Below are 112,636 nucleotides of genomic sequence, written 5' to 3'. Positions count from 1 at the left end.
GCGTGCGATGGAGTGCTCGGGGTCGTCGGCCTCGCCGGCCGTCATCCCGAGCGTCTCGATGCCGCCGAAGGAGAAGACGACGACGCTGAAGCTCATGATGATGCCCCACAGGCCGAAGGGGGCGAAGCCGTCGTGGCTCCACAGGTGGGCGACGTCCGGGGTCGTGCCGCCGACCTCGCGCCCCCAGAGGATGAGCGCCAGCCCACCGACGACGAGGGCGATGATCGCCGTCACCTTGATGAGGGAGAACCAGAACTCCATCTCCCCGAAGACCCGCACCGCCAGGAGGTTGAGGGCGCCGATGAGGGCGATCGCCGCGACCATCCACACCCAGCCGGGGACGCCGGGGAACCACAGCCCCATGTAGGTCGCGACGGCGGTCATGTCGGCGATCGCGACGACCGCGAGCTCGAGCCAGAAGACCCAGCCGACGATGAAGCCGGCGTAGGGGCCGAGGAAGGAGCCTGCGTACTGCGCGAAGGACCCGGCCACGGGATGGCGGACCGCCATCTCACCGAGGGCGCGCATGACGATGTAGACCATGAAGCCGGCCACGGCGTAGGCAACGAGGACGGCCGGGCCGGCGGCCTGGATCGTCTCGGAGGAGCCGTAGAAGAGGCCGGTGCCGATGGCGGTGCCGAGCGCGATGAACTGCACGTGGCGGGGGTTGAGCCCGCGGTCGAGGTGCTCGTGCTCGGGGACGGTGGTGGGGGAGTCGGACACGGCTGGAGACCCTACGCTCATGGCGCTCGCTCGACAGCATCTCGCATCACGAGGGGTCGAGACGACGATCGACGCCGGCTACCTCGAGGCCGCTGACGGGCAGGTCTACGGGTTCTGGTGCCTTGGAGTCCCAGCCCGGGCCGGTGACACCGCACGCCTACCACCGCGCTGCCGACGGGTCGACCAGCGTCGTCACCCATCAGGGAGAGGAGGGCATCGAGATCCTCGTCGCGGGCGCCTTCGGGCAGGCCGTCAATGCCGTCATGGGGGACGGCCGGGACTAATGGTTGGCCCTGCGGCGTTGCAGGGTGAGATCCTGAGGAGAACATGACCGAACCACTGCACAGCGCCCACGACGACGCCGACGACGACACCACCCCCAGCCCGATCATCGACCGGGTGCTCTCCCGCCGCGCCCAGGCGCTGGCCGACCGCGACGGCTTCCTCGAGCCGGCTGGCGACATCGACTACGACGGCGACCAGTTCGACCGCGAGGAGCGCTCCGCCCTGCGCCGTGTGCAGGGCCTGTCGACCGAGCTCGAGGACATCACCGAGGTCGAGTACCGGCAGCTGCGTCTGGAGCGCGTCGTTCTCGCGGCGGTCTGGAGCGACGGGACCGTTGCCGACGCGGAGAACTCCCTGCGTGAGCTGGCGGCCCTGGCCGAGACGGCCGGCTCCGAGGTGCTCGCCGGTGTCCTGCAGCGGCGCCAGACCCCTGACCCCAGCACCTATCTCGGCTCGGGCAAGGCCCAGGAGCTCAAGGAGATCGTCGTCGCCGAGGGCGCCGACACCGTGGTCTGCGACACCGAGCTGGCACCGAGCCAGCGGCGTGCCCTCGAGGACGTCGTCAAGGTCAAGGTCATCGACCGCACCGCCCTGATCCTCGACATCTTCGCCCAGCACGCCAAGTCCCGTGAGGGCAAGGCGCAGGTCGAGCTGGCCCAGCTGCAGTACCTCCTGCCGCGCCTGCGTGGCTGGGGCGAGTCGATGTCCCGGCAGGCCGGTGGTCAGGCCGCCGGCGGTCAGGGCATGGGCTCGCGTGGTCCGGGTGAGACCAAGATCGAGCTCGACCGCCGCCGGATCAACTCCCGCATCGCCAAGCTCAAGCGCGAGCTCGCCGGCATGAAGACCCACCGCGACACCCGTCGCGCGGCCCGCGCGCACCACGAGGTGCCGGCCGTGGCCATCGCCGGCTACACCAACGCCGGCAAGTCGACCCTGCTCAACCGCCTCACCCACGCGGGCGTCCTCGTCGACAACCAGCTCTTCGCGACTCTCGACACCACCGTGCGTCGCGCCGAAACGCCCGACGGGCGCGAGTACACGCTCACCGACACCGTCGGCTTCGTCCGGGCGCTGCCGCACCAGCTCGTCGAGGCCTTCCGCTCCACGCTCGAGGAGGTCGCCGACGCCGACCTGCTCCTGCACGTCGTCGACGGCTCGCACCCCGACCCCGAGGGCCAGATCTCGGCCGTGCGCGCGGTGCTGGCCGACGTCGACGCGACCGACGTCAAGGAGGTCGTGGTCGTCAACAAGGCTGACGCCGCCGACCCCGAGGTCGTCGACCGGATCCTGCGGCACGAGCGCCACTCGATCGCCGTGTCGGCGCGCACCGGCGCCGGGGTCGAGGAGCTGCTCCAGCTCGTCGCCGACGAGCTGCCCAAGCCCGACATCGACGTCGAGGTCCTCCTGCCCTACTCGCGCGGCGACCTCGTCAGCCGGCTGCACGACGAGGCCGAGATCCTCTCCGAGGAGCACCTGGGCCAGGGCACGCTCGTCGTCGCCCGGGTGCACGGTGACCTCGCGGCCGAGCTGACCCCCTTCGCCACGACGTCGGCGGCCGGCTGACCGTCGCGGTCAACGGCTGACGAGCAGGACCGCCAGCCCGATCATCGTCAGGCCGATGAGGCCGTCGAGGACGCGCCACGTCCCCGGGCGGCCCAGCGGGCCGGCGAGCGCCCGGGCCCCGAGGCCGAGGCCGGTGAACCACACGATGCTGCCGAGCGCCGCCCCCGTCGCGAAGGCCCACCGCTGCTCGCCGTGCCCGTTGGCGATCGACCCGAGCATGAGCACGGTGTCGAGGTAGACGTGCGGGTTGAGGAAGGTGATGGCGAGCGTGCTCGCGATGACCGACCCGCGGCCGGCAAGAGCGGTGGCCTCGAGGCCCTCCGGCGACGCGGCCCGGCGCAGGGCGAGCAGGCCGTAACCCACGAGGTAGGCCGCGCCGAGCCAGGTGACGACGCGCACCGCGGTCGGGTGGTCGCTGACGAGTGCGCCCACACCCGCCGTGCCGAGCATGATGAGCAGGGTGTCGGCGGCGATGCAGATGAGCACGACGGGGGCCAGGTGCTCACGCCGGATCCCTTGGCGCAGCACGAAGGCATTTTGCGCGCCGATGGCGACGATGAGGGTGAGGCCGGTGAGCAGGCCAGCGACGGCGGAGACGATCACGGGCTGACGGTAGGCGTCGGGTCCACCTGAAGGCCAGCGAAAGAGTCTGCAGTGTCATTAGCATTGCTTCATGCAGATCGATCAGCTCCGCGCCCTGCTCGCCGTCGTCGACGAGGGAACCTTCGAGGCGGCGGCCGGTGCGCTGGGCATCACCCCCTCCGCCGTCAGCCAGCGGATCAAGGCGCTCGAGGCCGCGGCCGGCCGGGTGCTCGTCGAGCGCAGCGCTCCCGTGCGGGCCACCGCCGCCGGCACGGCGGTCGTGCGCACGGCTCGGCAGATGGTCCTGCTCGCCGACCAGCTCCGCGCCGACCTGGGCGAAGGGGGGTCCGCTCCCGTCGAGCTCCCGGTCGCCGTCAACGCCGACTCCCTCGCGACGTGGTTCGAGCCGGTGCTCGCGACCGCGTCGGGCTGGCCTGACGTGCGGCTGCACCTCGAGGTCGAGGACGAGGAGTACAGCGCCGACCACCTGCGGCGGGGTGCGGTCGTGGGGGCCGTGACCGCCGACCCGACCCCGGTCGCGGGCTGCCGCACCGAACCGCTCGGGTCGATGCGCTACCTGCCGGTGGCAGCGGCACCGCTGGCGGAGGAGTTCGCGAAGGGCCGTGGGCACGACTGGGAGCGCATGCCGGTCCTGCGCTTCAACGCCAAGGACGACCTGCAGCACGGGGTGCTGCGCGACCTCGGGGTCGGCGTGGTCCCGCCGACCTCGCAGGTGCCCTCCTCGGAGGGCTTCGCCGCGGCAGTGCGGGCCGGGCTGGGGTGGGCCATGCTCCCGGAGGCCCAGGTGGGCGATGACCTCGACACCGGCCGGCTGGTGCTGCTGCGTCAGCGGGAGCACCGCGACGTCCCGCTGTACTGGCAGGCGTGGACGCTGCGCACCGCGCGGATCGAGCGGCTCGGCGAGGCGGTGCACGAGGCGGCTCGGGCGCTGCGGCCCGTTCGCCCCACGGCACTACCCGCTGTCGGTGGCCGGGGCTAGCGTCGGAGCCATGGCTTCCAAACTCAACCCCTACCTCAACTTCGACGGCAACGCCCGCGAGGCGATGGAGTTCTACCAGTCGGTGCTCGGGGGTGAGCTGCTCGTCCACACCTTCGGCGACAGCATGCCCGACGCCGGCGACATCGCCGACCAGGTGATGCACGCCAGCCTCGTCACCGAGGCGGGCTACACGATCTTCGCCAGCGACACCCCGCCCGGCATGACCCGCACCCTGGGCACCTCGGTGACGATCAGCATCAGCGGCGACGAGACCGAGCTGCTGCGCAGCTACTGGGCCGGTCTGACGGCCGGGGCCGAGATCGAGATGCCCCTCGAGGTGCAGATGTGGGGTGACGAGTACGGCTCCTTCACCGACCGCTACGGCATCCCGTGGATGGTCAACATCACCGTGAGCTGAGCACCGCCGCGCTCGTCGCGACCTCGATCTGCGGCGAGTACAGCGCCATGACCTGCAGGGCGGCCTCGTGGTTGTCCTGGGTCGAGCCCGCACAGGCGTCGGCGGCCACCACGACGGTGGCACCGTCGTCGGCGGCCGGCAGCGCCGTCGAGATGACGCAGCAGTCGGTCGAGACACCGGCGAGCACGATCGTCGAGGTGGGGCCGGTGATGCGGGTCAGCGGCTCACCCCACTTGCCGAAGGTCGAGCAGTCCACCGACCCGCGGTTGCTCCAGCCCGCGGCCGGGGTGACGAGGTCGAAGACCGGGTCGGTCGCGGGGCGATCAGCGAAGGACCAGCGCTCGAAGTAGGGCCCCCACGAGCCGGGTCGTTCCGAGCCGGGGACCCACCGCGTGACGATCGTGCGCCCGGCACCGAAGCTCGAGCGCAGGGACTTGATCGGCGCGAGCGCGTCGTCGAACATCGGCGAGCCCCACTCCGAGGTGGGGTCGGCGAAGATCCGCTGGGGGTCGATGACCACCAGCCAGGCGTCGTCGAGCGGGGGCAGCTCGGTCATCGCTCCTCCTGCCGCCGCACGATGCCCCGTCGCGCGACCAGGGTGATGACGAAGGCGAGCCCGAGGGCGACGATGACGCCGAGGTTGGCGTAGGACCAGTCGCCGGCCCAGTAGTTGCCGGCGGGGTCCTCGACGAGCTCGGTGCCGAGGAAGGCCTTGAGCAGGTAGCCCTGCCAGTTGTTCCACGTCGAGTCGGGCATCGCATTGGTCACCAGACCCCAGCCGATGACTGAGGCGAGGACCATCGTGCCGATGGAGATCCAGTCGACCGAGCCGTAGCGCCCACGGGCGTCGAAGAGCGCCTCCTCGTCGTAGTCACGCCGGCGCAGCGCGAGGTCCGACAGGAAGATGCCGGCCCAGGCGGCCAGCGGCACGCCGAGGGTGATGAGGAAGGACTGGAAGGGGCCAAGGAAGTTCTCGGCGAAGAAGACGACGTAGATCGTGCCGAGGGTGAGCAGCAGGCCGTCGAGGCCGGCCGCCGCCGGGCGGGGGATGCGCACCCCGAGGCTCAGCAGGGTCAGGCCCGAGGAGTAGATGCCCAGGACGGCGCCCGAGACGAGCGCGAGCACGGCCGCGACACCGAAGATCACGAGGTACCAGGTCGGCAGGATCGTCGCGAGGGTGCCGACCGGATCGGCGACGATGCCGGCGCGCAGGGTCTCGTCGGAGCCGGCCAGACCGATGCCGTAGGCGACGAGGAGCGCGGGCGCCAGGGCGCCGCCGAGGGTGTTCCACGCGACGATCGCGCCGGAGGAGGCCTCGCGGCTCTGGTAGCGCGACCAGTCGGCGGCGATGTTGATCCACCCGAGGCCGAAGCCGGTCATCACCATGATGAGCGCGCCGAGCACCTGCTGGAAGGACCCGCCCTCGAGGGAGGTCAGGGTCGACCACTCGATGTGCCCCACGGTCAGGCCCACGTAGACGATCGTCGCCAGCCCGGTCAGCCAGGTCAGCCACGACTGCATACGCATGATCAGGTGGTAGCCCGCGACCGAGGCGCCGACGATGAGGGCCGCGACGACGAGCATGGCGACGACCTTGGTCGGCGTGCCTCCGCCCCAGCCGAGCTCGCGCATGACGGTCGCCGTCGCGAGCGTGGCCATGATCGCCAGGAAGGTCTCCCACCCGATCGAGACGACCCACGAGACGACGCCCGGCAGCTTTTGCCCCTGGACGCCGAAGGCGGCTCGCGAGATGACCATCGTCGGTGCCGAGCCGCGCTTGCCCGCCACGGCGACGAGCCCGCACAGCAGGAAGGAGACGACGATGCCGATCACGGACACCAGCAGGGCCTGACCGAAGGAGATCCCGAAGTCGAGGACGAAGCTGCCGTAGGAGATGCCGAAGACGGAGACGTTGGCCGCGAACCACGGCCAGAAGAGGTCGGCCGGGCGGGCGGTCCGGTCGGCCTCGTCGATGATCTCGATGCCGGTGGTCTCGACGCCCGCACGCCGGACGGACTCGAGGGTGTCGCTCCGCGGGGAGTCAGCGCTCATTCCGGCAGAATTGCACGGTGGACACGTTGCGCAGTCGATGGCACGCCGATGTGACCGCTCTGTGCCCCGCCGCACCCCACGAGCGGGCCGCGGCGGAGGTCACCGATCTCCTCGACCGGTGGCTCGAGGACCACCGTTCCTACCACGACGTCGTGCACCTCGCGGAGGTTCTCGCGGCCCTCGACGAGCTGGCCGAAGGGGGTGACCTCCCCGCGCGGAAGCGTCACCTCGCCGGACTGGCTGCGTGGTACCACGACGCGGTCTACGAGACCCACGCCGCCGCCGGCGCCAACGAGCAGGCGTCTGCGGAGCTGGCGCAGCAGCGCCTCGCTGACCTGGGCCTCGGTCCCTCGGATCTCGCCCTCGTCGCCCGGCTGGTCCGGGAGTCGGCCACCCACGAGATGAGCGCGCCGGGCCCTGCGGCTCGCGCCTTCCACGACGCCGACCTGTGGATCCTCGCGGCGCCGACCGAGCGCTTCGACGCCTACTGCCACCAGGTCCGGATCGAGTACGGCATGGTCGGCGACGAGGACTTCGCGCGGGGCAGGAGCGCGGTGCTCGCCCCCTTCGTCGAGCGGGGGCGGCTCTATCTCACCGACCACGCGCACGAGCGCTGGAGCGGTCGAGCCCGCGTCAACCTGCGACGCGAGCTCGACCGGCTCCGCGGTGGCCCGTGAGGGCCGCTGGTCAGGGCGTGTAGGCGGAGTTCTCCAGCGACAGGTTGTACTGGATCTGGTCGCCGACCACTGCTGCCCAGTCGACCGTGATGGTCAGTCGGGTGACGTTGCCGTTGGAGTCCATCCACGAGCACTTCTGGGTCTCGTTGGCGACGAGCACGAGGCCTCCCATGCACGACAGGGTCACGTCCGGGGGGATCTGGCTGTCGGTGTGGGCCTCGACCTTCTCCGTCAGGGTGTTGACGTCGATCGACTTCGAGGTGTCGGTGTTGGGCGTGGACCCGGCAGGAGGAGTGTTGGTCACATCGCTCGAGCTCGCGGTGGAGCTCTCGGTGGGGCTCTCCGTCGTGCTCGCCGTGGAGGTGGGCGTCGTGGTGGTGCTCTGAGCCGTGGGCTCGGAGGTCTGGCTCTGGTCCTGCGAGGACTCGGTGACCGTCACGGTCGAGTCGCCGTCGCCGTCGCCGAGTGCGCCGCAGGCGGACAGGCCGAGAGCGGCGATCGCGACGAGCGCGCAGGATCGGGCGGTGGTCAGGTGCTTACCCATGCTGAATGTCCCCTTGTGTCTGGTGCGTGTTGCGTCGTATCGGTGGTGCTGCGCCACCCAGCCTATGAGTCCGGTCGCGACTTCGCCCGACGGCCTGCCGAGGACGGGCTCACGGGCGGGTGGCCCGCGCGACCTCGCTGCGCCTGCGTGACCCGCAGGCCGCTGCGGATGAGCCGCCGGATGAGCTCGCCGCCGCTCACGGGCGTCGCGCCGGCGGCGACGACCTCGTCGTAGCGCTCGATCGGCACGTCGTAGTGGTCCTCGTCGAAGAGCTTGTGCGGGATGCCGAGTCGCTGCGCGAAGGCGTGCAGCTCCTCGAGCGAGTCGTCCGAGACGAGGTGGCTCCACGTGCGACCCCAGCCGGGCCACGTGGGCGGGTCGACGAGGATCATGGCGTCACAGCGGGTCGAGGATCCGCTGGAGGAAGGACCGGGTCCGCTCGGCCTGCGGGTCGAGGATCACCTGCTCGGGTGCGCCGCGCTCGACGACGACCCCGCCGTCGATGAAGAGCACCTCGTCGGCGACCTGCCGGGCGAAGCGGATCTCGTGGGTGACGACCACCATCGTCCAGTGCTGCTCGGCGAGGTCGCGCATGACCTGCAGCACCTCACCGACCGTCTCGGGGTCGAGCGCCGAGGTCGGCTCGTCGAAGAGCACGACCGACGGGCGCAGGGCGAGGGCCCGGGCGATGCCGACCCGCTGCTGCTGTCCGCCGGAGAGCTGGAAGGGGTACTTGTCGGCGTGCTCGGACAGACCGACCTGGTCGAGCAGGGCCAGGGCCCGCTCGCGGGCGGCCTGCGGGTCCTCGCCCTGCACGACGACGGGGCCCTCGGTGATGTTGTCGAGGGCGCTCTTGTGGGCGAAGAGGTTGTGTCCCTGGAAGACGAAGCCGCTCTGCCGGCCCAGCGCGGTCAGCTGCTCGCGCTGACCCCGGGGGAGCCGGTCGTGACGTCCGGGCGTCAGCTCGCCGAAGTCGAGGCTCGCGTCGCCGACCGTGATGACGCCGGCGTCGGGGCGCTCGAGCCCGCCGAGGGCGCGCAGCAGGGTGGTCTTGCCCGAGCCCGAGGGCCCGAGGACGACCGTCACCTCGCCGGAGCCGACCTCGAAGGAGATGTCGCGCAGGACCTCCTTGTCACCGAAGCTCTTGCGGACGTGGGCCGCGGAGACGACCACCTCAGGCTGCGACATAACGGCTGAACCTCTCCTCGGCGCGGTCCTGGAGGACGGACAGGATCGTGCAGATGATCCAGTAGTAGAGGGCGGCGAGCGCAAACATCGGCATGTACTGGAAGGTCGGTGCCGCGGCGAACCGGGCGGTCTGGGTCAGCTCGACGACGAGGATGATCGAGGTGAGCGAGGTGTCCTTGAGCAGGGAGACGAGGGTGTTGGACAGCGGCGGGATCGCCGTGCGGGCCGCCTGCGGCAGGATGATCCGCCGCAGCGCCGTCCGTGGCCCCATGCCGATCGTCTGCGCCGCCTCCCACTGGCCCTTGGGGATCGACTCGATGGCCGAGCGGATGACCTCGGCCGCGTAGCCGCCGACGTTGAGCGACAGGGCGATGACGGCGGCGACGAACGGCGGCAGGTCGATGCCGATCTCGGGCAGGGCGTAGAAGATGAGGAAGAGCTGCACGAGGAGCGGGGTGCCCCGGATGATCGAGATGTAGGCGCGCGCGATGGCCCGTGGCACGGCGGAGGTCGACATGCGGCCGATGGCGGTGACGAGGGCGAGCACGAGGCCGATGGCGAAGGAGATCGCGGTGAGCGGGATCGTCACCTTGATCGTCGCCCAGGCCATGGGCCAGGCATTGTCCTTGACGAGGTCCCAGGCGCTCGGGGCGGCCTTGTCGGCGGAGAAGTACTTGTCGTAGATCGCCTGGGTGGTGCCGTCCTCCTCCATCTCCGCGAGGGCCTGGTTGATCTCCGGCATGTAGCCGGTGCCCTTCTTCGCGGCGAAGACCGACTGGGCCTGGTCGTCGGTCTCGGCGACGATCTTGACCCCTGGGTCGGGGCTGGTCGCGATGTAGTTGCGCACCGCCAGCTTGTCGTTGACGATCGCGTCGACGCGACCCTCCTTGAGGCTCGACATCGCCTCGTTCATCCCGTCGACGCCGACGATCTCGGCGCCGTGGTCCTTGGCCACCTCGGCCCAGCTGCTCGTGAGGTTTTCGGCGGCGCGCATGCCCTTGAGGTCGGAGAGCTCCTCGATCCCCTCGGGGTTGTCCTCGGCGACGACGAGGACGCCCGCGGTGTCGACGTAGGGGTCGGAGAGGTCGTAGAGCTTCTCCCGCTCGGGGTTGACGTTGACCTGGTTGGCGACGACGTCGAAGCGCCCTGCGGCCAGGGCGGCGAACATCGAGTCCCACGGCGTCGCGACGAACTCGACCTCGACCCCGAGACGCTCGCCGACGGCCTTCATCACCTCGACGTCGAAGCCGGTGAAGTCGTCGCCCTGCTTGATCGAGAAGGGGCGTACACCCCTTCGGTCCCGACCCGAAGGGGGTCGGGCACCTGGGCGGACGTCCTCTCGGGGGTCGCGGGAACGGAAGGCGCAGCGTGCGCGGCGGGCGCGGACAGGAGCGCCGGGCCGAGGGCCACGGCGAGCGCGAGCAGGAGGTGGGCGAGACGCCGGGGGAGCGTGGTCATCAGGTCGTCAGGATATGCGCGGGCTCACAACCGCCGCAGGGCGGTGGCGAGCACGACCGTCTCGCCGACGCGGTCGGACGCGTCGAGGTCGACGGTGGCCTCCATGACCCAGTCGCCGTCGCCCTCGGGGTCGGCGAGGGTCTGGCGCACCTCCCACAGCCGCACGTCGGGGGCCACGTCGGGGTCGAGCCCCGGTGCCGGGCCACGAACCTCCGCGATGTGCAGGTGGTGCGGACCGCGCGCGTCCTGGTCGGTCCCGATGCGGTCGTGCTCCTCCCAGTAGTCGCCGAGGGCGACGTCCCAGTCGTCGTGGCGCATCAGTGGCGCGCGGCCGTCGTCGGCGAGCTCGGCCGCCGCGGCCTCGAGGGCCGACAGCGCCGACAGGTCGTCGCGCGCTGCGCGCTCGACACGCTGCCACAGGGCACCGCGCACCATGGTCCGGAAGGGGCCGGTGCGGGCGGACAGCGGGCGCGGCGGTGCCGTGGCCTCGCGGCCCTCGGCCAGCCGGGTGGCCGCATCGGGGTCCGTGAGTGCCTCCCACTCGTCGAGGAGCGAGGAGTCGGTCTGCCGCACGGTCTCGCCGAGCCACTCGACGATCTCGCGCAGCTGCGGCGAGGAGTGCGCCTCGGGCACGGTGCGTGTCAGGGTGCGGTAGGCGTCGGTGAGGTAGCGCAGCACGAGTCCCTCGCGCGGGCCGAGGGTGAAGCGCCGCACGAAGTCGGCGAAGGACATGCCCTCCTCCCACATGAGGCGCACGACCGACTTCGGGACGAGGGCCTCCTCGGGCAGCCACGGGTGGGTCTGGCGGTAGGTCTCGAAGGCGGCCGCGAGCTCCTCGGCGAGCGGCCGCGGCCAGGTGATCTCGTCGAGCAGGCGCATCCGCTCCTCGTACTCGATGCCGTCGGCCTTCATCTCGGCGACCGCCTCGCCGCGGGCGGCGTGCTGCTGGGCGACGAGGACGGCCATCGGCGCCTCGAGGACCGCCTCGATCGTCGAGACGACGTCAAGGGCGTGGGTCGGGGAGTCGGGGTCGAGCAGGTCGAGCGCCGCCAGCGCGAAGGGGGCGAGCGGCTGGTTGAGCGCGAAGTCCGGGGGCAGGTCGAGGGTGAGGGCCACGGTCCGGCCGGTCCCGTCCGGCTCCGGGAGACGCTCGAGCACACCGGAGTCGAGCAGGCTGCGCCCCAGACGGATGGCCCGTCGGGCGAGGCGAGCCCTCCCCTTCGCGTCCTCGTGGTTGTCCCTCGTGAGGCGCGACAGGGCGGTCACGGGGTCACCGGGCCGGGCGACGACGTTGAGGATCATCGAGTTGTCGACCTTCATCCGCGACCGCAGGGTTTCGGGCGCATTGCTCGTCAGCTTGGTGAAGGTGTCCTCGGTCCACACGACGAAGCCCTCGGGCGGCTTCTTGCGCTGGACCTTCTTGCGCTTCTTCTCGTCGTCGCCCGCCTTGAGCAGCGCGCGGTGGTTGTCGATGACGTGCTCGGGTGCCTGCACGACGACGTAGCCCTCGGTGTCGTAGCCGGCGCGGCCGGCCCGCCCCGCGATCTGGAGGAACTCGCGCACCCGCAGCACCCGGTGGCGGGTGCCGTCGAACTTCGTCAGCGAGGTGAAGAGCACGGTGCGGATCGGGACGTTGATGCCGACGCCGAGGGTGTCGGTGCCGCAGATGACCTTGAGCAGGCCCTCCTGGGCGAGCTGCTCGACGAGCCGGCGGTAGCGGGGGAGCATGCCGGCGTGGTGCACGCCGACGCCGCGACGCAGCATGTCGCCGAGGGTGCGGCCGAAGCCGGCGGAGAAGCGGAAGCCGGCGAGCCGGTCGGCGATGGCCTGCTTCTCGTCCTTGTCGAGCAGCTTGAGCGTCTGGACCAGGCGCGCGTGCTCGGCGGCATTGGCCTGGGTCTGGTGGACGACGTAGACGGGGGCCCGGCGCCACTCGAGGATCTCCTCGATCGTCTCCTGCAGCGGGGTGAGGGCCCAGCGGAAGGTCAGCGGGACCGGTCGCTCGGCGTCCTTGACCACCACGACGTCGCGCCCGGTGCGCTCGGCGAGGTCGTCCTCGATGGCCCGGGTGTCGCCGAGGGTGGCCGACATGAGGAGCATCTGCGCCTGCGGCAGCTCGAGCAGCGGGACCTGCCAGGCCCAGCCGCGCTCCGGCTCGGCGTAGTAGTGGAACTCGTCCATGACGACGAGACCGACGTCGGCCTCGCGACCCTCGCGCAGGGCGAGGTTGGCGAGCACCTCTGCGGTGCAGACGATGACGGGAGCGTCGGCGTTGACCGACGCGTCGCCGGTGAGCATGCCGACGTTGTCGGCGCCGAAGATCGCGCAGAGGTCGAAGAACTTCTCCGAGACGAGCGCCTTGATCGGCGCGGTGTAGAAGGCGACCTGGTCCTTGGCCATGGCGTGGGCGATCGCCCCGGTCGCGACGAGCGACTTGCCGGACCCGGTGGGGGTGGCGAGGACGACGTGGTCGTCGCCGAGGAGGGCGAGCAGCGCCTCCTCCTGGTGCGGGTAGAGCGCCAGGCCACGATCGGCCGTCCAGGCGGAGAACCGCTCGAAGAGCTCGTCGGGACCGGTGCCGACGGGCACGGAGAGCGGATCTGTCATCCGCCCATCGTCCCAGCGTGGTGACTCGGGTGTCACGATGGGGTCCGTGACCGCACCACGCACCATCACGACCGACCTCGTCTCGCTGCAGCCACCCGAAGAGCAGGACGCCGCTCTCGTCGCCGAGCTCATGGGCGTGCCCGAGGACGCCGAGCGGCCGGCAGAGATCGTCCGCGGCTGGCGAGAGCACTGGGACGAGCACGGCTACGGCACCTGGATCGCCACCGACGCCTCGGGGCGGCGCGTCGGCTTCGTCGGCCTGCGGGCGCACGACGACTTCATCCGGGTGACCATCCGCACGCTCGAGGGGCAGGGCGAGGAGGACCTCGCCGGGCCGGCCATGCGGCTGGTCGTCGCGCACGCCCTCGAGTGGCTGCCCGACCTGCCGCTGCGCCTGCGGGTGGCGCCCGAGGACCTCGCGACCCGCTTCGTCGCCGAGTTCGCGGGCATGGTCCACGCGCCCGACCTCGACCACACCGTCGGCGGGGACGACTGGCAGGTCCTCGAGCTGCCGTGGGTGCGGGTCGCCGACAAGATCCCGGCCCGGGCACGTGAGGCGATGCTGCGGATGTGGGTCGAGGTCAACGAGGCCGGGGGAGCGGTCGGCTTCCTGCCCGGCGCCGACGAAGGGGAGGTCACGGCGGTCCTCGACGGGTACGCCGCGCGGCTGGAGCGCGGTGACACCTCGCTCGTGGCGCTCAACTCCCCGCACGGGGACCTGCTCGGCTTCGGCTTCGTCGTCCGCCCCTCGGGCGCGACCGTGGCGCACACCGCCAATCTCGAGCGGATCATGACCGACCCGGCCCGCCGGGGGACCAACCACGGGGCCCTGCTCATGGCCGGGATGCACCGTGCGGCGCGCGAGCGAGGCGTCGAGCTGGTGACGCTCGACTACCGCGGTGGCACCGGTCTGGGCGAGTTCTACACCCGCTTCGGCTACACCGAGGTCGGTCGCGTCCCGGGCGGCGTCCGGGTCGCCCCGGGCGACGACCGCGACGGCGTGATCATGGCGAGGTCCTTGTGACCCACCTCGAGCCCTTCGGCCCGAAGACGGCCTGGCTCGCGGTCCTGGACCGCTCCCAGGCCCAGGTGGCCGAGGCCCTCGGCCTGACCGGCGGGCGCAACGTCTCGGGTGGCGAGGCCGCCGAGGCCTTCGGTGAGGTCGGGATCCTGCCGCCGGTACCGGGGGTCGACGGTCGGTGGACGCTGGCCGTCAGCTTCGAGCTCTCGGACATCTCGCCCACTCGGCTCGCCTCGCTCGCGGCGCTGCTCGACACCCGGGTGCAGGCCTACGCGACGCACCGCGTCGCCGAGGCGCACCGTTGGCTCGCGGCCGACCGCGGGCGGCTGCTGCGCCACGTCGAGGTCGTGGGCGAGAGCGGTGAGCTCGTCGCCTGGACCGGGGTGCCGACGCCCATCGAGACCGGTCTGGGGCTGCCCGCCCTCGAGGAGATCACCGACGAGGACGCCCGCTTCCAGGTCACGCTCGACACCACGGAGGACACGGTTCTGGCCGTGGCGCGCGGGTGGAGCGTCGACCCGATGACCCTCGGCGGCGAGGTCCCGGGGCACGCCCTCCTCTTCGACGACGTCGACGAGGGACCGCCCCCGCCCGAGCCGATGCCGACGCGCCAGCGGCGCTGGTGGTGGCCGTGGTCACCACCGACCGACCGCTGACCTAGCATTCCGCCCATGACCGAGACCGAGCACGACCAGGCGACGCGACCCCCCTTCGGCCTCGGGTGGACCGTCCACGGAGACGGTCGCGGGGTGCAGCCCGGCGAGGTCGTGCTGCCGGGCGAGCGCCTGTCCTGGCCGCGCACGATCGGCCTCGGCGCACAGCACGTCGTCGCGATGTTCGGGGCGACCTTCCTCGTGCCGCTGCTCACCGACCTGCCGCCGACGACGACCCTCTTCTTCTCCGGCATCGGCACGATGCTCTTCCTGCTCGTCACCGCCGGTCGCGTGCCGAGCTATCTGGGCAGCTCCTTCGCCTTCATCGCCCCACTGACCGCCGCGACGGCCAGCCACGACATGTCGACCGCGCTCGGTGGCGTCGTCATGGCCGGCCTGACCCTCGCCGCCATCGGCGTCGTCGTGCAGGTGGCCGGCGACCGCTGGCTGCGGGCGCTCATGCCGCCGGTCGTCACCGGTGCGATCGTCGCGCTCATCGGGCTCAACCTCGCACCGAGCGCCAAGGCCAACTTCATGAAGTCGCCGGTCACGGCGCTCGTCACGGTCGTCGTCATCCTGCTCGTCACGGTCGCCACCCGGACCCTGCTGTCGCGCATCGCGATCCTCGTCGGCGTGGCCGCCGGCTACGGCACCGCCCTGGTGCGGGGCGAGGTCACCTTCGCCCGGATGCACGAGGCCGACTGGTTCGGGGCTCCGGACTTCCACGCGCCCAGCCTCGACCTCGCCGTCGCCGGCCTCTTCATCCCCGTCGTGCTCGTCCTCGTCGCCGAAAACGTCGGCCACATCCGATCGGTCGCCTCGATGACCGGGGAGGACCTCGACCCGGTGACCGGCCGGGCGCTCATCGCCGACGGGCTGGCGACGACGCTGGCCGGGGCCGGCGGCGGGTCGGGCACGACGACCTACGCCGAGAACATCGGCGTCATGGCCGCCACCCGGGTGTACTCGACGGCCGCCTACTGGGTCGCCGCCGTCGTCGCGCTGCTGCTGTCCTTCTCGCCGAAGTTCGGCGAGGCCATCGCCACCGTGCCTAAGGGCGTCCTCGGCGGCGCCGGAGTGGTCCTCTACGGCATGATCGGCCTGCTCGGGGCCAAGATCTGGGTCGAGTCGCGGGTCGACTTCGGCAACCCGATCAACCTCATGACCGCCGCCGTGGCCCTGATCATCGGCATCGCCGACTTCACCTGGACCATCGGTGACCTGGAGTTCGCCGGCATCGCCCTCGGGACCGCCGCCGCGCTGGGCGGCTTCCACCTCATGCGCGGCATCAACCTCGTGACCCGGGCCGTGCCCGACCCGCTGATGAAGGCTTCTTCATCCGACCCTCATCCGTGACTCATGCCCCCTTCTTAGCCTCGTCGTCATGACCCCAGCCCCTCGACGTCGGCTCGGCCGCGACGGCATGCTCCTCGCGGCGATGCTCTGCGTCCCGCTGCTCGTGCTGCTCGGCTTCCGGGTGGCGGCCGCGCCCGCTGACCCGCCGCCGGTGCAGGAGCGCCCCCTACAGCTGACGACCGACCCGACATCGTCGCCGACGTCCTCGACGTCCAGCAGCTCGTCGTCGAGCAGCACGTCGCGGACCCCGAAGCCCACGAGCACGACGACCTCGAAGCCCACGAGCACGACGACCTCGAAGCCCACGAGCACGACGACCTCGAAGCCCACGAGGACCTCGGCGCCCACGAGGACGTCGGCGCCGAGCACGACGTCGCGACCGACCTGGACGCCCACGCCGACATGGACCTCGCAGACCCAGGCGCCGGCGCCGCGCTACGACGATGATGACGACGACTGGGACGACGATGACGACGAGTGGGACGACGACGATGACGACTGATGGCCGCTGACCGCCCGCGGCCGAGGCTGGCCCGCGACACGATCGTCGGCTGGATGGTGCTCGTCCTCTTCGTCAGCCTGCTGTGTGTCGTCATCGTCGTGCGCGAGAGCCTGCACCTGTCGGTGACCGAGCGCGCCAATGCCGATGTCGCCCAGGAGATCGACGAGTTCCGGACCTTCACCGAGGACGGGACCGACCCCGAGACCTCGAAGCCCTTCACCACGGCCGACCGGCTGCTCGAGGTCTACCTGTCGCGGCAGCGACCGAGCAACGACGAGATCATCGTCGGCTACGTCGGCGACACCGGTCAGGTCCTGCCGGTCCGGGGGCCTGGCGCGCCCGAGCCCGAGGAGTACGACCTCACGCGTGATCGAGAGCTGCTCGCCGAGGCCGGACGGGCGTCGTCGGGGACGCGCGAGACTCCCGCCGGGGAGATGAGGTGGGCCCGCGCGGGGGTCGATGTGCGCGGGGGCCAGGACGCCGTGCTCGTCGTCGCGGTCTTCACCGACCCGGCCCGCGCGGACGCCGACCGGACCGTGGGCACCCTGACCTTCGTCTCCCTGGGAGCCCTCCTCTTCGCCGGTGTCGTCTCCTGGCTCGTCGCCGGCCGCATCCTGCGCCCGGTGCGCCAGGTGCAGGAGGCCGCCGAAGAGATCACCGAGCACGACCTCACCCGTCGCATCGACGTCGGCGACGACGACGTGTCGGGTCTGGCCTCGACCTTCAACCGGATGCTCGACCGCCTCGAGGAGGCCTTCCGCGCGGAGCAGCGCTTCGTCGACGACGCCGGGCACGAGCTGCGCACCCCGATCACGGTGATCCGCGGACACCTCGAGCTCATGGACGACGACCCCGAGTCGCGTCAGGCGACGCTGCGCATCGTCACCACCGAGCTGGACCGCATGGGGCGGATCGTCACCGACCTGCTCGCCCTGGCCAAGGCCGACCGGCCCGACTTCGTCCGGGCGAGCGAGGACGTCGACACCTCGATGCTCACGGTGGCCCTCGAGGCGAAGATCTCGGCCCTCGCCGACCGCCGCTGGCGCGTGGCCCGGATCGCCGAGGGCACCGCCCGGCTCGATGCCCAGCGGATCACCCAGGCGGTGCTCCAGCTCGCGCAGAACGCCGTGCAGCACACCCGCGACGGCGACGCCATCACCCTCGCCTCCGACATCGTCGACGACCCCGAGCTCGGGCGCGCGCTGACGATCAGCGTCGAGGACACCGGGCCGGGCGTCCCGCACGCAGAGCGGGAGCACATCTTCGAGCGGTTCAGCCACGGCGAGCCGCCCGACGGTCGACGCCACAGCGGCGCCGGCCTCGGCCTGGCCATCGTGCGCGCCATCGCCGAGGGCCACGACGGCCGCGTCGACGTGGGGGGCGAGCCCGGTCAGGGCGCCGTCTTCACCCTCGTGCTGCCCGTCGACACCCCCCTGCCCGACCCGACCGACACGGAGGAGCCATGAGCGCCATCCTCATCGCCGAGGACCACGACGAGATCGCCAGCTTCGTCGACAAGGGGCTGCGGGCGAGCGGCTACCGCACGACGATCGTCGGCGACGGCCGGCAGGCCTGGGCTCTCGCCTCGACCGGTGCCTTCGACCTGCTCGTCCTCGACGTCGGACTGCCCGGGCTCGACGGCTTCGAGGTGCTGCGCCGCCTGCGGGGCGACGGTGTCGACGTCCCCGTCATCATCCTCACCGCGCGTGACGGCGTCGACGACACGGTCGCCGGGCTCGAGGGCGGGGCCAACGACTACATGACCAAGCCCTTCCAGTTCGCCGAGCTGCTCGCCCGGGTCCGATTGCGACTGCGCGAAGGAGGTGCCGCACCTGCCGACGACGGCACCCTGACCGCCGGTGACCTCAGCCTCGACATCCGACGCCGGACCGCCCTCGTGGGCGGGCGCGAGGTCGAGCTGACCGCCCGGGAGTTCTCCCTGCTCGAGGCCTTCGTCGAGCACGCCGAGCAGGTCCTCTCGCGCGAGCAGCTCCTCGGCATGGTCTGGGACATGGACTTCGACCCCGGGTCGAATGTCGTCGACGTCTTCGTCCGCTCCCTGCGGGGCAAGATCGGCGCCGAGCGGATCCTCACCGTGCGGGGCGTGGGCTACCGGCTCAGGGGATGAGGCCGTCCTCGCGCGCTCGCGCCACGGCCGCCGTGCGCGAGTCGACGTCGAGCTTGGTGAAGACGTGCACGAGGTGCGTCTTGACCGTCGCCTCGGAGATGACGAGGGCGCGGGCGATCTCGCGGTTGGACAGGCCACGGGCGACGGCGGCGAGGATCTCGACCTCGCGGGCCGGCAGGTCGGCCTGCGAGCGGGAGATGCGCGCGACGACCCGCTGGGCGAGGTCGGGGGAGAGGACCGTCCCACCGGCGACCGCGCGGATCACGGCGTCGGTGATCCGGGCCGGGTCGGCGTCCTTGAGGAGGTAGCCCGCTGCGCCCGCCTCGACCGCGCGCACGATGTCGCGGTCGGTGTCGTAGGTCGTCAGGACGAGGACCGCTGGTGCGGGGCGGGTCCCGCGGACCGCGCTCGTCACGCCCACACCGTCGAGCCGTCGCCCAGCCGCAGGTCGGTGACGACCACGTCGGGATGCTCGCGCGCGACGACCCCGAGCGCGTCCTCGCCGGCGCCTGCCTCGCCGACGACCTCGATCCGCTCGTCCTGCCCGAGCAGGGCCACGACACCCATCCGGGTCACCGGGTGGTCCTCGACGACGACCACCCGCACCGTGCTCGTCGTGCTCATCGCCCGACCTCCACCCATCCGGAGACGGCCGTGCCCTCACCGGGAGCGGACTCGACGCTGAGACCGCCACCCAGCTCGCGCAGGCGGGCGCGGGTGGCGCGCAGGCCGTAGCCCCCTTCGCCCGAGGTCGGGGAGGGGCGCTGCCACCAGTCGGTCGGGTCGAAGCCCACCCCGTCGTCGACGACGTCGACACGGACCGTCGTGCCGGCCTCCTCGAGGCTCACCCCGACGGTCTCGGCCCCGGCGTGCGTGCGGACATTGGCCAGCGCGCCCTGGACGAGGCGCAGCAGCGCCACCTCGACCGTCGTCGGGACCGGCGGCAGGTCCGGCGAGGCGGTGACCGTCGCCCGCACCCCGCTCTCCTCGACGAAGCGGTCGGCGACCCGGCGGATCGCGGCGGCCAGGCTCCCTTCGTCGAGGTCGGTCGGGGCGAGCGCGCCCACGATCCGGCGCGACTCCTCCAGCCCCTGGGCGGCACCGGACTCGATGTGCTCGAGCAGCTGCGCCCGCCGCTGGGCTTCGGACTCGGCGCGGGCGGCCCGGGAGAGCAGGAGCAGGGAAGAACATCCCTGGGCGATGCCGTCGTGGATGTCACGCGAGAGACGGGTCCGCTCGCTCGTCACGCCCTGGGCCCGCTGCACCCGGGCCAGCTCGTCGGTGAGGGCGGCGCTCTCCTCCTGCGCGGCGTAGAGCGAGGCGCTGGCGCTCGATGCCGTCGCGGACCAGGGCCTGCTGCGCGCGAGCGACCCCGAGCGCGACGACCATGCCGATGCACGGCCCGATGATCGCGGCGTAGGAGACCTCGCCGCTGTGCCGCACCGGCTCGAGCGCGACGACGACGAGGACCGCGAGCGAGGTGAGCACCGCCGGCAGCAGTGGCAGCACGTGTCCGGCGAGGAGCCACAGGGAGAAGGCGAGCCAGACGTTCTCCGGGGAGACCACGACGAGGAGACCCCACAGCAGCACGAGGCCGACGAGCCAGCCGGTGCCGTCGCGGCCGGCGCGCGCGACCCGCGGGCCGAGGGCGTACCAACCGGCGAAGAGCGCTAGTGCGGCGAGCTCGGCCGCCGGGTGGGTGCCGTCGGCGATCGCCCGCACGGCGCACACGACGGCGAGCACCGCGAGGAGCGCGTGCTGGCCCAGCCGCAGCCAGCGGCTCGTGCCCGTCGGGTCGCTCGTGCTGCTCACGAGCGCGACGCTACCCGGCCCGGCCACCAGAAGCGCTCACCCAGCAGCGCGGTGGCCGCCGGAACGACGAGGGTGCGCACGAGCAGGGTGTCGAGCAGGACCCCGAGGCCGACGACGAGGCCGAGCTGGCCGAGGACGACGAGCGGCAGCACGCCGAGCGCGGCGAAGACCGCGGCCAGGACGATGCCGGCGCTCGTGATGAGGGCGCCGGTGCGCGCGACGGCGCGGGCGACTCCCTCGCGGGTGCCGCGGCCGACGGCCTCGTGCCGGGCCCGGTGCATGAGGAAGATCGTGTAGTCGATGCCGAGCGCCACGAGGAAGAGGAAGGCCACGAGCGGGGTCTGCACGTCGAGCGCCGGGTGGCCGAGGAGGTGCTCGTCGAGCCAGGCGCCCAGACCGAGGGCGGCGAGGGCGCTCACGGCGTTGAGGGCGAGCAGGACGAGCGGCCCGACAAGTGCGCGCAGCAGCACGACGAGCACGGCCAGGCTGACGAGGAGCACGAGCGGGACCACGGTGCGCAGGTCCGCCTCGGCGGCGGCCCGGGCGTCGAGCAGCTCCGCGGACCCACCGCCGACGAGGGCCCGGGCGCCCGGCACCTCGTGGGCTGCAGACCGCAGGTCGGTGGCGAGCTCCAGGCTCGCGGGCGTGCCGGGGGAGGGCTCGCCGACGACGGTCAGCCGGGCGCGGCCTGCGCCGTCGGTGCCGGACGGGGCGACGGTCGTCACGCCCGGCACCGAGCGCAGGGCAGCGGTCGTCGCAGCGGTGGAGTCCTCGTCCGTCGTGACGACGAAGGGGGCGGCGGACCCGGCGGGGAAGTGCTCGCCGACCGTCACGAGACCGTCGGCCGACTCGGAGGCGGTGCGGAAGGAGTCGGCCTGGCTCAGCCCGACCCGGGCGCCGAGCAGCCCCGGCGGCCGCAGATCTCTTCGCCACCGAGAGCTATTGGCGAGATCTCGTCGCCTTCTCGTGGAACCTCGAGGCGAGCACTGCCAGGACGACGAGCCCGCCGACGAGGAAGGCGGCCGGACGCCGCACGACCACCCGGGCGACCCGGGCCCAGACGCCCTCGCGGGAGATCTCGTCGCCGGGGTGCGGGACGAAGGGCCAGAAGACGCGGCGCCCGACGAGCGCCAGCGCGGTGGGCAGGACGACGACGACCGCGACGAGGGCGATGAACAGGCCGACGGCGGAAGTCAGCCCGAGGCCGCGGGTGCCCGGCACGGCCGCGAGGAGCAGGGTGCCCAGGGCGAGGACGACGGTGGCATTGCTCGCGACGATCGCCGGGACCGTGGCCCGCCAGGCAGCACGCAGGGCGACGAGGTGGTCGTCGTGCTCGTGCAGCTCCTCGCGGTAGCGGGAGATGAGCAGCAGCGCGTAGTTGGCGCCGGCGCCGAAGACGAGGACCGAGACGATCCCCGCGTCGAAGGGCAGGCCGCTCGCCTCGCCGACCGCGGCCGTCACGGTGCCAGCAAGCTGGTCGGCGATCCCGACGACGGTGAGCGGTACGAGCCACAGGACGGGGGAGCGGTAGGTGAGCAGGAGCAGCAGCGCGACGACGCCGATGGTCACCGCGAGGAGGGTGAAGTCGGCCCCCTCGAAGGATGTCGCGATGTCGGCGCCGAAGGCCGGCCCGCCGGTCACCTGCACGTCCAGTCCGTCAGGGGCGTGGTCGGCGACCTCGGCGCGCAGGTCCTTGATCGTCTGCACCTGCGCGTCGGAGTCCGCGCTCGTCGCAACGGGCACGGTGACCGTCGCGGCCTGCCCGTCCTCGCTCACCTGCGCGTGGGCGCGCTGCGTGCCGAGGTCGCTCGCCAGCCGCGTGAGACCCGTGGTGTCGGCCGGGGAGAGGGGCGCGCCCCCCTTCGTCGCCACGAGGAGGACCGGCGCCTCGTCGCTGCCCGGGAAACTCTCGAGCTGGTCGGCGACGACCGCCGACTCGGCCGTCGCCGGGTACGCCTCCCCGCGCGGCGGGGCCTCCGCCGACCCGAGGAGGGCGCTCGCCAGCCCGACGACGAGCACGGCGAGGACGAGCACGACCGGCGCCCCCCGCCGGCCGAGGATGCGCTGGACGAAGGGGGACGTGGTAATCCTGGGTGGGTTCTTCTGGGGTGCGGGGCGCAGGGAGGTCGACATGCCATCCAGTCCACCGGCGAAGGGGGTCCCGCCACATCGCGCACGAGGTTGGTCCTGCGATCAACCTTTCGATGGATGGGCGACGCACCAGCGAGCGGACGACGAAGCAGGTGGGCGCAGGCCCGCGCCTGCCACCACGACCCCTGAATCTGCATTGCCCTACGGCAATGCAGCCTGGTTGGGCCTGGAGGCTGCATTGCCGTAGGGCAATGCAGAGATCAGAGGGCCGGCCTCAGACGGTGACGGACGGGGAGGTCGGCGCGGGTCCTCGTCGGGCGCGGGGAACAGGGCTGTGGATGACGGGAGGGGCAGTCGGACCCACCACATAGGGTGGGGCGGTGTCCTCGTCCGTGGAGTCCCTGCTCGCCGCCGCCGTCGGGGGAGTGGGTGGTTCGACCCGGCCCGGGCAGGTCGAGATGGCCCTGGCCGTCGCCCGCGCCATCGACACCGAGGAGCACCTGCTCGTGCAGGCCGGCACCGGTACGGGCAAGTCGCTGGCCTACCTCGTGCCGGCCGTCGAGCACGCCCAGCGGGTGGGCAAGCCCGCGGTCGTCGCGACCGCGACGCTCGCGCTCCAGGGGCAGATCGTCGACCGCGACATGCCGCGTCTGGCTGATGCCCTGACTCCGCACCTGCGGCGCCGCCCGACCTACGCGATCGTCAAGGGCCGCCGCAACTACGTCTGCAAGCACAAGATCGAGGGCGGCTTCCCCGACGACGAGGACGGGCTCTTCGACGTCGGCGAGGCCGACGCGCAGGCCGGCTGGCTGGGCAAGGAGGTCGTGCGGGTCCGTGAGTGGGCTGCCGAGACCGAGTCGGGCGACCGCGACGAGCTCGTCCCCGGCGTCTCCGAGAAGGCGTGGCGGCAGGTCTCCGTGTCCGCCCAGGAGTGCCTCGGCTCGAAGTGCCCCATGGTCGCCGAGTGCTTCGTGGAGCTATCCCGCGAGGCGGCCAAGGACGTCGACGTCATCGTCACCAACCACTCCTTCATGGCCATCGACGCCTTCGAGGGCCGGCCGATGCTGCCCGACCACGACGTGCTCGTCATCGACGAGGCTCACGAGCTCGTCGACCGGGTGACCTCGACCGTCACCGACGAGCTCGCGCCCGGAGGAGTGCGGGCCGCGGCCAAGCGGGCCCGCAAGTTCGCCGAGTCCTCCGAGGTGCTCGACGACCTCGCCACCGACCTCGAGGCGGTCCTCGAGGAGGCCCCCGAGGGTCGGCTGGCCACCGGCATCCCCGACGCGCTCGCCGGGGTGCTCGGCCGCTGCCGTGACGTCGCCCGCTCTCTCCTCACGGAGATGAAGCCGCCCAAGGGCGAGCAGGTCGACGGCACCCGCCAGGTCGCGCTCGTCGCCGTCGAGGAGGTCCACGACACCGCCGCACGGATGCTCGAGGAGCACGAGCTCGACGTCATCTGGGTCAGCCGCGACCTGCGGCGCGGTCCGCTGCTGAGGGTCGCACCGATGAGCGTGGCCATGCGCATGCGCGAGCGGATCTTCGGTGCCGGGGCCAGCGACGACGACGAGTCGGTGCGCGACCGCACCGTGGTGCTCACCTCCGCGACCCTCGAGCTCGGCGGCACCTTCGACGCCGTCGCCGGCACCCTCGGGCTGCGCGGTCAGGGCTCTCCCGAGTGGACCGGGCTCGACGTCGGGTCCCCCTTCGACTACGCCCAGCAGGGCATCGCCTACGTCGCCGAGCACCTCCCCGCTCCCGGCCGCGACGGGCTGGCGCCGCAGACGCTCGACGAGATCGAGGCCCTCGTGCGCGCCGCCGGCGGACGCACGCTCGGCCTCTTCTCCTCGATGCGCGCGGCCAAGGAGGCCACCGAGGCGATGCGTGAGCGGCTGGGTGACGACTTCGCCGTGCTCTGCCAGGGCGAGGAGATGATCGGCACGCTCGTGCGCGAGTTCGCCCGCGAGCCGCGCACCATCCTCTTCGGCACGCTCACCCTGTGGCAGGGCGTCGACGTGCCGGGCAGCAGCTGCCAGCTCGTGCTCATCGACCGCATCCCCTTCCCTCGTCCCGATGACCCGCTCTCGTCGGCGCGCACCCAGGAGATCGCCCGACGCGGGGGCAACGGCTTCATGGCCGTCTCGGCGACCCACGCGGCGCTGCGCCTGGCCCAAGGGGCGGGCCGGCTCATCCGGCGCGGTGACGACCGCGGGGTGGTCGCCTTCCTCGACCACCGGATGATCAAGGCGCGCTACGCCGGCTTCCTCCAGCGTTCGCTGCCGCCCTTCTGGCCGACGACCGACCGCGACCTCGTGCTCGGGGCACTGCGCCGGCTCGACCAGGTCGCGCCCCCTCCGCAGCCGGTCGCCGAGCCGGCCCGGCGCGGCATGACCGGCCGGGCGAGCGCGCCGGTCGCCGATCCCGGTCCGGCCGACGGAGCTCGCACGGCCGTCGTCCGTGGCGAGGGCTGGTCCGTCCAGGACGACGACGAGCTGCGCGACGGCGTCGACCTCGGGCTGCCGCTCGGGGAGCTCGCCGAGTCCCTCGACCGCGACGAGGAGACCGTCGCGGCCCGGGCCGAGACGCTCGGCCTGGTTGTCCCACCCCGCGGTTAGCCTCTCGTCCATGGAACTTCGTCGACTCGGCCACTCCGGACTCACCGTCTCCGTCGTCGGGCTGGGGTGCAACAACCTCGGCCGCGAGGGCACCGCCAGCCGAACCCAGGAGGGCGCCGATGCCGTCGTCCACGCCGCGCTCGACGCGGGCGTCACCCTCTTCGACGTCGCCGACGTCTACGGCGCCGAGCCGGGCCTCTCCGAGACCCGGCTCGGGGTCGCGCTCGGGGCCCACCGCGACGAGGTCGTCCTCGCGACGAAGTTCGGCATGGACATGCGCGGGGCCAACGGCCCCGACTTCGGTGCCCGCGGGTCGCGGCGCTACATCACGACCGCCGTCGAGGCCTCCCTTCGTCGGCTCGGCACGGACCGCATCGACCTCTACCAGCTGCACACGCCCGACCCGCTGACGCCCGTCGAGGAGACGCTCGACGCGCTCGACGACCTCGTGCGCGCGGGCAAGGTGCGCTACATCGGCCACTCCAACCTCGCCGGCTGGCAGATCGCCGACGCCGAGCACACCGCGCGCGCCCGCGGGGGAGCGCGCTTCGTCTCGAGCCAGAGCCACTACAACCTCCTCGACCGCCGGGCCGAGCTCGAGGTGACCCCGGCGGCCGAGCACTTCGGGCTCGGCGTGCTGCCCTACTTCCCCCTCGCCAGCGGGCTGCTCACCGGCAAGTACTCATCGGGCTCCGCGCCCGAGGGCAGCCGGCTGACCCACTCGCGCCAGTTCCTGCTCGAGGAGGCCGACCTCGACCAGCTGCGTGCCTTCGGCGACTACGCCCGAGCCCGTGACCTCACCGAGCTCGAGGTGGCCTTCTCGTGGCTCGCCTCGCGCCCGGCCGTCACGAGCGTCATCGCCGGCGCGACCCGTCCCGAGCAGATCGCGGCCAACGCCGCGGCCGTCTCCTGGGTGCCGACCCCCGACGACGAGGCCGAGCTCGACGAGATCTTCCCGACGGTGCCGCGGGTGGCCCTGTTTTGAGCGCCCCCCCCCTCGTCCTCGTCCAGGGACCCGAGACCGTCCTGGCAGATCGCGCCGTCGAGCAGGTCATCGCCGACGTGCGGGTGACCTCACCCGAGCTCGAGGTCGTCACCCTGCGGGCCGAGGGCTACGAGGAGGGCGCGCTCACCGTCCAGGCCAGCCCGTCGCTCTTCGGCGAGGACAAGCTCATCGTCGTGCGCGACCTGCACCAGGCGCCCGACGCGCTGCAGGTCGACCTGCTCGCCTACCTCGCCGACCCCGAGGACTCGGTGGCCCTCGTCGTCACCCACGCCTCGGGCAACAGGGGCAAAAAGGTCCTCGACACACTCAAGAAGGCCAAGGCGCTCGTGCTCGAGGCCCCGGCGATCAAGAGCGACCGCGACAAGGCCGACTTCGTGACCAACGAGTTCCGCCGGCAGCGCCGCAAGGCGACGGGCGACGCCGTCCAGGCGCTCGTCGAGGCCGTCGGCAAGGACGTGCGCGAGCTGGCCTCCGCGTGCCAGCAGCTCGTCGACGACACGACCGGCACGATCGACGCCGACGTCGTCGAGCGCTACCACGGGGGTCGGGTCGAGGCGACCGGGTTCAAGGTCGCCGACGCCGCGGTCGCCGGGCAGACCGGCGAGGCGCTGCGGCTGCTGCGCCACGCGGTCAACGTCGGTGTCGACCCGGTGCCGATCGTCGCCGTCCTCGCCCAGCAGCTGCGCCAGCTGGCCAAGGTCGGGGGAGCGGGCCGCGGCCGCAGCGCCGACCTCGCCCGTGACCTGGGCATGGCGCCCTGGCAGGTCGACAAGGCGCGCCGCGCGCTGCGGGGGTGGACCGGGCCAGGACTCGGCCGCAGCATCCAGGCCGTCGCGGCCGCCGACTTCGAGGTCAAGGGCGGTGGTCGCGACCCCGTCTACGCCGTCGAGAAGGCGATCCTGACGATCACCCGTGAGTTTGGCCGCGACCAGCGCCGCTGATAGATTTGTCGCTTGCGTGCGCGCATGGTCGTGCGCGCACCGCAGCAGTACCCAGGGCGTCTCTCCCACGGTGTCCCCACGCCGGTCCCGAGACGTCTTGCCGCCCTCTAACGGCAATCTTCGACCAAGCAGAAAGAAACCTCGTGGCAAACATCAAGTCCCAGATCAAGCGCGTCAAGACGAACGCCGCCCGGACCGAGCGCAACCGCGCCTACAAGTCCGAGCTGCGCACGTGGATCCGCAAGGTCCGCACGGCCGCCGACGCCGGCGACGCCGAGGCTGCCCAGGCCGCTCTCGTCACCGCCAGCAAGAAGCTCGACAAGGCCGTGAGCAAGGGTGTCATCCACGCCAACCAGGCCGCCAACAAGAAGTCGGCCCTGGCCAAGCGCGTCAACTCCCTCTGAGCTGACGACCTGACGAAGGGGGCCGGTCACCGCGAGGTGACCGGCCCCCTTCGTCGTGCGCACGACCTCCAGGCCAGGCGTTACACCGGGTCGTCGTCGTAGTCGCGGCCGGCGGCCACGGCACGGACGGCGTCGGTCACCGCCGCGAAGACCTGCTCGTCGAGGACGGCTCCGTCGCGTCGGACCGAGCCGGGGTCGATCCGCAGCACCCGGTTGACCCGGGCCTCGCTGCGGCGGCCGTCGCGGTCCCAGGCGCCGGCGCCGATGTCGATCCAGCGTCGACCGGCGGCCGCCTCCTGCTCGGCGTCGAGGTCGTGGTCCTGACTGGTCAGCTGCAGACCGAGGAGCCAGCCGCCGTCGCGGCCGACGAGGAGCACCGGGCGGTCCTTGCCCTGGGCGTGGTCCTCCTCGTAGGGCACCCACGCCCACACGACCTCGCCGGGGGAGGGCGTCGGGTCGTCGGGGGTCGGGGCCCAGTGCATCGTCGGCGTGCCGGTGAAGTCGCCGGGGTAGTCGCTCATGGCAGCCCACGCTAGTGCCGGCGCCCGTGAGCATCCTCACGAACTGTCCGCCGGGAAAGTTACCCGCGAGGTAACCGGCCGTCCACCTCCGCCCGCAAGCCTTGCCGCCATGCCCTCGGACGCCACACCCCAGTCACCCCTGCCCGGACCCGCCCGACGCGATGTCGTGCGCGGGGCCGCCGCGGGGGCCGTCGTCACCACGGCGACGCTCGCCCCCTTCGCCACGTCGCCGGCGCACGCCGCACCGACGACCGGCTTCCTCCACGGAGTCGCCTCCGGCGACCCCCTGCCCACGTCCGCCGTCCTGTGGACGCGCGTGACCCCGACCGCTGACGCGACGCCCGGATCGGGCCGCGGGAGCCGCGTGTCCGTCGACTGGGAGGTCGCGACGGACGCGAGCTTCGCCAAGGTGGTGCGGCGCGGCTCGATGGCGACCGGCACCGAGCGCGACCACACGGTCAAGGTCGACGCGACCGGACTGAAGCCCGGGACGCGCTACGCCTACCGCTTCCGCAGCCGCGGTCACGTCTCGCCGGTGGGCTGGACCCGGACCGCACCGGCGGCCTCGGCGACGCCCTCCCGGCTGCGCCTCGGCGTCGTGTCCTGCTCCAACTGGGAGGCGGGCTACTTCGCCGCCTACCGGCACCTGGCCGACCGCGGCGACCTCGACGTCGTGCTCCACCTCGGGGACTACCTCTACGAGTACCCCACCGGCGAGTACGGCGCGGCGAAGGGAGCCGTGCGCGCCAGCGAGCCGGCCCACGAGATCGTCAGCCTCGCCGACTACCGCGTGAGGCACGGCCACTACAAGACCGACCCCGACCTGCAACGGCTGCACGCCGCCGCGCCCTGGGTGACCACGTGGGACGACCACGAGAGCGCCAACGACGCGTGGATCGACGGGGCCGAGAACCACCAGCCGGAGAGCGAGGGGTCCTGGGCCGACCGCGCTGCTGCCGCCCGCCGGGCCTACGACGAGTGGATGCCGATCCGCCTGTCGGGGACCTCCGCCCTCGGTGACGGGAGCCAGGTCTACCGGCAGCTCTCCTTCGGCACCCTGGCCGACCTGCGGATGCTCGACCTGCGCTCCTACCGCAGCGAGCAGGCGTCGCCCGCCGCGCTCGGTGCGGTTGGTGACGCCGACCGCACGATCCTCGGAGACGGGCAGATGGCCTGGCTCAAGCAGTCGCTGAGCGACTCGTCGGCCACGTGGAAGCTCGTCGGCAACCCCGCGATGATCTCGCCGGTGACCTTCGGCGCCGTGGACGTCGAGGTCGGGCAGGCGCTGCACGACATGGGCGGGATCCTCCCGCCCGAGGGGATCCCCTACAACGTCGACCAGTGGGACGGCTACACCGCCGACCGGCGCGAGCTCATCGACCATCTCGCCGACCACGCGATCACCAACACGGTCTTCCTCACGGGCGACATCCACTCCGCGTGGGCGTGCGACCTGCCGAAGAACGCCGGCACCTACCCCTTCAGCAGGAGCGTCGCCGTGGAGTGGGTCGGCACGTCGGTGACATCCAACAACCTCGACGACATCCTCAAGGTCGCGCCGCGCACGGTGTCGCTGAGCGTCGAGGGCGCGATCCGCACGGCCAACCCGCACGTGCGCTACCTCGACTTCGACCGGCACGGCTACAGCGTGCTCACCCTCACCCCGGCGCGGGCGCAGATGGACTGGTACGTCCTCGCCGACCGCACCGACCCGGACTCCGCCGCTCGGTGGAGCGCGGGCTTCGAGACCCTGCCCGGCACGCAGCGCACCCGCCGCGTCTGGTACCCCGCCAGCTGACACCCCCGGAGAGACGATGAACGACCAGACCCAGCCCTCCCGCCGGACCCTGCTGCGCTTCGCCGCGGCCGGCGGCACGAGCGTGGCGATCTCGGGGGTGCTCGGTGCCCCTTGGGCGTCCGCGGCGCCCCGCAAGAGCTCGCGCCGCGTCTACGTGCTCGTCACCGACGGCCTGCGCCCCGACGAGATCACCGCCGACTGCACCCCCCACCTCCACGCCCTGCGAAGCGGTGGCACCTGGTACCCCAATGCCCGGTCGCTGCCGATCATGGAGACCATCCCCAACCACGTGATGATGATGACCGGCGTGCGGCCCGACCGCAGCGGCGTGCCGGCCAACAAGATCTACGACCGTGGCCTCGGCGAGTTCCGCGACATGGACCAACCGAGCGACATCAAGGTGCCGACCGTCATCGAGCGCCTCAACGCGCGGGGCCTCACGACCGGCACCGTGCTGTCGAAGGACTACCTCTACGGGATCTTCGGCGACCGGGCCACCTACCGGTGGGAGCCCAAGCCGCTCATGCCGATCACCGACCACGCGCCCGACGGCTACACCTACGACGCCCTGGTCAAGATGGTCGACGAGGCCGACCCGCACCTGGTCTTCGCCAACTTCGGCGACATCGACCGCGTCGGTCACGCCGACCTCGGCGGCACCATCAACCTGCCGGCGATGCGGTACGCCGCGCTGGCCAACACCGACCGCCTCGTCGGCAACTTCGTCGAGCACCTCAAGGCGAAGGGGGTGTGGGAGCAGTCGATCGTCATCGTCCTCGCCGACCACTCGATGGACTGGTCGATGGCCCACCGGGTCATCTCCCTCGGCGCACCGATCTGGTTCGACACCACCCTGCGGGACAAGGTCGAGATCGCGCAGAACGGGGGCGCCGACAGCTTCTACTGGACCGGTCCGGCGGGGGAGAAGGCCGCCGGCATCGCCCGGCTGCGCGAGGTCGTGCTGCGCCAGCCGGGGGTGCTGTCGGTCCACACGCCGGCCCAGCTGCGGCTGAGCCCGGTGGCCGGTGACCTCATCGCCTACTGCAAGCAGGGCTGGCGCTTCTCCGACCCGACGATCTTCAACAACCCGATCCCGGGCAACCACGGCCACCCTGTCACGGCGCCCATCCCCTTCGTCGTCGCAGGAGGCTCCTCGCTCGTGCGGCCCGGCACCCGGACCGCGACCGCGCACACCGTCGACGTGGCGGCGACCGTCGGTGCGGTCTTCGGCCTGCCGTCCCTGCCCGGCGGCTACGACGGGGTCTCCCGCCTCTGACTCGCGCCGTGTGCAGGCCCGGCCCCTCGTCCGTGGGAGGATGGGGGGCCGAGCCCTGTCCCGTCGATCCCGAGGTCCGTCACCCGTGTCACCCCAGGCCAGTCAGGCCCTCCCGCCGAACGCGACGCCGCCCGCGCAGATCCGCAACTTCTGCATCATCGCCCACATCGACCACGGCAAGTCGACCCTGGCCGACCGGATGCTGCAGATCACCGGTGTCGTCGAGGCTCGGCAGATGCGCGCGCAGTACCTCGACCGGATGGACATCGAGCGCGAGCGCGGCATCACCATCAAGTCGCAGGCCGTGCGCATGCCGTGGGAGCAGCAGGGCGAGGTCTTCTGCCTCAACATGATCGACACCCCGGGCCACGTCGACTTCACCTACGAGGTCTCCCGCTCGCTCGCCGCGTGCGAGGGCGCGATCCTGCTCGTCGACGCCGCGCAGGGCATCGAGGCCCAGACCCTCGCCAACCTCTACCTGGCGATGGAAAACGACCTGACGATCATCCCGGTGCTCAACAAGATCGACCTGCCGGCGGCCCAGCCGGAGAAGTACGCGGAGGAGATCGCCGGCCTCATCGGGTGCGAGCCCGAGGACGTGCTCAAGGTGAGCGGCAAGACGGGCGAAGGGGTCGAGGAGCTGCTCGACGAGATCGTCGCCAAGCTGCCCCCGCCGGAGGGCGACGCGGACGCGCCCGCCCGGGCGATGATCTTCGACTCCGTCTACGACAACTACCGGGGTGTCGTCACCTACGTCCGCGTCGTCGACGGTGCCCTCCACCCGCGCGAGAAGATCGCGATGATGTCGACCAAGGCGACCCACGAGCTGCTCGAGATCGGGGTGATCTCCCCGGAGATGCTGCCGAGCAAGGGCCTCGGCGTCGGCGAGGTCGGGTACCTCATCACCGGCGTCAAGGACGTGCGCCAGTCCAAGGTGGGTGACACGGTGACCAATGCGGGGGCGCCGGCCACGGAGGCGATCGGGGGCTACAAGGACCCCAACCCGATGGTCTTCTCCGGGCTCTACCCGATCGACGGCAGTGACTACCCGACGCTGCGCGATGCGCTCGACAAGCTCAAGCTCAACGACGCTGCGCTCGTCTACGAGCCGGAGACCTCCGCGGCGCTCGGCTTCGGGTTCCGCTGCGGCTTCCTCGGACTGCTCCACCTCGAGATCGTGCGCGAGCGGCTCGAGCGCGAGTTCGACCTCGACCTCATCTCGACTCAGCCCAATGTCGTCTACGAGGTGACGATGGACGACGGGTCGCTCATCACGGTGACCAACCCGAGCGAGTTTCCCTACGGCAAGGTGGCCGAGGTCCGTGAGCCGGTCGTCAACGCGACGATCCTCGCCCCGAGCGAGTTCATCGGCGCGATCATGGAGCTGTGCCAGGGCAAGCGCGGCCAGCTCGGTGGCATGGACTACCTCTCCGAGGACCGCGTCGAGATGCGCTACACGCTGCCGCTCGCCGAGATCGTCTTCGACTTCTTCGACCAGCTGAAGTCCAAGACCCGCGGCTACGCCTCGCTCGACTACCAGGAGGCCGGCGACCAGGCGGCCGACCTGGTCAAGGTCGACATCCTCCTGCAGGGCGAGACCGTCGACGCCTTCAGCGCGGTCGTCCACAAGGACAAGGCCTATGCCTACGGCACGATGATGGCCGGCAAGCTCAAGGAGCTCATCCCGCGGCAGCAGTTCGAGGTGCCGATCCAGGCCGCCATCGGCGCGCGGATCATCGCCCGCGAAAACATCCGCGCCATCCGCAAGGACGTGCTCGCCAAGTGCTACGGCGGCGACATCTCCCGCAAGCGCAAGCTGCTCGAGAAGCAGAAGGAGGGCAAGAAGCGGATGAAGAACATCGGCACTGTCGAGGTGCCGCAGGAGGCCTTCATCGCCGCACTCTCCTCCGACGACTCCGCGGTGGACAAGGCCAAGAAGTAGCCCATCCCACTAGCGTGGGTGGATGACCGACGCCGTCACGGCCGCGCTGCCCCGGCACCTCACCCCCTTCGTCGAGGCGATGGTCGGCTATCGCATCACCGGCGCGTCCCCGGGGACGCACGTCGGGATGCCGTCCGGGACGGTCACGCTCGTCCTCTCCCTCGACGCCCCGCTCGACCTGGTCGGGCCGGACGGCCGCGAGGGTCGCTTCGACGCGGTCGTCGCCGGGCTGCACGACCGCCCCGCCCTCATCCGGCATGACGGCAGCCAGCACGGTGTCCAGCTCGACCTGACCCCGGCCGGTGCGTCGCTGCTGCTCGGCGGTCCGGCCGCGGAGCTCGCGGGGACGGCCGTCGACCTCGCCGCGCTCGTCGGCCCGGATGCCGCGCGGCTGCACGAGCGCCTGTCGGAGACCGACGGCTGGGAGGGCCGCTTCGCGCTGGTGACCGACGCCCTCTTCGCCCGGCGCGAGCCGCGCCGACGGCCGCAGCCCGAGGTCGAGCACGCCTGGCGACTCCTGCAGCGCACCGCCGGGCGGGCCCCGGTCCACGAGGTGGCCCGCGAGGTGGGCTGGTCCACGCGACACTTGGCCGCACGCTTCCGGGCCGAGTACGGCCACGCGCCCAAGACGACCGCGCGGGTCCTGCGATTCCAGCGCAGCCACCGCCTCGTCGGGGCGGGGAGGCCGCTCGCGGACGTCGCGGCCGTCTGCGGCTACTCGGACCAGTCGCACCTGACCCGCGACTGGGTCGCCCTCGCGGGTGCCTCCCCGACCCGCTGGCTGCGCGAGGACGAGATCGCATTCGTCCAAGACGCCGGCGGCCCCCACGCCCGAGGCTGAGGGCATGGACACGACCACCGACCACAGCATCTGGCCCGGCCTGACCGCCCGCGACCCGCACGCCCTGCGCGCCTGGCTCGTCACGCTCGGCTTCACCGAGGGCGTCCTCGTCGAGGAGGGGGACCTCGTGCGGCACAGCGAGATGCTCTGGCCCGAGGGCGGCCGGGTGATGATCGCGAGCGCCCGGCCGGACGACCCGCACTTCACGACGCCGGCCGGCAGCGCGAACCTCTACGTCGTCACCGACGACCCCGACGCGGTGCACGCGCACGCCGAGGCGCTGGGGGCGAGCTTCACCCGGCCGATGAAGGAGGAGGACTACGGCTCGCGCGGGTTCAGCATCCTCGACCCCGAGGGCAACTCCTGGAGCTTCGGCACCTACGCCGGATGACGTGACGCAGCCGACGCGGCCTCCCCTTCCGGGGAACCAAGCGCGCGCTTAGTGTGTCGGGCATGGCCCAGCAGACCTTCGACCTGTACCAGCGCATCACGAGTCTCCCGGCGGGTAAGCGGATCTTCTCCCTGCTCTACGCCGTCAAGGCGCCCTACTTCGCGACGGTGCGCCCCCAGGTGCGCGAGGTCCGCGCCCACCACGCCGAGCTGTCGATCCGCAACCGCAAGCGGGTGCACAACCACATCGGCACCCTCCACGCGATCGCCGTGTGCAACGGCCTCGAAGCCGCCATGGGCCTGCTCGCCGAGGCGACCTGCCCGAGCGACCATCGGTGGCTGCCGCGCGGCCTGCAGGTGAGTTACCTGGCCAAGTCGACGACCGATCTGCTGTGCGTCGCCGAGACCGATCCCGAGCAGTGGACGGGCGAGGCTCCCTACGACGTCGACATCCGGGTCAAGGCGGTGCGCACCGACGGCGTCGTCGTCGTCGAGGGCGTCATCCCCGTCTACGTCACCGCCAAGCCGAAGAAGGCCTGAGCCTCACCCCGCGAGCCGGTCGCGCAGCCGCGTGACCTCCTCCTGGGACCACCCGGCGGCCTCGAGCCAGCCGACCGTCCCGCCGTGCTCCGCGTCGAGGTGCGAGAGCACCGCGGCCATCGACTCCGCGCGGGGTAGCTGCTCCTCGAGCGTGTGGGTCGGCAGCGACCTGCGGTAGGGCTCCACCTCGATCAGGCGCCCGATGATCCGCTCGAGTCGCTCGGCGGTCAGGACGTAGTCGGCGATGATCTCCTCCTCGGGCACCCCGGCGACGGCCAGGGCCATGCCGACGACCGTGCCCGTGCGGTCCTTGCCCGCGGCGCAGTGGACGACGGTGCCCCCGGCGCTGTCCCGGACCGCGGCGAGCGCGGCGGCCACGGAGTCGGGACGCCTCGTGAGGTAGCCCGTGTAGTGACGCGCCCAGAAGGTCCCGTCCCGCGGGGCGGGGTCCTCCCGACCCCACCGCACCGCGAGCGCCTCCGCGACCGTCTCGCCGGCATCGAGATCCTCGCGCAGCAGGCTGTGGTGGTGGTGGGTGAGCGGCGTGGACCGCAGCGGCCCGGCGCCGGTGACCTCGTGCTCCACGTGGCTGCGCAGGTCGACGACGTCGGTCACCCCGAGCTCCTCGACGAGGTGACGGACGTCCCCTTCGCTCAGGGCCTGGAGGTTGTCGCTGCGGATCAGCCGACCCTCGCGGGTGGTGCGGCCGTCGCGGGTGGGCAGCCCGCCGAGGTCCCGCATGTTGACGACGCCGTCGAGCTCGATCCACCGGGTCATGGCGACCACGCTATCGGTGGGAGGATGGGCCGGTGCGTCCCCCCTTCGGCATCTACCTGCACGTGCCCTTCTGCACGGTCCGCTGCGGGTACTGCGACTTCAACACCTACACGGCCACCGAGCTGGGTCCCGCCGGCGGGGCGAAGGGGGCGAGCGTCGCCACCTTCGTCGACGCCGCGATCAGCGAGCTCGACCTGGCGCTGCGGTCCGTGGGCACCGATCGCCCGGTCTCGACGGTCTTCGTCGGCGGCGGCACGCCGACCCTGCTGCCGCCGCAGGACCTCGTGCGCTTCCTCGACGCGGTGCGCGAGCGGTGGGGGCTGGCCGACGACGTCGAGGTGACCACCGAGGCCAACCCGGACAGCGTCACCGAGGAGTCGCTGCGCATGCTCGCCGACGGTGGGTTCACCCGGGTGAGCATCGGCATGCAGTCGGCCGTGCCGCAGGTCCTCGCGACGCTCGACCGCACCCACGACCCGGCCAATGTCGCCCGCGCCCTGACCGCGGCCCGGGCCGCGGAGCTCGCGGTGAGCCTCGACCTCATCTACGGCACGCCGGGGGAGTCCCTCGAGCAGTGGCGCACCTCGCTCGAGACCGCGCTCGCCCTCGAGCCCGACCACCTGTCGGCCTACGCCCTGACCGTCGAGGACGGGACCAAGATGGCGGCCCGGGTGCGCCGCGGCGAGCTGCCGATGCCAACGGGTGACGACGAGGCCGACAAGTACGAGCTCGCCGACGAGCTGCTGACCGCCGCCGGCTACGACTGGTACGAGATCAGCAACTGGGCGCGCACCACCGCCGACCGCTGCCGGCACAACGAGGCCTACTGGCGCAGCCACGACTGGTGGGGCGTCGGCCCCGGCGCCCACAGCCACGTCGACGGCGAGCGCTGGTGGAACCTCAAGCACCCCGCGACCTGGGCCAGGTCGCTGGCCGAGGGCGACCCGGCCGCCGAGCGTGAGGCCCTGACGGCCGAGCAGCGCGCTGACGAAGAGGTCCTCCTCGGGGTGCGCCTGCGCGAGGGGCTGCCGACCGATCGCCTTGAGCCGCAGGGCCGCCGGGCGGTCGCCGGCCTCGTCGCCGACGGGCTCGTCGATGGCCGCGAGGCAGTGCGCGGTCGGGTCGTCCTCACCCGCCGGGGTCGGCTGCTCGCGGACACCGTCGTCCACCACCTCGTGGGGAGCGCCGGTGCCTGACGTCCCGCAGATCCCTGACCTCATCGCGGCCTTCGACCTGCTCGGCGTCTTCGCCAACGGTCTGCTGGGTGGGGCCGTCGCCCGCCGCCACCAGCTCGACCCGGTCGGATTCTCGGTGCTGGCGATCATCTCCGCTTTGGGGGGCGGCGCGATCCGTGACGTGCTCCTCGACGTCCAGCCCGTCGCGCTGACCGACCTGCGCTACCTCACCGTGGCCCTCGTCGCGGCGGGCATCGCCTTCCTCGTCCCGCTCGAAGGGCGCCGCTGGCGGCAGGTCTTCCCCTGGGTGGACGCCGTGGCGCTCGGCACCTGGGCCGTCGTCGGCACCCAGAAGGCGCTGCTGCTCGACATCCACTGGCTCCCGGCGATCCTGCTCGGCGTGCTCACCGCGTGCGGGGGAGGAGTCGTGCGCGACGTCATGCTCGGCAGCGTGCCCGCGATCCTGCAGCGCTCCGAGCTCTACGCGACCGCGGCCTTCGCCGGCGGCGCCTCCTTCGTCCTGCTCGAGCTGGTGACCGCTGATCCGCTCGCCTCGTTGGGCGCACTGCTCATCGGCGGCGGCGTGTGCGACCTCGCTCGACGGCGTGGGTGGATGCTGCCGACCGAGGCGACGTGGCGCCCGAGCCGGGTGCACCGCCGCTGACCCTGCCTCGATGACCGCTCCGCGGACTCAGGTGTGCGAGCGCTTACCCGATGGCGCACGATGGGCCGCATGACCACGACTCGCACCGCCATCGTCACCGGAGCCGCCCGCGGGATCGGCCGGGCCATCGCCCTTCGCCTCGCCACCGACGGCCACCACGTCGCCGTGCTCGACCTCGACGAGTCCGCTTGCCAGGCGGTCGTCGACGAGATCACCGAAGGGGGCGGGACCGCCCTGGCCGTGGGCGTCGACGTCTCCGACGCCGAGCAGGTCGAGGCGGGCGTCGCTCGCGTGGCCGAGGAGCTCGGTGCCCCGACGCTGCTCGTCAACAACGCCGGCATCATCCGCGACAACATGCTCTTCAAGATGAGCGTCGACGACTGGGACTTGGTCATGGCGGTCCACCTGCGGGGCGCCTTCCTCATGACCAAGGCCGCCCAGGCGCACATGACCGCGGAAAAGTACGGTCGCATCGTCAACCTCAGCTCGACCTCTGCCCTGGGCAACCGCGGCCAGACCAACTACTCGGCCGCCAAGGCCGGCATGCAGGGCTTCACCAAGACCCTGGCGATCGAGCTCGGCAAGTTCGGCGTGACGGCCAATGCGATCGCCCCCGGCTTCATCCAGACCGACATGACGGCCGCGACCGCAGAGCGCATCGGTGTGCCCTTCGAGGACTTCCTCGCCCACGCGGCCAAGGAGACCCCGGTCGGCCGCGTCGGCCAGCCCGAGGACATCGCCGCCACCGCGTCCTTCCTCCTGTCCGAGGAGGCCGGCTTCGTGTCCGGCCAGGTCATCTACGTCGCAGGCGGCCCGAAGGACTGACCCCTCGGCGGCCGTCGTCGTGCGTGACGTCGGCTGGATCTGCGCCGGCATCCCCCTTCGCCTGCGGTCCGGTGCCGACGCGCTCAGCCCGTGGCCGGGAAATCCGCTCGTGGCCGGGAAAGCTGCTGGTGACCGCGCAATTTCGCGGTCACCAGCAGCTTTCCCGGCCGGATCCGATCTTCCCGGTCAATCGGTCCGGCCGGACGGGCGTCGGGGCAACCCTTCGAGACGGCCGCGGGCGACCTCCTCAGGGAGCGGGGAGGATCAGCCCTCGGGCGCCGTGACGAAGTCGATGAGCTCCTCGACGCGCCCGAGGAGGGCGGGCTCGAGGTCGGCATAGCTGCGGACGGTGCCCAGGATCTGCTTCCAGGCGCGGGCGATGTCGGCCTGGGAGTCGTGGGGCCAGCCGAGGTGGGCGCAGATCCCGCGCTTCCACTCCATCGAGCGGGGGATCGTCGGCCAGACCTCCATGCCGAGGCGCTGCGGGCGCACCGACTGCCACACGTCGACGTAGGGGTGCCCGAGGACGAGCACGTGCTCGGGCGCGACCTTGTTGGCCTCGGCGACGATGCGCGACTCCTTGCTGCCCGGCACGAGGTGGTCGACGAGGACCCCCATCCGCCGACCGCGGCCGGGGGCGAAGTCGCGGATCGCGGCCGCGAGGTCGTCGACGCCGTCGAGCATCTCGACGACGACGCCCTCGACCCGCAGGTCGTGGCCCCAGACCTTTTCGACGAGCTCGGCGTCGTGGCGGCCCTCGACGAAGATCCGGGACCCGATGGCGACCCGGGCCTTGGCGTCGTGCACGGCGACGGACCCGCTCGTAGTGCGGGAGGCCTGCTTCTCGGCGGCTGCGAGGGCCGCGCGCTGGGCCCCCTTCGGCGCGGTGAGCGAGACCGGGGCGCCGTCGACGAGGAAGCCCGGACCGAGCGGGAAGGCCTTGACCTTGCCCCGCCGGTCCTCGAGGTGGACGACGTGGACGCCGCCCGCCTTCTCCACGGCGACCACGGCGCCGACCCAGCCGGTCTCGACGTCCTCGACGACGGTGCCCGGCGCGGCCTCCATCGCCCGCGAGGTCGGTCGGGCCAGCCGGCCCTTCGACTTCCAGTCGCCGGAGAGGACGTCCATGCCGTATCGATCGCTCACGGCACGGACGGTAGGCCGAAGGGAGGTCACTCGCGGCGTCGGCACGCCGGATTCCGGGGAATGGCCGCCCCGGTCGTAGACTTGGCACTCAGGTGGACCGAGTGCCAGCGGTCCCGTTCGTGGGTGTCGAAGGAGGTCAGCATGAGCCAGGAGCGCCGCATGGCCGTGCTCAGCGCCATCGTCGAGGACTACGTCCAGACGTCGGAGCCGGTCGGCTCCAAGGCGCTGCTCGACCGCCACCAGCTCAACGTCTCGGCCGCGACCGTGCGCAACGACATGGCCGCGCTCGAGGACGAGGGGCTCATCATCGCCCCACACACCTCTGCGGGGCGCATCCCGACCGATGCCGGCTACCGGCTCTTCGTCGACCGGCTGCAGGCGATCCGCCCCATGTCCCGGGGGGAGCGCGCGGCGATCACCGACTACCTCGAGGGTGCCGACGACCTCGACGTCGTCCTCGACCGCACGGTCCGTCTGCTGTCGACGCTGACCCGGCAGGTCGCGGTCGTGCAGTACCCCTCGCTCACCCGCAGCACGGTCAAGCACATCGAGCTGGTGCCGATGAGCGAGACCCGGCTCATGGTCGTCGTCATCATGGGCACCGGCCGCGTCGAGCAGCGCGTGGTGCCCACGGGGGTCGACTACCTGGCTCCCCAGGGCGCCGATGCCCTGGCCAGCGCACGCGGCCGGGTCAACGCCGCCACCCGCGACCGCCGCCTCGCCGAGGCGCTGGAGTCGCTGCGCACCCTGCACGACGAGGACGTCGAGACCGAGGACGCCCTCACCGCCGGGGTCATCGGTGTCGTCGAGGCGGCACTGGCCGAGGAGCGGGCGACCAAGGTCACCCTGGCCGGCACGGCCAACCTCGCGCGCAGCTCGAGCGACTTCCCGATGACCCTCGAGCCGGTGCTCGACGCCCTCGAGCAGCACGTCGTGCTGCTCAAGCTGCTCAGCGTCGAGGCCGATCAGGAGGCGCCCGGCGTGTCCGTGCGCATCGGCTCCGAAAATCCCGTGACCGGGCTGCAGGGGACCTCGCTCGTCACCTCCGGCTACGGCGCGGGCGACGAGCAGGTCGGTGCCGTCGGCGTGCTCGGCCCGACCCGCATGGACTACCCGGCGACGATGGCACAGGTGCGTGCCGTCGCCACCTATCTCTCGCGGATCGTGGATGCCTGACCGGCGTCCGCTCCGCACCTGACCAGACCGACCCACGACCCACGAGGACGTCACGCGTGAACGACTACTACGAGGACTTGGGCGTCAGCCGTGAGGCGACGCCCGAGGAGATCAAGCGGGCCTACCGCAAGCTCGCCCGCACCCTGCACCCCGACGTCAACCCCGGCCCCGAGGCCGAGGAGCAGTTCAAGCGGGTCTCGCAGGCCTACGACGTCCTCTCCGACGAGACGAAGCGCCGCCAGTACGACATGGGCGGCGACCCCTACGGCGGTGCCCACGACGGCTTCGGCGCCGGCTTCACCTTCAGCGACATCATGGAGCAGTTCTTCGGGCAGGCGGCCGGCGGCGCCGGCCGCGGCCCCCGCTCGCGCTCGGCGCGCGGGCAGGACGGTCTCGTGGGGCTCGAGCTCGACCTCGCGACCGCGGTCTTCGGCGGTCAGGAGGAGCTGACCATCGACACCGCCGTCGTCTGCGGCACCTGCTCCGGCGACGGCGCCCAGCCGGGCACCGGCCGCCGCACGTGCGAGACCTGCGCCGGCCGCGGCGAGGTCCAGCAGGTGCAGCGCTCCTTCCTGGGTCAGGTGATGACCAGCCGCCCGTGCCCGACCTGCCAGGGCTTCGGCGAGGTCATCCCCAACCCCTGCCACGAGTGCTCCGGCCAGGGCCGGGTGCGCAACCGCCGCACGATGACCGTGCGCATCCCCGCCGGCGTCGACAGCGGCACCCGCATCCACCTCGAGGGCGAAGGGGAGGTCGGTCCCGGTGGCGGGCCGGCCGGTGACCTCTACGTCGAGCTGCGGGTGCGTGACCACGAGACCTTCACCCGGCGCGGTGACGACCTGCACGCGTCCGTCGCGGTGCCGATGACCGCGGCGGCGCTCGGGGTGACGATGAGCTTCGCCACCCTCGACGGCGAGCAGGAGATCACCATCAAGCGGGGCACCCAGCCCGGCGACACGATCGTCCTGCCCGGCCTCGGCGTCACGCACCTGCGGCGCGAGGGCCGCGGTGACCTCGTCATCCACGTCGACGTGCGCACCCCGACCAAGCTCGACGCGGAGCAGGAGCGTCTGCTGCGGGAGCTCGCGGCCGTGCGCGACGAGGAGCAGCCCGATGGCGAGCTCGACGACGTCGACTCCGGCTTCGTCGGTCGGCTGCGGCACGCCTTCAAGCGCTGACCGGAGGGGGGAGTCCTCCCCATGTCGTCACCCCGGCTGCGTCGCTAGGTTCGTCGCAACACAGACCGTCCAGGGGAGTAGGCGATGATCAGCGAGGGAATGGATGCCGGCCGGGTCCGGCAGGTCGCGGGAGCGCTGCGGGCGCAGAGCTCGGCGCTCGGCGACGTGGGAGGCAAGGGCACGGCGCTGATGCGTGTGCTCGACGGCGCGTGGGAGGGCTCCGACACGGAGCAGTTCTCCCGGGCGTGGGACGGACTGCGCCCGGCCATCGAGCGGGCCAGCCAGATGCTCTCCCAGATGGCCGAGGGCCTGGCGGTGCAGGCCGAGGACCAGGAGGGCGCCTCCGAGGGTGAGGGCGGCCCGCGGCTGCCTCGCCTGCCCTTCCCGATCCCGCTCCCTCCGCTCCCGCCGCTGCCGCGGTGGCCCAAGCTGCCCCGACTGCCGCTGCCGCCGTGGCCCTTCCCGGTGCCGCCGATCCCGCCCTTCCCGCGGCTGCCGCTGCCGCCGTGGCCCTTCCCGCCCATCCCGCGGTGCCCCGTGCCCGTCCCGCCGCTCCCGGAGCCGCGCATCCAGCGCGTCCCCGATGGCGGGGGCGACGACGGCCCGAAGCTGCCGCCGCCGGTCCCGCCGATCATGGCCACCTCGCCCTTCGCGTCGACCATGGTGGCCGATCCGCTGCCCACGCCGCCGTCCATCCCGGAGGACTTCCCCAAGGGGCCGTACAACCCGGTCCCGATGCCGGAGCCGTTGCCGCTGCCGGAGGACTTTCCGGAGGGGCCGTTCAACCCGGTGCCGATGCCGGAGCCGATGCCCATGCCGTTCCCGGAGGACTTTCCGGAGGGGCCGTTCAACCCGGTGCCGATGCCGGAGCCGATGCCGTGGCCGGAGGACTTCCCCAAGGGGCCCTACAACCCGGTGCCGACGCCGATCCCGGTCGACCCCATGCCCTACCCGCTCGACCCGGACCCCTTCTCACCGGGTGGTCCCTTCGCGCACCCGCTGGACCGTCCCTTCCCCGAGCGTCCCTTCCCCGAGAACTGACGAGGTAGCCAGTCATGACCGACACGACCACCGCCCAGGATGCCGTGGAGCTGCCCGACCTGAGGTCCGCTCTCATGGCCGAGGCTGCGGGGGAGGCGGCGGCTGCCGTCACCGCCCGCCGGACCGAGCCCGGGGCGTTGCGCCTGGGGTCGCTCACCGACGAGGAGCTGGTGGCCGCCCTCGGCGACGTCGAGACCGCGGCACCGCTCGGCCGGTGGTTCAGCGGACTCGACGACGCCACGGCCCAGACGGTCCGGGCATCGGCGCTGCGCTCCCTGACCTCTCGTGGGGAGGTCGTCTTCGCCCCCGACGAGGAGGGCACGGTCGCGCCCCGGGTGGGGCAGCGACTGCTGGGGCTGCTGCGCCTGCGCCTCGAGCCGGCTCGCCTCGTCGTCGAGTCCGTCGTCGGCTCCGGCCCCGCCTTCTACGTCCTGCGCCAGGGTTCAGCAGGGTGGATGCGTGAGCTCGTGAGCGCGGACGGCTTCCACTCCTTCGACCTGCTCGAGCTCGACGACACGGAGATCAACACCTTCGCGGCCGCGCTGGGTGTGGGCGCCGGGGCCGCCCCGAGCGATGTCGACCTCGTCCAGCCGGCCGACGGCGAAGCCCCGGCCGCGGTGCGCGAGGTCCTCGCTGCGCAGGAGCACGTCGCGCAGGTGACGCTCACCAGTGCCGAAGGGGAGACCACCGGGCTCGTCGTGGCGGTGGGTGCCGATGGTGCGCTGACCCTCGGCCGCCCGGCGGAGGACGGCTCGGTGCACTTCACCGGGGCGAGCACCGACGAACTGCGGGCCGTCTGGACCACGTGGAGGACCGACCAGTGAGCGTCGCAGAGGGGATGGAGACCGGCAGGGCCCGGTCGATCGCCGACCAGCTCAGGTCGCAGGGCTCCGTGATCGGCGACGTCGCCGCGCGCGGCAGCGCGATGATGAGCGTGCTCGAGGACGTCTGGCAGGGGCCCGACGTCGAGCAGTTCGCGCGCGAGTGGGGCAGTGCCCGGCCGCAGCTCGATCGCGCCGAGCAGCTGGTGCGGGACATGGGGGAGGAGCTCGCGCGCCAGGCCGAGGACCAGGACCGTGCCTCCGAGGGCTCGGGCATCGGTCCCGGGGGCCCACAGCTGCCCAAGCTGCCGGGCCTCCCGGACTTCCCGGGCTTGCCCGGCCTCCCGAAGCTGCCGTCCTTCCCCGACATCTTCGGTGTCATCGGCGACCTGCTCAAGGGGGCGTGGGACTTCCTGCGCAGCTTCGCCTACTCGATCCCGGCCCTCCTCGCCGATGCCCTCGCCTGGGCCGACGAGGCCTTCCAGGTGCTGAAGAACCTCAAGTGGCTCAAGTGGCTCTCCCTTCCGCTCAAGCTCCTCGGCAAGGTCACCCCCTTCCTCGGGGCGATCCTCGGGCTGTGGGACATGGGCGAGTCGATCTACCGCTGGTTCACCGAGGGCTTCTCCAAGGACTCGGTGCTGCAGTTCTTCCAGGGGCTCACCGGCACGATCGCCGGTGGCCTGGGCATCGCGGCCCTCTTTGCGACCGGCACGATCCTCGGGGCGCCGGCCGGGCTCGTGCTCGGGGGGTTGGCGCTCGTCTTCGGTGGGATCTCGATCGGCATCGGCATCTACCGCGAGTTCGACGACGAGATCGACGCCGCGGCGAAGTGGGCCTGGGACAACGGGCTCATCGGTGGCCCGCTCAACCCCAACAGCCCGCTGCCCGGGTTGCCGCTGCCCCTGCCGCAGTTCCCGCCGCCGACGATCCCCGTCCCCGGGCTACCGGACTGGCCGGGCGCGCCCACACCGACGGTCCCGCAGCTGCCCATCCCCAACCTGCCGGGGATCCCGACGCCGACCTTCCCGAGTCTGCCGAGCCTGCCCGGCCTGCCCAAGCCGTCCTTCCCGGGCATCCCGATGCCCCGACTGTGGTGAGGTTGACCCATGACGACGACGCCGACCGACACGCCCCCCGCTGCCGACGACCTGCCGGACCTGCGACCGATCATCGCCTCCGATGAGGCGGCTCAGGCCGTCGAGGAGGTTCTGGCCGAGTACGCGAAGTCGTCCGACACCAGCCACCTCGGCTCGCTGACCGACGAGGAGCTCGTCGTCCTCATGGGTGGCATCGAGGCCGTCGAGCCGGTGGGGCAGTGGTACCCGGGGCTCGGTGAGCACCCCCAGCGGGTCAGCCGCGCCACGGCCCTGCGCTCGCTGACCTCCCGCGAGGAGGTCATCGTCACCCAGGACGCCGAGGGCGACCTCAGCGCCCGCGTCTCCCGTCGCCTCATGGCCCTGCTGCGGATGCGCTTCGAGCCGGTCGGGCTCTCGGCGCAGTCGATGACCCGGCAGGGGCCGTCCTGGTACGTCCTGCGGAGGGCCGGTGACCTCTGGCTGCGCGAGGTCGTCACCGCCCAGGGCTTCCACGCCTTCGACCTCGTGCGGCTCGACGACGACGAGGAGCTCTTCTTCCGCGGCATCCTCGGCCTGCTCGACCACGCCACCGCGTCGTCCGTCGACGGGCTGCGCCAGCCGGGTGGCGGGGCGCCGGCGCCGGGCGAGGTCATGACCTTCCTCGCCCGCCAGCGAAACGTCACCCAGCTGGCCCTCGTGCCGCCGGGGGAGGACGCGGAGCCCGAGGCGTGCGTCGTCGCCGTGGACGAGCAGGGCGGGACGACCGTCGGCACCGTCGAGGGCGACGGGCTCGTCTACGCCGGCACCGCGCCGCAGGACGTCCTCGAGCGCTACCGGGCCTGGCGCGGCGCCTGGTGACCCGCGGCTTCGTCCGCCTCGACGGTTCCGCCCGCTCGGCGGCGGACCTCGACGCCTGGCTGCGCCTCGGACCCGAGCACCTCGGCCAGGTCCGGACGCGCCACACGGTGCCCGCGGCCTCCCGCCCCGTCGCGGTCCTCCTCGGACTCGTGGCGCTGCTCCTCGTGGGACTGGTCGTCGTCATGGGCGTGCTGGCCGCGGTCGGGGCCATTCCTCTGGTCGCGGTGCTCTGCCCCCTCGGCGTCGGCGTGGTCGTCGCGGCGCTCCTGCTCCCGGCGATGCTCGCCACCCGCGGCAGCCGGACCATCGAGGTGCGTGAGCACGGCCTGCTCGTCGCCTCGCGCCCCGTGCCCTACGCGACGATGGACCCCGGCCGCATGGTGTGGGCGACCTCGGCGCGCGCCGCTCGGTCGGTCGTGACGCTCAACCGGCGCCGTCGGGTCGCCGGCGGGGAGTGCCTCCTGCTCAACGGCACCGACGGCCCTGACGCGGTCGAGGACTGGCGGGGGCTGGGCACCAAGTACGACCCGCTCTCCACCGCTCCCCGGCTGGACACCCCCTTCGTCTGGTGGGTGCTCGGGCCGCGCGACGTCGGCGGCTTCGTCCGTGATCTGGAGGCCGCGATGGCCGCCGACGGCTACCCCGTGCGGGGTCTCGCCGACCACCTGACGCGGCACCGCGCCGACGTCCCGACCGGACGTGAGGCTTACCCGCGCCGCGCGCCGTACGACCCGCCGCTCTGGCGGGGTTGACGCGAGGCAGGATGGGCGCATGACCGCGCCGCTCTTCCTCGTCGACCCCGGTGACCTCGACGGGCTCGGGGTCGACGACGCCGTCGACCTCGTCGGGCCCGAGGCGCACCACGCCGCCACCGTCGTGCGGCTCGAGGTGGGGGAGGAGGTGCTCGTCGCCGACGGGCAGGGCGCGCGTGTGCTCACCGAGGCGGCCGAGGTCGGCCGCGACCTCGTGCGGCTGCGGGTGCGGCAGCGCGCCGACGAGCAGGAGCCCTCCCTTCGCCTGACGCTCGTGCAGGCACTGTCCAAGGACGGCCGCGACGAGGACGCCGTCGAGGCGGCCACCGAGCTCGGCGTCGACGGGGTCGTCCCCTGGCAGGCCGACCGCTCGATCGTGCGGTGGAAGGGACCGAAGGTCGACAAGGGCCTGCGCAAGTGGGCCAACGTGATCGAGCGCGCCGCCAAGCAGTCCCGGCGCGGTCGGTGGCCGCGGCTGGACGAGCTGGTGACGAGCCAGGGGCTCGCCGAGCGGTTCGCCGGGGCGACCCCCTTCGTCCTCCACGAGGACGCCACGACCCCGCTGGCCACCGCCGACCTGCCCACCGAAGGGGAGGTCCTCCTGGTCGTCGGTCCCGAGGGTGGGATCTCGCCGCAGGAGCTGGAGCGCTTCGTGGCCGCCGGCGGTGTCCCGGTCCGCCTCGGCACCCAGGTGCTGCGGGCCTCGACGGCCGGTCCGGCGGCCGTCTCCGTGCTCAGCGCACGGGATCGGTGGCGCTGAGGGGAGTGCTCCCCATGTCACGATCCACGAATGGTGCCTAGGCTCGGGGGTCGAGACAGGACCATCGAGCAGGAGGGCCACGGATGAGCGTGCAGGAGGGCATGGACGTCGAGCGCGTCCGGCAGATCGCGAGCGATCTGCTGCGCAACGGCGAGACGCTGAGCAACATCGGCAGCCAGGGGCGCGGTCAGCTGTCCGTCCTGTCGGGTGCGTGGGAGGGTCCGGATCTCGAGAGCTTCAGCGGCTCGTGGGGAGGTGCGGAGAAGTCCCTCGCCGCGGCCAGCCAGACGGTGCAGGCGCTGGGCAAGGGCCTGCAGCAGCAGGCGTCCGACCAGGACCAGGCCTCTCAGGGCGGGGGAGGTGCACCCGGTGGCGGGGGCCAGCCCGGTGGCCCGGGAGGGTCGGGTGCCCCCGGAGGCGGCGGAGGGGACGACGGCTTCGGGTTCGACGACCTGGCCGCGCTCGGCCCGCTGGGGTCGGGTATCGCAGCACTGGTGACCAAGGGCCCGCGCCTGCTCGCCGCCCTCACCGGCAACACCTTCAAGATGTACCAGGCACTGATGCCGGAGGCTCGCCTGCAGAGCATGCTCGGTGCGACGGCGAGTCAGATGGACGATCTCTTCCGCGGCACGATCCCGGCCAAGATCAGCTCCAAGCTGGGTGGCCTGCTGCGGGCGACCGGGCCGACCCTCGGCAAGGTCCTCGGGCCGCTGGGCGTCATCACCGGCGGCATCGACCTCGTGCAGGGCATCCGCGAGGGTGACTACCTGAGGGCAGCGGGCGGCGGTCTGGGAGCCCTGAGCGGTGGCCTGGCCACGGCGGCGGCCTTCGGTGTCGCGCTGGGCCCGGTGGGGATCGGCGTCATGGCCGTGGCCGGCATCGCCGCTGCGGGCATCGCGATCTACCAGAACTGGGATGCCATCTCGGGGGCGCTCTCCGACGCAGGCGGCGCCATCGTCGACGGCGCCAAGGCCGTCGGTGGGGCGATCGCGGACGGCGCCGGTGCGGTGGCCGACGGAGCCAAGGCAGTTGCCGACGGCGTTGGTAGTGTCCTGTCCGACCCTGTCGGCGCCATCGGAGGCCTGTTCTAAGTGCCTGAGCTCAAGACACCCGGAATCATCGACTCACCCGCAGCGGAGCAGGCAGCCGCGCAGGCGCTCGCGGCGCTGGGCGGCGACGCGCGACTCACCCTCGGTGCGCTGCCCGACGAGGCCATGGTGGCGCTCGTCGGCGATGCACAGCTCGCGGGCCCTCTCGGTGAGTGGTACCGCGGCCTGTCGCCCGAGGACAAGCAGCTCGCCCAGTCGGCCGCTCTGCGGACCCTGACGACCTTCGACGCTTTTGCGCTCGTGGCCGAGCGCGAGGACGGCGACAACGAGTACGAGGTGGCCGAGTCCCTCCTGGCCGCTCTGCACCTGCGACGCGTCGACGCCTCGCTCGTCGCGCAGCGGATGACCGAGGACGGCCAGTCGTGGCTGAGCTATCGGCCCGCCGGCGACGGCGTGCTCCTGCGAGAGGTCGTGAGCCCGCAGGGGTACCACGCCTTCGTGCTGACCCGGTCCGATGCCGACGAGATGGCCGAGTTCCTGCGCTTTCTCGGGGTCTCCGAGACTTCTGCCTCGAGTGGCGAGCCCCGCTCCGTCGGGGAGTCGGACCTGGCGAGTGGTGAGCGGCTGGACTTCCTCGCGGGGATCACCCACGTGACGACCTTGGCGCGGCAGCTGGGCGAGGCGGGTGACCTCAAGGTCGTCCACGCCTCTCCGTCGGAGCTCTACGTGGCCGAGCCCGGGGCAGATTCCGTGACCTACACGCCCGTGGCCCAGTCGGCCGTCATCGACCTGTGGACGCAGTGGAGCGAGGGCGCCGCGTCGTGACCGGACCGGCTGCTCCCCACGTGCGACCTCTCTTCCACCACGACGGCAGCCCAGCGGCCCAGGCGCACCTCGAGCAGCTCGTCGCCGCGGCGCAGGCCGACCCCGGTCGCGAGCTGGCGACCTTCCGTGCCCGCCCCACCGCGGGCTTCCTCACGGCACTCGTCCTGCCCTTCGTCCTCGTCGCGGTTCTCGCGGCCGTGATCGCGCCCGACCCCGCCATCGCGGTGGTCCCGCTGGCGATCGGCCTCGGTGCTGCGGCGATCTTCGTCGTCGCCGGGGCGTTGGACCGCATCAGGGTCCACGAGCGGGCCCTGGTCCTGGGCTTCCGGGGCCAGACAGCGATCCCGCTGGAGACCATCGACCCGGGGCGGGTCTACGTGTCCCGAGCGCTCTTCCTCACCCGGAATGTGGCGGCTCCTGCGGGCGCGACGCGCGGCACCGCCGGGCCCATGGTCGTGGTCAACGGATGGCAGCGATCGATGCTGTCGGCCAACGTGGCGGGAGCACCGGACCCCGGCCGATCGGTCTTCGGCTGGTACCTGCTGGGGGCGCGCAACCGCCGCGCCTTCCTCGCGGCGCTGGAGCAGGCGATGCTTGGGCAGGGCCTGACGGCCGCGACCGGTCTGGCCCAGGACGTCCTGGCCCACCGCGCGATCACCCCGACGTGGAGCGTGGCCCACCCCCCGCTCGTGGCCCCGCGGTCGACCACCGATCCGCCTCTGGGAGTGGGACCGCGCTCGCGCCCGTAGAATCGGGAGCACGATGCCTCCATCAGACCACCCCGACCTGCGCGCCCTCGACGCGATCTCCGACGACCCGCGGGCGGCCGCGTCCGGCCCGGCGCCCCGGGTCCAGCAGACGATCGTCCTGCCCGACAACATCCCGATGGTCAGCCTGCTCGGCCCGACCGACGAGCTGCTGCGGACCATGGAGAGGGCCTTCCCGCGCACCGAGATCCTCGTCCGAGGCAATGAGTTCCGTCTCCACGGGCCGGCCGGCGACCTCGAGGTCCTCGACCGGCTGCTCGACGAGCTGCTCGAAATCCTCGAGGCCGGGCAGCCGCTCAACAAGGATGCCGTCGAGCGCTCGATCACCATGCTGCGCGGTCAGACCCGCGAGCGCCCCGCCGACGTGCTGACGACCAACATCGTCTCCAACCGCGGGCGCACGATCCGCCCCAAGACGCTCGGCCAGAAGCACTACGTCGACGCCATCGGCGACAACACCGTCGTCTTCGGCATCGGGCCCGCCGGCACCGGCAAGACCTACCTCGCGATGGCCAAGGCGGTCGCCGCCCTGCAGGCCAAGCAGGTCAACCGGATCATCCTCACCCGCCCGGCCGTCGAGGCGGGGGAAAAGCTCGGCTTCCTGCCCGGGACGCTCAACGACAAGATCGACCCCTACCTGCGACCGCTCTACGACGCGCTGCACGACATGATCGACCCCGAGTCGATCCCGCGGCTCATGGCCGCCGGCACCATCGAGGTCGCGCCCCTGGCCTTCATGCGCGGGCGCACGCTCAACGACTCCTTCATCATCCTCGACGAGGCGCAGAACACCTCGCCCGAGCAGATGAAGATGTTCCTCACCCGCCTGGGCTTCGGCTCCAAGATGGTCGTCACCGGCGACACCAGTCAGGTCGACCTGCCCGGCGGCATCGAGTCCGGCCTCAAGGTGGTCCAGCGGATCCTCACCGACGTCGACGGTGTGCACTTCGCCCACCTCGACGCCGCCGACGTGGTGCGCCACCGACTCGTCGGCGAGATCGTGAGCGCCTACGACCGATACGACGCGACGAAGGGAGCCGGCCGATGAGCATCGACGTGCTCAACGAGACCGACCACGTCGTCGACGAGGCCGAGTTCGTCGAGATCAGCCGCTACGTGCTCGCGCAGATGCGCGTGCACCCGCAGGCAGAGTTGTGCATCCGCTTCGTCGACGAGGCGACGATGACGGTGCTGCACGAGCAGTGGATGGACCTCGCCGGCCCGACCGACGTCATGAGCTTCCCCATGGACGAGCTGCGACCGGGGCGCGAGGGGGAGGCCCCGCTCGAGGGCGTCCTCGGAGACATCGTGCTGTGCCCCTCGGTCGCCGAACGCCAGGCCGCGACGGCCGGGCACGCCCCGATCGAGGAGATGCTGCTGCTCACCACGCACGGCATCCTCCACCTGCTCGGCTACGACCACGCCGAGCCCGAGGAGGAGCGTGAGATGTTCGAGCTGCAGCGCCAGCTCCTGCTCACCTTCCTCGCCGGGCGGGGCCGGGAGAGCGGCGCGTGACGACGCTGATCATCGGCGCGGTCGTCTCGATCGTCGCCGCCTTCGTCCTCACACTCGTCGACGCGGCGATCGGATCCGCCTCCCGGGTGGCCGCCGACGAGGCCGAGGCGGAGGGTCGCCGCGGGGCCAGCGCGCTGCGGACGATCCTCGCCGACAGCGCCGGTCCGATCTCCGTGCTGGCCTTCCTCCGGGCGATCGCCGAGGCGACCGCGGCGGTGCTCATCACACTCGTCGTCGTGGAGCAGGCCGAGCGCACCTGGGTGGCCCTGCTCATCTCCGCCGCCATCATGGTCGTCGTGACCTTCGTGCTCGTCGGGGTCTCCCCGCGGACCCTCGGGCGGCAGCACAGCACCGCGATCGCCCTGGCGTCCGCCCCCTTCGTCGTCGGGGTCCGGCGGGTCCTCGGGCCGGTGGCGCGGCTGCTCGTCACCTTCGGCAATGCCGTGACGCCGGGGCGCGGCTACCGCGACGGGCCCTTCCGCTCCGAGGCCGAGCTGCGTGACCTGCTCGACCTCGCGGGGGAGTCGTCGATCATCGAGGACGATGAGCGCGACATGCTCCACTCCGTCTTCGAGCTGGGCGACACCCTGGCGCGCGAGGTCATGGTGCCCCGCACCGACATGATCACCATCGAGTCGGACAAGCCGGCGCGCAAGGCGCTCAATCTCTTCATCCGGTCCGGCTTCTCGCGGGTGCCGGTCGTGGGGGAGTCCAGCGATGACATCGTCGGCCTGCTCTACCTCAAGGACGTCGTGCGACGCCTGCTCGCCGACGAGGAGGGACGCGACCTGCCCGTCGCGGACTTCATGCGGCCGGCCCCCTTCGTCCCCGAGAGCAAGCCCGTCGACCAGCTGCTGCGCGACATGCAGCGCGACCAGATCCACGCGGCGATCGTCGTCGACGAATACGGCGGCACGGCCGGCCTGGTGACGATCGAGGACATCCTCGAGGAGATCGTCGGCGAGATCACCGACGAGTACGACCGCGAGGGGCCGGGCATCGAGGAGCTCGACGACGGACGCACGCGGGTGCCCGCGGGGTTGCACGTCGACGACCTCGCCGAGCACTTCGGCGTGACGATCGACGAGGAGGAGGTCGACACCGTCGGTGGCCTCATCGGCAAGATCTCCGGGCGCGTCCCCATCGTCGGGGCCCACTGCGAGGTCGCCGGCCTCTCCCTCACGGCTGAGAAGATGTCCGGACGACAGCACCGCATCGCGACGGTCATCGTCGAGCGGGTCGAGCCCGTCGACATCCGGCAGAGCGAGCACGAGGAGATCGGGGCATGACGATGGACGAGACGCAGACCGAGTGGCGCGCCGGGTTCGCCTGCCTCGTCGGCCGGCCCAATGCCGGCAAGTCGACCCTGACCAATGCCCTCGTCGGCGACAAGGTCGCGATCACCTCGAGCAAGCCGCAGACGACGCGGCACACGATCCGCGGCATCGTCACACGCGACCACCAGCAGGTCGTGCTCGTCGACACCCCCGGCCTCCACAAGCCCCGCACCCTGCTGGGGGAGCGGCTCAACGACCTCGTACGCGAGACTCTCCTCGAGGTCGACGTCATCGGCTTCTGCCTGCCGGCCGACCAGAAGATCGGTCCGGGCGACACCTTCATCGCCAAGGACCTCGCGGAGCTGCAGCGGGCCAAGCGCGTGCCCGTCGTCGCGATCGCGACCAAGAGCGACGCCGTCGACCGCGACCGGCTGGCCGAGCACCTCATCGCCATCGACCAGTTGGGCGACTGGGCCGCGATCGTGCCCTGCTCCGCGGTGCGCGGCGACCAGGTCGACGACGTGCTGCGCGTCCTGGCCGAGCACCTGCCGCCGTCGCCGGCGCCGCTCTACCCCGAGGACCAGCTGAGCGACGAGGACGACGAGCGGATGATCGCCGAGCTCGTCCGCGAGGCGGCCCTCGAGGGGGTGCGCGACGAGCTGCCGCACAGCCTGGCCGTCGTCGTCGAGGAGATCGTCCCGCGCGAGGGGCGCCCGGCCGACGACCCGATGCTCGACGTGCGGGTCAACGTCTACGTCGAGCGTGACAGCCAGAAGGCGATCATCATCGGACGAGGCGGGTCACGGCTGCGCGAGGTCGGCACGACGGCGCGGGCGGGCATCGAAAGGCTGCTCGACCACAAGGTCTTCCTCGACCTGCACGTCAAGGTGGCCAAGGACTGGCAGCGCGACCCCAAGCAGCTGCAGCGTCTGGGCTTCTGACCGGGTCGGATCACCCGACCCCAGGTCACGAGTCGGTCACGACCATTTGGGCGGCCGTGCGCCCGTGGGTCAAAGTGGGTGGTTGGCAGCATGCTGCCCAGAGACCGCCACCAACTCGATTTCGGGAGGAGTGGCCCCGGAGGCCTTGTCCACCGGGCCATACATAACGTGACAGACACCGCGCAACCACCAGCCTCTGGCAAGAACGCCCCGCCGCGTGACACCCGCCGGGTGGACCACCCGGCTCTCGAGCCGCGGATCATCCGCAAGCAGGACAAGCTCGGGATCGACTGGATCGTCTTCGGCATCACCGCCGTGCTGTCCCTCGCCTTCGTGCTCTGGGGCGTCATCAGCACCTCGTCGCTGTCCGATGCCTCGGCCAGCGGCCTGGACTGGGTCGTGACCAACACGGGCTGGCTCTTCGCCCTCGCGTCCACCGGCTTCGTCTTCTTCGTCATCTGGCTCGCGGCGAGCAAGTACGGCAACATCCCGCTCGGCGCCGACGGCGAGGAGCCGGAGTTCCGCACCATCTCGTGGATCGCGATGATGTTCTCCGCCGGCATGGGCATCGGCCTGATGTTCTGGGGTGCGGCCGAGCCGCTGGCCCACTACATCACCCCGCCGCCCGGCACCGGTGAGGCGGGCAACGACAGCTCGACCCGCACCGCGATGGCGACCACGCTCTTCCACTGGACCCTGCATCCGTGGGCGATCTACACGGTGGCCGGTCTGGCCATCGGTTACGGCGTCTTCCGCAAGGGCCGCGGCCTGACGATCAGCGCGGTCTTCGAGCCGCTCATCGGCAAGCGCCAGGTCAACGGCCCGGTGGGCAAGGTCATCGACATCTTCGCGATCTTCGCCACGCTCTTCGGCTCGGCGACCTCGCTGGGCCTGGGCGCCCTGCAGATCGCCTCCGGTGCCAAGATCGTCGGCTGGGCCGACGACGTGACCAACACGGTGCTCGTGCTGATCATCGTGGTGCTGACCATCTGCTTCATCTTCTCCGCCGTGTCCGGCGTCGAGAAGGGCATCCAGTGGCTGTCCAACACCAACATGGTGCTGGCCTTCGTCCTGGCGCTCTTCGTCTTCGTCCTCGGCCCGACGATCTTCATCCTCAACCTCGTCCCGACCTCGCTCGGCACCTACCTCCACCACCTCATGGAGTACTCCGCGCGCACCAACGCGCAGGGCGAGCACGGCATCAAGTCGTGGCTGTCCGGATGGACGATCTTCTACTGGGCCTGGTGGGTCAGCTGGACCCCCTTCGTCGGCATGTTCATCGCCCGCATCTCCCGCGGCCGCACCATCCGTGAGTTCGTCACCGGCGTCCTGCTCGTCCCGAGCACGGTGAGCCTCATCTGGTTCGCGATCTTCGGTGGCGCCGCCATCAAGGCGCAGGAGATGGGCGCGACGCTCGACAAGTTCGGCGACGGCGAGGAGAGCACACTCTTCGCGCTCCTCGACTCGATGCCCTGGGCGGGGGTCACCTCGATCCTCGTCATGGTCCTCGTGGCGATCTTCTTCGTCTCGGGTGCCGACGCGGCCTCGATCGTCATGGGCTCGCTGAGCGAGCGCGGCACGCTCGAGCCCAACAAGTTCACGGTCGTCTTCTGGGGTGTCGCCACGGGTGCTGCCGCGGCGATCATGCTCACGATCGGCGGCGAGGACTCGCTGACCGGTCTGCAGCAGATCACGATCATCGCGGCCCTGCCCTTCGTGCTGATCATGATCGGCATGGCGGTCGCACTGGTCAAGGACCTGCAGACCGACCCGATGGCGGTGCGCCGCGCCTACGCCCGCGAGGCCCTCAAGCAGGCCGTCGTCGCGGGGGTCAAGGAGCACGGCGACGACTTCGTCCTGTCGATCGACCATGCCGAGCCCGGCGCGGGCATCGACCGCGACAAGGTCGTGCCGGTCGTCGCCAACGGTGGCTCCTCGACGACCACCGAGCAGGGCGACACGGACACGCGGACGGACGACACGCCGACCGCCTGACGTGCTCCACCGCGTCCGGGGCCTGAACACGATGTGGGTGTTCAGGCCCCGACGCCTATCCTTGGCCCATGCACATCGGAGTCTTTGGAGCCACCGGCCAGGTCGGACAGGTCATGCGCACGCTGCTCGAGGAGCGGGACTTCCCCGTCACCTCGATCCGCTACTTCGCCTCTGCTCGGTCCGCCGGGTCGACCCTGCCGTGGAAGGGCGAGGAGGTGACCGTCGAGGACACCGCGACCGCCGACTTCTCCGGTCTCGACATAGCGCTGTTTTCCAACGGCGGGTCCACGAGCAAGGAGTGGGCGCCCAAGGTCGCGGCCGCCGGCGCCACCGTGGTCGACAACTCGAGCGCCTGGCGCAAGGACCCCGAGGTCCCGCTCGTCGTCTCCGAGGTCAACTCGGGCGACCTCGACGACCTGCCCAAGGGCATCATCGCCAACCCCAACTGCACGACCATGGCCGCGATGCCGGTGCTCAAGCCGCTGCACGACGAGGCGGGCCTGGTCGCCCTTCGCGTCGCCACCTACCAGGCCGTCTCCGGCTCCGGCGGCGCCGGCCTGACCGAGCTCGACAGCCAGCTGCGCGGCGGCTACGCCTCTGGTGACCCCAAGGACCTCGCCCGCGACGGTGGCGCCCTGACGCTGCCGGCCCCGCAGGTCTACGAGGTGCCCGTCGGCTTCAACGTCGTCGCGATCGCCGGGTCCGTCCAGGACGACGGCACCCTCGAGACCGACGAGGAGCAGAAGCTGCGCAACGAGTCGCGCAAGATCCTGCACATCCCCGACCTGCGCGTCTCCGGCACCTGCGTGCGCGTGCCCGTCTTCAGCGGCCACTCGCTGGCGATCCACGCCGAGTTCGAGCGCGAGATCAGCCCTGAGCGCGCGACCGAGATCCTCGAGTCGGCCGACGGCGTCGTCGTGACGGCCGTGCCCAACCCCCTCGAGGCCACCGGCAAGGACGAGGTCTTCGTCGGTCGCATCCGCGCTGACCAGTCGGTCGCGGACGGCAAGGGCCTGACGCTCTTCGTCGTCGGCGACAACCTGCGCAAGGGCGCCGCCCTCAACGCCGTGCAGATCGCCGAGGCGATCGTCGCGCGCAAGGGCTGACGGCGCCTCGTCCCACCCGTCACCCGATTCTCGGGTCACCCGATGAACCCCGGCTTCGCAAGGGTTTGGTACTCCTGCGAAGCTGGGGTTTCTCTTGCTCAGCGCGAAGGGAGGACCGCTCGGGCCGTCGTCGCGTCGAGGTGGCGGACGTAGAAGTCCTCGTGCGCGGAGGCCGCCGCGGCCCAGGTGTAGCCGGCCGCCAGCTCCCGCCCGGACTCGGCGTGGCCAGAGGGGTCGGACAGCGCAGCGTCGAGCGCCGCCGCCAGACCGTCGACGTCGCTGCCGTAGCGCACGGTGTCCCCGAAGACCTCCTGCAGCACCGGCAGGTCACGGGCGACGACAGGGACCCCGGCGGCGAGTGCTTCCATCGCCGCGAGTCCGAACCCCTCCTTCGTCGAGGGGAAGCCGAGCACCTGTGCGCCGGCGACGAGTGCTGGCAGCTCGTCGTCCTCGACCGGCCCCAGCACGAGCGGGCTGACGCCGAGCTCGCGGGCGCGGGCGTCACATCGGGCGCGGTAGTCGCGGTAGTCGAAGAGCGTCTCCCCACCACCGATGACGAGCTGCAGATCGCGGCGGTCGAGCCGGGCGAAGGCCTCGATCAGGTCGATCGTGCCCTTGCGTGGCTCGATGCCACCGAGCGCCAGGACGTAGCCGCCCAGCTGGGCGGTCCAGGCGTCGCGGGCGGGCGCACCCGCGGGGCCGGCAGCGCGGGCGAACCGGCCCGCGTCGACCCCGTTGGGAATCACCGCCGCGCGGTAGCCGTAGGCGGCCTCGACCTCGTCGGCAACCGCCCGCGAGACGCAGATGCGCGCGGCCGGGGCGTGGATGGCGCGCTCGTGGCAGGAGACCAGACGAGGTGTCGTGAAGGCGTCCAGGTGGTGGATGGTGCGGATGGGCGCGACGCCGGCGTCGAGCACGGCATTGGCCGAGATGCAGTCCTGCGCGTGCACGACGTCCGCGCCGGTGTCGAAGGCCGCGGCCAGAGCCGCGATGGACCGCTCGATGCGGTCACCGACGCTCTCGTCCTCGCGGGAGACGAAGGGGACGACCCGCACCTGCACGCGCGGGTCGAGGTCCCGAAAGAAGGCGCGGTCACCGCCCCGTCCCAGGGTCCAGATCTCGATGTCGTGCCCGCGGGCCGCGAGTGCCTCTGACAGGGCGAGCGTGTGGACGACCCCGCCACGGGGCTTGGTGGAGTAGGTGAGCTGGGCGATACGCATGGGTGGTCCGATCGTGCGCCGCCGGTGACGGTCAGGCGCTGGTGGTGGTGAGTCGGTAGGCGTGCTCCACCCGCTGGTGGATGTGGTCGAGGGAGCGGCGGGCCCGCGCCACGGCAGTGCTGACATCGGCCCCGGCGACGGCCAGTCCCCCCTTCGCCCAGGTCTTGGCGACTATCTCGCCGGCGGGGTCGACGACCTTGGCCTGACCGAGAAAGCGCAGGCCCCCGAGCACCCCGGTCTGGTTCGACGACACGAGGTACACCTGGTTCTCGGCGGCCCGGGCGCAGTCGTAGAGGTCGAAGAGGTGGGCCTGGCGGTCGTTGCGGATCCGGTCCGACCGGTCTGTGACGCTGGCGGGCCACGCGCTGAGGCAGGTCACCACCTCGGCGCCGTCGAGGGCCAGCGTGCGGGCGGCCTCGGGGAAGGTCTTGTCGAAGTCGATGAGCATGCCGATCCGTCCGACCGGGGTGTCGAAGGCCCGGAAACTGTCGCCGGAGCGATAGGCCTCGGCCTCGCCGAGCGGTAGGTGCACCTTGCGGTGCACGCCGAGCAGGCCGTCGCCGCTCACGCAGGCCGCGGTGTTGAAGCGCACCTCCTCGCCGTCGACGACGGCGCGCTCCGTGAGGCCGAAGCAGACCGTCATCCCGCCCGCCAGCGACACGACGGCGGCGACCTCGGGCCCGTCGAGCGCGATGGCCGGAGGCAGGTCGGCCCCCGTACCTCCCGGATGCCTCAGATCGCCGAGGTAACCGCCGATCGTGGCATCCGGGAGGACGAGCAGATCGACGCCGCGCTCGCGGGCCTGCTGGACGATGCCGGACAGCTTGGTGAGGGTGCGCTCGACGTCGCGTCCGAAGTGTGCGGCCACGGCCGCCATCGTCACGGTGCTCATCGGCCCAGACTAGGGACGTGTCAGGCCGCGCGGGCGGCCGCGCCCTCGGCGACGAGCGATGCCACGTGCTCCGCGTCGCGGGCGATCGCGTGGAACCGCCCGGAGCCCCATGTGTGGAGCCACGGCAAACCGAGGAAGTGGAAACCGGGCACGGACGTGGCACCGCGCTCGTGCCTCGGGTGGCCGTCCTCGTCGAGGACGCGGAGCTCGCCGAGCCAGCCCCAGTCCGCCCGGAAGCCGACGGCCCAGACGATGCTGCCGATGTCGCGGAGGTCCAGGCTGCTGCCCCCGGGCCGTGGTTGCCACACGGGGGCGTGGCGTGCCTCCACCGGGGCGTCGATCCCTTCCCGCTCGATGTACCGGTCGATGTCGTCCTTGATGGACTCGGCGACCGAGTCGGCGTGGTCGAGGTTGCTCGCCAGGGAGTCGTCGAAGTGGACTGCCCCGTCGACGACCGCGAGCGCCCGGCCGTGCAACGTCATGCCGCCGACGGCGAACTGCCGCAGATCGATGTCGCGGCCGCCGTCGCGCCCCGTGACGTAGTGGTTGGTGGACTCCCGCTTGGTGAGGCCGCGCGTCGTGACCGGCACGTCGTACAGGCCCATCTCGGCGAGCCAGGTCATGCAGTCCCTGCCCCGGTAGAACCGGGCGACACGGGGTGCCCGGCCCACGGCGAGGTGCACGTTGCGGCCCTCGATGTGCAGGTCTTCGGCGATCTGGGTGCCCGACTGCCCGGTGCCGACGACGAGCACCGGCCCCTCCGGGAGCTGGCGCGCGTTGCGGTACTCGTGCGAGTGCACATGCGTGACCGACGCCGGGACGTCCTTCGCCCAGTCGGGCACCACGGGCTCGTGGTACCCACCGGTGGCGGAGGTGACGGTGTCGGCGGTGATCACCCCGGCCGAGGTGACGACGGTGAAGCCGCCCTCCGGCCGCTGCTCGACCCGGACGACCTCGACGCCCTGCGCGACGGGAGCGTCGAAGGTGTCGGCATACGCCCGCACCCAGGCGTGGACCTCGTCGCGCGTCATGAACCCGTCGGGGTCCGGGCCGTCGTACGCGTATCCCGGGAGCCGGCAGTGCCAGTTCGGCGTGACGAGCGTGAAGGCGTCCCACCGGCCGTCGCGCCACTCGTGGGCGACCTCGTCACGCTCGATGACGATGTGCCGGATGTCCCTCTCGACGAGGTGGTGGCTGAGCGAGAGGCCGGCCTGCCCGCCTCCCACGATGACGGCGTCGAAGTGGTCACCTGCGACGACTGGGGTCGGGATCATGATCCGGTCCTCTCGAGCTGCGGTTCCATGGTGAGTACCTCGACCTCGGCCGTGGGGTGGATGTCGGCCGGGTAGTGGGCGGCCGTGGCCGCGATCGTCTGCTGCGACTGCATGGCCGAGGTGCAGGCCATGCCGTACTTCGCGCGCACGCGCTCGCTGGCCTCGCCCAAGGCCGCGCCCGTCCGGGCGACGAAGTCCGCAAGCGGGTACCGGGCACCCGCCTCGAGGTGGTCGTGCATCACCAGGCTGGGGGAGTAGTGCGAGGTCTCGGCGCCGTCCGGCCAGCGCACGGAGAAGGTCATCTCAGGCATGGGCGAGCTCCCGCCACCGGTCGACGTGCGGCGCCGAGACCGCGGCCACCGGGCCGTACACGTGCGGGCACCGGTCGCGCAGGTGGAACATCCCGGCACGCATGGTCCGGAAGGTCGCGTCGACGTCGATCTCCGCGATCGCCAGCCCGGTCCCGAGCAGGGTGGTGGCGAGGATGTTGCCGCCCGGGTCGACGACCTTGGCGTTGCCGACGTAGCGCAGCGAGCCGAAGGTGCCGGACTGGTTCGACGCCATCCAGAAGACCTGGTTGTCCAGGGCACGCGCGATGTCGAACTGGTTGAACCGGTAGGTCCAGCGGTCCTCCTGCAGGTTGTCCGCCGTCGCGGTCCGGGCGGCGGGCCACGCGGACATGCTCACGACGATCTCGGCACCGTCGAGGGCGAGCATGCGGGCGGCCTCGGGGAAGGCCTTGTCGTAGCAGATCTGCATGCCGACGCGGCCGACCGGGGTGTCGAACGCGCGGTAGCTGTCACCCGCGGAGTAGGACATGTTCTCGCCGAGCGGCTGGTGCACCTTGCGGTAGGAGCCGTAGATCGTGCTGCCGTCGAGACACACCGCGGCGTTGTAGCGGGTGCTCCCGTCGTCGGCGAGCTCGCAGAAGCCGATCGTCAGCACGATGTCACCCGCGAGCTCCTGCACGCGTCGGATCTCCGGTCCGTCCAGCCGGATCGCCGGCGGCAGGGACCTGCTGGTCGTCTGCAGGGTGTCCCCGTGGTTGCCGAGCGACGAGAGGTAGCCGCCGATCGCGGCCTCGGGGAAGGCGACGAAGGAGACCCCCTCGGCGCGGGCGTCGTCGAGCAGCTGGGCGATGAGGGCGTAGTTCTGCTCCAGGTCCCGGGTGAAGTTCGCGGACACGGACGCGACTTTGATGGTCATCGCAGGCCTCAGAGGTTGTAGGTGGAGTTGATGATGGCGCCCTTGCGGGCGTAGTGGATGAGGGCGTCCTGCACGTCCAGGGGGTGCGCGGGGATGACGCCCTCGATGAGGTCCTCCTCGCGGATGCCGTGGAGCGCGAGCCCGAAGCGACAGCAGTAGACCGTGCCGCCCTCCTTGATGAAGGTCTCGAGCGAGTCGTTCATGTTGAGCTCACCCGGGAAGCCCGAGTCACCCGAGGTCGGGAACCCTCGGTTCGCGGTGGCCGCCAGGGTGCCCGGTCCGTAGAGGTAGATCGCGGACTCGAAGCCCTTGCGCAGGGCGCGGGTGGCCTGGAGGACGGCGACGAAGCTCACCGACGACTCGTGCGGGATCCCGTGGATGAGGGTGAAGTAGCTCTCCCCGTCCTCGGCCTGATAGTCGGGGAAGATCTTCGTCGAGCCGTACACGTTGCTGCCCTTGGGCAGGGCGGGGTGGGGGATCTCGCCGAGCGACTTGGCGATGTTGTCGGCGATCTGGGCGTCGATGTCGTTGGTCACGGTGGTGCCTTTCGTGGGGGTGCGGTGGGTGGTCAACCGGGCAGGAGCCCGGTGGCTGTGGGACCGACGGCGTCGGTCTCGACGCCGTCCGGCCAGAGGAGGCGCACGCCGGGCTCGGCGGTGGCGGTGCCGATGCGCGCGGTCCGCGCGATCGGGGAGGTCATCCGCCCCTGCCCGGGGCGGTCGGCGGTGAGCATGGCGAAGCCGGGGAAGCAGGTGAGCCAGTCGCCGAAGGGGACGCCGTCCGGTGCGGGGATCGAGTCCGGTTCGAGGGTTGTCCCGATCGCCGACGCCTCGGCGAGCATCGCGGCCGTGCCGACGATGCCGGCCATGCTGACGTCCTTGGCCGCTGCGGGACGAGCACCCGCGACGAGCGACCCCAGTGCGCGCAGGTCGGCGCCGGTGCGGGTGGAGGTGCTGTCCCACTGACGGCCCTCGAATCCGGGACGCCAGCGACCGTGCAGGTCGACGGTGAGCGAGATGTCGTCCCCACGGCGCGCGCCACCACCTGGGACCGGGGCGTCCGTCCGGCCGAGGGCGGTGACGGTGAGCGCGGAGGGCACACCGATCTGGGTGTGGCCGCCCAGGACGGGCACACCCCACGCCTGTGCGGCGCTGCGGATGCCACCGACGACGCGCCGGGCGATCTCGGGGGAGGGGGCGCCGATCGCGTCGAGGAGGCCGACCGGCGAGGCGCCCATCGCGGCGAGGTCGTTGACGTTGACGAGCACGGCGCACCAGCCAGCCCACTCGGGGTCCCGGTCGACGAGGGCCGGGAGGATCGCGTCGCAGGCGGCGACGACGTCGGTGCCGGGGACAGGGGCTCCGTCGTCGCCGAGGAACTCGGCCCCGCCGAGGGCGAACGGGCTGTCCTGCCGCAGGTCGCCGACGAGAGAGCCCAGCTCGCTCTTGGTGGACGCCACGAGGTCGCGGATCCGGGTGATGGGCCAGCGCATCCGCACGTGCGGCGTGCCCTGGATGCGCGTCGCCCCCCAGGCCGTCCACCCGAGTCTGCGGAAGAGGACCTCGTTGGGCTCCTGAACGGTCGCCTCGAAGCGCAACACGCCCATGCGCAACGCGGTGGCGCAGGCCTCGCGGACGAGGGCGGGCCCGATGCCACCGGACTGGCGAGCGTCCCGACGGACCACGAGCCGGCTGCCCGTCCACCAGCCGATGTCGCGCCCCGGGGTGGCGGGGGCCAGCCTGACGCCGCCGAGCACTCGGCCGTCCGCGCCGCGGGCGACGAGGACGATCGTGCGCGGGTCGTCGTCGAGATCGTCGTGGTCGACGTCGAGGACGCGTTGCTCGGCGACGAAGACCTCGCGGCGCAGGGCCCGGTAGTCCGCCGTCTCGCGCGGGTCGGCACGGCCGATGGTCCAGGCTCCCGTGTCGGGGGCCACCGTCGGCCCCATGAGCGAGGGGATCTCGAGCCGCATCAGGCACCTGCCGTCTGCAGGGCGCTGCAGGCGCCGCAGGCGGCGCACCCGGCTCGCTGGTCGGCGCCGCGCATCCCGGCGTCCCGCAGCAGTGTCGCCACGCGGGCCGTGACGTCGTTGACGACCTGTCGGTCGGGGGCCGGGACGTGGTCGACGTCGGTCGCGAGGGTCCCAGCGAGCGGGCGGAAGGGGACGACGAAGGGGTAGACGCCGATGTCGACGAGCTCCCGTGCGCCGTCGACGAGCTCGTCCGGGTCCTCCCCGAGCCCGACGAGCAGGTAGGTCGAGACCTGGTTCCGGCCGAAGACCCGCACCGCCTCCCGCCAGGCCGTGCGGTACTCGGCCATGGTCACGCGTGACTTGCCCGGCATCCAGCGGGACCGTACGGCGTCGTCCATCGACTCGACGTGGATGCCGATGGATCGGGCGCCGGCGTCGTAGAGGTCGGTGATCGCCTGCAGGTCCGCGGGTGGCTCGCACTGGACCTGGATCTCCAGCGAGGGCACCGCGTCCTTGACCGCCCGGACGCATCGGGCGAGGTGCTTGGCGCCGCGGTCCCACCCGTTCGACGTCCCGGTGGTCATCACCATGCTCGTCACGCCGTCGAGGCGGACCGCCGCCTCGGCGACCTCGGCGAGCATCGCCGGGGTCTTGACGGCGATCGTCGAGCCGGCGTCGAGGGAGGCCTCGATCGCGCAGAAGCGACACCGCTCGCTCTCCGCATACCGCACGCACGTCTGCACGACGGTGGTGGCGAGCACGTTGGTTCCGTGGAGCTTGGCGATCTTGTCGTAGGCGACGCCGTCCGCCGTCGACAGGTCGTAGAAGCGGGGGCGGGCGACGGGGGAGATGTCGAGGCCCAGGTCCGCGCCGTCAAGCGTCAGACGGCCGGCCGGATCGACGACGTAGGGGCTGCTGCTGTCGAGCCGGAGTGCGGCTCCGAGGCCATCGATGGCAAAATGTCCGTCATCGCTCGGGCCCGCACCGCCCGTACGGCGGACCGATGCGTCGCTACGGACGCCGAGGATCGCGATGTCGACACGAGTGGAGACGCGGTCGGGGTTCGGTGTCGGGTTCGGGGCCATGCGGCAAGTACACGGGCGGCCCGTTTCGGAGTGGTTTCACTCGGAATGCAGGACTGTTTCCGGGTGAAACGATCGTGTTTCGTCCGCATGGTGACCGCCGTCATGACCGTCCGGGGTGAGGGGTAGGGTGCTGGGCATGCGGACGGACCTCCTCCTTCTCTGCCGCGGCGAGGCCTGACAGACGGCCACCTCGTCGCGGAGTTCGTGGTGCCGGCCAGCCCCCACCCCACGTGACGAAGGACAGAGCATGATCCACCCCCAGCAGCCCACCGCGATGCCGGTGCGCAAGTACGTCCCCTTCCAGGATCAGATTGCCGTCGAGCTGCCCGACCGGACCTGGCCCGACCAGGTCATGACGCAGGCCCCGCGCTGGTGCGCGGTCGACCTGCGCGACGGCAACCAGGCCCTCATCGACCCGATGGACGCCGAGCGCAAGCTGCAGATGTTCCAGCTGCTCGTGAGGATGGGCTACAAGGAGATCGAGGTCGGCTTCCCCAGCGCGAGCGAGACCGACTACAACTTCTGCCGCCAGCTCATCGACGGCGGCCACATCCCCGACGACGTGACCATCCAGGTGCTCACGCAGTGCCGGGACCACCTCATCGAAAAGACCTTCGACGCCATCGCCGGCAGCAAGACCGCGATCGTCCACTTCTACAACTCGACGTCGGTCCTGCAGCGCCGCGTGGTCTTCAACTCCGACCAGGACGGCATCGTCGACATCGCCCTGCAGGGTGCGCGGCTGTGCAAGAAGCTCGAGGAGACGATCCCCGACACCGACGTCTACTACCAGTACTCACCGGAGTCGTACACGGGCACCGAGCTCGACTTCGCGGCGCGCATCTGCAACGAGGTCATCGACGTCATCGACCCGACGCCGGACCACAAGATGATCATCAACCTGCCGGCGACGGTGGAGATGGCCACGCCCAACGTCTACGCCGACTCGATCGAGTGGATGAGCCGCAACCTCGAGCGTCGCGAGTCGGTCGTGCTGTCGCTCCACCCGCACAACGACCGTGGCGAGGGCGTGGCTGCCGCCGAGCTGGGCTATCTCGCCGGCGCCGACCGCATCGAAGGCTGCCTCTTCGGCAACGGCGAGCGCACCGGCAACGTCGACCTGGTGACCTTGGGGATGAACCTCTTCAGCCAGGGCATCGACCCACAGGTCGACTTCTCGCAGATGGACGAGATCCGTCGCACCGTCGAGCACTGCACCCAGCTGCCGGTCCACCCGCGTCACCCGTGGGGTGGCGACCTTGTCTACACGGCCTTCTCGGGCTCGCACCAGGATGCGATCAAGAAGGGCTTCGAGGACATGGAGGTGCGGGCCAAGGAGGCCGGCACCGACGTCAACGGCATCGACTGGGGCGTGCCCTACCTGCCCATCGACCCGCACGACATCGGCCGCTCCTACGAGGCCGTCGTCCGAGTCAACTCCCAGTCCGGCAAGGGCGGCGTCGCCTACCTGCTGAAGTCCGAGCACGGCCTCGACCTGCCGCGTCGATTGCAGATGGAGTTCTCCGCGGTCGTCCAGCACAAGACCGACAGCGACGGTGGCGAGATGAGCGGCCTGGCCCTGTGGCAGGTCTTCAACGACGAGTACCTGCACAGCGAGGACAAGGACGGCTGGGGTCGCTTCCAGCCGGTGCGCTCCACGCTCACCGGTGAGGACTCCGGCCTGGACCGCATCGAGGGGCACATCCTCGACGCCGGCCAGGAGGTCGAGATCTCCGGCAGCGGCAACGGCCCGATCGCGGCCTTCCTCGACGCCCTCGCCCCGCTGGGTGTCGACGTGCGGGTCCTCGACTACGCCGAGCACGCCCTGTCGGCCGGTGGCGACGCCCGCGCGGCTGCCTACGTCGAGTGCGCCGTCGGTGACCGCGTCCTGTGGGGCGTCGGCCTGCACGACTCGATCGTCAAGGCCTCGCTGCGCGCGATCCTCTCGGCGGTCAACCGCGCGGAGCGGGACATGGTCGCTCAGGCCTGAGGCGCTGTCAGCGCACCCCGGCCACGCGGAACTGGATGGACACCCTGGGCCCGACCCGGGCGCTCGTCTTGGGCACGGCGTGGTCCCAGGTGCGCTGGCAGGCGCCGCCCATGACGACGAGGTCGCCGTGACCGAGCGAGACCCGTTGCGAGACACCGCCATCGCGAGGGCGCAGGCACAGGTGCCTCGCCGAGCCGAGCGAGACGATGGCGATCATCGTGTCCTGCTCGCGGCTGCGGCCGATGCGGTCGCCGTGCCAGGCCACGGAGTCCTGGCCGTCGCGGTAGAGGCACAGCCCGGCGGTGACGAAGGGTTCACCCAGCTCCGTCGCGTAGTGCGCCGAGAGCTGCTCACGCATGTCGGTCAGCAGCGGGTGGGGAAGGCTCTCGCCTGCGGCGTAGAAGCAGGTCAGACGAGGGACGTCGACGACCGAGTCGTACATCCGACGGCGCTCGGCCCGCCACGGGACGTCGTGGAGCAGGGCGTCGAGGACCTCGTCGCTGCCGCACGCCCAGCCTGGCAGCAGGTCGACCCACGCCGTGCCGTCGAGGTAGCGCCGATGGCGCCGCCCGAGATCACCGAGCGTGGGGGAGTCGGCGGTGTCGAAGAGCGAGGACTGGAGCGCCTGCATGTTTAGACCATAGCAGTGGGTCGAACAACTGTTCGACAGGTCGTGCGGGCGCGGCGTGGGGTCGGCGCGCTGTCAGGGCGAAGGGAGACAATGGAGCCATGCCCCTCTACCGCGACTCCGGAGTCGTGCTGCGCACCCACAAGCTGGGTGAGGCCGACCGGATCATCACCGTGCTCACACGGGGCCGGGGCAAGATTCGCACGGTGGCCAAGGGGGTGCGCCGCACCAAGTCCAAGTTCGGCGCCCGCCTCGAGCCGGGCATGCACGTCGACCTCCAGTGCTACGAGGGCCGCAACCTCGACACCGTGACGCAGGCCGAGTCGCTCGACCCGTGGGGCGACCAGATCGCGCGCGACTACTCGCGCTGGACCGCAGGCACGGCGATCCTCGAGACGGCTGACCGCCTCAGCGAGGAGCACGAGCCCTCGGTGCAGCAGTACCTCCTGCTCGCCGGAGCCCTGCGGACCCTGGCCCAGGGCGACCACGCCGCCGAGCTCGTCCTCGACGCCTACCTCCTGCGGGCGCTGGCCGTCGCGGGGTGGGCACCGAGCTTCCACGACTGCGCCCAGTGCGGCGAGCCGGGGCCGCACCGCGCCTTCCACGTCGCCCACGGCGGGGTCCTGTGCCGCAGCTGTCGGGTCCCGGGCTCGTCGGCCCCCGCGACCGAGACCCTCGAGCTCCTCGCTGCGCTGCTCGTCGGTGACTGGGTCGTCGCCGACGCCTCCGACCCACGCCATCGACGTGAGGGGTCCGGCCTGACCGCCGCCTACCTCCAGTGGCACCTCGAGCGCGGGGTGCTCTCCCTTCGTCACGTCGACCGCACGACCAGCCACCCCACCCCATCGCAGAGGACCGGATGAGCCGCTACGAGACCCCCTTCGCCCACCCGAGCGGAGCGACGCCGCCGCCGGTGCCCGCCGACCTGGTCCCCGGGCACGTCGCGATCGTCATGGACGGCAACGGCCGCTGGGCCAACCAGCGCGGCCTGCCGCGGACCAAGGGGCACGAGGCCGGCGAGGGTGCGCTGCTCGACGTCGTCGCCGGCGCGCTCGACATCGGCGTCAAGCACCTGTCGACCTATGCCTTCTCGACGGAAAACTGGCGGCGCTCGCCCGAGGAGGTCCGCTTCCTCATGGGCTTCAACCGCGACGTCATCCGGCGCCGCCGCGACCAGCTGCACGCGTGGGGCGTGCGCATGCGCTGGGTCGGCCGCCGGCCGCGGCTGTGGAGCTCGGTCATCAAGGAGCTCGAGATCGCCCAGGAGATGACCCGCGACAACGACGCGATGACGCTGTACTTCTGCGTCAACTACGGCGGCCGCGCCGAGATCGTCGACGGGGTGCGGCGCATCGCCGACGACGTGAAGGCCGGCCGGCTCAAGGGCTCGGGCATCGACGAGCGCACCATCGCGCGCTACCTCACCGAGCCGACGATGCCCGACGTCGACCTCTTCCTGCGCAGCTCGGGGGAGCAGCGCACGAGCAACTTCCTGCTGTGGCAGTCGGCCTACGCCGAGATGGTCTTCCAGGACACCCTGTGGCCCGACTACGACCGCCGCCACCTGTGGGAGGCCATCGAGACGTATGCCCGGCGCGAGCGCCGGTACGGCGGAGCGGTGGACGCCCCCACCCCGGGGATCGTCTGAGCGTCACCTACGCTGGCGAGACCGTGCACCGACGCACGGTGAGCCGTCACGGAGAGGTCGCACATGTGTCGAGTCCTTGCCTACATCGGGCCGGAGACCCCGCTGGAGAGCCTGCTGCTCACGCCGGACAACAGCCTGATCAACCAGGCGCTCGACCCGGAGCGTCACCCCGAGCTGCAGCTCGCGGGGTGGGGCTTCGGCGCGTGGGGTGACCACCTGCTCAAGCCCGACGAGCCACTCATCTACCGCCGGCCGATGGCGGCCTTCTACGACGACAATGCCGCAAGTATCATCCCCAGCCTCCAGGCCAACACCCTCCTCGCGCACGTGCGGGCGGCGGCCTACGACTCCCAGGTCGTCCTGGCCGACGAGAACTGCCACCCCTTCTTCTTCGAGGGCGCGCCGTGGCTCGTCGCGCAGAACGGCTACCTGCCCGGCTGGCAGATCCTGCAGCGCGAGCTGCTGCAGCACTGCACGGACGAGTACCTCCAGCAGATGCGCGGCACGACCGACACCGAGTTCCTCGCCGTGCTCCTGCTGTCCTTGCTGGAGGGTGAGAGCGACGAGGACGTCCAGCGTGCCGTCGAGCGACTGGTCCGACTCGTGGCCGATGCCATGGAGACCCTGCAGCTCCCGGGCCTGACCAAGCTCAAGATGGCCCTGGTCTCGCCGGGACGCATCATCGGGATCAACTGGGGTCTCGGGCACCACGGCGAGGTGGACCCGCCGGGAGACTGGCGCGAGCTGCGCAAGGCTCCCGCAGGCAGCGACGACTTCGACCTCGGGATGCTCCTCGAGCCGATGTACCTGCTGCTGGGACGCAACTTCGAGCAGGCTGAGGGGACCTACGGCTTCGAGGAGTGCACCGAGGAGGACGCCACCGCGGCCGTCTTCGCCTCCGAGCCCCTCACCGAGGACGGCGAGGGCTGGCTGCCGCTGGAGTACGGCTCGATGATGTTCCTCGCCAAGCAGGAGGACGGCCGCATCACCCGGTCGGTCCGCGGGCTCGCCCTGCCCGCCGCGCCGTAGCCGGATCGCCTAGCCACAGTCCACGCAGCGGCCGAAGAGCTCGAGGGTGTGCGACACGTCGGTGAAGCCGTGCTCGGCGCTCACCTTGTCGGCCCACCGCTCGACCGCCGGGCCCTCGACCTCGACGGTGCGGCCGCAGTCGCGGCAGACGAGGTGGTGGTGGTGCCCGGTGCTGCAGCGGCGGTAGACGATCTCCCCGTCGTCGGTGCGAAGGGAGTCCAGCGCCTCCTCGTCGACCATGGCCTGCAGGGTCCGGTAGACGGTCGCCAGACCGATCTTGTCGCCGCCGGCGGCGAGGCTCGCGTGGACCTCCTGCGCCGAGCGGAACTCGTCGGACCGGTCGACGTCGGCCTCGATCGCCGTGCGCTGGCGGGTGGGGCGGCGGGTGCGGGTGTCGGTCATCGGGGGCTCCCTTCGAGGGTGGGGCCTGCGGGGTCGGGGGTGTGCTCGTCCCAGTGGTCGCCGTGGCGGGCGTGCCGGCGCCCGTCGTGCAGGTAGTCGACGTGGTCGCCGTGCAGGACGACCTCGTGACCGCAGTCCTCCCAGTGCACGTGCTCGTGCGCCTCGGCGGTGCGGTGTCGTCGGTGGCCGAGGGCCCGCACGAGCGTCATGCCCGCAGCGGCGACGACGAAGACGGCGATGGCCAGCAGGACGATCGTCGCGCCCGAGGGGGTGTCGACGTAGAAGCTCGTGACGACGCCGCCGACGCTCGTCAGCGTGCCGACGAGAACCGCCCAGACCAGGCTCCCGCGGAAGGAACGTCCGAGGTACTGGCCGGTGGCATTGGGCAGGATCATCAGGGCGCTGATGAGCAGCAGCCCGATGACCCGCATCGAGATGACGACGGTGACGCCGGTGAGCACGGCGAGCAGGATGTTGGTGGCGAGCACGGGCAGGCCCGAGGCGCGGGCGTACTCGTCGTCCTGGGCGACTGCGAAGAGCCGCTCGCGCAGGACGATCACCGTGACGACCACGGCCGCCGCGAGCACGGCGAACTGGACGAGGTCGCTGGGCGAGACGGTCGTCAGGGCTCCGAAGAGGTAGCCCTGCAGGTTGTTGGCCGACCCGGCGGGGGCCTTGGCGATGATGACCACACCGGCGGCGAGGCCGCCGTAGAACATCACGGCGAGCGCGAGGTCACCACCGGTGCGGCCGAGGTGGCGCAGCAGCTCGATGGCGACCGCCGCGAGGACGACGACGACGAGGGCGGTGAGCACGGGGGAGGTGCTCGTGAGCACCCCGATGCCGACGCCGGCGAGGGCGACGTGCCCCATGCCGTCGCCGACGAGCGACATGCCCCGCTGCACGAGGAAGACACCCACGAGCGGTGCCGACGCCCCCACGAGCAGGGCGGCGATGAGCGAGTTGCGCATGAAGTCCAGGGCCAGCAGGTCCATCAGCGGTGCCCTCCCGTGGACGTGATGATCGTGGTCGGCACGGTAGAAGGGGGTGGTGCCTCCTCGCCGGCGTGGTGGGTGTGGGCCTCCTCGCCGGCGGCCAGCTCGCCCGGGGCGCAGTCCTGCCGGATGCCGCCGCCCCGCACGACGATCGTGCGGGTGACGATCTCGGCGAGGGCGTCGAGCTCGTGGGTGACGATGATCAGGGTCGCGCCCCGCTCGACGAGGCGGCGCATGACGGCAACGAGCACCGCCTGGTGCCCGCGGTCGACTCCGGCGGTCGGCTCGTCCATGAGGAAGACGTCGGCCCGGCTGGCCAGGGCGCGGGCGATGAGGACCCGGCGTTGCTGGCCGCCCGAGAGGGTGGCGACGTCGTGCGTGGCCAGGTCGGCGAGGCCGACGACCGACAGCGACTCGTGGACGAGGTCGCGCCCGGCGGCGTCGCGGATGCGCCACGGCGCCCACCACGGGGTACGCACGGTGCGGCCCATGGTGACGATCTCGGCGGCGGTGGCCCGCACGGCCGAGGCGAGGGTGTGCCGCTGGGGCACGTAGCCGATCCCGGCGCGCGCGCCGGGGGAGCCGACCTCGTGACCGAGGACCCGCGCACTGCCGGCGTGCAGCTCGGACAGGCCGAGCAGCCCCTTGACCAAGGTCGACTTGCCGGAGCCGTTGGGGCCGAGCACGGCGACGACCTCACCGCGGCGGACGGTGAGGTCGAGGTCGCTGACGATCGTGCGGTCCTCGTAGCCGAAGGCGGTGCCCTCGAGCTCGATGACGGGGGGCGCTCCGGTCATGAGCAGCCCTGCCCCTCACGCACGGTCTCGAGGTTGCTGCGCATGACCGAGACGTAGTCGTCGCCGGCGGACGCGTCGGTGAGCCCCTCGATCGGGTCGAGCACGGCGACCTCGGCGCCCGTCTCGCGGGCGATGGTGTCGGCGGTGTCCTGGGGGACGAGCGTCTCGGCGTACACGGTCGTGATCTTCTCATCCTCGATGTGCTCGACGAGGTCGGCGAGGGCCGTCGGGCTCGGCTCGGCGCCGGGGGTCAGCCCGCTCACCGACTCCTGGTGGAAGCCGTAGCGGTCGGCGAAGTACGCGAAGGCGGAGTGCCCGGTCACCAGGTCGGTGCTCGTGCAGTCGTCGAGCCCGGCCGTGAGGTCCTCGTCCAGAGCCGTGAGCTCGCCGGCGAACTCCTTGGCGTTGGCGCGGTAGTCGGCGGCGTGGTCGGGGTCGGCCTCGGCGAAGCGCTCGCCGAGGGCCTCGACGACCTCGGCGTAGCGCGTCGGGTCGAGCCAGAAGTGCGGGTCGGTGGCGCCGTGATCATGTCCGGCGTGGCCCTCCTCGCCTTCCTCGTGGTCGTGCCCCTCGTGCTCGTCGATCTCGATGTCCAGACGGGCGAAGGGAGAGACGTCCATCGCGCTGTCGCCGGCCTCCTTGGCCGCGTCGTCGACCGACGGTTGGAAGTCCTTCAGGTAGACGAGGGCATCGGCGCGGGTGGCCTCGAGGACCTGCTTGGGCGTCAGCTCGAGGTCGTGGGGCTCGGCGCCGGGCTTGGTGAGGTTGGTGACGGCGACGTGGTCGCCGCCGACCTGCTCGGCCGCGTGCTGCAGCGGGTAGAAGGAGGTGGCAATCGTGAGCGAGGCGTCACCGTCGGCGGAACCCCCTTCGCCACCGTCGGCGGAACCGCACCCGGTGAGGGCGAGGACGAGGGCGGAGACGGTGAGGGGGAGGCGGTGGCGCATCGGCATGAGAACGATTCTCAGATGAAATGAGAACCGTTGTCAAACCACGGGCGAATTACCGGGGGAAGAGCCGCACGGCCGTCACGCCGACGACCAGGAGGATCACGGCGACGCGCATGAGACGCTCGCTCGACGTCAGCCGCGGCCAGCTCAGCGCGAGCATCCACGCGAGGAAGAGCACGACGATGCCGAGCGGGATCGCTCCCCACGGACCGAGGAAGGCGCCGACGAGCACGAGGGCGAAGACGACGACGATCGGCACGGCCGGCGGCAGGCCCGCGATGACACGGGTCAGCGGCAGGCTCGCGCGCTCGAAGGCATTGGTCGCGACGGGCTCGGGGCGGCGGGAGGAGCTGCTGGACACCCCCACAGGGTAAGCGGGCCGATGCGGCTGCTCGGCACGGTGCCGGATAACCTCTCCCACATGGCCAAGCAGACCTCCACCGTGGACACCGTCGTCAACCTCTGCAAGCGCAGGGGCTTCGTCTTCCCGTGCGGTGAGATCTACGGCGGTACCCGCTCCGCGTGGGACTACGGGCCGCTCGGTGTCGAGCTGAAGGAGAACATCAAGCGTCAGTGGTGGCGCTCGATGGTCACCGGCCGCGACGACGTCGTCGGCCTCGACTCCTCGATCATCCTGCCGCGCGAGACCTGGGTCGCCTCGGGTCACGTCGGCACCTTCACCGACCCGCTCACCGAGTGCCTCAGCTGCCACAAGCGCCACCGCCAGGACCACCTGCAGGAGGCCGTGGCCGACAAGGCGGCGAAGAAGGGTGAGGAGATCGACCCCGACTCGATCCCGATGAGCGAGATCGTCTGCCCCGACTGCGGCACGCGCGGCCAGTGGACCGAGGCCCGCGAGTTCAACATGATGCTCAAGACCTACCTCGGGGTCATCGAGGACGAGTCCGGTCTGCACTACCTGCGCCCGGAGACCGCGCAGGGCATCTTCATCAACTTCAACAACGTCCTGCAGACCTCGCGCAAGAAGCCCCCCTTCGGCATCGCGCAGACCGGCAAGTCCTTCCGCAACGAGATCACGCCGGGCAACTTCATCTTCCGCACCCGCGAGTTCGAGCAGATGGAGATGGAGTTCTTCGTCAAGCCGGGTGAGGACGAGGAGTGGCACCAGTACTGGATCGACGAGCGCACCCGCTGGTACACGGACCTGGGCATCAACCCCGACAACCTGCGCCACTTCGAGCACCCGCAGGACAAGCTGAGCCACTACTCCAAGCGCACCGTCGACATCGAGTACCGGTTCGACTTCGCGGGCAGCGAGTGGGGCGAGCTCGAGGGCATCGCCAACCGCACCGACTACGACCTGACGAGCCACAGCAAGCACTCGGGCACCGACCTGACCTTCTTCGACCAGGCCAACAACGAGCGCTACACCCCCTACGTCATCGAGCCGGCGGCCGGCCTGTCCCGCTCGATCATGACCTTCCTCGTCGACGCCTACGCCGAGGACGAGGCGCCCAACGCCAAGGGCGGCGTCGACAAGCGGACCGTCCTGCGCCTCGACCACCGGCTCGCCCCGGTCAAGGCGGCCGTGCTGCCGCTGTCGCGCAATGCCGACCTGTCGCCCAAGGCGCGCGACCTGGCGGCGCAGCTGCGCAAGAGCTGGAACGTCGACTTCGACGACTCGCAGGCCATCGGCAAGCGCTACCGCCGCCAGGACGAGATCGGCACGCCCTACTGCATCACCGTCGACTTCGACACCCTCGAGGACAACGCGGTGACGATCCGCGAGCGCGACACCATGGCGCAGGAGCGGGTCTCGATCGACCAGGTCGAGGCGTGGCTCGCGCCGAGGCTGCTCGGGTCCTGACGTCATGACCCGGGCGGGCGCGCCGATCCGGCTGCTGCTCGTCCACGGCAGCCGGCTCAACTCCGCGTCCTGGATCCCCCTCGAGGAGGCCCTCCTCGGGCGGATCGTCTGCCACCACGTCGACCTGCCCGGGCACGGACTCGCGACCGAGCTGCCCTTCACGATGGAGGGTGCGCTCGAGGCCGTGAGCGGCGGCGTGGCCGAGCTCGACCCCGGTCGGCACCGGGTCGTGCTCGCCGGCCACAGCCTCGGCGGCTACGTGGCGATGGAGTGGGCGGCACAGCACCACATGGTCCTGTCCGGTCTGGTGCTCATGGGCTCGACGGCCCAGCCGAGCTCTCGGCTCGCGGGCGTCTACCGGGCGATGGGGTCCGCGCTGCGGGCCGGGCTCGGTGACGAGCGTCGGGCCTCGCAGCTCCGCGAGACCGATGCGGCGTCGCTGCGCCGCATCATCGGTGAGCGCACGGCCGACGCGGTGCTCGAGCGCGGCCCCGGCCTTGCGGCGATCCCCGATGCCTGGGATGCCGTCATCGACGAGGTCGACCTGCGCTCGCTCACCGAGGTCGACGTGCCGATCCTCGCGATCAACGGTGAGTTCGACCAGTTCCGGGTGGGCGAAGGGAGGGCCCGTCGCCTGCGTCAGGACCTCGAGATCGTCCACGTGCCCGGAGCCACGCACTTCGCCCCGATGACCCACCCGGCGCCCGTGGCCCGGGCGATCGCGGAGTTCGTGTCGGGCCTGCCGGCCTGAGCCCGCCGAAGGATGTGCATTGCCCTACGGCAATGAAGGATCTGCATTGCCGTAGGGCAATGCGGAGTGGGCGGGGGGGTGTCCCTATGGGTTCCGTCAAGCGGCTGTGGCTGGGCCGGGTTGGTAGGGGGTGCCGTCTCTGAGCATGGCGTAGATGACGTCGCAGCGGCGTCTGGCCAGGCAGATCAGAGCGGCGTTGTGCTTCTTGCCCTGGGCGCGTTTGCGGTCGTAGTAGGCGCGTGAGGTCGGGTCGGACAGCGCGGCGAACGCGGACAGGAACATCGCGCGTTTGAGGTTCTTGTTGCCTCCGCGTGAGGGGTGTTCGCCGCGGATGGAGGATCCGGATCGACGGGTGACCGGGGCCAGTCCGGCGTAGGCGGCCAGGTGCCCGGGTGTGGGAAATGTGGTTCCGTCGCCGACTTCGAGCAGGATGCGTGCTCCGGTCCTGACCCCGATGCCGGGCATCGAGGTCAGGACCGCGGCAAGAGGGTGTGCATCGAGCATCTCCTCGACCTGGGCCGCGGCCTGCTCGCGTTGCGCCAGCAGCGCGGTCAGCTGGTCGGCCAGCTGGGGCAGGACCAGCTCGGCGGCCCGGGTGCCGGGAACTGTCACGCTCTGCTCGTCCAGCGCGGCCATGATCGCGTCGACGATCGCGTGGTGGGAGCGCGGAGCCCGTGGCCTGACGACGTTGGCGATCCGCTTCTTGCCGACTGCGCGCAGTCCAGTGGGGCCGCCGTAGCGGTGGAGCAGTTCCAAGATCGCCTTGTGGTGCAGCTTGCCGCCGATGGCCCGTTCCAAGGCCGGGTGGATCTGGGTCAGCAGCCCGTGGATGCGATTGGTCACCCGGGTGACCTCGGCTGCGAGGTCGTCGTCGAAGCCGACGATCACTTCCAGGTCGGCCAGCGCTTCGTCGCCGGTGTCGACGCGGCGCAGGGCATGCGGCAGCGTCCGTGCTGCTTCAGCGATGACATACGCATCGCGGGCGTCGGTCTTAGCGTTGCCCGGGTGCAGGTCGGCGATGCGGCGCATGGCCAGTCCGGGCAGGTAGGCCACGTCCGCCCCCACATCGCGTGCCACAGCCACGGGCAGCGCGCCGATCGAGGCGGGCTGGTCGACGACCACGAGCACGCGCCCGTGCTCGCTCAACTGCTCGAACAGGGCCCGCAGTGCGTGCTCGTCCTGCGGCAAAGGTCGGTCGTGCATCCGATGGCCCTCGGGGTCGAGGGCGGTGGCGTGGTGCTCGCCCTTGCCGACGTCCAACCCGAGGAACACCGCGTACCCGCGGCGTGCTGATGGCTCTTCCATGACGGGCCTCCTTGCCCACGCGCAGACAGTGGTCACGCCGGCCGCGGTCTGGCGTCAGCAGCCGGCAGCCACGTTACGAAGAGACCACCCAAGCGGGGGCCGTGTCCCTATCAGCGGTCAGACCGACGCCACCAGGCCCGGTGACAACACCCCCCGGATCATCCACGCGACAGGGGCAGTAAGTCATGCCGAGCCCAGCGACCAACACCCCCATCATCGAGGGCACGAAGAAGGTAACGGGCAGGCGCCGGTGGCGATCGGGCGGCTCGGGTCGGTGATCCACTCGCTCCAGCTGCCGATGTAGACGTCGGCGTCGACGCCCGCCTCGTGCAGGGCGAGGGCGGTGTGGGCCGCGGTGATGCCCGACCCGCAGTAGGTGCCGACGACGGTCACCTCGTCGATGTCCTCGCGGGCGAAGCGCTCGCGCAGCTCGTCGGCCGGCCGCAGTCGCCCGTCGGGCTGCACGAGGTCGCTCATCGGTACGTTGACCGCACCGGGGATGTGGCCCGCGACCGGGTCGATCGGCTCCTCCTCGCCGCGATAGCGCTCCGGCGAGCGGGCGTCGACGAGCACCCCGAGCTTGGCCGTGGCGACGGCGTCCTCGGCGTCGAGCGCCACGAGCTGGTCGGCCTCGAGGTGGACCGTGCCCGGCTCCGGGCTCACCGGCTCGGTGACCACGGTGCCGCCGGCGGCACGCCACGCGGCCAGCCCGCCGTCGAGGACGCGCACGTCCTCGACCCCGGCCCACCGCAGGACCCACCACGCCCGGGCGGCGCCGAGCGAGGTGCCCTGGTCGTAGACGACGACGCGCGAGTCGTCGTCGAGACCGGCCGCGCGCAGTCCGGCCTGCAGCGTCTCCACGTCGGGCAGGGGGTGCCGCCCCCCTTCGCCCGCGGGGCCGGCGAGGACCGTGTCGAGGTCGACGAAGGGAGCGCCCGGCACGTGGCCCCCGGTGTACAGGCGGGGGCCGTCGCCGGTGAGCGTGTACTGGACGTCGAGGACGAGCAGGTCCTTCTCGTCGATCTCGTGCAGTAGGCCGTCGGCGGTGATCAGGGCGGTCATGCGGGCTCCTCGGGGTCGTGGGGCAGGGTCTGGATCGGGACCTCGTAGTCACCGAAGTCGTCGTAGGCGCGCGGGTCCTCGCGCGGCTCGATGTGGGTCGTCACCGTGAGGTCGTCGAACTCGTCCTCGAGCGCGCGCTCGATCCCCTCGACGATGTCGTGGGCGCGGCGCACGGACCAGGCGCCGGGGACGAGGACGTGCATCTCGGCGAAGGACAGGTGGCCGGCACCCCGGGTGCGCAGGCCGTGGATGTCGACCTCGTCGGTACGGTGCCGGGAGAGCGCGTCGGCGATGCGGGCATTGGTCTCCGGGTCGAGCGCCTCGTCCATGAGGCCGCGGCCGGACTCGCTGACGAGCTTCCACCCGGTCCAGATGATGTTGGCCCCGACGAGCAGGGCGACGACCGGGTCGAGCCGGTCGATGCCGGTGACGACGACGAGAAGCACGCCGACGACGACCCCGACGGAGGTCCACACGTCGGTGAGCAGGTGCTGACCGTCGGCCCGCAGGGTGATCGAGTGGTGGCGGCGGCCGGCGCGCAGAAGCACCCACGCCACCGCGCCGTTGATGACCGACGCGATGACCGAGATCGCCAGACCAACGCCGGCCTGCTCGACGGGCTGCGGGTCGAGCAAGCGACCGATCGACTGCCAGATGATGAAGCTCGCGGCGACGAAGATCATCCCGCCCTCGATCGCCGCGGAGAAGTACTCCGCCTTGCTGTGGCCGAAGTGGTGGTTGTCATCCGCAGAGCGAGCCGCGACCCGCAGGGCGACAAGCGCGGCCACGGCCGCGACGAGGTTGACGATCGATTCGGCGGCGTCGGCGAGCAGGCCGACCGAGCCGGTCACCCACCAGGCGCCGGTCTTCAGTGCGATCGTCGCGAGGGCCGCGGCGATCGAGAGCCACGCGAACCTCTCCAGACGGCTGCGCGATGAGGAGGCTCGGGTGGTCACGCCCACGATTGTCCCTGCCGGCCCCGCCGGTGCGACACTGGGAGGCGCGATGACGTCCTCCACCCTTGCCCCCACCACCCCGGCGACCACGGGGGAGCGCGTGCTGCCTCCCCTTCGCATCGGCCGGCACGTCATCGACTCACCGGTCGTCCTGGCACCGATGGCCGGCATCACCAACCGCGCCTTCCGTCGCCTGTGCCGCGAGGCTGGCGACGCCGGGCTCGCCGCGAGCGGGCTCACCGGCGCGAGCAGCCTCTACGTCAACGAGATGGTCACCTCGCGCGCGCTCGTCGAGCGCACGCCGGAGTCGATGCGACTCATCGCGCACGACGAGGACGAGCGGCCGCGCAGCGTGCAGCTCTACAGCGTCGACCCGGCGACGACCGCTGCCGCCGTGCGGATGCTCGTCAGCGAGGACCGCGCCGACCACATCGACCTCAACTTCGGCTGCCCGGTGCCCAAGGTGACCCGCAAGGGCGGGGGAGCGGCACTGCCGTGGAAGCGTGACCTCTTCCGCGCCATCGTCTCCGCGGCCGTCACCGAGGGGGCGAAGGGGGACGTCCCCGTCACCGTGAAGATGCGCAAGGGCATCGACGACGAGCACCTCACCTACCTCGAGGCGGCCACCGCCGCCGTCGAGGAGGGTGTCGCCGCGGTCGCGCTGCACGGCCGCACCGCGAGCCAGGCCTACTCCGGTCACGCGGACTGGTCGGCGATCAAGCTGCTCAAGGAGACGATCACCTCGGTGCCGGTGCTCGGCAACGGCGACATCTGGTCGGCCGAGGACGCCCTCGCGATGGTCGAGCAGACCGGCTGCGACGGCGTCGTCGTCGGTCGCGGCTGCCTCGGTCGGCCGTGGCTGTTCGCCGACCTCGCGGCCGCCTTCGCCGGGGCCGAAGTGCGCGTGACACCGACGCTGGGTGAGGTGACGGCCACGCTGCGCCGGCACGCCGAGCTGCTCACCGACTTCTACGCCGGCGACGAGCTGCGCGCCTGCCGCGACATCCGCAAGCACATCGCCTGGTACCTCAAGGGCTTCCCCGCCGGGTCGACGGTGCGCAACCAGCTCGCGCTCGTCGACTCGCTCGCCGCCCTCGACCGGCTCATCGAGACGATGGACCCGACGAGCCCGTGGCCCGGCGCTGCCGCCGAGGGTCAGCGTGGTCGGGCCGGGTCCTCGCGCGTCGTGGCGCTGCCGGAGAACTGGCTCGCCTCCCGCGAGCTCGACGAGGACCAGCGGGCGCAGGTCGCCGCCGCCGAGCAGTCCGTCGCCGACGGCGGCTGACCCTCACTCCACGACGACGAGCAGGTCGCCCCCTTCGACCTGCTGGCGCGCGCCGACCGCGAGCCGGCGCACCGTGCCCGCGACGGGGGTCGTGATGCCGGCCTCCATCTTCATCGCCTCGATCGTCGCGACGGTGGCGCCCGCCTCGACCTCGTCGCCCTCGGCGACCTGGACCGTGACGACCCCGGCGAAGGGGGCCGCGACCTGACCGGAGGCGCCCGGGTCGGCCTTCTCGGCCGCGACGACCTCCGCGTCGACGCCGCGGTCGCGGACCTGGACGGGGCGCAGCTGACCGTTGACCGTCCCCATGACGGTGCGCATGCCGTGCTCGTCGGGCTCGCTCACCGAGCTCAGGCCGATCGTCAGGGTCTTGCCCGGCTCGATCTCGACCTCGTCGTCGCGCCCTTGCTCCAGGCCGTGGAGGAAGAGGCCGGTGTCGAGCACCGAGGTGTCGCCGAAGCTCGCCCGGGCGGTGCGCATCTCCTGGGTCGGGCCGGGGAAGAGCAGCTCGTTGAGCGTCTCGCGCGGGGCGTCGCGCAGGGCCTGCTCCTGCTCGGGGGTGAGATCGGCGGTCGGCGGGTGCTCGCGGCGGCTTTCGAGCGCCTTGCTGCGGAAGGGCTCGGGCCACCCGCCGGGCGGGTCGCCGAGGTCGCCGCGGAGGAACCCGATGACCGAGTCGGGGATGTCGAAGCGGGCCGGGTCGGCCTCGAACTGCGCCGGGTCGGCGCCCAGGCCGACGAGGGAGAGCGCGAGGTCGCCGACGACCTTGCTGCTCGGCGTCACCTTGACGATGTGGCCGAGCATCGCGTCGGCGGCCGCGTACATGTCCTCGACCTCCTCGAAGCGCTCGCCGAGGCCGAGGGCGATCGCCTGCTGGCGCAGGTTGGACAGCTGCCCGCCGGGAATCTCGTGCCGGTAGACGCGGCCGGTGGGGGAGGCCAGCCCGGACTCGAAGGGCGCGTAGAGGCGCCGCACGCCCTCCCAGTAGGGCTCGAGCGCGAAGACCTGCTCGATGTCCAGGCCGGTCGGCCGGTCGGTACCGTCGGTCGCCGCGACGAGGGCGGACAGCGAGGGCTGCGAGGTGGTGCCGGCCATCGTCGCGCTCGCCGCGTCGACGGCGTCGACGCCGGCCCCGATCGCCGCGAGGAGGGTGCCGATCTGGCCGCCCGCGGTGTCGTGGGTGTGCAGGTGCACCGGGAGGTCGAACCGGTCGCGCAGCGCGGTCACGAGTCGGGCCGCCGCGGGGGCGCGCAGCAGCCCGGCCATGTCCTTGATCGCGAGGACGTGCGCGCCGGCGTCGACGATCCGTTCGGCGAGGCGCAGGTAGTAGTCGAGCGTGTAGATCTCCTCGCCCGGGTCGAGGAGGTTGCCGGTGTAGCACAGGGCGACCTCGGCGACCGCGGTGTCGGTCGCGAGCACCGACTCGATCGCGGGGCGCATCTGGTCGACGTCGTTGAGCGCGTCGAAGATGCGGAAGATCGACAAGCCGCTGCGGGCGGCCTCGGCGACGAAGGCGTCGGTGACGCTCGTCGGGTAGGGCGTGTAGCCGACGGTGTTGCGCCCGCGCAGGAGCATCTGGAGGGCGACGTTGGGCATCGCCTCGTGCAGGGCCGAGAGCCGCTCCCACGGGTCCTCGTGGAGGAAGCGCAGGGCGACGTCGTAGGTCGCGCCGCCCCAGGCCTCGACGGACAGCAGCTGGGGGGTGAGCCGGGAGACGTGCTCGGCGACGTGGAGCAGGTCGCGGGTGCGCACGCGGGTGGCGAGCAGCGACTGGTGGGCGTCGCGGAAGGTCGTGTCGGTCACCGGGACGTCGGTGCGGGAGCGCAGGTCGGCGGCGAAGCCGGCGGGGCCGAGCCGCAGGAGGCGGTCACGGCTGCCCTCGGGGCGCTCGCCCTGCGGCAGCTGCGGCAGCTTGGTCCTCGGGCGCAGGTCGCTCGTGCGCGGGCCGTGCGGCTGGTTGACCGTGACGTCGGCGAGGTAGGTGAGCAGCTTGGTCGCCCGGTCCTTGCCCGTCGGGGCCTCGAGCAGCTCGGGGCGCTCGTCGATGAAGCTCGTCGTGACCCGGCCGGCCTGGAAGTCGGGGTCGGCGAGCACCGCCTCGAGGAAGGGGAGGTTGGTCGCGACCCCGCGGACGCGGAACTCGGCGAGCGCCCGTCGGGCCCGGCGGACCGCGAGCGGGAAGGTGCGGGCGCGGCAGGTGAGCTTGACGAGCATCGAGTCGAAGTGGGCGCTCACCTCGGCCCCGACGAAGGTCGTGCCGCCGTCGAGGCGCACCCCGGAGCCGCCGGCGGAGCGGTAGGCGGAGATCGTGCCCGAGTCGGGGCGGAACCCGTTGGCCGGGTCCTCGGTCGTGATCCGGCACTGCAGGGCGAAGCCGTGCGTGCCGATGTCCTCCTGGCGCATGCCGAGCTCGGCGAGGGTCGCGCCGGCCGCGATCCGCAGCTGCATGACGACGAGGTCGACCTCGGTGACCTCCTCGGTCACGGTGTGCTCGACCTGGATGCGCGGGTTCATCTCGATGAAGACGTAGCGGCCGTCCTCTCCGAGGAGGAACTCGACGGTGCCGGCGTTGACGTAGCCGATGGACTTCGCGAAACGCACCGCGTCGGCGCACATCCGCTCGCGCAGGTCGGGGTCGAGGTTGGGCGCCGGGGCGATCTCGACGACCTTCTGGTGGCGCCGCTGCACCGAGCAGTCCCGCTCGAAGAAGTGGAGGACCTCACCGCTGGCGTCACCGACGACCTGGACCTCGATGTGCCGCGGGTTGACGACCGCCTCCTCGAGGTAGAGGGTCGGGTCGCCGAAGGCCGACTCGGCCTCGCGCTGGGCGGCCTCGAGGGCCCCGCGCAGGTCCTCGCGGCGCTCGACGCGCCGCATGCCGCGGCCACCGCCGCCGCTCACCGCCTTGACGAAGACGGGGAACCCGATCTCCTCCGCGGCGCGCTCGAGGGCGTCGAGGTCGGTCGTCGCCTCGGCGCCGTCGAGGGTCGGCAGGCCGGCCTCCTTCGCCGCGGCGATCGCGCGGGCCTTGTTGCCGGTGAGCTCGAGGACCTCGGCCGGGGGACCGATGAAGGTGATGCCGTGGCGCGCGCACTCCTCGGCGAGCTGCGGGTTCTCGGAGAGGAACCCGTAGCCCGGGTAGATCGCGTCGACGTCGGCCTCGCGGGCCACCCGCACGATCTCCTCGGGGTCGAGGTAGGCGCGGACCGGGTGGCCCTCCTCGCCGATGACGTAGGCCTCGTCGGCCTTCATCCGGTGCTCGGAGAGGCGGTCCTCGACCGGGTAGACGGCGACGGTCGTCGCGTCGACCTCGGTGGCCGCGCGGAAGGCGCGGATGGCGATCTCGCCTCGGTTGGCGACGAGGATCTTGCGGAACATGGGAGCCTCCGGGGTGTGTCGGCCATGGGTCGTGCCAACGCTAGTCGCGATGCCGCTCCCGGCACAGGGGGTGTTCCGCAAGCTGGGTCCGCCCCGGCCGACGTAGGCTCACCCGCGTGAGCGAGAGCAGCGACCGGGAGCGGTGGGTCTCCGAGGACCCGGTGCACAAGCGCGCCGACCGTGACGACTTCGCGCGCGACCGCGGGCGGCTCATCCACTCCGCGGCTCTGCGACGCCTCTCGGCCAAGACCCAGGTGCTCGGCCCGGGCAGCGACGACTTCGTGCGCAACCGGCTGACGCACAGCCTCGAGGTGGCCCAGATCGGCCGCGAGTTCGGCGGTGCGCTCGGGTGCGCGGCCGATGTCGTCGAGGTCGCCTGCCTCGCGCACGACCTGGGGCATCCCCCCTTCGGTCACAACGGCGAGACGGCGCTCGACGAGGTCGCGGCCGACATCGGCGGCTTCGAGGGCAATGCGCAGACGCTGCGCATCCTCACCCGGCTCGAGCCCAAGCGGGTCCACCCCGACGGGCGGCCCGCCGGCCTCAACCTCACCCGCGCGAGCCTCGACGCGGCCACGAAGTACCCGTGGCGGCGGGGTCGCGGCCCCGCTCCCACACCGAAGTTCGGCGTCTACGAGGACGACCTGCCCGTCTTCGACTGGATGCGCGAAGGGAGCCCCGGTGGCCTCGTGCGCTGCCTGGAGGCCGACGTCATGGACTGGTCCGACGACGTCGCCTACTCGGTCCACGACGTCGAGGACGCCGTCGCCTCCGGCCGGCTGGACCTGCGCCGGCTGCGCGACGCGGAGGACACCGAGGCGGTGCTCGACATGGCGGTGCGCTTCTTCGCCGCCGACCTCGGTCGGGACGCCGTCGGCGAGGGGCTCGAGCGGATCCTCGCCACCGGTGCCGTGCCCGAGCACTACGACGGGTCGCGCGCCGGCCTCGCGGGGCTCAAGGACATGACCTCACGGATCATCGGACGCTTCGTCCACGCCGCCGAGCAGGCGACCCGCGCCGTGCACGGGCCCGGCGACCTCGGGCGCTACGACGCCCGTCTCGTCGTCCCCGACGACTCGCGTGCCGAGGTCGCGGTGCTCAAGGCCGTGGCCGCGCACTTCGTCATGTTCTCCGGCGAGCGTGACGACGAGTATGCGCACCAGCGCGCGGTCGTCGCCGACCTCGCCCGATGGTTCGCCGCGGACCCCGCGGCGCGGGTCGACGCCGACCTGCGCCCCGATCTCGCTGCGGCGCAGGACGACTCGGCCCGGCTGCGGGTCGTCGTCGACCAGGTGGCGAGCCTGACCGACGTGCGTGCCCTCGCCCTGCACGCGGCGCACTGCGACTGACGGGTGAACTCCCGGTGACAGGGGAGTCCTCCCCATTCCCGCGGCCCGCCGGGTCCTGCCACGGTCGGGCGCGTGACGGTCATGCAGGGGATGGACGCGGCGCGGGTCCGCGAGGTCGCGCAGGCGCTGCGCGGCTGCGCCGGCGACGTCGAGGAGGTCCGTGTCGCGGGGACGGCCAGCGCGGGCGTGCTCGGGGAGGTCTGGTGGGGAGGTGATGCCGAGTTCCTCCTGCGCTCGTGGGCGGACCTGACGCCCGCGCTCGTCGGCGCCGGGGCGGCGCTCGAGGAGGCGAGCGCGACCCTGCTGCGTCAGGCCGCCGATCAGGAGACGGCCTCCGACGAAGGGGGAGGGGCCGCACCCTTCGTCCTCGCGTCCTCGACGACGCCGCTCAAGGTCGCCGAGGACACCAACCCGGCGCCGCGCGAGGCGCTCGCCGACGTCGACCCCGAGACCGGGGCGATGACCCGGGACGCGGCGCAGCGGTGGCGCGATGAGCACACCGACGGGGTCAACCCCGCGTGGGACGTCGACCCGGAGGACGGGACGGCGGTCGTCAGCGGGCGGGGGGTGCCCAATGGCGACTTCGCCGGGAAGACCTACGGCGGGCCGGACTGGAGCGAGGAGACGTCCGAGGAGCACGGGCCGCAGTGGAGCGAGGAGCTGCAGGAGGCCTACCCCGACGGCGTCGAGATCGACGAGTTCGGCTTCCCGAACTTCTACCCCTATGCCAGCACGGAGTACCCGCCGGTGCTCGTCGAGCTGACCACGACGTCGAGCAAGGACATCCGACTGGCCTACGAGGCCGCCGGCATCGACAAGGACACGGCCAAGGAGCTGCAGGAGGACTGGGTGTGGCACCACACCCACGCCTACGACCCCGAGACCGGGCGCGGTGAGCTGATCCTCATCCCGCGTGACCTGCACGCGGCGGTCAAGCATGCTGGGGGACGGTCACTGCACAAGCACAACGGAGCCGAGACGAGCGATTGATGGACTTCCGCACCCGCTACGCCGCACCCGACGACGCCGCGCTCGCGGCGCTCGAGGCGCAGATCGGCTCACCCCTGCCCGGCGACTACCGGGAGTGGCTGCGCGCCAACGGTGGTGGCGTCACCGAGGACGACCTCAAGTACGGCACCGACGACCTGGACGTCGACGAGGCCACCCACCCGGTGGTGACGATCTTCTTCGGGCTGGGCGTCGAGCACGCCGAGCTCGACCTGCTCCGCTCGCGCAAGGTCTACGCCGGCCGGGTCCCGGACGACCTGACGCCCATCGGCACCAACGACGCCGGCGACCTCGTCTGCCTCGCGATCGCGGGCGAGGCCCCGGGGTCGGTGTGGTCGTGGGCCCACGAGGAGGAGGCGGCCACCCGCGTCACCGCCGGCTTCACCCCCTTCGTCGAGGGGCTGCGGCCGATCCCCTGGTGACCGGGGCCGCTGGCGTCGGTGGCGCGACCTAGGGCGTGTTGCTATATCCGAGTTGGCGATGGAGTGGCAGGGACAGCGCGGCCGGTCAGCGAAGCGACACGGGGAACAGTTCGGTTCGGGCGATGGCCTGGTCTCGGTCGTTTGCGAGGGCCAGGCGTGCGGGATCGGCGAGGTACGCGTCAAGCGCGGTCTGATTCGGGAAGCGGTAGAGCTGGACCTCGTGCGGTCGACCATTCGATCCATCGCTCACAGCGCGGCGGATGACCTCTCCACCATGGGCGGGAACAAGGGCGAGCACCCGGTCCTCATAGGCAGAAAGGCTGAGGGCCTCGCCTTCGTGCGCCCATAGAAAGCAGCAGAGCTCGATCTCGATGTCGTTGGTCATTTGCCGATCCTAGGGTGCGACCCCCTGCCAGTGCAGATCCAGTGGAGCGTCGCGGCGAGGCAGAGTCCGGCGTGGTAGTTGCGGGCGGTCTTGTCTGAGCGCATCGCGATTCCGCGCCACTGCTTGAGTTTGTTGAAGCATCTCTCGACGACGTTGCGATCACGGTAGCGGTCCCGTTGCTGCTCGCCGAAGTCGATCGGTCGCCCGCGGCGCTTGCGGCGGCGAGCGATCTGATCGTCGCGCTCGGGTATTGTCGCCGCGATCCCGCGCTGACGCAGCCACGCCCGGTTCGCCTTGGACGGGTAGCCCTTATCCGCGAGCACCCGGTCCGGCCTTGACCGTGGCCTGCCCCTCGCGCCTGGGACGCGGATCTCGCTCAGCGTCGCGCTCAGCATGCTGGTGTCCGCAGCCTGCCCGGGAGTGAGGATGAACGCGAGGGCTCGGCCCTTCCCGTCGCAGACCAGGTGATTCTTCGTCGTCAGCCCACCGCGGGATCGGCCGATTGCGTGGTCGGGCGGTTCCTCACCGAACTTTTTGTAGTTCGACTGATCCCCCTGTGGTGCGCGGAAGTGTCGCACCGTGCTGGTGTACGCGCACGATCGTCGAATCGATCGACGCGACCCAGTCCAGATCCCCGGACTCGCGTGCGAGGGATTGCGTCTTCTCCAACACCCCGCGCCCACACCCCCTGCTCGGACCACCGGTTGAAGTTCTTGTAGATCGTGTTCCAGTTGCCGAACCGTTCCGGCAGGTCCCGCCACGGAGCCCCTGTCCGGAACCGCCACGCCACCGCCTCCACCACGACCCGACGATCCGCCGGCGGACGCCCTCTCGGCTTCGCTCGCGGGAAGAGCGGCTCGATCTCAGCCCATGCATCATCGGAGACCACGTCACGCGACATGCCTCAAGCGTGACCGATCACTGCGATCGGACCTTTAGCAACACGCCCTAGACTCGGGACCACGATCGACGTGGGAGCGAGGTGGCCAGTGGCGGGACGGATCCGCGCCGAGGACGTGCAGGCGGTCAAGGAGCGCTCGTCGATCACCGACATCGTCCGCGAGCACGTGAGCCTGCGCCCGGCCGGCATCGGCTCGATGAAGGGTCTGTGCCCCTTCCACGACGAAAAGACGCCGAGCTTCACCGTGCGCGAGACCGTCGGTGCCTACCACTGCTTCGGCTGCGGCGAGGGCGGCGACGTCATCTCCTTCGTGCAAAAGCTCGACCACCTGACCTTCGCCGAGGCCGTCGAGCGACTCGCCGGCAAGCTCGGCATGGAGCTGCGCTACGAGGAGGGCGGCGGCCCCCGCGACGGCGTGGGGCTGGGCAAGCGGGGTCGTCTGCTCGAGGCGCACAGAGCCGCCGCGGAGTTCTACCACGAGCGGCTGCTCGGCTCGCCCGAGGCGCGCATCGGGCGGGACTTCCTGCGGGAGAGGGGCTTTGCCTCGCCCGAGGCCAAGCTCTTCGGCATCGGCTACGCACCCCGCGGCGGTGAGGAGCTGGCCCGGCACCTTCGCGCGAAGGGCTTCACCGACGACGAGCTGACCATCGGTGGCCTGTGCGGCAAGGGCTCGCGGGGCCTCTACGACCGCTTCCGCGGCCGGCTCGTCTGGCCGATCCGCGACATCACCGGCGACACCATCGGCTTCGGTGCCCGCCGCCTGTGGGACAACGACCGCATCGGCGCCAAGTACCTCAACACCACCGAGACGCCGATCTACAAGAAGTCGAGCGTCCTCTACGGCCTCGACCTGGCCAAGAAGTCGATCCGCGACGAGCGCCTGGCCGTCGTCGTCGAGGGCTACACCGACGTCATGGCCGCCCACCTCTCAGGGGTCGAGGGCGCGGTCGCGACGTGCGGCACGGCCTTCGGCGCCGACCACATCAAGGTGCTGCGGCGCATCGTGCGCGACGAGGCCGACCAGGCCCCGGCCAAGGTCGTCTTCACCTTCGACGGAGACAAGGCGGGCCAGGAGGCCGCGATGAAGGCCTACGCCCAGGACGACAAGTGGGCCAGCCAGAGCTACGTCGCCGTGGCCAAGGACGGCATGGACCCCTGCGACCTGCGACTGCGTGAGGGTGACCTCGCCGTGTGCGAGCTCGTCGCCGACGCGGTGCCGATGTTCGAGTTCGCCGTCCGCACCACGCTGGGCCGCTTCGACCTCGACACCGCCGAGGGGCGGGTGCGGGGGATGGGCGCGGTCGCGCCGATCATCAACAGCATCCGCGACAGCGCCCTGCGCCCGGAGTACGTGCGCACCGTCGCCGGCTGGGTCGGGGTCGAGGTCGAGCAGATGCGTGAGGCCGTGACCCGTGCCGGGCGGGTCCAGGCGCGCGACGAGGCGAAGGGGGAGCACCGCACCCAGGTCGACGCCCCGGAGCCGACGGCGGCCGAGGCGGCTGGCGGGGTGCCCGCCCCCGACCTGCGCGACCCGGTGGTGCTCACCGAGCGCCAGCTCCTCCAGTCGATGCTCCAGCACCCATCGCTCTTCACCTCGCAGGACCTCGACGAGGTCGACCCGCAGGGTTTCTCCGCGCCTGCCCACCGGGCGGTCTTCGACGCGATCCGCTCCGTGGGCCCACTCGTCGAGGGGCTGACGCAGACGGCGTGGCACGCCCGGGTCGACGAGGCGACCCCTCTGGCGGCCTCGGCGCTCCTCGCCGAGCTGTCGGTCGCACCCCTGCCCGTCGTCCACGACTCCTCGACCGGTCTACCGCCGCCGCACTACACCCGCTCGCTCCTCGTGCGGGTCCGCGAGGTGGCCCTGCAGCATCGGATCGCCGAGGCCACCTCGCGCCTGCGGCAGCTCGACACCGACCCGCAGTCCGACCCTGACCAGCGCCGTCAGCTGGGACAGGCGCTCTACGACCTGCAGCGGCAGCGGGCCGCCCTGCGTGAGGAGGCCCAGTGAGCCCCATGTGGTCCCGGCGCCAGCGGGCACGCGCGGTGCCCGTTCCCGACGGTGTCGAGCTCGCTCGCGGTGAGCGGGTCCTCGCGACGGCGGCAGCCGGCGACGAGGTCGTCGTCATCACCTCGCACCGACTCGTCGTGCCCGGCGGCGAGCTGGCCGAGGGGCGGCCGTGGCACCTCGTCGACCGCGGTCGGTGGGACCCCGAGACCGACGTGCTCACCGTGACCTGGGTCGACGGCGGCCCGGCCGGCACGTGGACCCTCAGCGAGCCCGGCGGCGTCCCCGACGCCTTCCATGAGCGGGTGCAGGCGAGCGTCGTGCTCGTCGAGGAGGTCACCCTCGACCGTGCTCGACGGGCGCGGGTCGTCCTGCGCAAGGACCTCACGAGCGACCGGGTGATCGCCCAGACGATCGTCGGTCGCGGGTGCGACCCCGACGACCACGAGCTCGTCGCTGCGACCGAGGCCGTCGCGCAGCGACTCGCCGAGCAGGTCGGGAGGGAGGCCTGATGTCCCACGATGCCCTGCCCGTGCTCGACCTGGCTGATCTCCACGCCGGCCCCGAGGCCGTCGAGCGTTTCCGCGAGCAGCTGCGGGTCGCGACCCACGAGGTCGGCTTCTTCCACCTGCGGCACGGCATCGACCGTGCCGTCGTCGACGAGCTCTTCGCGACCGCACGGGCCTTCTTCGCCCTCCCCGAGGAGGACAAGCGCGTCATCGAGATGACCAACAGCGCGCAGTTCCGCGGCTGGACGCGCCTGGGCGGCGAGCTCACCCAGGGCCAGGTCGACTACCGCGAGCAGATCGACATCGGCCCCGAGAGGCCGCTGCGGGTCGACGTCGATCCGCCCTACCTGCGGCTCGACGGGCCCAACCAGTGGCCCGCGGCCCTGCCGCAGCTGCGCACGCTCATCGAGGCGTGGACCGACCGGCTCGGGGTCATCGGGCGCGACCTCATGGCGCAGTGGGCGCTGTCGCTCGGCGCCTCCGCCGAACACTTCACCTCGACCTTCGACGACGCGTCGACGCTGCTGAAGATCGTGCGCTACCCGGGGACGGAGCAGACCTCCCAAGGGGTCGGTGACCACAAGGACCCCGGCTTCCTCACCCTGCTGCTCATCGAGCCGGGCAAGTCCGGCCTGCAGGTCCAGACCGACGACGGGTGGATCGACGTGCCACCGACCGACGACTGCTTCGTCGTCAACATCGGCGAGCTCATGGAGGCGGTCACCGACGGCTACCTGCGGGCCACCTCGCACCGGGTGACGGCGCCGGCCGTGGGCTCCGAGCGGCTGTCGATCCCCTTCTTCTTCAACCCCGCTCTCGACGCGGAGGCGCCGGTCGTCCCCCTTCGTCCGGAGTACGCGGAGCGAGCGCGAGGGGTCACCCAGGACGCCGCCAACGTCATCTCGGCGCGCTACGGAGACAACCTCCTCAAGGCACGGCTGCGGGCCCACCCGGACGTCGCGGCCCGCCATCACGCCGACCTCGTGGGCGGCGCCGGCTGACCGCCGCCCCGTTTTCGTATCCCGGCCACCTTCTTGCTATGGTGGCGCAGCGCTTCGGCGCGATCCCCTGTAGCTCAATTGGCAGAGCATTCGGCTGTTAACCGGAGGGTTGTTGGTTCGAGTCCAACCGGGGGAGCCACCACGAGAGGCCCAGCGTCCGCACGGACCTGGGCCTCTGGTCTGCCCGGGCTCAGCTCGAGGCCGGAGCGGGCCCGGTGGTGCGTGTGCTCGGGCCGCGTGGGGCCGGGCAGTCGACGAGCGGCTGGGGAGTGGCGGTGCCCCGCGGCAGGCTGCGGGCGGGGCCGAGGTTGTCAGTGACCGCGCGCTTCCACGCGCCGGTCTCGACCATGTCCGCCAGGGCGTCGCTGACGTCCTCGCACACGGCCGTGTCCTCGGGGCGCATCGCTACGCCCCACCGCTCGCGGGTGAAGGGCCGGCCGACCAGCCGCAGCCGGTCAGCGCCCGACGACCCACGGACGAAGGGGAGCAGCACCGCCGCGTCGGACGTCACCGCGTCGACCGTGCCCTCGCGCAGCAGGGCGACGCAGTCGGAGATCTTGGGTTCGACGGTCAGGTGCAGCCCCGGGTGGTCGTCGACGAGCTCGTCGGTCGAACGAGACCCCTGCACGCTGCACAGGGTGGCCCCCTGCAGCTGTCCGACGGAGCGGATCCGGCTGCGTGCCGGGACCAGCAGGTCCTGCCTGGTGGTCAGGTAGGGGCCGGCGAAGGTCACGTCGTCGGCCCGCTCGGGCGTCATCGAGTAGGCGGCGAGCACGAGGTCGACCTGCCCGGTCTCCAGCAGCGTGCGCCGCTGGTCGGTCACCGCCTCGACGAAGCTGATGCGTGGGATCCCGAGGTAGCGCGCGATGTGCTCGGCCACGTCCACGTCCAGCCCCGTGTACGAGTTCCCTTGTCGCAGACCGATGCCCGGCTGGTCGAAGGACACCGCCACCCGCAGGGTGCGCGGCAGGTCGGTCCGGTGCGGGCTGGTGCGCGACGACGCGGACGCGGTGCCCGAGGGCGCGACCGTCGAGGTCACGGCCGGCTCGGCGGTGGTGCTGGGCGCGACGTCGACCGGCCGGACGCATCCGGCGAGCAGGGCAGCTCCCACGGCGGCAGCAGCCAGCGCTCGGACCCGGCGCACGTCGTCCCCCTTCGTCGGACGGCACCATCCTCGCAGCCCGCGGCCGATGGCGAAGGGGGTGTCAGCCGAGTCGGGCGCACGGATGAGGCCAATCTCATCGCGGTCTCATCCATACTTCATCCGGGAGCGGTTGCCTGTGTCGTGTCAGCACGGCGACCGGAAGCAGAGGAGAAACATCATGGGGATGACGACGAGGGCTGCGGTCGTGACCGCAGCGCTGCTGGTGGGAACCATCGGAGGAGCTGCGGCGAACTCCGCACGAGTTTCGACGCCACAGCTCGCACCGACGCAGTCGTCGGTGAGTGTCGGTGGCTGCGTCATCCGGCTCTACACCGCGGGGCCGGAGCTGCACGCCAACTCCACGCACACCTGCGTGGGCGTCCGCAGCGTCGATGTCACGTCGATGGGCCGGCTGCGTGTGCGCTACACGGCGGCGTCCGATGTCGTGGGGCTGAGCGCGGGGGCAGACGAGACGCTGGCCGGGCGCGGCATCCAGGTGGGCGTCGACGGGACCTCGAGCTACGCGACGATGACTCTCTACGACACCAAGCTCAAGCGGCGTCTGAACCTCGCGAGGACCACCGACTACCGGCGGGCTGCGGGCTCCTCGTCGAACGTGTGGTTCGGCACGGTCAAGGCGACGTCGTGAGGCGGTCGCCGCTGGCCGCGGGCCTCGCGGTTGCCGCGATGCTCGTCGGCGGCACAGCGTCCTACGCCGGCCTGTCGTCACGACCGGGAAGCATCGCCCCCGAGGAGGTCGGGGTGCTCGCCTGCCACGTCGCCTGGGATGCCCGGACCCGCTCACCCGTCCTCGACCGGTCGCAGGGCAGTGGGTGCGCGGGGGTCACGAGCGCCTGGGTCGATGACCGGGGTCGGATCACCGTGCGGCACGCGTACAACCCGGTGATCAGCATCGTCGTCACACCCGACGAGGCCGCCGCCGGCCGTGGACTCACGGCCGGCGCCTCAGGAGGTGGCCCGCGCACGATGCTCACCGTCTCCGACGCGCGCGTCGGGCGCCGGCTCCACCTGCACACCGCGCGAGACGCCGACCGGGTGGGGAGTGGGTCCGGGTGGTGGCTGGTCATCACGCAGGACGCCCGGTGACCTGCGCCTGACGCGGGAGGGTCGGCGTGGCTAGGCTGCCGACGTGACCACGACACTCGTCCTCTCCGTCATCGGCAACGACCGCGCCGGCCTCGTCAAGGCACTGGCCGACGTCATCGAGCAGGAGGGCGGCAACTGGGAGCGCAGTCACCTGAGCGAGCTGGCCGGCAAGTTCGCCGGGATCGTCGTCGTCACGGTGCCGTCGGAGCGGGCGGAGGGCCTGCGGGCCGCGCTCGAGCCGCTCCAGGGCCTGCTCGACGTCGCGGTGCACGACGCGACGGCCGTCGAGGACCTCATCGAGGGCGGCCAGGAGGTGCGCGTCGAGCTGCTCGGCAACGACCGACCCGGCATCGTCGGTGCGGTCTCCGGCGTGCTCGCACAGCACGGGCTGAGCGTCGCCGAGCTGGTGAGCACCACGAGCGACGCCCCCATGGCGGGCGGACGTCTTTTCGAGGCGATCGCGGTCGCGACGGTGCCGGCTGGCACCGATCTCGACGCCGTGCAGGGTGACCTCGAGCGGTTGGCCACCGAGATCATGGTCGACCTGACCCTCAGCCCCCACGACGACGAGGACTGAGGGTCCGGTCGCCCGGGTCAGCGGCGCGCGGACGTCGAGGCGCGGCCCCACGTCGTGCTGCTGTCGACCGTCGCGAGCTGCCAGTAGCGGGTGGTCGAGGCGTAGGCCTTGAGCGTGACCCGGCCGTAGCGGTCGGTGGTGCCGGACTTGACCCACTTCCACGAGCAGGAGGAGCAGGTCTTCTGCCGGAGGGCGACCTTGGTGCCCGGCCAGGCGCGGAAGCCACTGGGGTAGGAGGTGCGCGAGTAGCGCGTCGAGGTGCCCTTGACCGTGACGTAGCGGCCGGAACGGCTGGTGCTGATGCTCTGGCGGGCGCCGAGCTTGACCGTCATCTTCCGGGAGTTCTGCGTCATGGCGTTGTAGTTGTAGTCGTACGCGCCCTCCGGTCGGACGGTGTAGGTCCCCATGGGGTTCCAGTCGTACCAGTCCATCGTGTCGCTCGAGGTGGAGTCGTCGAAGTAGAGGTACTCGAAGGAACCCTGGGTCGGGTGGATGACGCTCCACGAGGCCCAATCGGCGTAGCGCAGGCAGCCGCTGCTGAACTTCGCCGTGATGGCCTTGTAGGGGCTGGTGATCGAGACCTTGCTCGGGGTGGAGACCGAGCACGAGTACGCCGCCTGGGCGGGCACCGCGGTGACCGCGACGGGGACGAGGGAGAGAGCGGCGGCAGCCGCGACGCGCTTGAGCATGGGTGGATGACCTCGGGTGAGCGAAGGGAGTGTGGCGGGGCAGCCCCCCGACCGAGGAGAAGACTAGGGCCGGGCTCCGACAACCACCAGAGCCCGGTCACCCCTCGGCGTCACCAGGTGTGTGCGACGTCGACGACGAGGCGCGACCCGCCCGTGGTCTTGATGATGAAGACCCGCATCGGCAGGCGCGCACGGGTGCCGACACCGAAGGTGCTCTGCCCCTCGAAGCTGCCCGCGAAGGCGATCTGGCGGAAGGTTCGGAAGCCGGTGACGTCGACCGCGTTGAGCTTCGAGCGGGGGTTGTAGGTGGCCCGGCCGCGGCTGTCGTAGGCCGGGCCCCGCACGATGACGCGCAGGTCGGCTCCACCCTTGAGCCAGACCCGCTTGCCCTGCCCCTCGGTGTAGACGGGCGCGTAGCGCACGTCGTAGCCGCGCAGCGTGCCCCGCAGGTCGACGACGAAACGGTCGTAGCACGTGTGCCGCCCCGCCCGCGCGTTGGTGATCTGCGACCACGACATCGTCGGTGCGCTCTTGGCGCCCGAACCCCAGTCCGTCGCGCAGGCGGTGCCTGCCGCAGCGGCGCCGGTCGATCCCTGGGCGGGCGCGCTCGCCAAAGCACCTCCCGCGACCGTCATCGCCGCCGCACACGTCGCGGCCGCAAGCCGCGCCTTCATGGTCCTGCTCATGGTGCCCACATCCCCTGATCGGGCGGCGGCTCCGGTGTCGCCGCGATCCACCTAGGATCCTCCCGGGAGTGGGGTCACGCGAGAGGCTGTCGCCGAACGGTTCGTTGGCGGCAGGGTGGGGCCACTGGGGCTTGAACCCAGGACCGACGGATTATGAGTCCGCTGCTCTGACCGACTGAGCTATAGCCCCTTCGCCCGAGGGCGACGGCGTGAGGTTACCCCGTCGGATCAACGCCGCACGACAGCGGGATGGTGCCGGAGCGCACACCCGGCGAGTCGCTGCGGGCCCAGCGCGCGGCCGCGTGGTCCGATGCCCTGTGCGAATCATGACGTCGACCGGCAGAGGCGGGACTGCACGAGCGGTGGGTGATGAGGGAGTGGCCACGGTGAGGGCTGGTGCTCCTGTGGTAGTTGGGGCACAATGGCCGCACAAGCGCGTTCGCGTGCACATATCGCTCGAGCAGCACGCCGCAGAGTCATCGCGCAGCAGCCGTTCGGTCCCACGGAAGTGCATGGCGTTGGGGAAGACGTCCATCGCACTCAAGGAGGATCAGGATGTCTGCAGGTAAGCGCGTCACCACTCGAGGTGTGGTGTTCATCCATAGCACCCCGACGGCCCTGTGCCCCCACATCACGTGGGCGCTCGAGTCCGTGCTGGGGCAGTCCGTCACCCTCGACTGGACCGAGCAGCAGCTCGGCCGGTCGCTCAAGCGTGCCGAGTTCTCCTGGACCGGAGAGCCCGGCACCGGCGCCAAGCTCGCCTCCGCCATGCGCGGCTGGGACAACGTGCGCTACGAGGTCACCGAAGAGCCCACGCCGGGTCTTGACGGTTCCCGCTGGAGCCACACGCCCACGCTCGGCATCCACCACGCGACGATCAGCGCGTCCGGCGACGTCGTCCTCCACGAAAACCGCCTGCGTGAGGTCATGACCCTCGCCCAGGGCGCCGGCGAGGCCGTCGAGGACATGCTCGGCGAGCTCCTCGGCGACGCCTGGGATGCCGAGCTCGAGCCCTTCCGCCACGCCGGCGACGGTGCCCCCGTCCGCTGGTTGCACAAGGTCGGCTGACCGGCACCCACCACCGCCCCATGCACGAAGGGGGCTGCGCACCCTCCTTGGCGCAGCCCCCTTCGGTCGTGCCCTCAGCTGGTGGTGAGGGCCTGGTAGGCGGCGGTCTCGAACTCGACGAAGCGGGTGAAGCACGTGGCGTCCGCGAAGGGCAGGATCTGCGTGGCCCAGTAGCCACCGATTCCGTTGTCGCGGTCGATCCAGTAGTACAGGTTCGCCAGGCCGGCCCAGCCGATGGCGCCTGCGGGACGTCCCGTCGGGAACGGCTCCTCGCCGTACTGGAAGGTGTAGGACCAGGTCTTCTTGAGGCCGGGGAAGAACTCGGCGTCGTTGGACAGCGTAGGGATGACCCCGGGTAGCAGCTTTACCTGCAGGTGGTCGGGAAGCTGGTTGGTGAAGCCGAGGTCGACCGAAGCCGGCGAGAGCACCTGCTCACCCGTCGCACTGCGTCCTTCGTTGAGCCACATGCGGATGAACTTGAGGTAGTCGGGCACCGTCGAGAACAGCCCGTGGCCACCGAAGTCGACCTCCGGGACCGGGGGTGTCTCAAAGTCGCTCGGGGTGAGCGTGCCGTCCTCCTCACGCTGGTGGTGTCGCGCCTTGCGGGCGAGCATCTCCTCGGACGGGGCGAAGGTCGAGGAGTCCATGCCCAACGGCGCGAAGATCTTCTCGGCGAAGACCTCGCCGAGCCTCTTGCCGGTGATGCCCTCGACCACCTGACCCGCCCAGTCGATGTTGCTGCCGTACTCCCACTGCGTCCCGGGGTCGAAGAGCAGCGGGGTCCGGAGGGCGGCGCGGCTGGCGGTGGCGACGCTGGGCTGGCCGTGCTCCTCGGCGAGCCGCTTGTACTTCTCGTTGAAAAAGTCGTAACCGAACCCGGCGGTGTGGGTCAGCAGGTGATGGGTGGTGACATCACTGGTGGGCGTCCGCAGGATGGGCTGGCCGTCGCCGTCGAATCCGTCGATGACCTGGAGCTCGCCGATGGCAGGGGCGTACTCCTTGGCCGGAGCGTGCAGGTCGAGGTCACCCGACTCGACCAGCTGAAGGCAGGCGGTGCCGGTGATCGCCTTGGTCGTGGACCAGATGTTGAAGACCGTGTCCGTGGTCATGGCGGTGTCGCCGGACAGGTCACGCATGCCGGAGACGCCGAGGTAGACGTCCTCGTGGCGATCGGTGACGCCGGCCACGACCCCCGGAACCCGCTCCTCGCCGGAGGCGGGTCCCTGTGACGCGGACTGGACGACGGCGTCCACTGCGGCTGTCAGCTTGTCGTTCATGGGTGTTCCTTTCGTCAGGACCTCCACTCTCCCGGCCGTGTGGTGAGCACCACAACCGACGCGACGGCGCAATTCACCACCCGTGCCCCGCCACATGGCGGGAGACCCGGGCGGAGCGCCCGAATAGGCTTCGAGGGAGACGGACGCCACACCCTGCGTGCCGATTGGAGGAGAGCGCCATGTCGACGGATGGGATGCCTCGACCGCCCTTCGATGCCGAGCTGCGAGCCGGTCTGGCGGTGGTCGGGGGGATGTTTCCACCGACGATCACCCCTGAGCTCGTCGACTTCATGCGGGTCTCGTACGCCTCGCCGCCCATGGCGGAGGCGTTCAGGGAGCGCGGCGTCTCCGTCCAGGACGTGGTGATCCCCGGGTACCAGGGCGCTGACCTCACGGCCGCCGTGCTTCGCCCGATGGGGGTCGGCGGAGCCCGCCCCGCCGTGGTCTACGCCCATTCGGGCGGGCTGATGTTCGGCGACAAGTTCAGCGGGCTGGACCTGGTGCTGGACTGGGTCACCGAGCTGGGCGCCACCCTGATCACCGTCGACTACCGGTTGGCGCCGGAATTTCCCGACCCGTATCCGCTGGAGGACATGTACGCCGCGGTGGAGTGGGTGGCAGCACACGTCGAGGACCTCGGCATTCGCCGTGACCGGATCATGGTGGCGGGCGCGAGTGCCGGGGGTGGCCTCGCCGCGGGCATCGCCCTCGCTGCCCGCGATCGCGGTGGACCCCGGCTGTGTGGCCAGGTCCTGGACTACCCGATGCTCGACGACCGGCTGGTCACTGCCTCGACGAACCAGTTCGACGGTGTCGGCGTCTGGGACCGGATCAGCAACGAGACCGGGTGGCACGCCTTGCTCGGAGACCGGCGCGGCGGCGACTCCGTCTCGCCGTACGCCGCCCCCGCGCGGGCTCGGCACCTGGGCGGGTTGCCGCCGGCCTTCATCGACGTCGGCGCCGCGGAGATCTTCCGGGACGAGGCGATCGCCTACGCGGACCGGATCTGGCAGGCCGGCGGAGATGCCGAGCTGCACGTGTGGTCGGGCGCCTTCCACGCCTGTGACATCTTTGCCCCACACACCAGCGTCGGTCGCTCGATGATCCGGACCCGCAACGCATGGGTCGAGAAGATCCTCGGGGACTAGGGTCACCGGTGCGGGGGTGACGTCGAAAGGGAGACGGTGATGCAGGAACTCCTGGGGCGGATCGCTCGGCTCGACCCCAGCGCGAGCTTGGGGCTTCGTGTCATCGCGTGCTTCGACGAGCTGGTCGTGGGCAACGTCAACACCCGTGCCCTGCTTGCTGCCGCTGCGTCCCTGGCCGGGTGCACGGCTGGGTTCGCCCATCCCGACTCCGGGCGATCGCTGCGGATCACGGCGAAGGGGCAGGTCGCCGAGGGGCCGACACCTTCGGTCCGTGAGGATCTCACGGCGTCCGTCGGCGACGAGATGTCCGTGTGGCTCGAACGAGACGACGACCCCTGGGCCAACGACGCCATCATCTTGGAACGGCTCGCCCTGGCCGTTCAGATTCGGCAGGGCGACGGGCGGCGCGCGATGGACAACCGCCGCCACCTCGGCGTCCTCACCGAGCGGAGCAGCACGCCCGAGGAACGGTTGGAGGCAGCCGCAGCCATCGGGCTGGTGTCATCGGGGCAGTACCGGATCCTCGCTGCGCCCCTCTTCGCCGTCTGGGACGGACGACCGCCCGGACCCGAGGACGTCATCGCCACCCGCTTCGGTCCCATCCACACCATCGTCGTCCGGGAGTCCCACGAGTCCTTCATGGCGTCGCCGTGCGGAGTGGGCGTGGCCGTGCCCGCACACGAGCTCGATCGTTCCTTCCGCAGTGCCCTCGTTGCGCTGCGTCTGTGCGACCCGCCGGGAGAGCCGCTCGTCGAGGCAGAGGCCTACGGCGGACTGATCGAGCTCCTGGCCGAGACCGACGACGCCCAGCGCGGCCAGACCGACACGCTGCGCGGGGTCGCGCACCATCCGTGGGCCCTCGAGACCGTCGCCGCCCTCGTCACCACGCAGACCGTGCGCGAGGCCGCACGCGTCCTGAACGTGCACCACAGCACGCTCCAGGCCCGCGTCGACACCATCCGGGCCGAGATCGGATTCGATCCCTTGCACGGGTTCGGGCGCACCCGGCTCGGCACCGCCTTCCTCGTCCATCGGCTGAATCGATCGAAAGTGCTGGACCTGCCGGCTCCGGGGGGCGTTCGGGGCGACGCGCGCACCTGAGCGGGGCACCGGACCCACGCCAGGTCGACAGGGGTTCGTCAGGGCTTGTCTGCCTCGGCACCGACCACCGTCGGGGCGGCGGCGATGGCGTCACCCGCGGTGCGACCACGCCGGTTGAGCCGCCGCTCGAGCAGCCCGGCCAGCGAGGTCAACGTCCAGTTGACGATGATGAAGACGATCGCCACGACGACCAGCGCCGCGAAGATGTTGGAGTGCAGCGAGGAGAGGTTCTGCCCCTGCTGCAGCAGCTCCGGGTAGGTGATGACCGTGCCGAGCGCCGTGTCCTTGAGGATCACGACGAGCTGGCTGACCAGGGCCGGCAGCATCGCGGTGACCGCCTGCGGGATCTGGATCGAGCGCAGGACCTGGCCGGGGGCGAGCCCGACCGACAGCCCGGCCTCGCTCTGGCCGCTCGGCAGGGAGTGCACGCCCGAGCGCAGCAGCTCGGCCATGACCGACCCGTTGTAGAGGGTGAGTGCAGTGACGACCGCGGCGAGCGGGTTGAGGTCGGCGGAGAAGACGCCGTTGTAGGCGTAGATCCCGAAGAAGAAGATCATCATGATCAGCACCGGGATCGCGCGGAAGAACTCGACGACCGCACCGCTGACCCAGCGGACGACCCGGTTGCCGGAGAGCCGGCCCGCGCCGAAGACGAAGCCGAAGATGCTCGCGCCGACGACCGACAGGGCAGCCGCCTTGACGGTGTTCCACAGGCCGATGAGCAGGTAGTAGCGCCAGGTCTCCCAGGTCGCCATCGGCGACCACTTCGCGCCGGAGAACTCCTCGTACTCGTTGAGCTTGCCGACGACGACCCATGCGAGCGCCGCGGCGACGAGCAGACCGAGCGCGGCGATGATGCGGTAGCGCATCCGCGCCCGGGGGCCGGGGTTGTCGAAGAGGACGGTCTGGGTGCTCATCGCTTGACCGCCATCCGCCGCGACAGGCTCGTCAGCCCGATGCCGATCGGCAGGGTGAGGAGCAGGAAGAACCCGGCCACGAGGGCGAAGGTCACGTAGTTGAGGTCGGCACGCAGCTCGATCGCCTCGCTCATGAGGGCGGCGGTCTCGGCGACGCCGATGGCCGCAGCGACAGTCGTGTTCTTGATCAGGGCGATGGTCACCGAGGCGAGCGGGGCGATGGCACCGCGGATCGCCTGGGGGAGCACGACGTGGCGCAGGTTCTGGGTGAAGCCCAGGCCGATCGAGCGCGCCGCCTCTGCCTGTCCGGGCGGCACGGTGTTGATCCCGCTGCGGATCGCCTCGCAGACGAAGGCTGCGTGGTAGACGGCCAGGCCGACGATCGCCCAGCGCACACCGTTGTCGGTGATCGAGGTCGGGCTGTTCTCGTCGGCGAGGTTGATGCCCAGGTCGTAGAGCATGACCATGATCGTGAAGGTGAGGATCAGGGTCAGCGGGGTGTTGCGCACGATGTTGACGTAGGCGCTCCCGGCGAAGCGGAAGACCGCGACCGGCGAGACCCGCATGATCGCGATGATCGTGCCGAGCACGAGTGCCCCCGCGAGGGAGAACACCGCCAACTTGATGGTGAGCCAGAAGGCGCCCCACACGTCGAACTGCTGGAAGAGCTCGCTCATCCACTACTCCTTGTCGATGGCGTCAGCGGCGGGACGAAGGGGGCCGACGCCCGCCACGCGCAGGTGGGCCGGCCCCCTTCGTCCTCGTCGGTCAGGAGCAGGTGTCGAGCTTCGGCGGGTTGGTCTCGGAGTCGACCTCGAAGCCGGCGGGCCCGAAGTTCTTCTCCACCGCCTTGTCCCACTCGCCGTCGTCGACCATCTTGGTCAGCGCCTCGTTGACCTGCTCGCACAGCTCGGTGTCGCCCTTCTTCAGGCCGACGCCGTAGCGCTCCTCGGAGAAGGGCGCACCGACGACCTTGAGCTTGCCCTTGTACTGGTCCTGGGCCGCGTAGCCGGCGAGGATCGTGTCGTCGGTCGTCAGCGCGTCGAGCTGGCCCTTGGAGACCGCCTCCGCGCACTTGGAGTAGGTGTCGAACTCCTGGAGGTTGACGCCCGGGACCTCCTTCTTGACGTTGTCCGCGGAGGTGGAGCCGGTGACGGAGCACAGCTTCTTGCCGTCGAGGTCCTTGGGCCCGGTGATCTTGGCGTCGGTGGCGACGAGGAGGTCCTGGCCGGCGATGAAGTAGGGGCCGGCGAAGGAGACCTTTTCTTTGCGCTCGTCGGTGATCGAGTAGGTCGCGAAGATCAGGTCCACCTGGCCGGTGGCGATGAGGTCCTCGCGCTGCTTGCTCGGGGCCTGGACGAACTGCACGTCGGTCTTGCCCATCTCCTTGGCGACGTAGTTGGCCACGTCGACGTCGAAGCCGGTGTAGGTGTTGCCCTCCTTCAGCCCCAGGCCGGGCTGGTCGAACTTGATGCCGATCTTGATGCTGTCGCCGCCGTCACCGCCGGACCCGCCGTCACCGCCGCCGTCGTCGCTGCCGCACGCGGCGAGACCGAGGGTGAGGACGAGTGCGGCTGAGGCTGCGCCGAGACGTCGCATGGTCATGGTGTTCTCCTCCTGGTTGTCACGACCCACACCCTGTGCGCCGCGGTCGAGCTGTCGTGCTGGTCAATGGCTGAGGATCTTGCCGAGGAAGTCCTTGGCGCGGTCGCTGCGCGGGTTGGTGAAGAACTCCTCGGGGGTGGCGGTCTCGACGATCTGCCCGTCGGACATGAAGACGACGCGGTCGGCCGCCCGCCGGGCGAAGCCCATCTCGTGGGTGACGACGATCATCGTCATGCCGGTCTGCGCCAGCTGCGCCATGACGTCGAGGACCTCGTTGATCATCTCGGGGTCGAGGGCCGAGGTCGGCTCGTCGAAGAGCATGACCTTGGGGTCCATCGCGAGGGAGCGGGCGATCGCCACGCGCTGCTGCTGGCCACCGGAGAGCTGGGCCGGGTACTTGTCCGCCTGGGCCTCGACGCCGACCCGGGTGAGCAGCTCGCGGGCCCGCTGCTGTGCGTCCGCCTTCGACTTCTTGCGCACCTTCATCGGCCCGAGGGTGACGTTGTCGAGGATCGTCTTGTGGGCGAAGAGGTTGAAGGACTGGAAGACCATGCCGACGTCGGCGCGCAGCCGGGCCAGCTCCTTGCCCTCCTCGGGCAGGGGCTGGCCGTCGATGGTGATGCTGCCGGACTCGTAGGTCTCGAGCCGGTTGATCGTGCGGCACAGCGTCGACTTGCCCGAGCCCGACGGACCGATGACGACGACGACCTCGCCGCGGCCGACGGTCAGGTTGATGTCCTGGAGCACGTGCAGCTGCCCGAAGTGCTTGTTGACGTCGGTGAGCACGACGAGGGGCTCGTGGGTGGTGGTGTCGCTCGGCATGACGCAGAACCTACTGGCCCGCAAGTGTCAGGGGACGCGGGAACGGCGAGTGTGACCGGAGCGAGACACAACCGGCGCCTGTCGGGCGCCGATGCGTCAGTCGGTGGCGCGCATGTGCTCCCACGGCTTGTGCAGGTGGAAGCGGCGACCGCTCACCTCGTCGGGGGCGATCTCGACGACGTGGTGCTTGTCGTCGCCGACCCAGGGCCGCAACGGCACCTGCTCGGCACGATCGGCCTCGGCGCCCTCGAGCACCCGCGCGGACCCCCGCACGACGACCGACCATGCGCTCTCCTGCGTCAGCTCGTCGATCTCGAGCGCGACACGCGCATGCATGACCACGCCGAGCAGCTTGTTGCCCTCGGCGGTGCGGAAGAGCAGTCGATCACCGTCGACGGCGTAGTTGAGGGGGGTGATCTGCACGTCGCCGACGAGGGGGAAGGCGAGCCGCCCGAACTCGTGGGCGGCGAGCAGGTCCCAGCACTGGGCGGTCGACAGCGACTGCGGCGGTTCGAAGCTCACAGGGGAATGTTCCCATGCTCACCCCGTCGAGCGGGAGCCTGCGCCAGGGCGGACGCCACGGTCGAGCGCGTCAGCCTCGGCTCGACGATCTCGTCGACGACACCGATCTCGACCGCGCGCGGCAGCCCACCCGACAGGCGGTCGTGCTCGTCGGCGAGCTGCTGCTCGACCTCGGCGACCTCGGCCTCGTCGACCTCCGCGAGCCGGCGGCGGTGGAGGATCCGGATCGCCGCGACCGACCCCATGACCGCGACGTGGGCGTCGGGCCAGGCGAAGACCTTTGTCGCGCCGAGCGAGCGCGAGTTCATCGCGATGTAGGCGCCGCCGTAGGTCTTGCGCGTCACGACCGTCACCCGCGGCACGACGGCCTCGGCGAAGGCGTGCAGCAGCTTGGCCCCGCGGCGCACGACGCCGTCCCACTCCTGGCCGACGCCGGGCAGGTACCCGGGCACGTCGACGAGCACGACGAGCGGGACACCAAAGGCATCGCACATGCGCACGAAGCGCGCCGCCTTCTCCGCGGAGGAGGAGTCGAGGCAGCCGCCCAGGCGCATGGGGTTGTTGGCGATGACGCCGACGGTGCGTCCCCCCATGCGGCCGAGGGTGGTGACGATGTTGGGTGCCCAGCGGCCGTGGAGCTCCTGCACCTCGCCGCTGTCGAGGAGCTGCTCGACGAGCGGGTGCACGTCATAGGCGCGCTTGGCCGACTCGGGCAGCTGCTCGGCGAGGTCGACGTCGGTCACCGCGTCGAGGTCGAAGTCGCCCTGGCTGCTCAGCAGCCGGCACAGCGTGCCGGCCCGACCGTAGGCGTCGTCGATCGACTCGGCGAGCACGTGGACCACGCCGGAGCGGCGACCGTGCGGCTCGGGTCCACCGAGGCGAAGGGCGTCGACGTCCTCACCCGTGACCGAGCGGACGACGTCGGGACCGGTGACGAAGATGCGCCCCTCCGGGGCGAGGATGACGATGTCGGTCAGGGCCGGGCCGTAGGCGGCACCGCCGGCGGCGGCACCGATGACGACCGAGATCTGGGGGATCTTGCCCGAGGCGCGGGTCATGATCGCGAAGACCTCGCCGACGGCGTGCAGCGAGACGACACCCTCGGGCAGGCGGGCGCCACCGGAGTGCCACAGGCCGACGACCGGGACCTCGTCGGCGAGGGCCCGCTCGTAGGCTGCCACGACGACCCTGCACCCGGCGACGCCCATCGCGCCGCCCATGATCGTCGCGTCGGAGGCGAAGACGACGATGGGCTGACCGCCGACGGTGCCCGTGGCGGCGAGCATGCCCGAGTCGTCGTCGGCCGTGATCAGCTCGACCGACCCGTCGTCGAGGAAGTCAGCGATGCGGTGGTTGGGGTTGCGCGGGTCCTGCTCGCGCGGGACCTTGGTCCGCGTCGACACCGATGCGGAGGCCGCATTGGGCTGGCGCGTCACGAGTGCGTCCCGAAGGCCAGGGCGACGTTGTGCCCGCCGAAGCCGAAGCTGTTGTCGAGGACGAGCAGGTCGCCGTCACCCAGCGGGCGCGGTGTGTCGCGCACGATGTCGAGGTCGACCGCCGGGTCGAGGTTGTCGATGTTGATCGTCGGGGGAGCGAGCCGGTCGCGCACGGCCTGGGCGGCGAAGACGGCCTCGAGGGCGCCGGCAGCGCCGAGCAGGTGACCGGTCATCGACTTCGTCCCGCTGATGGCCATGTGGTCGGCGTCCTTGCCGAAGGCCCGGCGGATCGCCGCGACCTCGGCGACGTCGCCGACGGGGGTCGACGTCGCGTGGGCATTGATGTGGCACACGTCGGAAGGCGTCGCGCCGGCGTCGAGCACCGCGTCGGCCATGGCGCGGGAGGCCCCGGCGCCCTCGGGCTCGGGCGCGGCGATGTGGTGCGAGTCGGCGCTCACGCCGAAGCCGGCGAGGGTGCAGATGATGTTGGCGCCGCGTGCCCGGGCGTGCTCCTCCGACTCGAGGACGAGGATCGCCCCGCCCTCACCGAGGAGGAAGCCGTCGCGGTCGGTGTCATAGGGCCGCGAGGCGGTCCGGGGGGAGTCGTTGCGCGTCGAGAGGGCCTGCATCGCGGCGAAGCCGGCGATGGGCAGCGGGTGGATCGAGGCCTCGGAGCCGCCGGCGATGACGACGTCGGCCAGTCCCTCGCGGATGAGGTGGGCGCCGTAGCCGATCGACTCGGCGCCTGAGGAGCAGGCCGAGACGAGGGTGTGGGCGCCGGCCCGGGCACCGAACTCGAGCGAGACCGTGCCCGACGCGGAGTTGGGCATGAGCATGGGGATCGACAGCGGGTAGACCCGGCGAGGACCCTTGGTGCGCAGCGCCTCCCACGCGGTGAGCAGGGTCTGCACGCCACCGATGCCGGTGCCGACGGCACTGGCGAGGCGCTCCGGCTCGACCTCGGGCGAGCCGGCATCGGCCCAGGCCTCACGTGCGGCGACGAGCGCGTACTGGGCGAAGGGGTCGAGGCGCTTGGTCTCGACCTTCTTGAGCACCTCGGTCACCGGGACGGCGAGCTGCGCGGCGAAGGTCACCGGGAGCTCGTACTCCTCGACCCAGGAGGCATCGAGCGTGCTCGCGCCGGAACGACCGGCGAGGACGGACTGCCAGGTCTCCTCGGCGGTCCCGCCGAGCGGGGTCGTGGCGCCGAGACCGGTGACGACGACGGTGGGTCGGGGAGAGGACATGCGGGGCTCCTGTGGGTCGGTGGACGAGGACCGGGCGGCTCCCCCCTTCGCTCATGACGAAGGGGGGAACGTCACCGTGGTCAGGCCGCCTGGTTGGCCTTGATGAAGTTGACGGCGTCGCCGACGGTCTTGAGGTTCTTGACCTCCTCGTCGGGGATCTTGGCCCCGAACTTCTCCTCGGCGGTGACGGCGATCGTCATCATCGACAGCGAGTCGACGTCGAGGTCGTCGGTGAAGGTCTTGTCGGCGGTCACCTCGGACGCGTCGACACCGGTCTCCTCCGAGACGATCTCGGCGAGGCCGTCGAGGATCTCCTGGTCGCTGAATGCCATGGAACTGCTCCTTGTGTGTGCGGTTGGGGCGGTGTGCTGGCCCGATGACCCGTCGGACCGACGGGTGAACTAGGGGAGGGTCACGACCTGCGCGGCCCAGACGAGACCGGCGCCGAAGCCGATCTGCAGTGCCAGACCGCCGGGCTCGACCTCGCCCTCGCGGAGCATGCGCTCCATGGCGAGGGGGACCGAGGCGGCCGAGGTGTTGGCGGTGGTGACGATGTCGCGGGCGATCGGCAGGTCCGGGGGCAGGCCGAGGGTCTTGGCCATCTGGTCGATGATCCGCACGTTGGCCTGGTGGGGGATGAAGGCGGCGAGCTCGTCGGCACGCACCCCGGCGGCGTCGAGGGCGCGCTGGGCCTCCTTGGCCATCGACCACACGGCCCAGCGGAAGACGCTCGGGCCTTCCATGATGATCGCCGGCCAGCGCAGGTCGCGGTCGTCGCGCAGCTGCGTCCACGCGTCGCGCTGGGTGATGAAGCGGTGCTTGTCGCCGTCGCTGCCCCACACGGTGGGCCCGATGCCCGGTGTCTCGCTCCGGGAGACGATGGCCGCCCCGGCGCCGTCGCCGAAGATGAAGGCGGAGCCGCGGTCCTGCGGGTCGGTGAAGTCCAGCAGCTTTTCGACCCCGACGACGAGGACGTGCTCGGCGGTGCCGACCCGCACCATGTCGTTGGCCACGGAGATCGCGTGGCAGTAGCCCGCGCAGGCGGCGGAGATGTCGAAGGCGGCCGCGCCGGACCCGAGTCGGGCCGCGAGGATCGGGGCCGCCGCGGGGGTCTGGTAGGGGTGGGTCACCGTCGCGACGAGGACGGCGCCGACCTGCTCGGCCCGCAGACCGGCGTAGGCGAGGGCTGCGCGCGAGGCGTGCTCGGCCATGTCGACGACGCTCTCGTCCTCGGCCGCCTTGTGGCGTGAGGCGATGCCGGACCGCTCGCGGATCCACTCGTCGGAGGAGTCGATCGCCTCGATGATCTCGCTGTTGGGGACCACGTGCTCGGGACGGTAGGCGCCTACCCCGGTGATCCGGGCGTGGTGCAGGACGTCGGGGACGCCCAGGGTCGAGGTGCTCACGCGATCGACCCCTCGGGGTGCAGGCGCAGCAGGGGCTGGCCGGGGGAGACCGGGTCGCCGTCCTCGACGAGCCACTCGACGACGGTGCCGCCGTGGTGGGCCCGCACCTCGAGGGTGTCGCGAAGGGAGGAGATGCGGGCCACGACGTCGCCCGGGGTGACGGCCGCGCCGGGGCCGGCCGAGCCGACCTCGACGGTGCCCTTGGCCGGTGCGGTGACCAGGCGCCAGGTCGGCTGCGAGGCCGACCGAGCTGAGCCGTGCTCGCGCACCATGCGGTGGGCGGCCTCGAGGTCGTCGGGCGTCTTGAGGGCGAGCACCTCGACTCCCTTGAGACCGCGCTTGGCCAGACCCGTGAGCGCACCGGCCGGCGGGATCTCGATGACCCCGGTGACGCCGAGGTCCTTGAGGGTCTCCATGCACAGGTCCCAGCGCACCGGGTTGCTCACCTGGCTGACGATGCGGGAGAGCACCTCGCGGCCGGAGTGGATGACGGCACCGTCGACGTTGGAGACGAGCGGGACCCGGGCGTCGTGGGTCGAGACGGCGCGGGCCAGCCGGCCCATCTCGGCGACGGCGGGGGACATGTGCTCGGTGTGGAAGGCGCCGGCGACCTTGAGCGGCATGACCCGCGCCTTGGCCGGCGGGGCCTCGGCGAGGGCGGCCAGCTGCTCGATCGTGCCGGCGGCCACGACCTGGCCGGCGCCGTTGATGTTGGCGGGGGTGAGGCCGTGCCGGGCGATGGTCGCGAGCACCTCGTCGGGGTCGCCGCCGAGGACGGCGCTCATCCCGGTGGGGGTGGCCTGTGCCGCGGCGGCCATGCCGCGACCGCGCTCGCGGACGAGGACCATGGCCTGCTCGGCAGAGATGACGCCTGCGGCGCTGGCCGCGGTGATCTCGCCGACGCTGTGGCCGGCACCGGCGCCGACCACGCGGAAGCCGTCGGCCGGGTGCTCGAAGAGGGCCAGCAGCGAGAGCAGGCCCGCGGCGACGATGAGCGGCTGCGCGATCGCGGTGTCCTTGATCGTCTCCTCGTCGCTCGTCGTGCCGTGCGCGGCGAGGTCGATGCCGGCCACGGCCGAGAGCCAGTGCAGGCGGTCGGCCACGCCGGGCAGCTCGAGCCAGGGGTTGAGGAAGCCGGGGGACTGGGAGCCCTGTCCGGGGCAGGTGATGGCGAGCACCCATCCAGAGTCGCGGTCGAGGGGGGAGATGGGCGAGGTCGACCTCGCCAGAGAATCACCCCGCGATGTTGGAGGGATCCTCCAAGATCGCCCCGAGGGTCAGCGCGACGCGGACGGTGAAGGCCTCGTGCGGCACGGTGAGGTCGTAGCCGATGACCTCGCTGATCCGGCCCAGCCGGTAGCGGACGGTGTTGACGTGGACGATGAGGGTGCGTGCGGTCGCCTCGAGACCCGGGGACTCCAGATGTGTGCGCGCGGTGTCGAGGAGGCTCGGGTGCTCCTCGAGGGGCAGCTGCACCTGCTCGACGAGCGTGGCGCGGGCGAGGTCGTCGCCGGCGATGGCCCGCTCGCCGAGCAGGTCGTCGGCGGCGACGGGGCGAGGGCGCGCGGGCCAGCCGGGAGCGGCGACGTGCCCGGCGACGGCGGCGTGCGCCGACACAGCTCCCTCCGTGAGGTCGGTGACGAGCGGTCCGTGCACGAGGTCTCCGTCGGCGAAGCACTCGGCGAACCCGGCAGCCGTCGCGGCCGGGTCCTGCACCGAGCCGACGACCGCCACGAGGCGGGCGCCCTGGACGCCGGCGAGCACGGGGAGATCGAGCCGCTGGGCTGTGCGGTGCACCTGCCCGACCGCGAGGGCGGGGTCGTCGTCATCGCTGCTGCGCGGCGAATCGCCCACCAGCACAACGAGATCGGTGACATCACCCCAGCCGAGGGCGGCGGCGCGGGTGCGGATCGACTCGTCGACCTCGCCGCGCATGACGGCGTCGATGACGAGCGACTCGAGCCGGGCGTCCCAGGCGCCCCGCTGCTCGGCGGCGTGGGCGTAGACCTGCGCGGCGCCGAAGGCGATCTCGCGCGAGTAGCGCAGGACGGCGATGCGCAGGTCGGTGACGTCTGCCGGCTTGGCGAGCTCCTCCACGTGCTCCTCGACGACCTCGACGACCGAGCGAGCCAGCTCGAGGGTCTGGGCGAGGCTGATCGTGCGGGTCAGCTCCCGGGGCGCGGCACCGAAGGTCGTGCGGGTGTCGGCCGACTCCTCGCCGTCGAGCCACTGGATGAAGTTGGCGATGCCGGCCTGCGCGACGAGCCCGACCCACGAGCGCTCCTGGGCAGTGAGCCTGGCGTACCAGTCGTGCTGCGCCTCGAGTCGCCGGGTCGCCGCCCGGGCCAGGTCGCCGCCGTTGCGGCGCACCTGCCGACGGGTGGTGAGGGAGACAAGGCCACGGCGCGACACCCCGTCATCCTATGTGCGAAGACCACAAGTGCTCAGTCGGTGCCGAACTCCATGGCGGCGCGGTCGAGGGCGTCGTCCTCGTCGTCGACGTTGGCCGCGGCCGGGTTGGAGGCGATCTGGTCGCCGCCGCCGGCCTCGAGCTCGCCCATGATCTCCAGGTAGCCACCGGAGAGCTGGTCCTGCGCGGCGTAGACCTCGAGCTTGCTGCGGCTGTCGGCGATGTCGAGGTTGCGCATCGTCAGCTGGCCGATGCGGTCGACCGGGCCGAAGGCGGCATTCTCGGTGCGCTCCATCGACAGCTTGTCGGGGTGGTAGCTGAAGTGCTCGCCGACGGTGTTGACGATCGTCCAGTCCTCGCCGCGGCGCAGGCGCACGGTGACCTCGCCGGTGACGACGGAGGCGACCCAGCGCTGCAGCGACTCGCGGAGCATGAGCGCCTGCGGGTCGAACCAGCGGCCCTCGTAGAGCAGCCGGCCGAGGCGGCGGCCCTCGGCGTGGTAGCTCGCGATGGTGTCCTCGTTGTGGATCGCGTTGAGCAGGCGCTCGTAGGTCAGGTGCAGCAGGGCCATCGCCGGGCCCTCGTAGATGCCGCGGGACTTCGCCTCGATGATGCGGTTCTCGATCTGGTCGGACATGCCCAGGCCGTGGCGACCACCGATGGTGTTGGCCGCCATGACGAGCGCGACGGCGTCGCCGCCGAAGTCGTCACCGTTGATCGCGACCGGGCGCCCGCGCTCGAAGCGCACGGTGACGTCCTCGGCCTCGATGGCGACCTGCGGGTCCCAGAAGCGCACGCCCATGATCGGCTCGACCGTCTCGAGCGAGACGTCGAGGTGCTCGAGGGTCTTGGCCTCGTGGGTGGCGCCCCAGATGTTGGCGTCGGTGGAGTAGGCCTTCTCCGCGCTGTCGCGGTAGGGCAGGTCGCGGGCGGTGAGCCACTCGGACATCTCCTGGCGGCCGCCGAGCTCGGTGACGAAGTCGGCGTCGAGCCAGGGCTTGTAGATGCGCAGCCCGGGGTTGGCCATGAGGCCGTAGCGGTAGAAGCGCTCGATGTCGTTGCCCTTGAAGGTCGAGCCGTCGCCCCAGATCGAGACGCCGTCCTCCTTCATGGCGCGCACGAGGAGGGTGCCGGTGACGGCCCGGCCCAGGGGAGTGGTGTTGAAGTAGGTGCGTCCGCCGCTGCGGATGTGGAAGGCGCCGCACGCGATGGCGGACAGGCCCTCCTCGACCAGCGGGCCCTTGCAGTCGACCAGTCGCGACAGCTCCGCGCCGTACTGGCCGGCGCGGCCCGGGATCGACTCGATGTCGTCCTCGTCGTACTGGCCGAGGTCGGCGGTGTAGGTGCACGGCACCGCCCCCTTCTCGCGCATCCACGCGACGGCCACCGAGGTGTCGAGACCGCCGGAGAAGGCGATGCCGACACGTTCACCTGCAGGAAGAGAAGTCAGTACCTTGGACACGCCCCACAGCCTAGGTCCTCCCGGTCCGCGCGGGCTCCACCGGTCCACCAGCGGGGCGAAGGGAGGAGCCCCACGCGTTCACCGAGTGGTCACGGAGCCGACACGGCGGCGTCGGCCGGGGGTGCGGCCGGCCCGCCTAGCGTCGCGCCCATGAACGCCACCAAGATCGCCACCGCCCTCGTCGCCGCCGCGGCACTCGTCGTGCCGGCCGCGACCGCGACCGCCACGCCGGCCGCCTCGCCGGAGAAGTCCCAGTCCTCCGGTAAACCGGGATACCGGGAGAAGAACATGGCCGACCCCCTCGTCCTCGCCCACCGCGGTGCCTCCGGCTACCGCCCGGAGCACACGCTGGCCGCCTACGACCTGGCCGTCGAGCAGGGTGCCGACTACATCGAGCCCGACCTGGTGATGACCAAGGACGGCGTGCTCGTCGACCGCCACGAGCCGGAGATCTCGGGGACGACCGACGTCGCCGACCACCCGGAGTTCGCCGACCGCAAGACGACCAAGAACCTCGACGGCAAGCCCGTGACGGGGTGGTTCGTCGACGACTTCACGCTCGCCGAGCTGAAGACCCTGCGCGCCAAGGAGCGCCTGGGCAGCATGCGTCCAGAGTCTGCGAGCTACGACGGGCAGTTCGAGGTGCCCACCTTCGAGGAGGTGCTCGCCACGCGAGAGGCCCTGTCCCGCAAGACCGGTCGCGTCATCGGCATCATCCCGGAGATCAAGCACTCCACCTACCTCCACGACGAGGGCTTCGACCCCGAGGCCGAGGTCGCCCGTCTGGTCACCGAGTACCACCTCAACCACCCCAAGGCGCCGCTGTGGGTGCAGTCCTTCGAGCTCACCGCGCTCAAGGACCTGCGTGACGAGCACGGCTACAAGGGCAAGAGCACCTTCCTCACGACGGTCAAGGGCGGCCCCTACGACCTGCACGAGCAGGGGACGACCTATGCCGAGCTGACCACCGCCGCGTCGATGCAAGACCTGTCGCAGTGGATCGACGGCTTCGGCCCGGAGAAGAACGCCGTCATCGCGCGCAACGCCGACGGCAGCCTGGGTGAGCCGACGAGCTTCGTCGAGGACGCCCACGCCGCGGGGCTCAAGGTCACGCCGTG

The 112,636-nt window shown here is 71.5% G+C and carries 114 protein-coding genes, 2 tRNA genes and 1 pseudogene (2 of these 117 cut by a window edge); 61 read left to right on the top strand and 56 right to left on the bottom strand.

The features are described from left to right. A protein-coding gene (locus B9B60_RS10175) for an amino acid permease (RefSeq protein ID WP_234993833.1) crosses the window boundary here: on the bottom strand, positions 1–723 show its 5' portion. The gene continues 714 nt to the left of window position 1, outside the view; 723 of the gene's 1,437 nt are visible here — the first part of the coding sequence; its start codon is at positions 721–723; its stop codon lies beyond the left edge, outside the window. Between the two features lie 143 nt (positions 724–866). Between B9B60_RS10175 and B9B60_RS17185 the strand changes: the two genes are divergently transcribed. Further along, positions 867–1,007, top strand: a complete 141-nt coding sequence (locus tag B9B60_RS17185) for a hypothetical protein (RefSeq protein WP_159451190.1) — start codon at positions 867–869, stop codon at positions 1,005–1,007. A gap of 43 nt (positions 1,008–1,050) precedes the next feature. Then, on the top strand, positions 1,051–2,571 hold the full coding sequence (hflX, locus tag B9B60_RS10170; protein ID WP_084451292.1) for a GTPase HflX: 1,521 nt from the start codon (positions 1,051–1,053) through the stop codon (positions 2,569–2,571). Positions 2,572–2,580: 9 nt separating this feature from the next. Here the strand turns inward: hflX and B9B60_RS10165 are convergent, their stop codons facing one another. Beyond that, positions 2,581–3,174, bottom strand: a complete 594-nt coding sequence (locus tag B9B60_RS10165; RefSeq protein ID WP_223277600.1) for a LysE/ArgO family amino acid transporter — start codon at positions 3,172–3,174, stop codon at positions 2,581–2,583. 70 nt (positions 3,175–3,244) lie between these two features. On the opposite strand from B9B60_RS10165, the gene B9B60_RS10160 reads away from it, so the two are divergent. Together B9B60_RS10160 and B9B60_RS10155 are read left to right on the top strand one after the other, a co-directional pair. Continuing rightward, positions 3,245–4,153, top strand: a complete 909-nt coding sequence (locus B9B60_RS10160) for a LysR family transcriptional regulator ArgP (protein ID WP_084451291.1) — start codon at positions 3,245–3,247, stop codon at positions 4,151–4,153. A gap of 10 nt (positions 4,154–4,163) precedes the next feature. Further along, positions 4,164–4,571, top strand: a complete 408-nt coding sequence (locus tag B9B60_RS10155) for a VOC family protein (protein WP_084451290.1) — start codon at positions 4,164–4,166, stop codon at positions 4,569–4,571. On the opposite strand, the gene B9B60_RS10150 is transcribed toward B9B60_RS10155, so the two are convergent. Next, positions 4,558–5,127, bottom strand: a complete 570-nt coding sequence (locus tag B9B60_RS10150; protein ID WP_084451289.1) for a cysteine hydrolase family protein — start codon at positions 5,125–5,127, stop codon at positions 4,558–4,560. The genes B9B60_RS10155 and B9B60_RS10150 overlap by 14 nt on opposite strands. Beyond that, complete coding sequence (locus B9B60_RS10145) at positions 5,124–6,623, bottom strand: purine-cytosine permease family protein (protein WP_084451288.1); 1,500 nt, start codon at positions 6,621–6,623, stop codon at positions 5,124–5,126. Before B9B60_RS10145 ends, B9B60_RS10150 begins: the two co-directional genes overlap by 4 nt. Positions 6,624–6,649: 26 nt before the next feature. On the opposite strand from B9B60_RS10145, the gene B9B60_RS10140 reads away from it, so the two are divergent. Continuing rightward, positions 6,650–7,300, top strand: coding sequence for an HD domain-containing protein (locus tag B9B60_RS10140; protein ID WP_159451189.1), 651 nt, complete (start codon positions 6,650–6,652; stop codon positions 7,298–7,300). 10 nt (positions 7,301–7,310) lie between these two features. On the opposite strand, the gene B9B60_RS10135 is transcribed toward B9B60_RS10140, so the two are convergent. From B9B60_RS10135 to B9B60_RS10115, 5 genes are all read right to left on the bottom strand, one after another. After that, positions 7,311–7,844 (bottom strand): hypothetical protein, encoded by a 534-nt coding sequence (locus B9B60_RS10135; protein WP_084451286.1) that lies wholly within the window; start codon positions 7,842–7,844, stop codon positions 7,311–7,313. A 62-nt stretch (positions 7,845–7,906) separates the two neighbouring features. Next, the gene (locus B9B60_RS10130; RefSeq protein WP_084451285.1) at positions 7,907–8,236 is read right to left on the bottom strand and encodes a DUF4031 domain-containing protein; all 330 of its coding nucleotides are present in this window, start codon (positions 8,234–8,236) and stop codon (positions 7,907–7,909) included. 4 nt (positions 8,237–8,240) lie between these two features. Next, positions 8,241–9,032: an amino acid ABC transporter ATP-binding protein gene (locus B9B60_RS10125; RefSeq protein WP_072624946.1), complete on the bottom strand. Its 792-nt coding sequence runs from the start codon at positions 9,030–9,032 to the stop codon at positions 8,241–8,243. Beyond that, positions 9,019–10,263, bottom strand: a complete 1,245-nt coding sequence (locus B9B60_RS17785) for an ABC transporter substrate-binding protein/permease (protein ID WP_327078583.1) — start codon at positions 10,261–10,263, stop codon at positions 9,019–9,021. Before B9B60_RS17785 ends, B9B60_RS10125 begins: the two co-directional genes overlap by 14 nt. Before the next feature lie 251 nt (positions 10,264–10,514). After that, positions 10,515–13,097, bottom strand: a complete 2,583-nt coding sequence (locus tag B9B60_RS10115) for a DEAD/DEAH box helicase (RefSeq protein ID WP_084451345.1) — start codon at positions 13,095–13,097, stop codon at positions 10,515–10,517. A 46-nt stretch (positions 13,098–13,143) separates the two neighbouring features. On the opposite strand from B9B60_RS10115, the gene B9B60_RS10110 reads away from it, so the two are divergent. Genes B9B60_RS10110 through B9B60_RS10100 form a run of 3 tightly spaced genes read left to right on the top strand, consistent with a single transcriptional unit; the run spans position 13,144 to position 16,127 of the window. Next, positions 13,144–14,121, top strand: a complete 978-nt coding sequence (locus B9B60_RS10110; RefSeq protein ID WP_084451284.1) for a GNAT family N-acetyltransferase — start codon at positions 13,144–13,146, stop codon at positions 14,119–14,121. After that, positions 14,118–14,774 carry a hypothetical protein gene (locus B9B60_RS10105; RefSeq protein WP_084451283.1) on the top strand — a complete coding sequence of 219 codons (657 nt, stop codon included), beginning with the start codon at positions 14,118–14,120 and terminating at the stop codon, positions 14,772–14,774. Before B9B60_RS10110 ends, B9B60_RS10105 begins: the two co-directional genes overlap by 4 nt. Positions 14,775–14,789: 15 nt before the next feature. Continuing rightward, positions 14,790–16,127 (top strand): uracil-xanthine permease family protein, encoded by a 1,338-nt coding sequence (locus tag B9B60_RS10100; RefSeq protein WP_084451282.1) that lies wholly within the window; start codon positions 14,790–14,792, stop codon positions 16,125–16,127. Here B9B60_RS10100 and B9B60_RS10095 read toward each other — a convergent pair. Then, complete coding sequence (locus B9B60_RS10095; protein WP_084451281.1) at positions 16,107–16,523, bottom strand: hypothetical protein; 417 nt, start codon at positions 16,521–16,523, stop codon at positions 16,107–16,109. The two genes, B9B60_RS10100 and B9B60_RS10095, sit on opposite strands and share 21 nt — an antisense overlap. A 105-nt stretch (positions 16,524–16,628) precedes the next feature. Between B9B60_RS10095 and B9B60_RS10090 the strand changes: the two genes are divergently transcribed. Both B9B60_RS10090 and B9B60_RS10085 read left to right on the top strand, forming a co-directional pair. Further along, positions 16,629–18,095 carry a sensor histidine kinase gene (locus B9B60_RS10090; RefSeq protein WP_084451280.1) on the top strand — a complete coding sequence of 489 codons (1,467 nt, stop codon included), beginning with the start codon at positions 16,629–16,631 and terminating at the stop codon, positions 18,093–18,095. Further along, the gene (locus B9B60_RS10085) at positions 18,092–18,757 is read left to right on the top strand and encodes a response regulator transcription factor (RefSeq protein ID WP_072624940.1); all 666 of its coding nucleotides are present in this window, start codon (positions 18,092–18,094) and stop codon (positions 18,755–18,757) included. The genes B9B60_RS10090 and B9B60_RS10085 overlap by 4 nt, the downstream gene beginning before the upstream one ends. Here the strand turns inward: B9B60_RS10085 and B9B60_RS10080 are convergent. From B9B60_RS10080 to B9B60_RS17550, 6 genes are all read right to left on the bottom strand, one after another. Continuing rightward, a complete protein-coding gene (locus tag B9B60_RS10080) occupies positions 18,747–19,172 on the bottom strand; it encodes a LuxR C-terminal-related transcriptional regulator (protein WP_327078582.1) in 426 nt (141 codons plus the stop codon). The genes B9B60_RS10085 and B9B60_RS10080 overlap by 11 nt on opposite strands. Next, positions 19,169–19,381, bottom strand: coding sequence for a response regulator (locus B9B60_RS17780; protein ID WP_327078581.1), 213 nt, complete (start codon positions 19,379–19,381; stop codon positions 19,169–19,171). The genes B9B60_RS10080 and B9B60_RS17780 overlap by 4 nt, the downstream gene beginning before the upstream one ends. Next, complete coding sequence (locus B9B60_RS16905) at positions 19,378–20,022, bottom strand: sensor histidine kinase (RefSeq protein ID WP_159451188.1); 645 nt, start codon at positions 20,020–20,022, stop codon at positions 19,378–19,380. Before B9B60_RS16905 ends, B9B60_RS17780 begins: the two co-directional genes overlap by 4 nt. Beyond that, positions 19,973–20,569, bottom strand: coding sequence for a hypothetical protein (locus tag B9B60_RS16900; RefSeq protein ID WP_143445533.1), 597 nt, complete (start codon positions 20,567–20,569; stop codon positions 19,973–19,975). Before B9B60_RS16900 ends, B9B60_RS16905 begins: the two co-directional genes overlap by 50 nt. Further along, the gene (locus B9B60_RS17555) at positions 20,566–21,402 is read right to left on the bottom strand and encodes an MMPL family transporter (RefSeq protein WP_234993832.1); all 837 of its coding nucleotides are present in this window, start codon (positions 21,400–21,402) and stop codon (positions 20,566–20,568) included. Before B9B60_RS17555 ends, B9B60_RS16900 begins: the two co-directional genes overlap by 4 nt. A 106-nt stretch (positions 21,403–21,508) precedes the next feature. After that, on the bottom strand, positions 21,509–22,702 hold the full coding sequence (locus tag B9B60_RS17550) for an MMPL family transporter (protein WP_234993831.1): 1,194 nt from the start codon (positions 22,700–22,702) through the stop codon (positions 21,509–21,511). A 338-nt stretch (positions 22,703–23,040) separates the two neighbouring features. Here B9B60_RS17550 and B9B60_RS10065 point away from each other — a divergent pair, with 338 nt between their 5' ends. The 4 genes from B9B60_RS10065 (at position 23,041) to rpsT (ending at position 27,626) form a co-directional block, all read left to right on the top strand. Further along, positions 23,041–25,275 carry an ATP-dependent DNA helicase gene (locus B9B60_RS10065; protein ID WP_234993830.1) on the top strand — a complete coding sequence of 745 codons (2,235 nt, stop codon included), beginning with the start codon at positions 23,041–23,043 and terminating at the stop codon, positions 25,273–25,275. 10 nt (positions 25,276–25,285) lie between these two features. Beyond that, positions 25,286–26,260, top strand: coding sequence for an aldo/keto reductase (locus B9B60_RS10060; RefSeq protein WP_084451278.1), 975 nt, complete (start codon positions 25,286–25,288; stop codon positions 26,258–26,260). After that, positions 26,257–27,222 (top strand): DNA polymerase III subunit delta, encoded by a 966-nt coding sequence (gene holA / locus B9B60_RS10055; protein ID WP_084451277.1) that lies wholly within the window; start codon positions 26,257–26,259, stop codon positions 27,220–27,222. Before B9B60_RS10060 ends, holA begins: the two co-directional genes overlap by 4 nt. A 143-nt stretch (positions 27,223–27,365) precedes the next feature. After that, a complete protein-coding gene (rpsT, locus tag B9B60_RS10050) occupies positions 27,366–27,626 on the top strand; it encodes a 30S ribosomal protein S20 (protein ID WP_072624931.1) in 261 nt (86 codons plus the stop codon). An 80-nt stretch (positions 27,627–27,706) separates the two neighbouring features. Here the strand turns inward: rpsT and B9B60_RS10045 are convergent, their stop codons facing one another. Further along, positions 27,707–28,147 (bottom strand): type II toxin-antitoxin system PemK/MazF family toxin, encoded by a 441-nt coding sequence (locus B9B60_RS10045; RefSeq protein ID WP_084451276.1) that lies wholly within the window; start codon positions 28,145–28,147, stop codon positions 27,707–27,709. A 109-nt stretch (positions 28,148–28,256) separates the two neighbouring features. Here B9B60_RS10045 and B9B60_RS10040 point away from each other — a divergent pair, with 109 nt between their 5' ends. The 6 genes from B9B60_RS10040 (at position 28,257) to B9B60_RS10015 (ending at position 34,934) form a co-directional block, all read left to right on the top strand. Then, on the top strand, positions 28,257–29,945 hold the full coding sequence (locus tag B9B60_RS10040; RefSeq protein ID WP_084451275.1) for an alkaline phosphatase D family protein: 1,689 nt from the start codon (positions 28,257–28,259) through the stop codon (positions 29,943–29,945). Between the two features lie 16 nt (positions 29,946–29,961). Then, positions 29,962–31,221, top strand: coding sequence for an alkaline phosphatase family protein (locus tag B9B60_RS10035; protein ID WP_084451274.1), 1,260 nt, complete (start codon positions 29,962–29,964; stop codon positions 31,219–31,221). Positions 31,222–31,306: 85 nt separating this feature from the next. Beyond that, complete coding sequence (gene lepA / locus B9B60_RS10030; RefSeq protein WP_084451273.1) at positions 31,307–33,163, top strand: translation elongation factor 4; 1,857 nt, start codon at positions 31,307–31,309, stop codon at positions 33,161–33,163. Between the two features lie 22 nt (positions 33,164–33,185). Beyond that, on the top strand, positions 33,186–34,004 hold the full coding sequence (locus tag B9B60_RS10025) for an AraC family transcriptional regulator (protein WP_072624924.1): 819 nt from the start codon (positions 33,186–33,188) through the stop codon (positions 34,002–34,004). 4 nt (positions 34,005–34,008) lie between these two features. After that, positions 34,009–34,395 carry a VOC family protein gene (locus tag B9B60_RS10020; RefSeq protein WP_072624923.1) on the top strand — a complete coding sequence of 129 codons (387 nt, stop codon included), beginning with the start codon at positions 34,009–34,011 and terminating at the stop codon, positions 34,393–34,395. 62 nt (positions 34,396–34,457) lie between these two features. Further along, a complete protein-coding gene (locus B9B60_RS10015; RefSeq protein WP_084451272.1) occupies positions 34,458–34,934 on the top strand; it encodes a hotdog fold domain-containing protein in 477 nt (158 codons plus the stop codon). A gap of 3 nt (positions 34,935–34,937) precedes the next feature. Here the strand turns inward: B9B60_RS10015 and B9B60_RS10010 are convergent, their stop codons facing one another. Beyond that, a complete protein-coding gene (locus tag B9B60_RS10010; protein WP_084451344.1) occupies positions 34,938–35,711 on the bottom strand; it encodes a tyrosine-protein phosphatase in 774 nt (257 codons plus the stop codon). Between the two features lie 32 nt (positions 35,712–35,743). Here B9B60_RS10010 and hemW point away from each other — a divergent pair, with 32 nt between their 5' ends. The 3 genes from hemW (at position 35,744) to fabG (ending at position 38,375) form a co-directional block, all read left to right on the top strand. Continuing rightward, positions 35,744–36,907: a radical SAM family heme chaperone HemW gene (gene hemW / locus B9B60_RS10005; RefSeq protein WP_084451271.1), complete on the top strand. Its 1,164-nt coding sequence runs from the start codon at positions 35,744–35,746 to the stop codon at positions 36,905–36,907. Then, positions 36,900–37,550, top strand: coding sequence for a trimeric intracellular cation channel family protein (locus B9B60_RS10000; RefSeq protein WP_084451270.1), 651 nt, complete (start codon positions 36,900–36,902; stop codon positions 37,548–37,550). Before hemW ends, B9B60_RS10000 begins: the two co-directional genes overlap by 8 nt. Before the next feature lie 69 nt (positions 37,551–37,619). Continuing rightward, positions 37,620–38,375 (top strand): 3-oxoacyl-ACP reductase FabG, encoded by a 756-nt coding sequence (gene fabG / locus B9B60_RS09995; RefSeq protein WP_084451269.1) that lies wholly within the window; start codon positions 37,620–37,622, stop codon positions 38,373–38,375. A 264-nt stretch (positions 38,376–38,639) separates the two neighbouring features. Here fabG and B9B60_RS09990 read toward each other — a convergent pair whose 3' ends face one another. Then, complete coding sequence (locus B9B60_RS09990) at positions 38,640–39,521, bottom strand: DUF3097 domain-containing protein (RefSeq protein ID WP_084451268.1); 882 nt, start codon at positions 39,519–39,521, stop codon at positions 38,640–38,642. Between the two features lie 141 nt (positions 39,522–39,662). Here B9B60_RS09990 and hrcA point away from each other — a divergent pair, with 141 nt between their 5' ends. From hrcA to B9B60_RS09905, 17 genes are all read left to right on the top strand, one after another. Next, a complete protein-coding gene (gene hrcA / locus B9B60_RS09985) occupies positions 39,663–40,697 on the top strand; it encodes a heat-inducible transcriptional repressor HrcA (RefSeq protein ID WP_084451267.1) in 1,035 nt (344 codons plus the stop codon). Positions 40,698–40,753: 56 nt separating this feature from the next. Continuing rightward, positions 40,754–41,875, top strand: coding sequence for a molecular chaperone DnaJ (gene dnaJ / locus B9B60_RS09980; RefSeq protein WP_084451266.1), 1,122 nt, complete (start codon positions 40,754–40,756; stop codon positions 41,873–41,875). A gap of 84 nt (positions 41,876–41,959) precedes the next feature. Further along, the gene (locus tag B9B60_RS17700) at positions 41,960–42,916 is read left to right on the top strand and encodes a WXG100 family type VII secretion target (RefSeq protein WP_084451265.1); all 957 of its coding nucleotides are present in this window, start codon (positions 41,960–41,962) and stop codon (positions 42,914–42,916) included. 14 nt (positions 42,917–42,930) lie between these two features. Continuing rightward, positions 42,931–43,740 carry a hypothetical protein gene (locus tag B9B60_RS09970; protein ID WP_084451264.1) on the top strand — a complete coding sequence of 270 codons (810 nt, stop codon included), beginning with the start codon at positions 42,931–42,933 and terminating at the stop codon, positions 43,738–43,740. Continuing rightward, complete coding sequence (locus B9B60_RS09965; protein ID WP_143445532.1) at positions 43,737–44,834, top strand: hypothetical protein; 1,098 nt, start codon at positions 43,737–43,739, stop codon at positions 44,832–44,834. Before B9B60_RS09970 ends, B9B60_RS09965 begins: the two co-directional genes overlap by 4 nt. A gap of 9 nt (positions 44,835–44,843) precedes the next feature. Continuing rightward, a complete protein-coding gene (locus B9B60_RS09960; protein ID WP_084451262.1) occupies positions 44,844–45,671 on the top strand; it encodes a hypothetical protein in 828 nt (275 codons plus the stop codon). After that, positions 45,668–46,423, top strand: a complete 756-nt coding sequence (locus tag B9B60_RS09955) for a hypothetical protein (RefSeq protein ID WP_084451261.1) — start codon at positions 45,668–45,670, stop codon at positions 46,421–46,423. The genes B9B60_RS09960 and B9B60_RS09955 overlap by 4 nt, the downstream gene beginning before the upstream one ends. A gap of 19 nt (positions 46,424–46,442) precedes the next feature. Then, positions 46,443–47,183, top strand: a complete 741-nt coding sequence (locus B9B60_RS09950; protein WP_084451260.1) for a 16S rRNA (uracil(1498)-N(3))-methyltransferase — start codon at positions 46,443–46,445, stop codon at positions 47,181–47,183. 83 nt (positions 47,184–47,266) lie between these two features. Beyond that, positions 47,267–48,274 (top strand): hypothetical protein, encoded by a 1,008-nt coding sequence (locus B9B60_RS17325; protein ID WP_072624911.1) that lies wholly within the window; start codon positions 47,267–47,269, stop codon positions 48,272–48,274. Beyond that, positions 48,275–49,057, top strand: a complete 783-nt coding sequence (locus tag B9B60_RS09940) for a hypothetical protein (protein ID WP_072624910.1) — start codon at positions 48,275–48,277, stop codon at positions 49,055–49,057. It abuts the gene before it with no gap. A 20-nt stretch (positions 49,058–49,077) separates the two neighbouring features. Further along, on the top strand, positions 49,078–49,806 hold the full coding sequence (locus B9B60_RS09935; protein WP_143445531.1) for a hypothetical protein: 729 nt from the start codon (positions 49,078–49,080) through the stop codon (positions 49,804–49,806). A gap of 13 nt (positions 49,807–49,819) precedes the next feature. Then, positions 49,820–50,872 (top strand): PhoH family protein, encoded by a 1,053-nt coding sequence (locus tag B9B60_RS09930; RefSeq protein WP_072624908.1) that lies wholly within the window; start codon positions 49,820–49,822, stop codon positions 50,870–50,872. Next, positions 50,869–51,339 (top strand): rRNA maturation RNase YbeY, encoded by a 471-nt coding sequence (ybeY, locus tag B9B60_RS09925; RefSeq protein ID WP_072624907.1) that lies wholly within the window; start codon positions 50,869–50,871, stop codon positions 51,337–51,339. The genes B9B60_RS09930 and ybeY overlap by 4 nt, the downstream gene beginning before the upstream one ends. Next, the gene (locus B9B60_RS09920; protein ID WP_084451258.1) at positions 51,336–52,628 is read left to right on the top strand and encodes a hemolysin family protein; all 1,293 of its coding nucleotides are present in this window, start codon (positions 51,336–51,338) and stop codon (positions 52,626–52,628) included. Before ybeY ends, B9B60_RS09920 begins: the two co-directional genes overlap by 4 nt. Further along, complete coding sequence (gene era / locus B9B60_RS09915; RefSeq protein ID WP_072624905.1) at positions 52,625–53,557, top strand: GTPase Era; 933 nt, start codon at positions 52,625–52,627, stop codon at positions 53,555–53,557. Before B9B60_RS09920 ends, era begins: the two co-directional genes overlap by 4 nt. 231 nt (positions 53,558–53,788) lie before the next feature. After that, complete coding sequence (locus tag B9B60_RS09910; RefSeq protein ID WP_072624904.1) at positions 53,789–55,552, top strand: BCCT family transporter; 1,764 nt, start codon at positions 53,789–53,791, stop codon at positions 55,550–55,552. Between the two features lie 68 nt (positions 55,553–55,620). Further along, positions 55,621–56,658: an aspartate-semialdehyde dehydrogenase gene (locus B9B60_RS09905; RefSeq protein WP_072624903.1), complete on the top strand. Its 1,038-nt coding sequence runs from the start codon at positions 55,621–55,623 to the stop codon at positions 56,656–56,658. A 98-nt stretch (positions 56,659–56,756) separates the two neighbouring features. On the opposite strand, the gene B9B60_RS09900 is transcribed toward B9B60_RS09905, so the two are convergent. From B9B60_RS09900 to B9B60_RS09865, 8 genes are read right to left on the bottom strand one after another with little or no spacing between them, the layout of a single operon-like run. Then, positions 56,757–57,878 (bottom strand): MSMEG_0565 family glycosyltransferase, encoded by a 1,122-nt coding sequence (locus B9B60_RS09900; RefSeq protein ID WP_084451257.1) that lies wholly within the window; start codon positions 57,876–57,878, stop codon positions 56,757–56,759. 31 nt (positions 57,879–57,909) lie between these two features. Beyond that, positions 57,910–58,770 (bottom strand): carbon-nitrogen hydrolase family protein, encoded by an 861-nt coding sequence (locus B9B60_RS09895; protein ID WP_084451256.1) that lies wholly within the window; start codon positions 58,768–58,770, stop codon positions 57,910–57,912. Between the two features lie 20 nt (positions 58,771–58,790). After that, positions 58,791–60,044, bottom strand: coding sequence for an MSMEG_0569 family flavin-dependent oxidoreductase (locus B9B60_RS09890; RefSeq protein ID WP_084451255.1), 1,254 nt, complete (start codon positions 60,042–60,044; stop codon positions 58,791–58,793). Then, positions 60,041–60,355, bottom strand: a complete 315-nt coding sequence (locus B9B60_RS09885; RefSeq protein ID WP_084451254.1) for an MSMEG_0570 family nitrogen starvation response protein — start codon at positions 60,353–60,355, stop codon at positions 60,041–60,043. The genes B9B60_RS09890 and B9B60_RS09885 overlap by 4 nt, the downstream gene beginning before the upstream one ends. Further along, a complete protein-coding gene (locus tag B9B60_RS09880; RefSeq protein ID WP_200811207.1) occupies positions 60,348–61,229 on the bottom strand; it encodes a carbon-nitrogen hydrolase family protein in 882 nt (293 codons plus the stop codon). The genes B9B60_RS09885 and B9B60_RS09880 overlap by 8 nt, the downstream gene beginning before the upstream one ends. A 29-nt stretch (positions 61,230–61,258) precedes the next feature. Further along, positions 61,259–61,786, bottom strand: coding sequence for an MSMEG_0572/Sll0783 family nitrogen starvation response protein (locus B9B60_RS09875; RefSeq protein WP_007926309.1), 528 nt, complete (start codon positions 61,784–61,786; stop codon positions 61,259–61,261). Positions 61,787–61,818: 32 nt separating this feature from the next. Beyond that, complete coding sequence (locus B9B60_RS09870) at positions 61,819–63,222, bottom strand: MSMEG_0567/sll0787 family protein (protein WP_084451343.1); 1,404 nt, start codon at positions 63,220–63,222, stop codon at positions 61,819–61,821. Then, positions 63,222–64,307, bottom strand: a complete 1,086-nt coding sequence (locus B9B60_RS09865; protein WP_084451252.1) for an MSMEG_0568 family radical SAM protein — start codon at positions 64,305–64,307, stop codon at positions 63,222–63,224. The genes B9B60_RS09870 and B9B60_RS09865 overlap by 1 nt, the downstream gene beginning before the upstream one ends. 247 nt (positions 64,308–64,554) lie before the next feature. Between B9B60_RS09865 and leuA the strand changes: the two genes are divergently transcribed. Next, complete coding sequence (gene leuA, locus B9B60_RS09860; RefSeq protein ID WP_084451251.1) at positions 64,555–66,297, top strand: 2-isopropylmalate synthase; 1,743 nt, start codon at positions 64,555–64,557, stop codon at positions 66,295–66,297. Between the two features lie 7 nt (positions 66,298–66,304). Here the strand turns inward: leuA and B9B60_RS09855 are convergent, their stop codons facing one another. Then, a complete protein-coding gene (locus tag B9B60_RS09855; protein WP_084451250.1) occupies positions 66,305–66,928 on the bottom strand; it encodes an alpha-ketoglutarate-dependent dioxygenase AlkB in 624 nt (207 codons plus the stop codon). A 98-nt stretch (positions 66,929–67,026) separates the two neighbouring features. Between B9B60_RS09855 and recO the strand changes: the two genes are divergently transcribed. The 3 genes from recO (at position 67,027) to B9B60_RS09840 (ending at position 69,602) form a co-directional block, all read left to right on the top strand. Then, positions 67,027–67,788 (top strand): DNA repair protein RecO, encoded by a 762-nt coding sequence (gene recO / locus B9B60_RS09850; protein WP_084451249.1) that lies wholly within the window; start codon positions 67,027–67,029, stop codon positions 67,786–67,788. Then, positions 67,785–68,573 carry an isoprenyl transferase gene (locus B9B60_RS09845; RefSeq protein WP_072624892.1) on the top strand — a complete coding sequence of 263 codons (789 nt, stop codon included), beginning with the start codon at positions 67,785–67,787 and terminating at the stop codon, positions 68,571–68,573. The genes recO and B9B60_RS09845 overlap by 4 nt, the downstream gene beginning before the upstream one ends. Positions 68,574–68,636: 63 nt before the next feature. After that, positions 68,637–69,602, top strand: a complete 966-nt coding sequence (locus tag B9B60_RS09840) for a class II glutamine amidotransferase (RefSeq protein ID WP_084451248.1) — start codon at positions 68,637–68,639, stop codon at positions 69,600–69,602. Between the two features lie 9 nt (positions 69,603–69,611). On the opposite strand, the gene B9B60_RS09835 is transcribed toward B9B60_RS09840, so the two are convergent. From B9B60_RS09835 to B9B60_RS09815, 5 genes are read right to left on the bottom strand one after another with little or no spacing between them, the layout of a single operon-like run. Next, positions 69,612–70,004, bottom strand: coding sequence for a Fur family transcriptional regulator (locus B9B60_RS09835; protein ID WP_084451247.1), 393 nt, complete (start codon positions 70,002–70,004; stop codon positions 69,612–69,614). Then, positions 70,001–71,002 carry a metal ABC transporter permease gene (locus B9B60_RS09830; RefSeq protein ID WP_084451342.1) on the bottom strand — a complete coding sequence of 334 codons (1,002 nt, stop codon included), beginning with the start codon at positions 71,000–71,002 and terminating at the stop codon, positions 70,001–70,003. The genes B9B60_RS09835 and B9B60_RS09830 overlap by 4 nt, the downstream gene beginning before the upstream one ends. After that, the gene (locus B9B60_RS09825; protein ID WP_234993829.1) at positions 70,999–71,796 is read right to left on the bottom strand and encodes a metal ABC transporter ATP-binding protein; all 798 of its coding nucleotides are present in this window, start codon (positions 71,794–71,796) and stop codon (positions 70,999–71,001) included. Before B9B60_RS09825 ends, B9B60_RS09830 begins: the two co-directional genes overlap by 4 nt. Continuing rightward, on the bottom strand, positions 71,793–72,749 hold the full coding sequence (locus tag B9B60_RS09820; protein ID WP_084451245.1) for a metal ABC transporter substrate-binding protein: 957 nt from the start codon (positions 72,747–72,749) through the stop codon (positions 71,793–71,795). Before B9B60_RS09820 ends, B9B60_RS09825 begins: the two co-directional genes overlap by 4 nt. A gap of 49 nt (positions 72,750–72,798) precedes the next feature. Continuing rightward, positions 72,799–73,107, bottom strand: a complete 309-nt coding sequence (locus tag B9B60_RS09815) for a DUF6703 family protein (protein WP_072624887.1) — start codon at positions 73,105–73,107, stop codon at positions 72,799–72,801. Between the two features lie 60 nt (positions 73,108–73,167). Between B9B60_RS09815 and B9B60_RS09810 the strand changes: the two genes are divergently transcribed. Both B9B60_RS09810 and B9B60_RS09805 read left to right on the top strand, forming a co-directional pair. Further along, positions 73,168–74,574 (top strand): glycine--tRNA ligase, encoded by a 1,407-nt coding sequence (locus tag B9B60_RS09810; protein WP_084451341.1) that lies wholly within the window; start codon positions 73,168–73,170, stop codon positions 74,572–74,574. 4 nt (positions 74,575–74,578) lie between these two features. Further along, positions 74,579–75,325, top strand: a complete 747-nt coding sequence (locus B9B60_RS09805) for an alpha/beta fold hydrolase (protein ID WP_084451244.1) — start codon at positions 74,579–74,581, stop codon at positions 75,323–75,325. Positions 75,326–75,421: 96 nt separating this feature from the next. Here B9B60_RS09805 and B9B60_RS09800 read toward each other — a convergent pair whose 3' ends face one another. From B9B60_RS09800 to B9B60_RS09790, 3 genes are all read right to left on the bottom strand, one after another. Next, positions 75,422–76,630: an IS110 family RNA-guided transposase gene (locus B9B60_RS09800; RefSeq protein ID WP_072625198.1), complete on the bottom strand. Its 1,209-nt coding sequence runs from the start codon at positions 76,628–76,630 to the stop codon at positions 75,422–75,424. A gap of 213 nt (positions 76,631–76,843) precedes the next feature. Next, positions 76,844–77,692 carry a sulfurtransferase gene (locus B9B60_RS09795; RefSeq protein ID WP_084451243.1) on the bottom strand — a complete coding sequence of 283 codons (849 nt, stop codon included), beginning with the start codon at positions 77,690–77,692 and terminating at the stop codon, positions 76,844–76,846. Further along, positions 77,689–78,648, bottom strand: coding sequence for a cation diffusion facilitator family transporter (locus tag B9B60_RS09790; RefSeq protein WP_084451340.1), 960 nt, complete (start codon positions 78,646–78,648; stop codon positions 77,689–77,691). The genes B9B60_RS09795 and B9B60_RS09790 overlap by 4 nt, the downstream gene beginning before the upstream one ends. A gap of 49 nt (positions 78,649–78,697) precedes the next feature. Here B9B60_RS09790 and dusB point away from each other — a divergent pair, with 49 nt between their 5' ends. Next, complete coding sequence (gene dusB / locus B9B60_RS09785) at positions 78,698–79,933, top strand: tRNA dihydrouridine synthase DusB (RefSeq protein WP_084451339.1); 1,236 nt, start codon at positions 78,698–78,700, stop codon at positions 79,931–79,933. Between the two features lie 3 nt (positions 79,934–79,936). On the opposite strand, the gene B9B60_RS09780 is transcribed toward dusB, so the two are convergent. Beyond that, complete coding sequence (locus B9B60_RS09780; RefSeq protein ID WP_084451242.1) at positions 79,937–83,311, bottom strand: pyruvate carboxylase; 3,375 nt, start codon at positions 83,309–83,311, stop codon at positions 79,937–79,939. 116 nt (positions 83,312–83,427) lie between these two features. Here B9B60_RS09780 and B9B60_RS09775 point away from each other — a divergent pair, with 116 nt between their 5' ends. The 3 genes from B9B60_RS09775 to B9B60_RS09765 all read left to right on the top strand — a co-directional run bounded on the left by B9B60_RS09775 (position 83,428) and on the right by B9B60_RS09765 (position 86,090). After that, on the top strand, positions 83,428–84,660 hold the full coding sequence (locus B9B60_RS09775) for a deoxyguanosinetriphosphate triphosphohydrolase (RefSeq protein ID WP_084451241.1): 1,233 nt from the start codon (positions 83,428–83,430) through the stop codon (positions 84,658–84,660). Between the two features lie 81 nt (positions 84,661–84,741). Next, on the top strand, positions 84,742–85,650 hold the full coding sequence (locus B9B60_RS09770) for an HNH endonuclease (protein ID WP_234993838.1): 909 nt from the start codon (positions 84,742–84,744) through the stop codon (positions 85,648–85,650). After that, the gene (locus B9B60_RS09765) at positions 85,650–86,090 is read left to right on the top strand and encodes an SMI1/KNR4 family protein (protein ID WP_084451239.1); all 441 of its coding nucleotides are present in this window, start codon (positions 85,650–85,652) and stop codon (positions 86,088–86,090) included. The genes B9B60_RS09770 and B9B60_RS09765 overlap by 1 nt, the downstream gene beginning before the upstream one ends. Positions 86,091–86,175: 85 nt before the next feature. On the opposite strand, the gene B9B60_RS09760 is transcribed toward B9B60_RS09765, so the two are convergent. Next, a complete protein-coding gene (locus B9B60_RS09760) occupies positions 86,176–86,475 on the bottom strand; it encodes a DUF1330 domain-containing protein (protein ID WP_084451238.1) in 300 nt (99 codons plus the stop codon). Beyond that, positions 86,472–87,376: pseudogene (locus tag B9B60_RS09755) on the bottom strand (IS5 family transposase). Before B9B60_RS09755 ends, B9B60_RS09760 begins: the two are co-directional and overlap by 4 nt. A gap of 88 nt (positions 87,377–87,464) precedes the next feature. On the opposite strand from B9B60_RS09755, the gene dnaG reads away from it, so the two are divergent. From dnaG to B9B60_RS09735, 4 genes are all read left to right on the top strand, one after another. Further along, entirely contained in the window at positions 87,465–89,387 is a 1,923-nt protein-coding gene (gene dnaG / locus B9B60_RS09750; RefSeq protein WP_084451237.1) for a DNA primase, read from the top strand. After that, positions 89,384–89,896: a hypothetical protein gene (locus tag B9B60_RS09745; protein ID WP_143445529.1), complete on the top strand. Its 513-nt coding sequence runs from the start codon at positions 89,384–89,386 to the stop codon at positions 89,894–89,896. Before dnaG ends, B9B60_RS09745 begins: the two co-directional genes overlap by 4 nt. Then, positions 89,896–90,894, top strand: coding sequence for an isopenicillin N synthase family dioxygenase (locus B9B60_RS09740; protein ID WP_084451235.1), 999 nt, complete (start codon positions 89,896–89,898; stop codon positions 90,892–90,894). The genes B9B60_RS09745 and B9B60_RS09740 overlap by 1 nt, the downstream gene beginning before the upstream one ends. Before the next feature lie 63 nt (positions 90,895–90,957). Then, positions 90,958–91,033 (top strand) — tRNA-Asn (locus tag B9B60_RS09735). Positions 91,034–91,084: 51 nt separating this feature from the next. On the opposite strand, the gene B9B60_RS09730 is transcribed toward B9B60_RS09735, so the two are convergent. After that, complete coding sequence (locus B9B60_RS09730; protein WP_159451187.1) at positions 91,085–92,038, bottom strand: transporter substrate-binding domain-containing protein; 954 nt, start codon at positions 92,036–92,038, stop codon at positions 91,085–91,087. A 184-nt stretch (positions 92,039–92,222) separates the two neighbouring features. Here B9B60_RS09730 and B9B60_RS09725 point away from each other — a divergent pair, with 184 nt between their 5' ends. From B9B60_RS09725 to B9B60_RS09715, 3 genes are read left to right on the top strand one after another with little or no spacing between them, the layout of a single operon-like run. Next, positions 92,223–92,687 (top strand): hypothetical protein, encoded by a 465-nt coding sequence (locus B9B60_RS09725; protein WP_143445528.1) that lies wholly within the window; start codon positions 92,223–92,225, stop codon positions 92,685–92,687. After that, a complete protein-coding gene (locus B9B60_RS09720) occupies positions 92,684–93,145 on the top strand; it encodes a hypothetical protein (protein ID WP_084451232.1) in 462 nt (153 codons plus the stop codon). The genes B9B60_RS09725 and B9B60_RS09720 overlap by 4 nt, the downstream gene beginning before the upstream one ends. A 43-nt stretch (positions 93,146–93,188) precedes the next feature. After that, a complete protein-coding gene (locus B9B60_RS09715; RefSeq protein ID WP_084451231.1) occupies positions 93,189–93,722 on the top strand; it encodes a glycine cleavage system transcriptional repressor in 534 nt (177 codons plus the stop codon). Positions 93,723–93,739: 17 nt separating this feature from the next. Here the strand turns inward: B9B60_RS09715 and B9B60_RS09710 are convergent, their stop codons facing one another. The 3 genes from B9B60_RS09710 to B9B60_RS09700 all read right to left on the bottom strand — a co-directional run bounded on the left by B9B60_RS09710 (position 93,740) and on the right by B9B60_RS09700 (position 95,287). Continuing rightward, positions 93,740–94,411, bottom strand: a complete 672-nt coding sequence (locus tag B9B60_RS09710) for a hypothetical protein (protein ID WP_084451230.1) — start codon at positions 94,409–94,411, stop codon at positions 93,740–93,742. 110 nt (positions 94,412–94,521) lie between these two features. Then, the gene (locus tag B9B60_RS09705) at positions 94,522–95,085 is read right to left on the bottom strand and encodes an AMIN-like domain-containing (lipo)protein (RefSeq protein ID WP_084451229.1); all 564 of its coding nucleotides are present in this window, start codon (positions 95,083–95,085) and stop codon (positions 94,522–94,524) included. A 128-nt stretch (positions 95,086–95,213) separates the two neighbouring features. Further along, a tRNA-Ile gene (locus tag B9B60_RS09700) sits at positions 95,214–95,287 on the bottom strand. Positions 95,288–95,652: 365 nt separating this feature from the next. On the opposite strand from B9B60_RS09700, the gene B9B60_RS09695 reads away from it, so the two are divergent. After that, a complete protein-coding gene (locus tag B9B60_RS09695) occupies positions 95,653–96,165 on the top strand; it encodes a DUF3145 domain-containing protein (RefSeq protein WP_084451228.1) in 513 nt (170 codons plus the stop codon). 74 nt (positions 96,166–96,239) lie between these two features. On the opposite strand, the gene B9B60_RS09690 is transcribed toward B9B60_RS09695, so the two are convergent. Next, positions 96,240–97,442 (bottom strand): methyl acetate hydrolase AcmB, encoded by a 1,203-nt coding sequence (locus tag B9B60_RS09690; protein ID WP_084451227.1) that lies wholly within the window; start codon positions 97,440–97,442, stop codon positions 96,240–96,242. Positions 97,443–97,621: 179 nt separating this feature from the next. On the opposite strand from B9B60_RS09690, the gene B9B60_RS09685 reads away from it, so the two are divergent. Beyond that, positions 97,622–98,590, top strand: a complete 969-nt coding sequence (locus tag B9B60_RS09685; RefSeq protein ID WP_185220377.1) for an alpha/beta hydrolase — start codon at positions 97,622–97,624, stop codon at positions 98,588–98,590. Positions 98,591–98,629: 39 nt separating this feature from the next. After that, positions 98,630–99,691 carry a helix-turn-helix domain-containing protein gene (locus B9B60_RS09680; RefSeq protein ID WP_084451226.1) on the top strand — a complete coding sequence of 354 codons (1,062 nt, stop codon included), beginning with the start codon at positions 98,630–98,632 and terminating at the stop codon, positions 99,689–99,691. Positions 99,692–99,729: 38 nt separating this feature from the next. Here the strand turns inward: B9B60_RS09680 and B9B60_RS09675 are convergent, their stop codons facing one another. From B9B60_RS09675 to argG, 12 genes are all read right to left on the bottom strand, one after another. Next, positions 99,730–100,608, bottom strand: coding sequence for an amino acid ABC transporter permease (locus B9B60_RS09675; protein WP_084451225.1), 879 nt, complete (start codon positions 100,606–100,608; stop codon positions 99,730–99,732). After that, complete coding sequence (locus tag B9B60_RS09670; protein ID WP_072624867.1) at positions 100,605–101,285, bottom strand: amino acid ABC transporter permease; 681 nt, start codon at positions 101,283–101,285, stop codon at positions 100,605–100,607. Before B9B60_RS09670 ends, B9B60_RS09675 begins: the two co-directional genes overlap by 4 nt. 91 nt (positions 101,286–101,376) lie before the next feature. Continuing rightward, complete coding sequence (locus tag B9B60_RS09665) at positions 101,377–102,213, bottom strand: glutamate ABC transporter substrate-binding protein (RefSeq protein WP_084451337.1); 837 nt, start codon at positions 102,211–102,213, stop codon at positions 101,377–101,379. Positions 102,214–102,276: 63 nt separating this feature from the next. Beyond that, on the bottom strand, positions 102,277–103,035 hold the full coding sequence (locus tag B9B60_RS09660) for an amino acid ABC transporter ATP-binding protein (protein ID WP_084451224.1): 759 nt from the start codon (positions 103,033–103,035) through the stop codon (positions 102,277–102,279). Between the two features lie 96 nt (positions 103,036–103,131). After that, positions 103,132–103,557, bottom strand: coding sequence for a pyridoxamine 5'-phosphate oxidase family protein (locus tag B9B60_RS09655; RefSeq protein ID WP_084451223.1), 426 nt, complete (start codon positions 103,555–103,557; stop codon positions 103,132–103,134). After that, positions 103,554–104,993: a carboxyl transferase domain-containing protein gene (locus tag B9B60_RS09650; protein WP_185220374.1), complete on the bottom strand. Its 1,440-nt coding sequence runs from the start codon at positions 104,991–104,993 to the stop codon at positions 103,554–103,556. The genes B9B60_RS09655 and B9B60_RS09650 overlap by 4 nt, the downstream gene beginning before the upstream one ends. Next, a complete protein-coding gene (fabF, locus tag B9B60_RS09645) occupies positions 104,990–106,240 on the bottom strand; it encodes a beta-ketoacyl-ACP synthase II (protein ID WP_084451222.1) in 1,251 nt (416 codons plus the stop codon). Before fabF ends, B9B60_RS09650 begins: the two co-directional genes overlap by 4 nt. Before the next feature lie 80 nt (positions 106,241–106,320). Then, positions 106,321–106,572 (bottom strand): acyl carrier protein, encoded by a 252-nt coding sequence (locus B9B60_RS09640; RefSeq protein WP_068318328.1) that lies wholly within the window; start codon positions 106,570–106,572, stop codon positions 106,321–106,323. Positions 106,573–106,641: 69 nt separating this feature from the next. Beyond that, positions 106,642–107,646 carry a beta-ketoacyl-ACP synthase III gene (locus B9B60_RS09635; RefSeq protein ID WP_072624863.1) on the bottom strand — a complete coding sequence of 335 codons (1,005 nt, stop codon included), beginning with the start codon at positions 107,644–107,646 and terminating at the stop codon, positions 106,642–106,644. Then, the gene (locus tag B9B60_RS09630) at positions 107,643–108,824 is read right to left on the bottom strand and encodes an acyltransferase domain-containing protein (protein WP_084451221.1); all 1,182 of its coding nucleotides are present in this window, start codon (positions 108,822–108,824) and stop codon (positions 107,643–107,645) included. Before B9B60_RS09630 ends, B9B60_RS09635 begins: the two co-directional genes overlap by 4 nt. 55 nt (positions 108,825–108,879) lie before the next feature. After that, entirely contained in the window at positions 108,880–110,058 is a 1,179-nt protein-coding gene (locus tag B9B60_RS09625) for a PucR family transcriptional regulator (RefSeq protein ID WP_084451220.1), read from the bottom strand. Between the two features lie 32 nt (positions 110,059–110,090). Continuing rightward, positions 110,091–111,518 (bottom strand): argininosuccinate synthase, encoded by a 1,428-nt coding sequence (gene argG / locus B9B60_RS09620; RefSeq protein ID WP_084451219.1) that lies wholly within the window; start codon positions 111,516–111,518, stop codon positions 110,091–110,093. A 150-nt stretch (positions 111,519–111,668) separates the two neighbouring features. On the opposite strand from argG, the gene B9B60_RS09615 reads away from it, so the two are divergent. Continuing rightward, positions 111,669–112,636, top strand: partial view of a glycerophosphodiester phosphodiesterase gene (locus tag B9B60_RS09615; RefSeq protein WP_143445526.1) — the 5' portion only. Its footprint extends 181 nt past the window's final position; 968 of the gene's 1,149 nt are visible here — the first part of the coding sequence; its start codon is at positions 111,669–111,671; its stop codon lies beyond the right edge, outside the window.

The organism is Janibacter indicus (assembly GCF_900176385.1).
Taxonomy (GTDB): domain Bacteria; phylum Actinomycetota; class Actinomycetes; order Actinomycetales; family Dermatophilaceae; genus Janibacter; species Janibacter indicus.
The sequence above is the reverse complement of the archived record's forward strand: the minus strand, read 5'-3'. Positions and strand labels throughout refer to the sequence as shown.

Coding starts and splice junctions, on each gene's coding strand:
- ybeY (WP_072624907.1), top strand. CDS start 50,869: ATGAGCATCGACGTGCTCAACGAGACCGACCACGTCGTCGACGAGGCC.
- fabG (WP_084451269.1), top strand. CDS start 37,620: ATGACCACGACTCGCACCGCCATCGTCACCGGAGCCGCCCGCGGGATC.
- B9B60_RS09685 (WP_185220377.1), top strand. CDS start 97,622: ATGTCGACGGATGGGATGCCTCGACCGCCCTTCGATGCCGAGCTGCGA.
- B9B60_RS09890 (WP_084451255.1), bottom strand. CDS start 60,044: ATGATCCCGACCCCAGTCGTCGCAGGTGACCACTTCGACGCCGTCATC.
- B9B60_RS09905 (WP_072624903.1), top strand. CDS start 55,621: ATGCACATCGGAGTCTTTGGAGCCACCGGCCAGGTCGGACAGGTCATG.
- B9B60_RS10155 (WP_084451290.1), top strand. CDS start 4,164: ATGGCTTCCAAACTCAACCCCTACCTCAACTTCGACGGCAACGCCCGC.
- B9B60_RS10035 (WP_084451274.1), top strand. CDS start 29,962: ATGAACGACCAGACCCAGCCCTCCCGCCGGACCCTGCTGCGCTTCGCC.
- B9B60_RS17550 (WP_234993831.1), bottom strand. CDS start 22,702: ATGTCGACCTCCCTGCGCCCCGCACCCCAGAAGAACCCACCCAGGATT.
- B9B60_RS09705 (WP_084451229.1), bottom strand. CDS start 95,085: ATGAAGGCGCGGCTTGCGGCCGCGACGTGTGCGGCGGCGATGACGGTC.
- B9B60_RS09820 (WP_084451245.1), bottom strand. CDS start 72,749: ATGCCGATGCGCCACCGCCTCCCCCTCACCGTCTCCGCCCTCGTCCTC.
- B9B60_RS09710 (WP_084451230.1), bottom strand. CDS start 94,411: ATGCTCAAGCGCGTCGCGGCTGCCGCCGCTCTCTCCCTCGTCCCCGTC.
- B9B60_RS09900 (WP_084451257.1), bottom strand. CDS start 57,878: ATGCGTATCGCCCAGCTCACCTACTCCACCAAGCCCCGTGGCGGGGTC.
- B9B60_RS09665 (WP_084451337.1), bottom strand. CDS start 102,213: ATGACCATGCGACGTCTCGGCGCAGCCTCAGCCGCACTCGTCCTCACC.
- B9B60_RS10045 (WP_084451276.1), bottom strand. CDS start 28,147: ATGAGCGACTACCCCGGCGACTTCACCGGCACGCCGACGATGCACTGG.
- B9B60_RS09770 (WP_234993838.1), top strand. CDS start 84,742: ATGCAGGGGATGGACGCGGCGCGGGTCCGCGAGGTCGCGCAGGCGCTG.
- hflX (WP_084451292.1), top strand. CDS start 1,051: ATGACCGAACCACTGCACAGCGCCCACGACGACGCCGACGACGACACC.
- B9B60_RS10090 (WP_084451280.1), top strand. CDS start 16,629: ATGGCCGCTGACCGCCCGCGGCCGAGGCTGGCCCGCGACACGATCGTC.
- B9B60_RS09825 (WP_234993829.1), bottom strand. CDS start 71,796: ATGACCGGAGCGCCCCCCGTCATCGAGCTCGAGGGCACCGCCTTCGGC.
- B9B60_RS17780 (WP_327078581.1), bottom strand. CDS start 19,381: ATGAGCACGACGAGCACGGTGCGGGTGGTCGTCGTCGAGGACCACCCG.
- recO (WP_084451249.1), top strand. CDS start 67,027: ATGCCCCTCTACCGCGACTCCGGAGTCGTGCTGCGCACCCACAAGCTG.
- B9B60_RS10125 (WP_072624946.1), bottom strand. CDS start 9,032: ATGTCGCAGCCTGAGGTGGTCGTCTCCGCGGCCCACGTCCGCAAGAGC.
- B9B60_RS17785 (WP_327078583.1), bottom strand. CDS start 10,263: ATGAAGGCCGTCGGCGAGCGTCTCGGGGTCGAGGTCGAGTTCGTCGCG.
- dusB (WP_084451339.1), top strand. CDS start 78,698: ATGACGTCCTCCACCCTTGCCCCCACCACCCCGGCGACCACGGGGGAG.
- B9B60_RS10025 (WP_072624924.1), top strand. CDS start 33,186: ATGACCGACGCCGTCACGGCCGCGCTGCCCCGGCACCTCACCCCCTTC.
- B9B60_RS10130 (WP_084451285.1), bottom strand. CDS start 8,236: ATGATCCTCGTCGACCCGCCCACGTGGCCCGGCTGGGGTCGCACGTGG.
- B9B60_RS09865 (WP_084451252.1), bottom strand. CDS start 64,307: ATGGCCCCGAACCCGACACCGAACCCCGACCGCGTCTCCACTCGTGTC.
- B9B60_RS10150 (WP_084451289.1), bottom strand. CDS start 5,127: ATGACCGAGCTGCCCCCGCTCGACGACGCCTGGCTGGTGGTCATCGAC.
- B9B60_RS09765 (WP_084451239.1), top strand. CDS start 85,650: ATGGACTTCCGCACCCGCTACGCCGCACCCGACGACGCCGCGCTCGCG.
- B9B60_RS09840 (WP_084451248.1), top strand. CDS start 68,637: ATGTGTCGAGTCCTTGCCTACATCGGGCCGGAGACCCCGCTGGAGAGC.
- B9B60_RS10010 (WP_084451344.1), bottom strand. CDS start 35,711: ATGACCCGGTGGATCGAGCTCGACGGCGTCGTCAACATGCGGGACCTC.
- hrcA (WP_084451267.1), top strand. CDS start 39,663: ATGAGCCAGGAGCGCCGCATGGCCGTGCTCAGCGCCATCGTCGAGGAC.
- B9B60_RS10015 (WP_084451272.1), top strand. CDS start 34,458: ATGGCCCAGCAGACCTTCGACCTGTACCAGCGCATCACGAGTCTCCCG.
- B9B60_RS09960 (WP_084451262.1), top strand. CDS start 44,844: ATGACGACGACGCCGACCGACACGCCCCCCGCTGCCGACGACCTGCCG.
- B9B60_RS10100 (WP_084451282.1), top strand. CDS start 14,790: ATGACCGAGACCGAGCACGACCAGGCGACGCGACCCCCCTTCGGCCTC.
- B9B60_RS09725 (WP_143445528.1), top strand. CDS start 92,223: ATGACGACGAGGGCTGCGGTCGTGACCGCAGCGCTGCTGGTGGGAACC.
- B9B60_RS09675 (WP_084451225.1), bottom strand. CDS start 100,608: ATGAGCACCCAGACCGTCCTCTTCGACAACCCCGGCCCCCGGGCGCGG.
- B9B60_RS09670 (WP_072624867.1), bottom strand. CDS start 101,285: ATGAGCGAGCTCTTCCAGCAGTTCGACGTGTGGGGCGCCTTCTGGCTC.
- B9B60_RS09740 (WP_084451235.1), top strand. CDS start 89,896: ATGTCCCACGATGCCCTGCCCGTGCTCGACCTGGCTGATCTCCACGCC.
- B9B60_RS09680 (WP_084451226.1), top strand. CDS start 98,630: ATGCAGGAACTCCTGGGGCGGATCGCTCGGCTCGACCCCAGCGCGAGC.
- B9B60_RS09760 (WP_084451238.1), bottom strand. CDS start 86,475: ATGACCAACGACATCGAGATCGAGCTCTGCTGCTTTCTATGGGCGCAC.
- B9B60_RS09640 (WP_068318328.1), bottom strand. CDS start 106,572: ATGGCATTCAGCGACCAGGAGATCCTCGACGGCCTCGCCGAGATCGTC.
- B9B60_RS09795 (WP_084451243.1), bottom strand. CDS start 77,692: ATGACCGCCCTGATCACCGCCGACGGCCTACTGCACGAGATCGACGAG.
- B9B60_RS10135 (WP_084451286.1), bottom strand. CDS start 7,844: ATGGGTAAGCACCTGACCACCGCCCGATCCTGCGCGCTCGTCGCGATC.
- B9B60_RS10040 (WP_084451275.1), top strand. CDS start 28,257: ATGCCCTCGGACGCCACACCCCAGTCACCCCTGCCCGGACCCGCCCGA.
- B9B60_RS09835 (WP_084451247.1), bottom strand. CDS start 70,004: ATGACCGACACCCGCACCCGCCGCCCCACCCGCCAGCGCACGGCGATC.
- B9B60_RS09660 (WP_084451224.1), bottom strand. CDS start 103,035: ATGCCGAGCGACACCACCACCCACGAGCCCCTCGTCGTGCTCACCGAC.
- B9B60_RS09895 (WP_084451256.1), bottom strand. CDS start 58,770: ATGAGCACCGTGACGATGGCGGCCGTGGCCGCACACTTCGGACGCGAC.
- B9B60_RS09805 (WP_084451244.1), top strand. CDS start 74,579: ATGACCCGGGCGGGCGCGCCGATCCGGCTGCTGCTCGTCCACGGCAGC.
- B9B60_RS17700 (WP_084451265.1), top strand. CDS start 41,960: ATGATCAGCGAGGGAATGGATGCCGGCCGGGTCCGGCAGGTCGCGGGA.
- B9B60_RS17325 (WP_072624911.1), top strand. CDS start 47,267: ATGAGCGTGCAGGAGGGCATGGACGTCGAGCGCGTCCGGCAGATCGCG.
- B9B60_RS09855 (WP_084451250.1), bottom strand. CDS start 66,928: ATGCAGGCGCTCCAGTCCTCGCTCTTCGACACCGCCGACTCCCCCACG.
- B9B60_RS09950 (WP_084451260.1), top strand. CDS start 46,443: ATGACCGCGCCGCTCTTCCTCGTCGACCCCGGTGACCTCGACGGGCTC.
- fabF (WP_084451222.1), bottom strand. CDS start 106,240: ATGTCCTCTCCCCGACCCACCGTCGTCGTCACCGGTCTCGGCGCCACG.
- B9B60_RS09885 (WP_084451254.1), bottom strand. CDS start 60,355: ATGCCTGAGATGACCTTCTCCGTGCGCTGGCCGGACGGCGCCGAGACC.
- B9B60_RS09695 (WP_084451228.1), top strand. CDS start 95,653: ATGTCTGCAGGTAAGCGCGTCACCACTCGAGGTGTGGTGTTCATCCAT.
- B9B60_RS10160 (WP_084451291.1), top strand. CDS start 3,245: ATGCAGATCGATCAGCTCCGCGCCCTGCTCGCCGTCGTCGACGAGGGA.
- B9B60_RS10060 (WP_084451278.1), top strand. CDS start 25,286: ATGGAACTTCGTCGACTCGGCCACTCCGGACTCACCGTCTCCGTCGTC.
- B9B60_RS09800 (WP_072625198.1), bottom strand. CDS start 76,630: ATGGAAGAGCCATCAGCACGCCGCGGGTACGCGGTGTTCCTCGGGTTG.
- B9B60_RS09970 (WP_084451264.1), top strand. CDS start 42,931: ATGACCGACACGACCACCGCCCAGGATGCCGTGGAGCTGCCCGACCTG.
- B9B60_RS09810 (WP_084451341.1), top strand. CDS start 73,168: ATGGCCAAGCAGACCTCCACCGTGGACACCGTCGTCAACCTCTGCAAG.
- B9B60_RS09845 (WP_072624892.1), top strand. CDS start 67,785: ATGAGCCGCTACGAGACCCCCTTCGCCCACCCGAGCGGAGCGACGCCG.
- B9B60_RS09690 (WP_084451227.1), bottom strand. CDS start 97,442: ATGAACGACAAGCTGACAGCCGCAGTGGACGCCGTCGTCCAGTCCGCG.
- B9B60_RS10115 (WP_084451345.1), bottom strand. CDS start 13,097: ATGACAGATCCGCTCTCCGTGCCCGTCGGCACCGGTCCCGACGAGCTC.
- B9B60_RS09780 (WP_084451242.1), bottom strand. CDS start 83,311: ATGTTCCGCAAGATCCTCGTCGCCAACCGAGGCGAGATCGCCATCCGC.
- leuA (WP_084451251.1), top strand. CDS start 64,555: ATGATCCACCCCCAGCAGCCCACCGCGATGCCGGTGCGCAAGTACGTC.
- B9B60_RS09930 (WP_072624908.1), top strand. CDS start 49,820: ATGCCTCCATCAGACCACCCCGACCTGCGCGCCCTCGACGCGATCTCC.
- era (WP_072624905.1), top strand. CDS start 52,625: ATGACGATGGACGAGACGCAGACCGAGTGGCGCGCCGGGTTCGCCTGC.
- B9B60_RS10020 (WP_072624923.1), top strand. CDS start 34,009: ATGGACACGACCACCGACCACAGCATCTGGCCCGGCCTGACCGCCCGC.
- B9B60_RS09870 (WP_084451343.1), bottom strand. CDS start 63,222: ATGCGGCTCGAGATCCCCTCGCTCATGGGGCCGACGGTGGCCCCCGAC.
- B9B60_RS10085 (WP_072624940.1), top strand. CDS start 18,092: ATGAGCGCCATCCTCATCGCCGAGGACCACGACGAGATCGCCAGCTTC.
- B9B60_RS10145 (WP_084451288.1), bottom strand. CDS start 6,623: ATGAGCGCTGACTCCCCGCGGAGCGACACCCTCGAGTCCGTCCGGCGT.